Raw genomic sequence first — 115343 nt, forward strand, 5'->3', positions numbered from 1 at the left:
TACAGTGCCGGTACGGAAATCACGCCGACAGGCGACATGATTTTGTACGCGCAATGGACGCGCGATACTTCCGTAAAATATACAGTCACTTACAAAGCAAACGGCGGTATCGGAACTGATTATGCTGTTGAAGTTCTTCCTGAAGATAACCATACCATTGCTTCTGTCGATGACGCCGGTTTCACTCGTTACGGATTTACATTCACTGAATGGAATGCCGATGAAAACGGTGGCGGTCAAAATTACAGTGCCGGAGCGGAAATCACACCGACAGGCGACATGATCTTGTACGCGCAGTGGACGCGTGACACTTCCGTGAAATATACAGTCACTTACAAAGCGAACGGCGGTATCGGAACTGATTATATTGCCGAAGTTCTTCCCGAAGAAAACCACACCATTGCTTCTGTCGATGATGCCGGTTTTGCGCGTTACGGATTTACATTCACTGAATGGAACATAGATGAAAGCGGCGGCGGCCAAAATTACAGTTCGGGAACGGAAATCACGCCGACCGGCGACATGATCTTGTACGCGCAGTGGACGCGTGATACTTCCGTGAAATATACAGTTACTTACAAAGCGAACGGCGGTATCGGCACAGTCAGTGACACGCTCGGTCCGTATGCTTACAATGCTGTAGTGACCGTTTTAGACGGCGCTTCTCTGATTAAAGAAGGCTCAAAGTTCATCGGCTGGAGCAAAGATCAAAGCGCAGCTGCCGCTGATTTGAATGCCGGAGATACGTTCAAAATTACGGAAGACACTGAATTGTTCGCTGTTTATGAGACGGATTCGGGACAATATACCGTCACTTATAATTCAAACGGCGGTACCGGTACTGTGGAAGATACGGCCGGCCCGTATGCTTACAACGCGGAAGTGACTGTTTTAGACGGCAAAGATTTGGTTAAAGAAGACGAAATATTCATCGGCTGGAGCACGAATCAAACGGCATTTTCTGCTGATCCTGCGTATGCGTCCGGCGGCACATTCAGAATCAGAGAGAATGTTGAATTGTTCGCGATATGGAACAGCACCGATCATCCGTCAACCGGCGGCGGTTCGGGGACGGGAACGGCAACCGTTAAAAACGGTACCGATGACAATGGCGGCAATAATCCGAATATTCCCGGAGATCCGGGCACGTCAAAACCGCCGGAAGGACCGGATGAAACGCCGAATCCTCCAAAAGCCGCCTCTGTGATTATTCTGCTGTTCCTGGCTGCAGTTGCCGTATTTGTGTTTAACGTAAAATGGGAATATGATGAAGATCAAGATGTTCCAAAAGAATGAATCATGTGAGATGAATGAATCACTTCATTCAGTTTCATTCTCAGTCTCAGTCTCAGTCTCAGTCTCATTCTTATTTTCATTTTTATTCTCATTCTTATTTTCATTTTCATTTTTGTTTTCATTTTCATTTTCATTTTTGTTTTCATTTTCATTTTCATTTTTGTTTTCATTTTTATTTTCATTTTTATTTTCATTTATTTTTTTATACGGTAAACATTTCGATTTTTCAAGTGTTTCAATTTTTTTTAAATGACTTCCGGTTTAATTCAAAAATTATTGATTCTGTTTAAAATTATTTTTTAAAAACGGCATCATTCAAACTCTTAAAATATCTATTCTGAGTGATATTTATTCACAATTAGAAATTATTATATATGAAATGTTTCAGTTCGAAATATAAATTATACTTTGTTTGAATTTTATATTGCTCATAATATTTGTTGTAAATTCACTAGTGTTGATGCTTAAAAACACGATTACAAGACTTTTATAAATTTAGGGATACGGGGGAAATGAAGTTGAATAAAAATTTTTCAAAACTCGTCTTGATTTGCTTATTGATTACGATATTAACCGCAGGCATTGTGCCTTTGGCGGCCGCCGGCGCGGACACGCACAAAGTTTCATTCTTATATGTCAGCGGAAGCGCGTATTTGACGCAGGATGTCGAACAAGGCGCGAAACTGGGAGTGCCGCTGGCGCCGGCAATTCCTGCCGGAAAACTTTCCTTTATCGGATGGTCAACCGAAAAAGATACTTTTAACGCATATAATTTTTCAAAACCGGTGACCTCAAATCTTGCCTTATACGCTCATTTTTCAGACAAATATATGGTTTCTTTTAAAGACGCCGACGGGGATATTTATCTATTCAAATTAGCGGAGCCGGGAGCAACGGTCGCACAGCCGCAGGAAGCGCCGCAGACGACTGATGAAAGTTTCTTTTTGTATTGGACGGTGGATGACGGAACCGGCGCAGACCACGGCAGCTACGAATTTACGAATCCCGTTAACAGCAACTTTGTTTTAAGACCGATATACGGCGATTCATTCTATGTTTATTTCCATTCGATGGGCGGATCACCCGTGGATTACCAGCTCATCGACAAAGGAGACAAAGCTGTCCGGCCCGAACAAAATCCGGCTCGCCCGGGATATAATTTTTCGTATTGGAGTCTGAAAGAAGATGCAAAACCGACGGCTGAAGACAAGGCGGCATATGAATACAAATTTACGGAAAACACCGTCGCCGAATCTTTCACAATCTATGCCGTATGGGATTCAAGCGAAATGGCGTATTGGCCGGAAGTCAAAGTCGTCATATGGCAGGAAATAGAAAATTCGGCAATCAACTTCGATAATTCGGATACGACCGATTCCGAAAAAGACAATTATAAAAATTATGTCTACTATGATTCATACATTTATAATGCAGAAGCGGGAAAAGAATTCAATCCTTCACAAAGCGCTGTTGAAACATACATCACGCCTCCCGATCACAGCGTCTTTTATAAAATCAGTCCCGTTGTCGTCGAAGGCGACGGCTCGTCGGCCGTAAATGTGTATTACATCAGCAAAGTGTACACGGTTTATTTTGATTTGGCCGTGGCCGGTGCCGAGTTAAAGGCCGGTGAAGAAACATATACCTACGACGGTGACAAATATTCCGTCAAAGCCAAATACAATATGGATTTGGCGAATCTGTGGCCGTTAAACGGCAACGACCAATTCGAGATCAGCCATTCGACTTACCTTTTCCAGGGCTGGCAGCCGCCGAACGGGCTGAACAGCGAAACGAACAACGTTATTTGGGTGTCAAAGAGATTATCACTGACGGAAAATATGATTCCTTCTCCGAGTTATTTTTCCGACTCGGAATACACTGTCAGCGCGACATGGCTGCCCTCCGGATACAATGTCCGGCTGAATTATATGTTTGAAGCGCTCCCGATTGAATTAAATGAAGATGGAGAGCCGGTCGGCACATTCGGGGAAGATTTTGTAAAATACAACGGCAAATATTACACGCTGGACACGCGTTTTACTCAGAATATTATTTCCGACGGCGCAGCAGCCATGAAACTTAAAGAAATCAGCGGAACAAGAAATGTTTCGGAATATGTCATGAACTTATCCGGGACCGATTTAACCAATGCGTCTTTGGGCGAGAAAAATATGTTTTTGCTGTACAACAGAAACAGATATGAACTCAGTTTCGACTTGATGGGCGGCAGTTTTTCCGGAGGCGGCATTGCGTCTGAAATTGCGGACGTTTACTGGGAGCAGGAATTAAGCGAAGTTTATCCGGGAGACCCGGCACGTGAGGGATATGTTTTCAAAGGGTGGTATGAAGAGCGCGAATACTTGAGGCCTTTTGATATTTCCGAAAACATCATGCCTTTCAGAAATTTGGAATTATATGCCAGATGGGAGCCGGCGGGATTGGTTGCTTCATTTTATGATCAGCCGGAAGGAACTCTTTTGGGGGAGCAAAATGTCGAAATCGGCGGCCTGATCAAAAAGCCCAAGGAAGCAATTGACGATTATTTCATCAAAGAAGGCGCCCCCTATGAAAAATTAGGTGTTTTCAGAGGATGGCATCATACGATGAGCAACGGCCTGGTTGTCAAATACGACTTTTCAAACAGTATCGGCAAAGACACTGTTTTGTACGGCATGTATCAGACGGACAATTACGCCGTTAATTATGAAAGCGCCGGAGAAACGGAAGGCACGGTTCCGACAGATGATGATAAATATAAATTGGGTGTTCGCGCAATCGTTAAAGGCAGCGAGTCCGGTTTGAAAGCCGGCAGCATGGTTTTGGCTGGTTGGGAAGAAACGGATAACAGAGGCATCATTTATTACCCGGGATCGACGATTGAAATTTTCAGCGATGTTTGGTTTGAAGCGGTTTATGCGAATGTCGACGAGATGACGACTCTGACTTACAATGCGGATTATACCGCGGATGGGGAAGCGTTTCCGGAGGAGCTTTCAATTCCGGTCATTCTCCTAAAAACTTACAAGTTAATGGATGACCAGACATTTGCGCGAAACGGCTATTCTTTAATCGGCTGGGCCGAAAATTCGGGAAGCACGGAGCCGGATTATGAATTCGACGATTTGTTTGAAATCACGGCGGGAGATCCGGTTTTGTATGCGGTCTGGGCCGAAATACAATATTGCACCGTCACATTTGCAATTCACGAAGACGATGTCAAAAAAGGCGAAATCACCAGCGAATTCGTGTTTAACGTTCCCAAGGGATCCAAGTCTGTTGAGGCGATTCCTGTTGTTTCCCGTCCGACGGTCAAACTTCTGCCGGATGACAGCGGTAAAGTGAAATACAAATTTACCGGCTGGGAAAAGCTGCCCGAATTCATCACGGAAGATTTGATTATTTATGCGGCTTTTGAGGAAATCAAAGACGGCGGCAGCTCGGGAACGACGACGGAACCGGCAAAAGTGACGGAAACACCGGAGAGAACTGATAATTCAAAACCGATGCAGGGCCTTGAAAGTCCTGTTCAGGGTTTTGAAAATCCGCTTCCGGGAGGCAATATCACCATTATCTGGATCATTCCGATTGCAATTGCAACCTTTGTATTTTGCATGAGAAGAGAGCTGGACGATTAATTCTAAAAGAGATGAGCTGCCGATTCATCTCTTTATTATTTTTGATTTTCATCTTCTTTTCATTTTTTTTCAAATTTCAGTTCTTTTCTTCTGATTTTCAATTTTCACGTAAGCAAGCTTTTTTAACTTGAATCTCTGTCTATAGTTGATATTATTGAATATACAGCAACAGTTTGCAGAACTGTAAATGCATTACATAGGTGTCGTTTTTGAAAACACAAATTAAAGGAAATTATGTCATCGGCGATTCGGATGCCGTTAGCTCTCTTTATGAATCGGGCGGTTTCGGCCGTCTGCGCGACGACAGTCTTCAATTGCGCTTTGTCGAAGCGGCTTACCTTTTGTCGCGCGGTAAAATTTCGGTTTTGAAAAACGGCGCGGAACTTGATTTTGACGCGTTTATTCAGTTTGCGGCACAGCAGGAAGAGTTTTTCGAACTCAAATACATTGTTTACAAAGACTTGAAAGAACGCGGGTATTATGTTCAGTCTTCGGCAACCGATTTCAGGGTTTATCCGCGCGGCGGGAAGCCGGGGAAAGGATCGGCGAAGAGTTATGTTTATGTGCGGTCGGAGAGAATGCCGATTCTCCTGTCCGAGCTTTTGGGACTGATCAATGAAGCGCAGAACGTGCGGAAACAATTCATTCTCGCCGTCGTCGACGAAGAAAGCGACATTACGTTTTATGATGTGAAGCGCGCCGATGCTGTCGGCCGTTTTGAAGGCGGGATGTCTGCGCCGTATCCGGCGGAAGCTGAAAAAGAGACGCCGGTAAAAGCGGTTTTGTTTAAAGAACGCGTGATTCTGGCCGATCAAGAAACGGCGGATTTGCTTTACAACAGAGCGTTTTTCGGAAAGAAAATGGATGACGAACGTCTTCTTTTATCGCTTCCCGAAGCGCTGTATTTGGCGGAAAGCGGGGTTTTGGAACTTTATGAAATGGACGGCAAAAAGCTTTCAAACGAGGCTTTCTCGGAAAATGCCGCCCGCATTGATTCTGAATTCCTGAAAAAATATGTGATTTACAAAGAGCTCAAAGAGAAAGGATTTGTTCCGAAAACAGGCTTTAAATTCGGAACGCATTTCCGTGTTTACCGCAAAGTCGAATCGCTTGACAAAATTCCGCATTCGGAGTTTTTGTTAAACGCCGTTTCGCCGGAGTACGAGTTTAAGCTGCCGGCAACATCGGGCGCAATCCGGTTGGCCAACAGCGTCCGCAAGAGAATGATTTATGCGGCGGATCTCGGCGGCCGGCGCGAATATGTTGAGTTTGAGCGCATCAAAATGTGATTCTCAAATGAAATTATAAATCAAATCAAAAATTAAATTTAAAATCTAAAACGAAAAAGGGTTTTTGTATGTTTACGGTTATTGCGGTGGATATTTCGGGTAGGCATCGGATTGACGCCGGCTATTATATGGTCTGCGCCGCCGCATCGCTTGAAATTACGCCGGCGTCGATTGAAAAAATTAATGAAATCAACACCGACGCTTTTTTGTTAAGCAAACCGCCGGAACTGCACGATATTGTTAAAATCATTGAAAACACGGCGGCCAAAATCAAGAAGAAAGGGCCGCTGATTGTTGAGCGCGGCGATCTTTTTAATTTGGATGAAAATTTATCCAAAGCGCTGTTTTCACAGGAAATCCGCTATCAGGAATCTATCGGCGAGCGAAAAGCAATTGAAATCGCCCATCATGTTTCGCTCAGCACGCGGAATCTGCTGCTCAAAGAAACGGGAATGGACATTCGGATTTACGGCAGCGAAGATGACGGAAATGAGCCCGATGGAATAAACGGAGCGGATATTGAATGAATCCATATCAAGAATCTGCGGACGCTTCCCGGAATGTGATTCTCGTCATGCGGATGGATCCTGATTCGGACCCGGAAGACAATGCGCGGAAGCTTCAGGAGTTTTCGGAGCTGACAAAAGCGCTCAATGACCGCGTTGTTGACATCATTACGCAGGAGCGCTATCCGGACCGCAAATACAATGTCGGCAGCGGCAAAGCGAAGGAAATTGCAATCGCCGCAAGGGATAAAAGAGCCAATCGGGTGATTTTTTATGACCCGCTTTCCACGTCTCAAATTTACAATCTTTCTAAACTTTGCAATGAAGCGGGGGCAAGCTGCCGCGTGATGGACCGGTTCCAGCTCATTTTGGATATTTTTGCACAGCGGGCGACAACGCACCGGTCCAAGCTGCAGGTGGAGCTGGCGCGCCTGCGTTACGAGCTGCCGAACGCGCGGATGCTTGTGTCGCTTTCCAAGAAGGAAGAGCGCGCCGGCTGGGGCGGTCTCGGCGACTATGAGGATTCGTACGAACAGGACATTAAGAAACGGATTGCAAGAATCTCATCCGAGTTGAAAAAAGCGGATTTGGAAGAAGAAGCACGCCGTGTTTACCGTCACAAAAACGGTTTTTTCATTGTGTCGCTTGCGGGGTATACAAACGCGGGCAAAAGCACGCTTTTTAACGCGCTTGTCGACGAGCAGACGGAATCCAAAGATATGTTCTTCACGACATTGATCCCGAAAACGCGGGCGCTTCTCATCAACAAACGCAAAATTCTGCTGACGGATACGGTCGGCTTCATTGAAGATCTGCCGCACTTTTTGGTGGACGCTTTTCGCTCGACACTCGAAGGCATTTATTTCTCCGACATGATTTTGCTTGTCGTTGATTTCAGCGAATCCGCCGAACACATCCGAAAAAAGCTGATGATCAGCCACGAAACGCTGTGGGAAAAAAGCACGTCCAATATCATTACCGTTCTCAACAAATCCGAAACAATGAAGCCGGCCGAGCGAAAGAAAAAATTGCAGGAACTGGAGCATTTGATTTACAATCCGATATTCATTTCCGCCAAAACAGGAATGGGCATACAGGATTTGGTTGAAGAAATCAACGAAAATCTGCCGCCGCTGATGACGCGGACAATTTCGCTGCCGAACGACGAGCGCGGCGCTGCCGCCTTGTCCTGGTTTTACGACAACGGCGTCGTTGAAGAAATCCTGTACGGAAAGTATATGACGTTTGAATTCAGCGCGGCGGAAGATGTGATGGTGAGAGCGGATGATATTGTTTTAAAAGCGAACGGCTGACGTTTTTTCGAAATCGGCGGCCGGATTTGAAAATAAATTCAAATAAACAAAAAAATAAAAAACAAAAAACAAACATCGTTTTTTAAAATTGTAAAAACTTGAACTCCGTTTTTTGCTTGAGCTGCTCTTAAGATGTTGTTTTTTCGGGGTTTATCGGGAGTTCGGGTTTGCCAAAAAATTCGAAAAACCGATGTTTCGGTTTGAAACAAATACAGCAAACCCCACTCCAAATTACGAATTTCGGGCGGCGCGAAGCGTCGAACAAAATCGGAATATGGAGAGGTTTTCCAAAAAAAGAGAAATTAAAAGAAAACGAATAATTTTTTTGAATTCAAGTTCATCAACCCTGTTATGTGTTTTCGTTGAATTCATGGGACGAATCTCCAACTCTCTTTTTGCTCGCTGGCGCTCACAAAACTCATAGTTGGAGGTGGTTGTTTTGGTTTTTCAATAATTTTTCAAAGAACTGAAACATCATTTTTTCTCAATTTTCAAAAATTTGAACTCCGTTTTTTGATTGAACCGCTCTTATGATATTGTTTTTTCGGGGTTTATCGGGAGTTCGGGTTTGCCAAAAAATTCGAAAAACCGATGTTTCGGTTTGAAACAAATACAGCAAATCCCACTCCAAATTACGAATTTCGGGCGGCGCGAAGCGTCGAACAAAATCGGAATATGTAGAGGTTTTCAAAATAAAAAATAATAAAAAAGAAAAAACTGTTCAGCTTTTATTGAAATTTTATATTTGAAAAACCTCTCTAATTTCCGATTCGTCTTTCGCTTCGCTTCAGCCGAATTCGGAAATTAGAGTGGGGTTTGATTTGATTTCAAAAGCAAACATCGTTTTTTAAATCAAACAAAAATGAACGCCCGATAAAACCAAAAAAACAATATCTCAAAGCAGCTCAAGCAAAAAACGGCGTTCGATTTTCAAACTTTATCAAACCCGATGTTTTGTTTATTCAAATTTCTCGGAAATTGATTCAAAATCTTCATTAAATTGTTTCGTTTTCGTTCCCTTTATATATCTTGATTTGTTCTAATTTTATCGCAAGTTTGCATATCGCATCCGCTCTTGTTAGGCGCGGACATCTTGCAAGAAACTCAAAAAGGAGTTAACAGAAATGGATAAACAAACACAGGACGTTCTTGAAATTCTGGAACAAAACGCGAAAGCGACTCCCGAAGAAATTTCAGAACTCACCAGAATTCCGCCGGCTGAAGTTCGAGAAATGATTCGGACGCTGGAAGCGGCGGGCGTGATTCGGAGCTATAAAACAATCGTCGATTGGGATTTAGTCGAAGGTCCGTACGTGTACGCGTTTGTCCAGCTCAAAGTGTCACTCGAACGCGGCCACGGCTACCAGAAATTGGCCGACCGCATCTGCAAGTTCACGGAAGTCAGATCGCTGCGCCTCTTGTCGGGCGAAGACTATGACTTGGAATTCATGATTCAGGGAAAATCCATGAAAGATGTCGCGTTCTTCGTCGCGGACAAAATCGCGACGCTCGACCAGGTCCAAAATACATCGACGCACTTCATTTTAAAAACATACAAAGAAGACGGCGTCATTGTGGAAGAGAAAGAAGAATTCAAAAGACTTCAAGTTTCGCCGTGAGGAACAGCATTATGACACAAATACCCAAACAAACCCCGAGAAAAGTGGATCTCGATTATTCAAAATACATCACAAATAAAATGCAGCATGTACCGCCGTCAGGAATCCGGAAATATTTCGACATCGCGGCAGGCATTGAAGATGTGATTTCCCTCGGCGTCGGCGAACCTGACTTTGTGACGCCCTGGCACATCCGCGAAATGTGCATTCATTCCCTTGAAAAAGGCGAAACCGCATACACGTCCAATTACGGCATTCCCGAATTGCGTGACGAAATCGTCAAAAGATACAGAAGAGACTACGGCTTGGATTACGACCCCGACAAAGAAGTTCTCGTCACGACCGGCGTTTCCGAAGCCTTGGACATTGCGATTCGCGCCGTCACGGACCCGGGAGATGAAATTCTCATCGTTCAGCCGACATATGTCGCTTACGTTCCCGAAATCGTTTTAAGCGGCGGTATTCCCGTTGTCGTGAAAACGGCTGCCGAAAATGAATTTAAAATTCTGCCGGAAGAATTGGAAGCCAAAATCACGCCGAAGACGAAAGCGATTATTATCAATTATCCGCACAATCCGACCGGCGCCGTCATGACGCGCGAAGATTATGAAAAGATCGCGCCGATTATTGAAAAGCACGATTTGATTGTGATTTCCGACGAAGTTTACGAATGTATGACTTACGACGGCGCTCACACACCGTTTTCCGCTGTTGACGGCATGCGCGAGAGAACAATCCTCCTCAACGGATTCTCAAAATCATACGCGATGACAGGTCTTCGCCTCGGCTACATTTTAGCGCCGTCCGAACTGATTTCGGCCATGATGATGATTCACCAGTACTGCATGATGTGCGCGCCCGTGACATCGCAAATCGGCGGCATTGAAGCGCTCAAAAACGGCGAAGAAGAAATGAAATCCATGGTCCGCGAATTTAACCGCCGCCGCATTTTAATTGTCGACGGTTTTAACAGCCTCGGCCTGGACTGTTTCGAACCCAAAGGCGCTTTCTACGCGTTCCCGTCCATCAAATCAACAGGCTTGACATCAGAAGAGTTTGCCGACAAATTCTTTGCCGGTCAGCATGTCATCACAATCCCGGGAACGGCATTCGGTGAAGCCGGCGAAGGACATTTGAGATGCGCTTATGCGACATCGAGGGATGACATTAAAATCGCATTGGACCGTTTTGAAGATTTCTTAAAAACATTGTAATAATTCAATCAAAAAATTCGTGAAACAAAGAATCAACTTTGTTTCATTTTTCTCTTTTTCTTTTCCGTCTTTTATTCACCTGCCGCCGCGCGCGAACTGCACATCTTTTTAAAATAATTCGAAATTCAAGATTCGTTTTTGGTTTGTTTAAAAATGAATTTTAAAATAAAAAATTCAGCTGAAAACGCCGCCGTTATATCTTTTCTGAATGAAATAAATCCAAACGAAAGCGGCAATCATAATTATCAATAAAACAGCGACGGACAAACGCATATCAATCGGCCACAGCAGCGCGCTTAAAAGAAGTCCGATGCCGAGCAGAATCATGGCAAGACCCATTTTTCGACCGTATCCTTTGAAATCGGTGACATTTTTTTGATGATAATCATGAATCAAATCGGTTTTTCCGTTGTAAATGAAGTATCCCAATATGAAAAAAAGAACACTTGAAAACAACATCACCGCCAAATAAATCAAAGAGCCCGTATCCATAAAAATTCCCTGAAACAGAATTTAGGAAAACGAATCATAAATAAGTTTGGCAGAAAGGAGTAAGTGCAGACAGAAACAATCTCCGAAATAAGATTGAATAAAAAACGTAAACATTGAATAAAAGGCGTAACGCATTGAAAAAAAAGGCTAAAGCATCGAAAAAAGACCGATAAAGTGAAATTCAGCTTAAAAAACTTTCTCTTTTTTTGACTTTATTTTTTCTTTTGAAAGAAATCCGTTTTTCGCCAAGTGAAGAAACGGATTTTAAGCGGAAATGAAACGCAATGTTTAAGACCTGAATTTTATTTTACGTTCTTGAGAAATTATGGAAATAGGTATAGAAATCATCATCATTGCGATTTATCTCATTGCGATGCTCATTATCGGTTTCGTGACTCAAAGAATCGGGTCATCCTCTTCCAAAGGGTATTTGGTTGCAAACAGAAATGTCGGGGCGCTGTTGATTGGCGGTACGCTCTTTGCGACATTCTGGGGCGGAGGAACGGTTATGGGCGGCGCAGGCGCAGCTCTCGACTCATACAATTTAGGCACTGTTGCCGATCCGTGGGCTTCGGGCATTACGCTTATTATCATGGCTTTGTTCATGGTTCCGATTTTGCTGAAAATGAAAATGGGAACGCTCGGCGAAATGTACCGCATCCGTTTCGGAAAACGCGGCGCTTACGTTGCTTCGATTCTTTCGGTTCCGACGCTGATTGCGTGGACGGCCGTTCAAATGGTTGCCATCGGCAAAATGCTGAACTTGTTCATCGGTGTTGAACCGTGGATCAGTATGCTTTTGGCCGGCGGTATTGTTATTGTTTACACTTATATGGGCGGGATGCTCGCGGTCATTTGGACCGACAACATTCAGGCAGCAATCATTATTCTGGGTCTTTTGGTTTTGATTCCGGCAGCCATCTGCTACATTGCTGCTGGCGGCAGCCCTGATTTTGCGCTGAACCTGAACAACATGGTTTCAGGCCTCGGCATCATCAAAGAAAACACGCCCAACGACTTCTGGACACTCTTCCCGTCGGCCGACCCCGACCATCCGAGCGGCATGGTCCGCACCGTCAAAGGCATTTTGCTCTGGGCGGCAGCCTGGTGCGGTATGGGTCTGGGCAGTCTGGCTTCTTTGGACATCACGCAGCGCGTTTTAACGGCCAGAGATGAAAAAGCGGCAAAAGGCGGTTTGGTTGCCGGCGCCGGTCTTTATTGGGTGGCCGGTCTCGGTCCGATTTTCATCGGTCTTTTGGGCATTGTGATGACGCAGCTCGGCTTCTTTTCGGGTGCGGAATTGGCAACGCTTGCCGGTGACTCTGAAGTGATTGTGCCGATGCTTGCTCAAAAACTGCTTCACCCGATCCCGATGGCGATTTTCATCGGCTCTTTGATGGCGGCGATTATGTCAACCTCCAGTTCGACAATTTTCGCGTCTGCCGCCGTGATTTCAACGGTCTTGATTCCGGGGACGGTCGGCGAAAAGCAGTCGGTTGAAAACGATATGAAGGCCATTCGTCTGACAAAAATATTGGTGGTCGTCATCGGCGTGTTTTGTATCGGCATCAGTATGCTTGCTGTCAGTTTGTATGATCTGATGATTTTCGGATTTACGCTTTTGTTCGCCTGTTTGTTCTGGGCAGTCGTTTGCGGTTTGTTCTGGAAGAAAGCAAATGTTCCGGGCGGCATTGCATCTATGCTTGTCGGCATTACATTCTCGATTCTGGGCTGCGCTTATTTGTCGCTTCAGGCCGGCGGTCTTGTGATTGTTCCGCCGGATGCGGAGTGGGAAATTTATTTCACGTTCGTTCCGTGGCTTTTCTCAGGCATTGCGATGTTTGCCGTTTCTTTGCTGACGCAAAAGAAACATCCGCCGCTTCCGCTGACGGATACGGACGGCAATGTTTTGAAGTGGCCCGAGCTTTCGGGAAATGCTGAAAAATAATTTTTTACGGGGATTTTTTCCCCGTCTCTTTTTGTTTTTGCTTTTGTTTCTTGCTTTTGTTTTTTGTTCGGCGCACCGCGCGCGCGAACCGTCCGATTTTAAAAGATTTTTAAAAAAGTATCGGTTTTTTGGGCTGAAAAATCCGGTTTTGTTTTTTCGGAAATGTCATTTGCCTGTTTCCCCGTCAAAACGGTGATTTTGAAAAATCCGGTTTGGTTTAATTTTATAATTCATTCGTTTATTTTTCGTTGATATAGTTATCGTTTTTGAAAAAATCAGAACACCTATTTATGTTCAGGAAATTGGGTTTTTTGAAAGCAAACCGTTTTTGTCTTGCAGTTTGCTGTCATCTGAAATAATTCAAAGGAGGATAACTATGAAAAACAATATACGAACTTTCGGGAAAGTGCTTTTGCTTTCCTTTTTGATTTTGCTGGCTTTGACCGGGACCGCGGCTGCCAAAGAATGGACTGTCGGCGGAGCAGATGCGGATTTTCCGACGCTGCCTGAAGCTGTTGCTGCCGCCGCTGATGGTGATTCGATTCTCATCCGTGCCGGCACGTATGAAACAGCCGCGAACATCAGTGTCGGAAAAACATTGACGATTGAGGGCGAGCACAAAGAAAATACAATTTTGGATTTGGGCGGATTTTCAATCATTCCGAAAAAAGAGAATTTTGTTCTTAAAAATGTGACACTGACAAACGGCTCAAACGGCATCAATCTTCAGACAAATGCCGCGGACGCCACGATCGAAAATTGTATTTTTGACGGCATGACGCACAAAGACGGTATCAAGCTTGCCAAAGACGGCGCCGTTTTCAAAAACAACATTGTCCGAAATATGAACGGTTTTACAAATGCCGTTTATGTGACCGGAAATGATGTTCAGATCATCGGCAACACTTTAACCGGTCTTTCGGGAAGCGGCAACGCCGCCAGAATCCTTTGTCTTGAAAATGCGAGCGGCGCTTTGATTGAAGGAAATATCATTACAAACAACGCGGGAGAAGCCATCCGTCTTTGGAAAGCTGAAACAGGAAGTGCTGTGATCACTCAAAATACGATTTCGGGAAACACGCAGAAAGGCGTTTACTTCTACAATGCCGGCGAAAACAATGCTGTTTATCTGAACGACATCTTTGATAATGCCGGCGGCAACATTGCCGGTTACGGAACTCTTCCGGATGTCGTTTCTTTTAACAGCCCTCAAAGCCAAACGCTTTCTTACGGCGGCCAGTCCTGGACGGGAAAACCCGGAAACTATTGGGGCGATGATTATGAAGGCGCTGACAACGGCAAAGGTATCGGAAGCACGGCACAAACGATTTTGGACGACTATGAAGATCTGAATCCGCTGATGTATTCCTTTTCGGCATACGCAATCAGTTCAGGCGGTTCCGGTGAACCCGGTGAACCCGAAGAGCCGGAAGAACCTGAAGAGCCGGAAGACCCCGAGCCGCAGCCCGGGAGTTCAAGCACTTCCATTTCAATGACGACAAATATCATTCCGTCTGTTTCCGTTTCATTCTCTATTGACTCGCTTGACTTCGGCGACTTGGCCGCAGGACAGACAAGCGCTGCCAAAGAACTTGAAATTACAAACAGCGGCGGATGCGATGTTGTTGTGACGGCGGAAGTGACCGACTCGTCCGATGATTTGTACAAGAGAGGCATTTGGATTGACGAAGCCTTCTGGCAGGACTTTGAAAAAGTTGTGGCACAAGGCGACACTGAAATTTCCGAAGTCGTCTTAAAAGTTCCGGCAGACTATTCCGGCACCGGAAATGTTGACGGAACAATGATTCTGTGGGTTGAAGCCTGCTGAAAAATTCTGTTAAAGAATTCTGCTGAAGAATTCTGAAGTTCTGCTGGAATTCTGAAGACTTCTGTTGAAAAATTCTGTTAAAAATTCTGCAGAAAAAAAGCATGTAAGGAATTGTGAGTGAATAAAATGAAATCATCTTCATTTCAAAGATGATTTCTTTATTTTTTATATTCTCATTTCTTTTTATTATTCTCATGTCTTTTTATTATTCTCATTTATCTTTCATTTTTTCATTTATTGAGTTTAATGAGATTTGTCTTTTTTACCGCTGCGGCCGCCGCGCGCGAGCTGCTTGGTTTTTTGGAAATATCAAAACCGGCGTTTTGTTTTGAAAAATTAAATCGACTTCAATTCGGGATTATCATCAATAAATAAAATTTCGGTTTTGCTTCCGATTTCTTTTTCCAGGCGCTGTGCCAAAACGCGCATGCCGGGATTTTCGGTGGCGTAATGGCCGGCGTCGATGATTGTCATGTCGCCGCGTTCGCGCAGAACATCGCTGTGTTTGAGTTCGGAAGAAAGAAATGCGTCAACGCTGTTTGCTTTGGCGATGGAAAGTGCGTGGCGGTTGAGGCAGCTGCCGCCGCAGATCATCACTTTTCGAATCGTTTTGTCGCCGGCATAAAGAAGCGGTGTGTTCAGTTTTTCGGAAACTTTTTTGACAAATTCTTCCGTTTCAATCGGGGTGACGGTTCCGATGATTCCGAAGTCGGTCATGCATGTTTCTTTCAAGCCGAACATGTCGGCCAAAACGGTATTGATGCCGCCGTCGGCGTTGTCGTAATTGGTGTGCATCGCATAAATGGAAATATTGTTGTCAAAAGCGATTTTCAGGCGTTTTGCCAAATCTTCGGGAATCGTCATAATCGGATGAAAAAGCGGCGTGTGATGGCAGATCAGAATGTCGGCGCCGAAGTCGGCGGCTTTTTGAAGGACATTGTTCGTCACGTCAAGGGTGACAGCGATTTTTTTGACTTCTCTGTTTTTGGTATAAAGGAGGTCCAAAATCATTCCAATTCTTCCGTTGTCGAAATCATCGGCGATTTCGGGCGGCGCGATTTGTTCTAAAAGTTGAATCAGTTCCTCTTGTTTCATAATTCCAAAAAAGGTCTGCATCCTTTAAATAGAAGACGACAATATTCATGCTTCTGCAATTTTGCATTAAATTCAATTTATATCAGTTTAAATGCACAATTTATGTTAATTTACATATCAGTTTATTGAATCAATCAGTTTATTGAATCATTTACAAATCATTATTAAATTTAAAATTATTAAATTTCCAGTACAGTTGGATTGATTCACTGGATGACTCAATCGCCAATCACCGCCAAAAATAAAAGAGGTCATAAACAATGTCAGCCCCTCCCGTGTCCCATAAGCCGAAACACGGCATTAAGAGAAAGAAGAATCTGGCGAAATTAAAAACCCGCCAGAAAGCCAAAACGATGGAAAAAATTGAAAAGAAGAACGATGCCGTGACTTTTGAAGTCGTTTTTGTCGGCCGTTCGAATGTCGGCAAGTCCACGCTTTTGAAAAGTTTAACCGGAAGGAATGTCCGGACCGGCAAACGGCCGGGTGTGACGCTGAAGCCGACGCACCTTTATTTTGATGATTTTTTGATTACGGATATGCCGGGATTCGGTTTTATGTCCGGCGTGACGCCGGAAAAATCGGAAGATGTGAAGAACACAATTGTTCGGTACATTGAAGAGCATGCCGACCGGATTTATTTGGCGGTTCAGGTTATTGACGGTCCGGCTTTTGTTGAAATCGTTGAGCGCTGGGATGCGCGCGACGAGATTCCGATTGATTTGGAACTTCACGACTTTTTGGAAGAAATGGGCATTATTACGGTTATTGCGGCCAATAAAATGGATCGTGTCAAAGAAGATGAAAAGGATGAGCTGCTCGGCGAAATTGCCGAAATTTTCGGTTATGAGGAAGGGCCGTGGAAGGAAAGCGGAGCTTTGATTGCGCCCGTTGCCGCCCGTGCCGGCGACATCCGCCCGCTGGTTTCGCATCTGAAAAATGAATTCCATAAGATGAAACGCGACGATTTGTTCAAGCACTTCAAATGAGAAAGGACGAAGAAGAGGGAGATGAGAAAAAATGACAACGATTCTTGAAATTGCCGAAAAAATTATTGCCGAAGGACCGATCTGCGATCACTGTCTCGGCCGTCAGTTCGCGAAATTATCGACGGGACTTTCTAATGACGAGCGCGGCAAATCTGTGAAGCTTACACTTGCAATGGACGCCGATCGCCGTTTCAAAGATGCGGGGGATATTTCGCTGCTGGAAGAGATTGCGCCGTCAAGCGTTCACGCGCAGAAAACGCTGGCCAAGGAAAACAAAACGGAGCTTGGCGATGCCGAGCCTGTTGCCGAGAAATGCTGGGTTTGTTTGGATATTTTCAAAAATTTGGATTTTTGGGCGGATTTGGCGGTTGAAAAATTGCAGGGCATCGAGTATGAAACGTTTTTGGCGGGCACCAAACTCAGCGGTCTTTTGAGCGAGAATGAAGAAATTCTTTGGGAACAGGCGGGAACGGCGTACGCGGAGCAGCTGAAAAGCGAGCTGAACCGTGAAATCGGAAAAATCATTTCGCAGAAAACCGGCAAAATGGTTGCGTTTTCAAATCCTGATGTGATGATTACGTTTGATATTGCTCAAAAGGAAGCGGATTTAAACATCCGCTCGATTTACATTTACGGCAGATATCAAAAATTGGTGCGCGGCATTCCGCAGACCAAATGGCCCTGCCGTAATTGTCACGGCAAGGGATGCGACAACTGCGGCGGAACGGGCAAGCAGTATCCGGAATCTGTCGGCGAACTGGCGGGCTATCCGCTCTGGAAAGCGTCGGAGTCCGAAGATGTCGTTTTCCACGGCGCGGGTCGGGAAGACATTGACGCGCTGATGCTCGGCACGGGCCGGCCTTTCGTTTTGGAAGCGAAAGCGCCGCTGGTCCGAACTTTGGATTTGGAAGCGCTGGAGAAAGAAATCAACGAATATGCCGCCGGCAAGGTGGAAGTGTCCAAGCTTTCAATCTGCGGCAAGGATATGGTTGAAAAATTGAAGACGGAAAAGGCGACAAAAACCTACCGCCTCAAAATCAAATTTGAATCGCCGGTGACGACGGAAGCGCTGACATCTGTTTTAAAAGAGCTGGAAGGCAAGGAAATCAATCAGAACACGCCCAACCGTGTCAAACACAGGCGCGCTGATTTGTGCCGCAACCGTACCGTTCACACCGCCGAATTGGAGCGGACGGAAACGGAAGGGACGTTCGATGTCGCCTGGGTCAAAGTTCACTGCGACGGCGGCCTTTATGTCAAGGAACTGACGTCAAGCGACGAAGGCAGAACAGTTCCGAGCATTGCGGGACTTCTCGGCGTCGGCGCAAAAGTCGATGAATTGGATGTCATTGATGTTGATATTCAGGATGCTGCGTAAGCGGTGACCGGAGGGCTGCGGGCTTGTGCGGCGTGCTGTGTGCTGTGTGCGCGCGCGGGCGGCGCCCGTTTTCTTTTTTTTGAACAAAAACGGATTTGTTTTTTTTGGTTTTTAAAAACAGATTTGTTTTTTTTTGGTTTTTTAAAACGGTATGCGATTTTCGTTGATCTTTCAACAAATGAATTGCGTTTTCGTTGATTTTTCTTTTTTGAAAAACTTTCTTCTGATTCTGATTATGTTCGCCGTTTTGAGTCGTTCCAAATCCGTAATTTGAAACGGGGTTTGTTGTGTTTGTTTCAAACCGAAACATCGGTTTTTCGAATTTTCGGCAAACCCGAACTCCCGATAAACCCTGAAAAACAATATCTTAAGAGAAGTTTAAGCAAAAAACGGAGTTCAAGTTTTTAAAAGTTGAAAAAAACGATGTTTCTTTTTTTGAAAAATTATTGAAAAACCAAAACAACCACCTCCAACGACGAGTTTCGTGAGCGTCAGCAAGCGTTAGGAGGAGTTGGAGATCCGTCCCGTGAATTCAACGAAAAATCGCAAACAGAATTAATTAAACTGAATTTTTAAACATAGAATTGTGTTTTTTTAAATTTTTCTTTTTTTGAAAAACCTCTCCAAATTCCGATTTCGTTCGCCGCTTCGCGTCGCCCGAAATTCGTAATTTGGAGTGGGGTTTGCTGTATTTGTTTCAAGCCGAAACATCGGTTTTCGAATTTTCGGCAAACCCGAACTCCCGATAAACCCTGAAAAACAATATCCTAAGAGAAGTTCAAGCAAAAAACGGAGTTCAAATTTTTACAATTTTTAAAAAAACGATGTTTCTTTTTTTTTGAAAAATTATTGAAAAACCAAAACAACCACCTCCAACGACGAGTTTCGTGAGCGCCAGCAAGCGTTAGGAGGAGTTGGAAATTCGTCCCGCGAATCCAATGAAAAATGAAAAACGGTGGAAATAGACTTGAAAAAATGTATTGCATTTTCTTTTAATTTTTCTTTTTTTTGAAAACCTCTCCAAATTCCGATTTCGTTCGCCGCTTCGCGTCGCCCGAAATTCGTAATTTGGAGTGGGGTTTGCTGTATTTGTTTCAAGCCGAAACATCGATTTTTCGAATTTTCGGCAAACCCGAACTCCCGATAAGCCCCGAAAAAACAGGATCTTAAGAGCGGTTCAATCAAAAAACGGAGTTCAAATTTTTACAATTTTTAAAAAAACGATGTTTGTTTTGAAAACTCAATAAACGCAAAAAGGGAAAGTGCAAAAAGGAAAATGCAAAAAGAAAAACGAAAAAAATAAAAAAAACGGAAAAAAACAAAAGACGAAAAATGAAAAAACGAAAAAGAAAAGAGATTTCGGGAAATCCCGAATCTCATCTTTAATTATTCAACAATTGCGCCGGAATTGGCTGAGCGAACTGTTCTCCTGTATTTTTTCAAGTATCCGTCAACGGGTTTTTCAACCGGCTTGAATGTTTTGCGGCGCTCGTTGAGCGTTTTCTCATCAACTAAAACGTTGAGCTTTCTTTTTGGGATGTCGATTTCAATCATGTCACCGTCTTTGACGAGACCGATGGGTCCGCCTTCCGAGGCTTCGGGAGAAACGTGGCCGATACAGGGACCGCGGGTGCCGCCCGAAAATCTGCCGTCTGTGACAAGCGCGACCGATTCAATGAGGCCGAGGCCGGCAATCGCCGCTGTCGGGGACAGCATTTCACGCATTCCGGGGCCGCCGCGCGGACCTTCGTAGCGGATCACGACAACATCGCCCGCAACGATTTTGCCGTTCATAATCGCAGTCATCGCGTCTTCTTCACTGTCAAAAACGCGGGCGGGGCCTGTGTGAATCATCATTTTTTCGCTGACCGCAGCTTGCTTGACGACAGAGCCGTCGGGCGCGAGACTGCCTTTCAAAACGGCGATGCCGCCTTCTTTGTGAACAGGATTTTCCACCGTCATGATCACTTTTTGATTGAACTTCGGATTCACCAAAACATGATTTTTCAGGTTTTCGCCGACTGTTTTTCCGGTTACCGTCAGTTCGTCTTTGAAAATGCGGGCGCCGAGTCTTTCAAAAATCGCGTAAATGCCGCCCGCGCGGTCAAAGTCCGTCATAAACCAGGAGCCTGCCGGACGCAGAGAAATCAGATGCGGCGTGTTTTTGCTGAGACGGTCGAAATCATCCAGCGTCAAATCAATACCGAACGCATTGGCAACGGCCGGCAGGTGAAGCGCCGTGTTGCTGCTGCCACCGATTGCCATGTCCGTCATCACGGCGTTTTCAAACGAATTCGGCGTCACAATCTTTCGTGCAGTTGTGCCGTCTTTGACCATTTGGACAATCCGTTCGCCGGATTCTTTGGCCAAACGAATCTTGCTTGCGTCCACTGCGGGCGATGTTGCGCATCCCGGAAGAGAAAGTCCGAGCGCTTCGGTCATGCATGCCATGGAGTTGGCCGTAAACATGCCCGAGCAGGAACCGCATCCGGGGCAGGCGTTGTCTTCCAGCATTTTCAGTTTATCTTCAGAAATGCTGCCGCTCTTAACGGCGCCGACGCCTTCAAACATGGAAATCAAATCCAAGTCCGAATCGTCGGCAAAACCGGGCTGCATCGGACCGCCGGTCACAACAATGGCCGGAATGTCCAGTTCCCCGGCCGCCATCAAATGTCCCGGAACAACCTTGTCGCACGACGGAATCAAAACCATGCCGTCAAACTGGTGCGCGCGGACCATCACCTCAATGGTGTCCTGAATCAGTTCGCGGCTCGGCAGGGAATAGCGCATGCCGGCATGTCCCATCGCAATGCCGTCGCAGACGCCGATGGTTTGAAACTCGAAAGGAACGCCGCCGGCATTTCGGATGCCGGCTTTAACGGCTTCGCCGATTTTATCCAAATGAATGTGTCCCGGAACGATTTCATTTTTAGAGTTGACCACCGCGATAAACGGCTTGTCGATTTCAGAGTCCGTGAGCCCCAAAGCTTTCAGCAAAGAGCGGTTGGCGGCTCTTTCAAGTCCTTTTTTAGCATTATCGCTTCTCATAATTGCTGTCATAATTGTCGCCTGAATTACAATAATTATTATTTTTTGATAAATGGATTAAAATATAATTTGATTATTTTAAAGCAAAACTATTAGATGAATTACACATCTGTCATATAAATTATTTTGAAAAATTACCGGATTTATAGTTATGGACAACAATTGCCGCAATCTCTTCCGTTCGATCCATGAAGGAAAATGGTTAAGCATAAAATATCGAAACAAACGAGATGAGGTAACATATTATTGGGCAGCCGTAAAAAATATAGATCCTGCATCAAAAACAATAATTGCGGATGCATTGCATCTTGTAAAACAGACTGTAATTGAATTGAAAATGTATATTGATTCAATTGAAGTATCAACTGTTCTTGACGGAACATACTGCCCCGTAAATCAATCTTTGGTGGATGACATTCAAAATAATCCGGCCCGATACAAAGATTTATTCGGGCATATTCCGAATTTAAAAATTTTAAATTATCTGTCCGACTGTAATCGATTGGACGGTGTTTTACAAAAGTTTGAGCATGCGCTCATTCCCCGACTTGACAGTGATCGATTCCGAGACGGAGATTATCGATTGGATGATGAACAATATTCATCTGTCATTCGTCATTTCCAAAGCACGGCAAATGAGAAAAAACCCATCGGAAATCTTGCGCTTAATGTCATCAGCATTCATTCAAAAGACGGACTTTACGTTTTGGGATATCGCCGGCTTTATTTTAATGTCATCGAGAAAACACTTTTCCCGTCAAACGAAATTACGTTCTGTTCTGAATTTACGGTAAATGGCACAGTTCAAAGTATTCAAAGATATTTGGATGAAGAAAATTTAGATTTACTGAACGACATTGAACCGAATCTTGAAATGATTAAAGATTGCATTGCTCAGCGTTATCCGGGAAAACCTGTCGTTGATGATATTCCGTATATGATTGCAATTGATACAAATTATATTGTCAATTTGGAAAAAGAATATCAAGGGATTATAGAAATGTACCAAAAAGAATCCCCGACAATTCCGATTCGGGCTTTTTTTGGCGAATTAACAAAACGCCCTGTTCGGCGTAAATCCTATCCGCTTGCCCTGATTGATAAGAAAGTAAATATGGACCAACTGCTGGCAATCAGTAAAGCGATGAAATATCCGCTTGCATATATTCAAGGACCGCCCGGCACAGGAAAAACTTACACAATTGTAAATACGATAATTACTGCATTTTATAATAACAGAACTGTTTTATTTACATCATATAATAATCATCCGATTGACGGCGTTTTTGAATCTGTTTCCCAATTGAAATATAAGAATATATCAATAAAATTGCCAATCATTCGCCTTGGAAATAAACAAAAAGTAAATGAAGCGATTGATTACATCCGTGTTTTGTATGAGCATACTGATACAGAATATGTAAATTTTGAAAATACAAACAGCCGAAATAGAAATGAAGAGAATACAAATCAGCTTCTTGATTCCCCTTCACAAACTGATTTAGCGAAGAAATTAAACGGATTATTGGAAACGTATGAAGAAATCCGTGACTTAAATGAAAGATTAGAAACAATTGATGATTTACTTGCCGAAGTAAGTCAAAAACATTTTGAAAGCGTCATGAAAGTGCATCAAAAAAGGATAATGGAAAAACTGGAATTGTTGGGGAATATTCCGGTTGAGGAAGCTTTGACGTATCTGCCTGAGGATTCGGATGATTTGATGAAATATTTGAAAAATATTTCAGAGAAATATATCAAGCGTTTGCATGAACCGAAATATAAAAGATTGATTGAGATTGTATATTCGGAGAAAAATGATGATCGTGTTGCAGAATTTAATAAATATTTAAGCAACGATGAAAATTTTAAAAATTTCTTGCGTATTTTCCCCGTTGTTGCAACAACCTGTCTTTCGGCACGACGTCTTGGAAAACCAAAACAATATTTTGATATGGTTATTATAGATGAAGCTTCACAGTGCAACACAGCCGTCTCGCTTATCCCGATCATTAGAGGAGAAAATTTAACGCTTGTCGGCGATCCGCAGCAGTTGAATCCGGTCATTTTATTAGATAGACAAAACAATGCGATTTTAAAAAACAAATATAACATTTCTCAGGAATATGATTATATCGAAAATTCAATTTACAAAACATATTTGGCTTGTGATTCGGTCAGTGATGAAATTTTACTCAGCAATCATTACAGATGTGACAGTAAAATTATTGAATTTAACAACAAGAAATATTACAACAATAAGTTGAATTTAATGAAAAAGGAATCGATATCGAATGCTTTGATGTATGTTGATGTCAAAAGCACTGCTGTTTCTGTTAAAAACTCATCCAGAGAAGAAGCCGAAACAATTGTTGATTTTATTAAAGCAAATCCTCAGAAAAAAATCGGCATAATCACGCCTTTTGTGAATCAAAGAAAATTGATCGCGGACAAATTGCTTGCCGAGGGTCTAAATGGCATTCCTTGCGGAACAGTTCACGCGTTTCAAGGGGATGAAAAAGATGTGATTTTGTTTTCATTGGCTTTAACGGACCAGACAAGTCAAAAAACATACGATTGGCTTAAAAACAGTAAAGAATTGATCAATGTTGCGACATCACGCGCAAAAGAACAATTGATTGTTATCAGTGATGACGTAATTTTAAATCGTTTGCATGCGGGAACAACGGATGATGACATATACGAACTGGTGAATTATGTCAAAACAAACGGCGTTTCAAAAGTAACCGAAAAATCGCCGTCGTCACGCGCTCTTGGTATAAAACCATACAGTACAGATACGGAAGAAATGTTTTTACAAACGCTCAGTCATGCTTTGGACAATATTCCGGTTCATTCGGGAAAATATTCGGTGAAAAAAGAAGTTTCGATAGCCCATGTTTTTAATAAGGGCGAGATTGTGAATGATTTATTTTTCACAGGCCGATTCGATTTTGTAATTTATGAAAAGAGAAATGATGGGGAATGGCCCGTTTTTGCAATTGAATTGGACGGAAAAGAACATGTTGAAAATGAGATTGTTCAAAAACGAGATCGAAAAAAGGAAAAAATCTGTAAAGAACACGGATTTCCGCTCATACGTGTCGAAAACTCTTATGCGCGCCGATACAATAACATCAAAGATGTTTTAATCGATTATTTCACAAAAAGATAATTTGAAGAAGGTATGAAAAATCAATTGTTCAATTTTTCGAAATTTGATTCTTTTTCGAAATCTTCTTCCGACACATCCGAATATTCGTCTTCGTCGCCGAGCTGCTGCACTTTTGTCAGAACACTCTTGTTGTACGCGTTCATGATGTCTTTTTGCGTAATGATTCCGACCATCTTTTTGGGATTCGATTTCATCACGACGGGGAGGCGGGAAACATCGCGGCTGACCATCCGGTCCAAAACGACATCCAGCGTTTCAAACGGATAAGCAACAAGAACGTCCGTTGTCATAATATCCTTAATTTTCTGCTCTTCGTCTTCCGGATCGGCTTTTTCCTGCAGGTCTTTAATCGTGACAAGCCCGGTCAGCTCGCCGCCGCGGTTAAGCACCGGAAATCCGGCGTGTTTGCTGCTTTGCATAATCGCACCGAGCGCTTCAATGGAATTGTCTTCAAAAACGGTTTGCGGGTGCGGGTACATCGAATCTTTGACCAGGATGGATTCCATGACATCGATTTCGCGGCCGCCGCGGATGGTGTAACCTTTCCGGCGAAGCATTTCGGTGAAGATGGTTTCGGGATTGGCTTTACGCGCAACCGCATTGCTGAGAACGCAGGCGACCATGAACGGCAAAATCAGGCCGTAGTCCTGCGTCATTTCCATGAGCAGAATGATGGATGTAAAAGTCGCATTGGACGTTCCCGCAAAAACCGCGCCCATCCCGGCAATGGCAAACGCGCCTTGGCTCACGGAAAGGCCGGGAATGAGCGAATCGCAGATGAGGCCGAAAGCCGAGCCGAGCATGACGCCGATAAACATGGACGGAACGATTGAGCCGCCGGCACCGTCTGAGCCGATTGTAAATGAGAAGGCGAGCGTTTTTAAGACAATCAATGCCAGCAAAAGCATAATCGGCAGCGGATTGGCAACGGCGTCAATCATCACATCGTATCCGAGGCCGAGAACCTGCGGGAAATACCAGCCGATAATGCCGACCAAAATGCCGCCGATGGCGGGTTTGAAAACGCTGCTGATTTTTAAATTTTTAAAGAATTCACGGATGAAATAGAAAATCTTGATGAAAAAAACAGAAGCCAATCCCGCTAAAATGCCGAGAACGGGGAAAAGCCAGAATTCATAAAGCGGCTGAGCCAAGCTGTAATGCGGGAAACTGAGCGTGTCCGACCCGAAAAAAGCCTGAAACACGAATGTTGAAAAAATCGAAGAAAGAACAATCGGAATAAATGTTTTGGCTTCAAGTTCGCCGAAAATCACTTCAACGACAAAAACAATTCCCGCAAGCGGGGCGTTAAACGCGGCGGAAATGCCGGCAGCGGCGCCGCAGCCGAGATAAATCCGAAGACTTTTGCCGCGCAGATTAAACACTTTTGCGGCAAGCGATCCGGCACCCGCGCCCATTAAAACGCCGGGCGCTTCTTTGCCGGCCGATCCGCCGGTTCCGATTGTGATGACGGACAAAAAAGCTTCGGCAAGCGCGTATTTTGCTTTCAGGCGGCCGCCGTGAAGGGCCGACGCTTCAATCACGCTTTCAACGCCGTAATGTGTTTTTAAGAAATATTTTCGAATTAAACCGACCGCCAAACCGCCGAGCATCGGGACGAGAATAATCGTCCACCGCGGAATGCCGTAATATTCAAAAACAGAACTGCCGCCGTAAAACGTGCTGCTGAGCGTGTCCATCAGGAATGTGTAAACGCCGATTAAAAGTCCGGTCAGAATGCCGATGAGAATCGCAATAAAAGAAATCTTAACGGTCGGCGTGTAAAATTTTTTGGCCTGCTGTCTGAGTGCGGAAATCCTACCCTCAAAGGATTTTCCGGAAGTATTGGAAAAGGAACCTGCCACCCGATAGACCGTCCGTTCATCAGTTGTGTGAAATTATGAAATTTAATCAGCCGTTTTTGGATTTTGTAATAAATTTGTGAAAACTTTTTTGTGATACTCTTTAAGAAGATATAAATATTCGGATTCAAAGACGGAAAGTCAAATCCGGCCGTTTTTGCCGGCGGCTGCGGCACGCGCGAACGGCATACATTTTGATATGAATCAAAAAACACGAACGTGCGTGATTATTTGTTTTCAAAAGTCGGAAATATTTCATTAACGGCATACTTGACTGCAAGTTCTGTCGTATCGAAGAGGTAAACTTCTTTGTTCCGGACATGTTTGTCAAATTTTTCATCGCGCAGCAAATATTTTTTTACGGTCGGGCGTATGCCGGTAATTAAAACGTATTTGTTTTCTTTATTGCGGTTTTCAATGAATTCATTCAATCGGGAAACGGCTGTCGTATCAACGTACGGAACATAGCGCATGCGTATGATGATGACGCGGCGTTTGTTGGGCAGGTGGACATCGACTTTTTGGTCAAAAACATTCATGGCGCCGAAGAAAAACGGTCCGTTGATTGTGTAAATTGCCAGTTTCTCCCCGAATTTGTCATGAAGCATGCGGATCTGCTCGGTGCTGTCAGTAGAATCGTATTCTTCCATCGTGTTGATTTGAACCGACTGCGCCATGTCATACATGAATTTGATCATTGTGAGCAGAATGCCGACTTCAAGGGCGAGCAGCATGTCTGTAAAAACAGTCAGAATGAATGTGATGCCGAAAATCGCCGCGCTGCCGCGGTCATAGTTGAGCATGACTTTGAATTCGCGCAAGTTGACCATCGGGAGCGCAACCGTAAACAAAACGCCTGCAACGAATGCATACGGCAGATAAGCGCCGACGCCGCCGAAAAACAGCATAATCAGCAGCAGAAACACGGCATGAAGCAATCCGCTGGCGCGTGTTTTTGCGCCTTCCCGAATGTTGACCGTACTTCTGGAAATCGCTGCTGTTGACGGGAGGCCCCCGAAAAACGGTGTGACGACTTTTGCAATGCCCTGCCCGATGAGTTCCCGGTCGCTGTCATGTTTTGTTGCCGTCATTCCGTCGCAGACCACGGCGCAGAGGAGGGATTCCAGTGTTCCGAGGAGGACCAGCATCAGCGCAAACGGAAGGACGTTCAGCGCAAGTCCCAATGAGATACTGAAGAGTGAAAATGTCGGCAGTTTCGGCGGAATTGCGCCGACAGTGGGAATTTCCAAGTGCAGAACAAACAGGATAATGACGGCCAAAATCAGCGCAACAATTGTCGGCGGGACAGAGGACAGGTATTTTTTGTTTTTTGTCAGGCGCGGCAGAAGGCGGATTAAAAGAATCGTTCCAATCGTCATGAGAATTACAATCGGGTTGATGCTGCCGAGCGATTCTAAAACAAGCAGGAGCATTTCGGGTGTTGAATCGTATTCGGGAATGTCAATGCCGAGAGCGTTCGGAATCTGGGCGACAATGATCATCAGTCCGAGGCCTGCCGTAAATCCGGACATCAATGGAAGCGGCATGAATTTGATGATTTTTCCGAGTTTTAAAACGCCCAAAAGAATTTGAATGAGGCCGGCGAGAACGGTTGCCAAAAAAAGTCCTTCCAGTCCGTATTGTCCCATTGCCGCCAAAACGACGACGGCCATGCTTCCGGTCGGCCCGGTGATTGAAAATTTGGAACCGCCGAAAAGGGATGCTAAAAAACCGGCGACAGCTGCTGTGTAAATGCCCATGGACGGGTCAACGCCTGAGGCGACGGCAAAACCGATTGACAGCGGCAAAGCAACGACGGCTGTAATAAAGCCCGCTTTGAGATCAAAAGCAAACATATTTTTGAAGTAATCCGCCGCGGATTTTTTGAAAGATTCTTTTGAAATCGGATCTTTTAATAGAGAAGTGCCGGTCATATTTTTCAAACCGTTAAAAGGCATCAGCAACTGTTATTTTTTAATTTTAAGAATTATTGATGAAAGAGATATTTTTCAAAATATATATAATGTATCTAAATATCTCAAAAGTCATGATAAATTTATTCCTATATTCGTCGTGTTTTTTAAAATTTGGAGTTATTTTGTCATGACATTTATAACTTAAAAGTAATAATTTTGTTTTTTTAAAGTCTGAATAATTATATACTATTACTTTCAGTAATATTTCTTATGCAATTACCGACACCTGAGGATTTAAAAAAGAAGAGAATTGAACTCGGTTTAACGCAAAGCGATTTGGCCAAGCGTGCCGGTGTCAGTCAGCCTTTGATTGCGCGCATTGAGATGAGCGATGTCGATCCGCGTCTTTCAACGGTCGCTAAAATTCTGACCGCTTTTGACGAGGTCAAAAAAGAACAGCAGATTGTTGCCAAGGATATTATCAGTTCTCCCGTCATTCATATTCAGCCGAAACAGCCGCTTGAAGAAGCTGTTCACATTATGAACGCCAACGGCATTTCTCAGCTTCCGGTCATTGAAAACGGCGTTCCCGTCGGCAGTTTGTCCGAGGGCGTTGTCGTCCGCACAATTGCCGTTCGAAAATCGCTTGCCGGAATCATTGTTTCCGATTTAATGGAAGAATCATTCCCGACGGTTCCGCAAACCGCTTCTGTTTTGACGGTTTCGCACATTTTGGAACGCAGCCCGGCGGTTCTTGTGATGGAAAAAGGCGCCGTGACCGGCGTGATTACAAAAAGCGATATTATGAAAATCGTCAACGGCTGATTCAGCCCGCTCACTTTGATTTGGGTGTCTTCGATGCGGTTGATTTTCATTTTAATTTTTTAATTTTCAATTTCAGCCGTTCATTTATTTTTAACTTCATTGTTATTTGATTTTGATTCAATTCGATTTGATTCGATTGTGATTTGATTCGATTGTGATTTGATTCGATTGTGATTTGATTCGATTTGATTTGATTTGATTTGATTTGATTTGATTTGATTCGATTTGATTTGATTTAATTTGATTTGATTTGATTTGATTTAATTTGATTTGATTTTTATTTGGTTTGATTTGCTTAAAATTTAATTTAAATTCATAATTTACAATTCATTTACAATTTTTAAACTGATCTTTATGATGACCGAAAAAGAAAAAGCTGCCGCCGGACTTCTTTATGATTCCGCTTTGAAATCTTTTGAAAAAGAGCGCCACCGCGCCAAAAAATTGTATCATAAATACAATATCTGCAAGCCGACTGCTTTCAAAAAAAGAAATAGAATTATCAAGAAATTGTTCGGCAAAACCGGTAAAAACTTTTTAATCGAGCAGCCTTTTTATTGCGATTACGGTTACAATATTGAAATCGGCAGTAATTTCTTTACAAATATGAATTGCGTGATGCTTGACGGCGCGAAAATCAAATTCGGAAACAATGTGATGATCGGCCCCAACGTCGGTTTTTACGGGACGGGGCATCCGCTTAATGTTGAAATTCGCAACAAATTCATTGAATATTCATATCCGATCACGGTCGGCAGCAATGTTTGGATCGGCGGCGGCGTTTCCATTATGGGGGGCGTTACAATCGGCGACAATTCTGTTATCGGCGCCGGAAGCGTTGTGACCAAAGATATTCCCGCAAATTCGGTGGCTTACGGCAATCCGTGCCGCGTTGCCCGAACGATTGATCAGGACGAAGCGAAACGGAATGAAAAATATTTCAAAAAGCTGACGAAAGAAGAGTTTAAAAAATTAAAAACAGAACTTTAAATTAAACAGAACTTTAAATTAAACAGAACTTTAAATTAAACAGAACTTTAAATTAGACAGAACTTAATAGACAAAACTTAAAAAATAAAAATATTAAAAAATTAAAATCCGGAAAAAAAGCTCAAAAAGGAAAGGCGGACTGCATTGATCCAACCGTTTGATTGTTTTTCTGTATCGTCATTTTTCGAGCCGGTCGTTGCATTGCTTTCCTTGAAGGCGGATTTTAAATTCTTTTCGACATTAACATTTGAGAGTTCGCCGGTATTGATTTTTTCCTTACCTGTCACTCCGAAACCAAAATCGGAAACATAAAATCCGTCCGGCCCTGATTCAATTGACTTAAATCCGCCTAATCCGAATCCGACCATTGCTAATATCAAGCCGGCAATCGTTATAATCAAGCCGACAATGATTAAAATTTTCAGTCCTTTTGATTTTTTATTCATTAGATTCATCTCCGTTTCGATTTGTTTTTTTTGTCGAATAATTTTGAATTTGTACTCGGATGTAATTAATTAATTTTATAATGCCGCTGACCATCACGCGAGAGACGAGATAGACAAGAATTGCCGAAAGCCAGGTAATTCCGATAAACACCAATCCGATGCCGATATAAAATATTCCGACGGCGAAATCTGAAGATAAAACGCTGATACCTGCCGCCATTATCACAAAACTCGAAAAGAGAAAAGCTCCAACAAAAGCAGCCAATGCAAATATAAGCGCGCCTGCTATGACTAAAATGACAAAAACAATTGTTGCCGCAAGCAAAAGTAAAGGTAAAGCAACCGGCAATGCAAGAATTCCTAAAATAACGGTCCGGATTGCAGAAATCCCTTTTTTGACGGGAGGCGTATCGGCCTGAATTTCTTTTACGGCAGCATCCGCTTTAATTTGCGCGGCTACTTGAGCCGGACTTCCCAATTCTTCAATGACATCCTGCTCGTTTTCAGCACCGGCTTCTTCAAAATATTCATTATAAAATGCGATCGCATCTGACCGCTCCTGTTCGTCAATCTCTGAAAGCTGCGCTTCCAGTTCCGCCATAAATTCACTTTTATTCACTCAAACCATCTCCGCACAACAATTTATCTATGTTGCTTTTGTAAATTTTCCACTCTTTTCTGTACTCTTCTGCTTGTTCTTTTCCTTTTTCCGTGATTGCGTAATACCTTCTGTTCCGCCCCTGCCAGGGCTGGTCGTATGTCGTCAGATATTCGTCCCGCTGTAATCTTCTGAGAACCGGATACAATGTAGATTCCGAAATCCCCAAAATCTCTTTGAGCGTTTGCGTCAAAACATATCCGTATGTGTCTTCTTTTTGAAGCATGGAAAGGACGCAGGCATCTAACAATGCCGCTCCGACTTGAAATCCCATAAAACGCCTCCTTTTTGTTATTTCAAATTAATTGTAATCATTACAATATTATTTGTTACAACATACTATATCATATATAATATTATGTATGAATTTATGTGCCAATTAACAAATTATTGAAAATAAAAAAATGAAAAACGAAAAATGAAAAACGAAAAATGAAAAACGAAAAATGAAAACATGAAAAATGAAAACATGAAAAATGAAAAACGAAATAATGAATAAAATGAATAAAATGAACGTAATAATAATAGGAATTAACAGAAAAAATGAAAATTACCTCGGATTTTTTAAACAAGAAGAAAAATAAGCATTAAATTTATTATTTGAAGTGATTTTATTCGTCTAAATCCGAAAAGATTTTACCAAAAAATTAAATTTTATCTGTCACAAAAACGGCAAAATGAAACACAGCAGGTACAAAATATGATTAAAACCGAAGACAAATTAATGATGATGCCCGGACCGGTCGAGGTTCCGCACCGTGTTTTGATGGCAATGGCCAAACCGATGATTAACCACCGCGGCAAAGAATTCTCCGCAATCTACGACGACTGTCAGAGAATTTCAGCAGCGCTTTTTAAAACCGCGCCCGAAAACATTTCCGTGATTTCCGGGTCGGGAACCGCCGGCATGGAGGCGGCCGTCGGCTGTTTGAACAGCAAAGACGACAAAATTCTCGCGATTGAAAACGGCAAATTCGGCCAGAGATTTAAGAAATTGGCCGGCAAATACGGAACTGTCGTTCCGCTCGAATTCGAATGGGGCCAGTCTGTTGACTTGGGCGCCGTTGAAGAAAAACTTGCGGCCGGCGACATCAAAACAATTACAATGGTTCACAATGAATCATCCACTGCAATCCGCAACCCGGCGCCTGAGATCGGCGCGCTTGCCAAGAAATACGGCGCCTACTTCATTTTAGACGTTGTTTCTTCCCTCGGCGGCGACGACATCCGCGTCGATGAATGGAATGTTGATATTGCCGTTACCGGATCCCAAAAATGTATTGCGGCACCGCCGGGAATTTCCATGGTTGCCGCAAACGAACGCGCGCTTGCCGAAATGGAAAACGTGACAACCCGTCCGTATTACTTGGACTTGGTCGCCTATCACAAGAGCGCCTCCAAAGAATTGAAAGAAACACCGTACACACCTGCCGTTTCTTTGTTCTTTGCAATGCAGGAAGCATTGAAAATGATTGAAGAAGAAGGTCTTGACAAGAGAATTGAAAGACACTACTTAATGACCAAAGCCGTCCGCGACGCCGTCACAGCCATCGGCATTGACATGTTCCCGCAGCTTAATGAAGTCAGCAGTTATTCAAACACGGTTTCCGCGATGAAAGCGCCTGCGGGAATCAGCGGTGAAGACATCAAGAAAGCGCTGAACAAAAGAGGCGTCATTATCACAGGCGGTCAGGACGATCTGAAAGGCAAGATTTTCAGAATCGGTTCCATGGGCGCAACAACCCCGACAAACATCATGACAACGCTTTCCGAGCTGGAACAGGTTCTTTATGATCTGGGCGTTGCCGAAGAAACCGGCGCCGTTATGGGAATTGCCGGCGAAACGATGGCAAAACTTTACGAGTAAAAATATTCATCAGAATCATAATAAATTTAAGGTGAAATCATGGCAAAAAAAGCAATTTTATCCTATTCGGGCGGCCTTGACACTTCCGTCTGCATTCCGATGCTCAAAGAGGATTACGGGTTCGACGAAGTGATTACGGTCTCCGTTGACGTCGGCCAGCCTGAGCAGGAAGTCAAAAACGCGGAAGAGAAAGCCAAACTCATCAGCGACAAGCATTATACGATTGACGCGAAAGACGAGTTCGTCTCCGACTACATTTTCCCGCTCATTAAAGCGAACGGCGACTACGAAGGTTATGTGATGGGAACATCCATTGCCCGTCCGCTGATTGCCAAAAAAGTGGTTGAAATCGCCGAGAAAGAAGGCGCTTCCGCTTTTGCGCACGGCTGCACAGGCAAAGGAAACGACCAGCTTCGTTTTGAAACGATTTTCCGTTCCACCGGCAAAGATGTGATTGCGCCGATGCGCGAACGCAATCTGACGCGCGAATGGGAAATCGAATACGCGAAATGCCATAACATTCCGGTTGCCGCAACGAAAGACAAGCCGTGGAGCGTTGATGAAAACCTTTGGAGCCGCAGCATTGAAGGCGGCCGTTTGGAAGATCCGAGCTTTGTTCCGCCGGAAGAAATCTACGAATGGACAACGTCGCCCGAAAACGCGCCCGACAAAGCAACAGTGATTGACATCGGTTTTGAAAACGGTGTTCCCGTTTCTTTGGACGGTCAAAAAATGAAAGGGTACGATTTGATTCAAAAGTTGAATCAGATCGGCGGCGCAAACGGTGTCGGTCGCTCCGATATGGTGGAAGACCGCGTGCTCGGCCTCAAAGCCCGTGAAAATTACGAACACCCGGCCGCAACGATTCTCTTAAAAGCGCACAAAGATTTGGAGCAGCTTGTGCTCACCCGCGCCGAGCTTAAGTTCAAGGCCGGCGTTGATTCTCAATGGTCCGAACTTGCCTATCAGGGACTCGTAGACGAGCCGCTTTACGCCGATTTAAATGCGTTTATTGACAAAACTCAGGAACGTGTGACCGGAACCGTTAAGGTGAAGCTTTACAAAGGCGGTTTGATTATCGTTGCCCGTGATTCTCCGTTCGCGCTTTATTCCGAAGATTTGGTGTCTTTTGACAGTCAGACGATTGATCAGAAAGATGCGGAAGGATTCTGTAAATATCACGGATTCCAAGCGCGTTTGTATAAACAGCTGAAGAAGTAAATGTATTCCTTTTGAATAAAAAGCGGCAAGTGGAATGGAATGTCAAATTTCATTTCATCCGCTTCATAAATTATTCATATTCTTTTTTTAAATCCGGCATTTTTAGCAATTACGAATAAATATTTCTGACCATGACAATCATGTTTTCGGACGGATGATTTGAATTTCTTTGTTTTCTGGGAACTAAGCCCAAAATTCGGAATTTTTCATTTTTATAAAATTGAATCAACCGAAGATCACTTCCGCAATCAACACGGATGATGTTGATTCCCAGGAGTTTGTTTACTTGTCTTATATACTCATAACTTCGGATAAAAATGTCATGTCCCGAAATTTCTTCATTATAATTTCTGTAATAATTTTTGGAAAGATGGCCGATTAAATAAGTTTCAACGTTATTCATGTTTTTAGAAGGCGTTTTTGACATTTTTCCCAATGCGGGAGATGCCGGGAATTTTAAAAGTTTTTCAACTTCAAGTGATTTTCCGGTTAATGAAAAGTATCCCAATACTCGATAACAGTTTCCATTTAATGAAAATGCGCAGCAATCCGAACAAAAAGGATTTTCGTTTTTTTTGAACAGACTTGCGGAAAAGCAGACAAAATGAAATAATTTCGGCAATGAAAATTCATTTCAAAATTTACGAATTTCCCTGAAGTAATGTATTCCTCCAAATCCGCATCTTTTGATTTAAAATGAGCCAGACGTAAACGCATTTCCTGTTGAATCTGTTTCCAAAATTCGGATTTTGTACCGGTTCCGTTTTGAAAATCTTCAATCTCTTCAATTAACGCTCCTTTATTTTGTTCGTTTTTGTTTTTGGAAGGCAGTGTTTTTTTTGTTTCGACATATGAATAAAAATCCAAAACAAAAAAAGAATCAGAGGAGTTCATGACATCTTCGCATTTCCTCAAAAACATCTACCTCCGGGTCTTCGGGTGCCAGATGAGAATCTTGAACGGCCAAAAGCTCTTCCAATATTTTGATTGATTTCGGATTTCTGACGATAAGCCTTGTTGTGTAAGATGAAGTTGCCATAAATTATTGACCTCCTTATTTTGAACAAAATTCCTATTCTGCAATCCTATTTATTCATTTTTAAATTATTTTTAAAAAGATGAAAATCAAAAAAATAAAATTAAAATCAATAAAATTAAAATTGATAAAATTAAAGTCGATAAATAGTTGATAAAATTATTCAAATAAATAAAAGAACGAATTTAGGAAAAGGTTATTAAAGGAATAATCCTGTTTACGGTTCATTCAAACGTGTTATCGTATAAATAACGCCTTTTGCCGAAAACGCCTGTGCGTTACGGTTTATTTGATTTTGATTATTTATTGAATCAGAGGATTCGCTCATGAAGCGATTCCGCTTTTAAAAGTGATTACCATGGCATTGAAGAAAGGAGATTTTATCCGGTTAAACTACACCGGTAAAATGGAAGACGGTAAGGTCTTTGACACAACCGAAGAAGAAGTTGCGAAAGCAGAAAACGTTTACACACCGCAGGGCCTTTACGGCGGCGATGTGATTGTGATCGGCTACGGCCACACAATTCCGGGTCTTGACAAGGAATTGGAAGGCAAAGATGTCGGCGCTGAAGGCGAAGTGACCATCGGTCCGGAAGATGCGTTCGGCATGCCCCGCGAAGATTTGATTCAGTCTGTCTCAACTTCCAAATTCAAAGACGGCAAAGCTCAGGTCGGCATGGTCATCGAACAGGACGGCCGCCAGGGCGTTGTGACAAAAGTGATCGGCCGCCGCGCAACAATCGACTTCAACAGTCCGCTTGCCGGAAAATCCGTCACCTACAGCTATAAGATTGAAGCATCTTTGGACACTCCCGAAGAGAAAATCAAAGGTCTTTTCGCGCTTTACACAGGCGTTCAGGATGCCGACGTGAAAGTCAGCGGCGATGTCGCCGAAATCGAGATCCCGACGGGAATCACCTTCAACCAGAGATGGCTTTTCATGAAAGGCAAGTTGGCCAATGAAGTTTTGGAAAACACCGACCTGAAAGAAATCCGCTACGTTGAAACCGTGAAAAAAGCAGAAAAGGAAGAGAAGGCTGAATAAACGGAATAATTCCGTTTCATTCATTTCATTTTTCTTTCATTTTCGTTTTATTTTTTCATTTTTGTTTCATTTTGTTCATTTTTGAAAAATTGTTATATATCCGAATCGTGTTTATGTGTTGCAGTTTGCAGCCGAACGTTTAACGTTTGCGGAGATAGCCAAGCGGCCCACGGCGCCGGTCTTGAAAACCGGTGGTGCCTCGCACCTCGGGAGTTCAAATCTCCCTCTCCGCGCTTTATTTTTTGATTTCATTTTTCATTTATTTTGAAATTATTGAATTTGAAATGAATTTCATTTAACTCATATCCTATTGAAAATGGAGATAAATTGAGGAAATATTATGACAGAAGTTTTATTTGAAACCACGATGGGAAACATCAAAATTAAATTGTACGACAACATGCCGGTCACTGCCGGCAACTTTAAACAGCTCGTTGAAAACGGCTTTTACGACGGCATCATTTTCCACCGCGTCATCCCTGACTTCATGATTCAGGGCGGCTGCCCGAACGGAAACGGAATGGGCGGTCCGGGATACTCCATCCCCGACGAATTCGTGAAAGGCTCCTCCAACGTCCGCGGCACCATCTCCATGGCCAACGCAGGCCCGAACTCCGGCGGCAGCCAGTTCTTCATCAATCTCGTTGACAACACCTACCTTGACTGGGACAAGCCCCCGGGATCCTCCAAGCACCCCGTTTTCGGCGAAGTCGTCGAAGGCATGGACGTTGTTGACAAGATCGGCACCGTCAAAACCGCAAGAGGCGACAAGCCGGCTCAGGATGTTAAAATTATTAAGGCAAGCATTGTCTGATTTTTGATAAACCGAAGCGGATTTTAAATCCGCTTTATTTATTCCATTTTTTCGTTTTTTATCTTTTCACTTTTCTATTTCTTGTTTTTTATCTTTTCACTTCTCTATTTCTTGTTTTTTGTTTCAGTTTTGTTTTCTTTTTCTTTGTTTTCTTTGTTTTCTTTGTTTTCTTTGTTTTCTTTGTTTTCTTTGTTTTCTTTTTGTCAATACTTTTTTAACCCAAAAGTAAGAACTCTTTTTCATGGATTACAGAGTCGGACAAATCGGCCGTGTTTTTACCGTCAGAATGGACCACGGCGAAGATTTATTAGAATCACTGAAAACACTTGCTGACAAGGAAAACATTCAAACCGCAACTTTCGTTCTTCTTGGCGCAATCGAATCCGGCAACTTGGTTGTCGGCCCGAAAAAGAACGAGCGCCCGCCGAACAAAATGTGGACAAGTTTTGAAGAAGCGCACGAAATCGTCGGTGCCGGCAACTTGTTCAGAGAAAACGGCGAACCGGTTATTCACCTTCACGCAGGCCTCGGCAGAGCCGAAGACGGGAAGATCGGATGCGTCCGAAAAGAGAATCAGGTTTTCATGGTGATTGAAGCGTTTATCTTTGAACTGACAGGATTTGAAGCGGAACGCGTTTGGAATAGCGTTGAAGGATATTCGCCGATTATTTTTAAATAAAAAATCGAGGGACGGTTTTTTCAATATTTTTTTTGAAAAACGGAGCAGCTCGCGCGCGTGAGCAGCTGTCGGCGGCGGCAGGCGGAATCGGTAAGGTGGCGGCAGCAAACGGCATCGGTAAGGCAGCGACAGCAAACGGAATCGGTAAGGTAGCTGTGCTCACGTTCGCGAAGCGAACGGCTGCTATAAAAAAGAGCAGATGCATATGGCAGACAGCAAGCGGACAGCAGCAGCACAGCAATGGCGGCCGGCAGCACAATCGGCAAAATAATGGCGAAAACAGAACCTATAGAAACGGTTCATTGATTTAATTGAGATCATTGGGACGAATCTCCAATCCTCATTTTGCTCGCTGCGCTCACAAAATTCGGATTGGAGGGGCGGTTCATGAGGTTTATCAGATTTAAACGGCGGTTCATAAGGTTTATCGGATTTAAATTGCGGTTTTGTGTTTTTATTTTATTGTTAAAACGAAACATCGGTTTTTTTAAAAGTTAAAGAAAAACGAACCCCGTTTTTTGATTTTTCTTTTCAGGGAAGAGGGGGTTCGGGTTTGAAAAGTTGTGAAAATCGGATGTTTCGGTTTCCGGGAATTGAAAAACGGGGTCGGATGGTTCAATTTTAGAAAATCGGCGAGGATGATAAATTAAATTCATATTTCTTGAAAAATAATACTCATTTTTTGGTCTTAAAAACAGGATTGGAAAAATGAATTGCGTCGATATATTTATATGCCTTGAAACCCTCTTTTTGTCATTAAAATATGTAAAATTAAACAGAGTTTTCCGGACTGAAAAACTAATCTGCTGATTCCGTTTTTTGTCAAATGACAAATTGAATCTCAAAAATGTTTTTTTCAGTTTGTTCTTCTTTGAAAATTCAAAAATTTTTGAAAAATACTCTGTTTCAAATATTTGCGCCTAAAAACAAATTCGGGCGCCATAAATTCAAACCTTTGAAAACTGCATTTTATACAAATTCATTAGCCTACTCTGCAAATTTTTAAGCGGACCATTGGCGGCTGACAGAATCAATTGCAGGAGACATACGAAAATCGCTTTGAAATTCTTGAAGTTCTTAAAATTCAAACTTATCTTTTCTCTTAAAATTTCTCTTAAAAATAACGTAGCTTTTCTTTTAAAAATAACACAAAAATACACACACGAAGGAATTATTTCATGGACGAACAAAAAAACTATGACGGTTCCAGTATCCAAGTTTTGGAAGGCCTCGAAGCCGTCCGTAAAAGACCGAGCATGTATATCGGCAGCACGGACGCGCGCGGTCTCCACCATCTTGTTTACGAAGTCGTTGACAACAGCATCGACGAAGCACTTGCCGGATACGCGAAAAACATCCGGATGACAATTAACGAAGACGGCAGCGTGACCGTTGTCGATGACGGCCGAGGCATTCCCGTCAGCATCCAGCCGAAATACCAAAAATCAGCGCTCGAAGTCGTATTAACGATTCTTCACGCCGGCGGCAAATTCGATAAAAACACATACAAAGTGTCCGGCGGCCTTCACGGCGTCGGTGTTTCCGTCGTCAACGCGCTTTCCGAATGGCTGATTGCAGAAGTCCGAAGAGACGGCAAAGTCTACCGCCAAACCTACGCTTACGGCATTCCCACCTCAGGCGTTGAAGCCGTCGGCGAATACGAAGGTGACAAAACCGGAACAACCATTCAGTTCATGCCGGACAAAACGATTTTTGAAACAACCGACTTCAAATACGACACTCTGCTCAACCGCCTCAAAGAATTGGCCTTCCTCAACAAAGGCATTCATATCATCACCGAAGATCTCAGACTTCCCGAAAACACAGGCGAAGATGAATTCGGCGACATCGCGGAAGATGATTCCGACGTTACCGCCGACATCGAATTTGAATCCGACGGCGAAGATGATGAGGACGAAAGCGCCGGCAGCAAAAAGAAATCCGGACGAACGCTCGACACCAAAGAAAAATACCACGACCTTTACTATGAAGGCGGCATCATCGAGTTCGTCAAATATTTAAACAGCGGCAAAACTGTTCTTCACGACACGCCGATTTATTTCGAACGCCAAAGAGACGGAACCGATGTTGAAATCTCCATGCAGTACACGGAAAGCTACAACTCAAACGTCCACTCTTTCGCAAACAACATCAACACAACCGAAGGCGGAACGCATTTGGTCGGCTTCAAATCCGCTTTGACCCGCGTCGCCAACGATTACATCAAAAAGAATAATCTGGACAATTCCAAAGACGGCGCCTCACTCAGCGGCGACGATATCCGCGAAGGCCTAACCGCAATTATCAGCGTCAAACTCTTAGAACCCCAATTCGAAGGCCAGACAAAAACAAAACTCGGCAACAGCGAAATCAAAGGCATTGTCGACTCCCTCGTCACCGAAGGCCTTTCCGAATACTTCGAAGAAAATCCGAAAGTGGCCACCGCCATTTTGGAAAAAGCACTTCTCGCCAAAAAAGCAAGAGAAGCCGCCAAAAAAGCAAGAGAGCTGACCCGCAGAAAAAGCGCGCTTGAAGTCAGCACCCTGCCCGGCAAACTGGCCGACTGTTCCGAGCGTGACGCTTCCTTGTGCGAACTCTATCTTGTCGAAGGTAACTCTGCCGGCGGATCGGCCAAACAGGGCAGAAACCGCGCATTTCAGGCGATTCTGCCTTTCAGAGGTAAAATCCTCAACGTCGAGAAGACGAGAATGGACAGAGCGCTTAAAAACGCCGAAATCGCGTCGCTCATCACAGCGCTCGGCGCAGGCCTGGGCGACGACATGGACATGGACAAACTCCGCTACCACAAAGTCGTCATCATGACCGATGCCGACGTTGACGGCGCGCACATCCGCACGCTCATTCTGACATTCTTCTTCCGCTACATGCCCGATCTCATCAACAGCGGCTACGTTTACATCGCTCAGCCGCCGCTTTACAGAATCAAAAAAGGCAAATCGGAATATTACGCTTACAACGACAAGCAGCTGAGAGCAAAACTCGAAGAAATCGGCGACAAAGGCGTGACTGTTTCACGCTACAAAGGTCTCGGTGAAATGAACCCCGAGCAGCTTTGGTCAACCACCATGAATCCCGAAACCAGAACCTTGCTTCAGGTCACAATTGAAGACGCAATTGCCGCCGATGAAATTTTCTCCATTTTGATGGGCGACGAAGTCCTCCCGAGAAGAGAATTCATTCAGGCGCACGCCAAAGAAGTGGAGAATTTAGACATCTGAGGAGGCTGAAAAAATGGAAAATCAAGATCAACAAAACAATTCGCAGGACAACGCGCAAAACAATCAGCAAAACAATCAACAGCAGCACCTCCTCGACGAATACATCAGCCGCTCCGAACTTCCTGATGAAGTCGAAGATGATGTGAAAACAGAAGCAGTTGATTCCGACAGCAGCTTTGAAGACGGCGACGGCAATGTCGGCGGAAACAACGGCGATGGAATCAACGACGGCGGAAACAATGACGGTGGCGGGAACAATGACGATGGCGGTAACGGTGATGACGAAGGCAGCGAGCCCGTTGACGAAGAGCGTGTTTCCGTTCGCCCGGTTTTATTGAATGACGAGATGAAAAATTCTTACATTCAATATGCGATGAGCGTTATCATCGGCCGCGCGCTTCCCGATGCCCGCGACGGTTTAAAACCGGTTCACCGCAGAATCCTCTTTTCAATGAAAGAAAACGGCATGGTTTACGAAAAGCCGCCGAAAAAATCCGCGCACGTCGTCGGTGACGTTCTTGCAAAGTACCACCCGCACGGCGACTCCGCGGTTTACGATTCCATGGTCAGAATGGCGCAGAACTTTTCACTGCGCTACCCGCTCATTGACGGGCAGGGCAACTTCGGTTCCATTGACGGTGACGAAGCAGCCGCCATGCGTTACACAGAAGCGCGCATGGCCAAGGTTTCAACGGAAATGCTTGAAGATTTGGATAAGGAAACCGTTGACTTCCGTCCCAACTATGACGAGTCGCTTCAGGAGCCGGCAGTGCTTCCGGCAAAACTGCCGAACCTGCTCATCAACGGATCCACCGGTATTGCCGTCGGTATGGCAACCAACATGCCGCCGCACAACTTAACGGAAGTGATTGACGCGACCGTTATGATGATTGACAATCCCGACGCCGATGTTCCCGAACTGATGACGGTCATCAAAGGGCCGGATTTTCCGACCAGCGCCGTTATTTTGGGAAGTGAAGGCATCATCAACGCCTACAAAACAGGCCGCGGAAGCGTTCGAATCCAGGCCGTCTCTCATATTGAAGAAATGAAAGGCAATCGCGAGAGAATTGTCGTGACCGAACTGCCGTATCAGGTGAACAAAGCGCGTTTGATTGAAAACATCGCCGAACTCGTCCGCGACAAAAAAGTGACCGGCATTTCCGATCTGCGCGACGAGTCTGACCGCGACGGTATCCGTGTTGTCATGGAATTGACGAACGGAACGAATGCCAGCGTTTTAATGAATCAGCTTTACAAGCACACGCAGCTTCAGACCAGTTTCGGCATTATCAACTTGGCCATCGTTGACGGCGTGCCGCGCGTGATGGGACTGCGCCAGCTCTTGAAGATTTATCTGAAGCACAGAATGGATGTCATTCAAAGAAGAACGCTTTACGATTTGAAAACGGCCCGGGAGCGCGAACACATCTTAAACGGTTTGAAAATTGCGCTTGACAACATTGATCCCGTCATTGAATTGATTAAAGCGTCGATTGACGCGCAGACCGCAAGAGACGGTTTGATGGAACAATTCGGTTTGGATGAAATTCAAGCCCGCGCCATTCTTGAAATGAGACTTCAAAGGCTCACCGGTATGGAAATTCAGAAAATTTTGGATGAACTCGAAGACGTTTTGACAAAAATCCTGGAACTCGAAAAGATTGCCGGAAGCGATGAAATCAAATACGGCATTATTCGCGACGAACTTTTGGAAATGAAAGAGAAATTCGGCGATGACCGCAAAACGCAGATTATTCAGGGCGGCTTTGACATCGACAATGAAGATCTCATCCAAAAGGAAGACATCATCATCACGATGACGAACCGCGGCTACATCAAACGTCTTTCCGCCAACACTTATTCGCGCCAGCGCCGCGGCGGCAAGGGCATCATCGGCATGGAAACAAAAGATGAAGACATCGTCGTGAATCTGTTTGTCTCCTCAACCCACAATTACATTTTGTTCTTCACGAACAAGGGCCGCGTCTACTGGAAGAAAGGCTATGAAATCCCCGAAGGCAGCCGCACTTCCAAAGGCAAGTCAATCGTCAACTTCCTGGATTTGAAGGAAGACGAAACCGTGACGGCAGCAATTCCTGTTTCTGAATTCAAAGAAGGCCAATACTTGATGATGGTGACCAAACAGGGAACCGTTAAGAAAACGCCGCTCGTTGACTTTAAGAACCCGAGAAAGGCCGGCATTATCGCGACAACGCTGATGCCCAACGACGAACTTGTCAACGTGATTCAAACCGACGGCAGCCGCGAAGTTGTCATGGTTTCAAGAGGCGGCAAAGCGGTTCGTTTCGATGAGAAAGAAGTCCGGCCGATGGGCAGATCCGCCCGCGGCGTGATGGGCATGCGTCTTGTGAAACCCGATGACGCCGTCGTCAGCATGGACATTGTCAACCCCGAAGAAGCGCTTTTGACGATCACGGAAAACGGTTTCGGAAAAGTGACCGCCTTTGACGAGTACATCAAAAAACACCGCGGAACGCAGGGTGTGATGTCCATCGTCACCGATGAAAGAAACGGCCAAGTCGTTGCCGTGAAATCCGTCGGCAAAGACGATGAACTCATCATCACAAGCGCCGAAGGAATCATCATCAAAATCCGTGTCGGCGAATTGCGCGAGCAGGGCCGCAACACAAAGGGCGTCCGCATCATGAAGCTGGCAGACAATGACAAAGTGGTCAGCGTCGCCGCAGTCAAGCAGCCCGGTGAGGATGAATCCGAAACAGAAGATGCTGCCGAGAACGGCGCCGAAAATGACGGATTCGTTCAGCAGATTTTTGATGCCGATTCTGATTCCGGTTCAAATGAAGCCGAAGAGGACAGCGCCGAAGAAATCGAAACTGAAGAAGTCGAAACTGAAGAAAACGAAATTGAATGAAACGAAATTGAAGAAAACGAATAACCGAAATGTATCATTCAATTGATACATTTCTTTTTTATTTTTGAATCTAATTTTTGAAAAACAGTTCTTAATCCTTAAAAAATCCAAATGCCGTCTAAAACGTCGGTAAACTCATGGAGAATAAAAATAATCATCAAGAGAACAATAATGATTTTCGTGGACCAGAATATTGCCCAGTAAATCGGCTTGACGTAGACTTTTTTTCCTTTGACGTTCATCTTCGGCATGATATGTCTTAAAAACCCTTTTGAGATTTAACTGTTTTTCAAAAAATCTTGTCGTTTCCAAAGAATTTTTGTCGTTTTCAAAAAATCTTTGTTTTTTTCAAACATACTGTTCTGTTTTATTTTGTTTCAAAGAGTTTGTCATGTTAAATTTTTGAAATAGAGAGTTATTTATGCAAATAATATCTTTATTTTTATAAAAGTATCTCGGATACTTTTTAGAAAAAAGGTGAACAAAAATGACTCTATTCAGCTTAGAAGGAAAAATCGCAGTTGTAACGGGCGCATCAAGCGGCCTCGGCTTATTGGCCGCAAAAGCTTTCGCAGAAAACGGCGCAACTGTTGCATTGCTCGCACGCCGCAAAGAAAAACTGGAAAGCGCGGTTGCTGAAATTACAAGTGCCGGCGGTAAAGCCATCGCTGTCGAATGCGATGTCACGAACGAAGATCTGGTCAAAAAAGCGATTGACGAGGTTGTCAAGGAGCTTGGAACCATTCATATTTTATTAAACAATGCGGGTGTTGCGCAGCACGGATCCGTTGAAACGCTGACGGTTGAAGAATGGGACAACAGCATGAATGCCAATGTTAAAAGCATGTTTCTGATGTCCAAATACACAATTCCGGTCATGCGGAAGCAAAAATACGGCAAAGTGATTAACATTTCTTCCGTCAATGCTTTTGTCGCCGACAAAGGCGATGTTTTTGTCCGTCATGTTTACAACGCATCTAAAGCAGCTGTTCGCGGTTTAACGCTCGGCATGGCGGCAACGTATGCCGAAGACAACATCACGGTCAACAGTGTCGGCCCCGGCCTTTTCGAAAGCGAAATGACGGAAAAAACACTCTTTGCCGACAAAGATTTCTTAACGATGTATGACAAAATGACACCGGCATCCCGGCCCGGCAAGAAAGGCGAATTGAACGGAACACTTTTGTATTTGGCGTCCGACGCCTCAAGTTATGTCACCGGCCAATACATTATTGTTGACGGCGGTTTCTCGCTTGTTTAATTGAATTTTTCGCAAAAAGATGAATCCCAAATTCATCTTTTTGTTTTATTGATTGGGTGCTCTGTTTTTGTTTTATCGGTTTTGCTGTTTTGTTTATTGTTCCGGCTTCGCCTGTTTTTGAAATTTTGATAACTTCAAATTAAACCGCAATTTAGAGAATGATTATAAAGAAAAACTTTCTTTTTGGAAGTACCGGGAATTTTGAAAAACTCATTTTTTTTCAATGATTTCTTAAGGAAAACGAAAACCAATTAAAGGGGATAATTATGAAAAAAATATTAATGATTTTTGCAGTTCTTGCGGTCGCCGTTTTGGCTGTCGCTGCAAGCGGCTGTTTAAGTTCTGATTCGGGACTTGAAACCAATACGACAAACAATACAACAAACAATATGACAAACAATACAACTGTGACAGGCGCGCCCGCGCAGTCTGTGATTATTTACACCGACGGCGACAATGTCATCGCTCAAATGGTTGTCATGATCATGGGAACACACAGCCAGTCCATTGACAAAGCCAACGCGACCGTTAACGTCAGCGGCACAACGGTTGATGTGTATGTTCCGGCAGTCACAGTCAGCGGCATTAACACAATGGACATCGGCTATGAAGATGTGACCGTTGTTCTCGGAAAAGTCAGCGACTTTGAAGCCGGCAAAAAGTATGTTGTCACGATCGACGGCAAATCCGATGCCATGAAACAGTACGGCTTTGAAATCGTCAACGGAACATTGTATTCTTACAGACCCGCGAATATCGATAATGTCACTGTTGCGGCTGACGGAAACAACATTACCGTAACCGCAGTTGTTGCAATCGGCGGCGGCGCAAACAGCATTGACAAAGAAAACATTACGACCGTTGACGGATTTAACGCAGACGGCGAATATGATATTTACATTCCGTTAAAAGTCAAAGACGGTCCGTCCACCATGGAAATGAAGTGGGGAGACGAAAAGTTCGTTATCGGCCAACTCGACAAAATGAAAGACGGAACGTATGTTGTCAAAATTAATGATTACGGCATTTCCTTTACAATCGCAGGCGGTCAATTGACTGTGAACGCTTAATCGGAAGATGCGTAATAAAACACAAACAAAAACTAAACAAAAACATAAACAAAAACATAAACAATAAAATAAACAAATATCAATTAAATAAAATCAAAAACAAACGAACAAAAAATCGGCTTCGAACAGAATTGTTCGAAGCTTTTTTTTGGCTTATGATTCAAAAAACGTCTTCGAACGGAGATTTCAAAAACAAACGAAAACTCAAACATTTTGAACAACATTTATAATGATTGTGTTTATAATAATCAATCAAATAATTTTGCAGTATTATGCAATAATTAAAATTGTATTGATCTTTCGAGGCAAAAAATGAAAAAAATCATCATCGTTGGTATTGCAGTTGTTTTGGCAGCGTTGATTGTCGCAACACCTGTATTGGCTTATCATGAATACGGCGGCGGCTTTTATAAAACGCATCATTCCCAGACTGACCGGCATTGGGTGCCGGCGCATTCGGCACATTCAGTACACTCGGCACAGTCGGACTTTTGTATATATGCCGAAAACTGTCCTTATAATGAAACATGTCAGAATGAATGTCATTCCAATTGCTTTTTTGAGTCGTCCGAATACAGAAAATGTTTTGAACGCAGTCACAAAATGGGCGGACATCACAGAAGATAATTCGGCAAATTTAAGGCAGATTTAAGCAAATCTGCTCCTTTTTATTCTCTTTTTTATTTTCTTTCTTTTTTTCTTCTTCTTGGTTTTTGTTCTATTGCATTTACGAACCGTAAGTTGAAAAATCACGACCCAACTCCACATTAATCGCCCTCAGTAGCTGAGCGATATTTCCCAAAATTGATTCGGATAAATGGATGAGCCTTAAAAGTGCGGTATTTGCTTTTTCAAATCCCTTTTCCACTTCTCCGGTCGTATCATGGGTGATAAACGCCTGTTCGGTCAGGGCGTTTTTGATGGATTCAAGAGAAGTCACGACGAGAATCGAATCTTTGTCAAATTCTTTGCCGATATAAGGATGGTCGTTATTCAATTTTTGCCCGCATATAATGAATTCGTTGATGATTTCCGACAATCCGTCGTGATATTTTAATATCGGGACATGCCGGAACCGCGAATCCAAATCATAGTCTTTTTTCAATTCCGTTTGAAAATCATTCAAATCATTTCGGATTTTTTTCAGCAGCCGGTTTGACGGAATATAATAATTTTCCAAAATTCCTTGATAATATTTGAAATTTTCAATTGCAAGATATTGTTTATGACAGTCGGCCGTATCTGAAACATTGCCGCCCTCGATTGTATCCATTTTTCTCACCGTTTTATATCGTTAAACCAACAAAAAACAAAAATTATTTGATAATATTATAAATTAATATGAATTTATAAAACAGTTGTCTTCATAGAATATGAAGAGACACATATGGAAAATAGAATATATAGACGGTTTAAATAACTGATTCAGTAAACATAGTCGTAATAAATGATTATGATTTATCTGATTTACTCAATTAACATCATGTTCGATGGAAATAAATTTTTCAAAAATTATGAACACCAAAACTCTTCTTTTTCCCAATCGTGAGGAAATCCCATTTCGATGAGATACAATGATGATGAGTAATTTGAAAATAAATTTTTTAAATCGGTTTTAAAAGTATTATTTTTATCAACTTGGTTCAGCAAATATTGAAGACAGCATAAGTAAGAATAAACACACTTTGGTTTATTTTGATTTATTGTAAAAGGTTGAGACGTTTTTGCAGGAACTTGTAAATCTATTAATTCACGATTCCATAATCTGCTGTGATGAGCACATATATTTCTCAAGACAGTTAGACAATAAATCCAATTCCGTAAAACAAAATAATTGTTTAAACCGAAATGTTTTACAATATTTTTCGTTTGAACTGATTTATTCAAATTCCCGAACATTAATGATAAGCTTGTAAAGCTTATGACATCGAATATGATCCAGCATGCTGAAGATTTTGAAGTCGGATATCTTTGCTTATATTTTTGTATATCTTTGCCGCTGTCTCTTTTTTCTTCCGAATCTATCTTCTCTTTAAATTTGGAATATTGATCAATGTTATGAAAATGTTTTGAATCCAAATGCCAATGACTGCCGTATTCGATTGAATATTCATAGATAATTTGGTTTCTTACAGCAATTTCGATCTTTTGAATAGCTTTGAAAACCAACAGCCTTAATTCATTATCAAAATCGTACAAGTCAATAATATCATTGAAGCAGACCTGATTTTTAAATGGTTTTCCCGGTGTTTTCATTTCTTGAAAAAAATAAGAATAACTTCGAAAGCGAAATAAACTGTTGTTTAATAAAAAAGACTTTGTCTCCTCTTCATCATTAATTATTAGCTTTTGCTGACATAATTTATTGTATTGCTCATTGATATTTAAAGCCGGTTTTGCATATTCTAAATCGGACATTATATCAACCGTTAATTAAGATAAATTAAAAAAAGAATAATAAAAGTGAACAGCCTGCCGAAGTGTGCATCATCAAAATCGAATGATTTTGAGCTCAGCATGGCAGGCACTGTTAAATCTAAAAAAGATTTTGAAATATTTATACTTAATTAAATTTTAAGTAAAAGAATCATAAAGATTTATATTTTAATGATTGATTAAAAAGTGCGGGGGAAGGGAGTCGAACCCCTGAACGCCTACGCGAACAGATCTTGAGTCTGTCACCGTTGACCACTTGGTTACCCCCGCAAAACAAGTTTTTAGAAAAGTAAACAACTCTAAAATCGATTTTTCATATAAATAAGTTATGATGAGCGGGAAATGGAATGTTCATTTGTAAGTTGAATCAATCATTTTGTGAATTTTCATACATTTTGCGGTAGAAGTCTTTCATGACTTTGGGTGAAATCACTTCTTCCGAACGTTCAAGTTCGGAATATCCGGCGCGTGCTTTTTCCCAAGGCAGTTCCGAATGCGTTAAATTTTCCAGCTGGAACTGAGAATAATCTTTGTACACTTCCCAGACGAATTCCAAAACTTCTTCGGATTCTCCGAAGTCAGCGGCATATTCCGTTTGAGGAATAAAAGTCCAGCCGTAATTTTTGTAAATGTCGTAAAGGATCGGACTGACGGGGCCGTGAATCCATGCCTGAAATGCATCTCTTTTGCAAAGAGGCGCATCCAGCAGCGCATAATTCCAGGCAACGGCATAATAACTGAGTTTTTGGAGCTTTTTGTGCTGCAGTGCATTTTTATTCAAAAACCATTTTGCAACATCTTCAATATCGTATAACGGGTCGGCCATTTTATCCTCCTGATTTGATTTTTGTTTTCTGTTTTGAATTGAAAAGGCATGTACTTAAATCTTTTTTTAATTTTTTAGAAAGATTGTTTTTGAAAATATATTTCTAAAAAAATAGAACCAATGTCTGTTTTAAGAAGTGTTTTCATCAAAAAATCAATTAATGTTTTTAAAAATCTTTAAAACACTTTTCATAAACAGATTTAAAAATCTTTAAAAATCTTAAAAAAGCAGGAAGTAAAGCCCGAACGAAATCAAAGCGCCTGAAAGCGTTGAGAAGAAATTGACGCCGCTGTTGGTGAGCCAGCCTCTTTTTTGACAGATTGCGCCGAGCACGCTGTCAATGTTGGTTCCGATGAATCCGCCGGCAATTGCCACAACAAGGGCGAGCGGAAGCGTGTCAATCATGCCGAACGCAAAAGCCATGAAGCCGATAATTGCGGAGCCTGCAAGGGATGCCATTTCGCCGAGAAGACTGACGCCGCCGTCTTCGCCGACTTTTGCTTTTCTGAAATTTGTAATCATATAAGTGGAACCTTTGGACGTCACGCCGATTTCACTGGCCATCGTATCGCCGGTTGCGGTTGCGACGGTTCCGACATAAGCAAAGACGAGCGGCATTGCCAGCCAATTGTATTCGGGGTGCGCGGCGAGGATGCCGTAAAGAACGGCGATTGCAAGCGCCCAGAAACTGTTTGAAAAAACATTCTCATAACTTCGGATGCCCGTTTTGGATTCGGCAAGGCCGGCGGCCTTTTTCTGTTTGAATTTGTATTTCGTAAACCCGCCGCCGAGGATGAAAAAGGCGACGAGAAGCACAAACCACCATAAATTTGTGAAAAGAATGATCAGAATTCCGAGAACAGCGGCGGAGAAAAGAGCCGAGACATCCGCAATCTTGTAGCGGTATGCCAAAAATGCCAAAACCACCGAGAAAAGAGCGGCAAGCGCAGTTTCCGACCACGGCGTTTGATAATTCAGCAAATAAAGCGCCCACATCGAAAGCAGCGCGCCGAGATAGATGGAAGCGTTGGCGTTCATTTTAGACGGAATCGATTCAAACAGACTGCCGACAAAAGCGCCGACGATTGAAATGAAAAACAGCTGATTCAGAAAATCAGACGTCAAATCATAGCCCGTAAAGTTTGCCACCCAAACGCCCGCCAAAAACGCGGCCGTTACGCGAAGCAAAATCAAAAAGAATTCGTAAAGCAGAGATATATTTTTGAAAGATTCCGACTCACGGACATTTTCATAAAGCGTCACGCTGTTGAACAAGCTGAACCAGGAACGCGTGCTGAAAATCGTCACGGCCAGCGCCTGAAAGATTAAAAATCCCGGAAGCATGATGCCGAACTCGGCGCCGTAATTTTCAAGAATCAAAGCCGCCAAAAAACTGAGCGTTAAAATGCCGGCAAGCAGCCGGAAATCAAATGACAGGCGGCGCAGTTTTTCTTCATCCGTTAAATGAAAAAGCGCGGCCGTTTTTGAAAGAAGCGGCGTCATCGAAAGAAGACAGAGAATCAGACAAACGGCAAAAAAGAACCAAAGCGGAAGAATTGCCGCAGAGAGAATAAACAAAATGCCGGCCGCGTATTTTGCCAAATAAAAAAACTTGCAAGTCCGGATGTCCCGATTGACATCTTTTTGGATACTTGAAGCTGCTGCCGAATCGTTCATTTTTCTTCCCCGAAAATTCCCGTTCATCCGAAGATGAATAACTGATGAACTTAATTGAGGTTCTTATCTTTTTTGGTGCATCCATAACAATTGTCTGCAAACCCGTAAAAACACTGCAAACCTGTGAAAACGGAATCAAAAACATAATCAAAAACATAATCAAAGATAAAATCATAAATAAAATCAAAACCGGGGCTGTTTTTGCTCATTGATTCAAACCCGGGTGACTCGCGCGCGGCAGGCGCACAAATATGAAGAATGAGAAACGGAATATGAGAATCAGCTGATGAAGATGACTCTCGTGTAAGAATAATCGGCGTTGAAATTATCGCCGTAAACAACGCACGAAAAGCGCGTTTGATTCCGCCGCGGAACTTGTACCGTATATTCGGCCCAACCTGTTGCTTCATCCGCCATTGTGCCGACATAAATCGCATCGCTTTGCGCCCAGACGCGTGTCATGTCAAACGGTTCGGATTCGGCAAGAATCACGGCGTAAACATTGTGAGCCGTTGTCGGTCCTCTGTTTGTAATGTCGCACTGAATCTTGTAATAAGCATAATCCAAATCCGTGCCGACTAAATCTGCGCGCAGCTGAATGCTCATTGAAGGCATCGGGTTCATCGTGCATATTTTCACCGCCGCATTCTGATATTCTGCCGGAATTTCGCCGAATTTGTATCCGGAGGCCGTCGTTTCAACATAATAGTATCGGCTGCCTTCGTACTCATAATATGTTCCGGAAATGTTTTCGCTGCCCGCAACCCCGAGCGCCATATGCCCGGGCAGTTCAAGCAAAACAACGCCGTAGCCCATTTCAAGCAAAAGCGCGGCCGCCAAAATGGCGCTGTCTTCACAGTCGCCGCCGCCGTCAACCAATGTTTCGATCGGATAGCGCGGATACTCGTCATAACCCGTTGTCACGTCATCGGAAGTGTAAGGCATTGCCTGAACAAAAGAAATAATGTTCAAAACATTCTGATCATCCGTAAAATTGTATTTTTCGCCCTGTTCCTTAAAGCTGTCAATCATTTTGCCCAGGAACGTCCGATCGTCTTCGGAAAGCGCATAATGATCAAAATCTTTTCCCGAATGCGATTTGTTGCGGTAATAATCATAATATTCGACCGGAATCGAAACCGTAATCGTTTGATTGCGTTCGGCGAACGTCCATGAATATGACCGCACGTAACTTTCAGAATCCCCGTCCGAAGACACTGAAAATTCATAGTTTTCAACCGACGTTACGGCCTCGGGCGTTTCCGCATCTTCATATTCGGGCTCGGTAAGAACAGGAATGTCCACGGGAATATTTGTTTGGCTTGAAGGCGCTGTTTCGGAATAAACATACAAAATTGTTCCGACAGCAATGCAGACGGCAAGAATAAACAGCACAAAAATAAAGCAAAAGCTTAAAAATTTAATAATTCCGCGTCCTCGAGCCATAAATATCCCTTAGTATAAACATCCGAAAGAAAATAAAAAGATTTGCATCTTCAATTCACTCATTTTTCGCCGACGATTCAATTGATGTAAATCACATTTGTCGAGGCTGTGACCGGTTCGAAATTGTCTCCGGAAACAACGCACGTAAAACAGACGTTTGTTCGGCGGGGAACGCGTATGGTGCTTTCGGCCGGATTTGTTTCGTCATCCTGCATCACGCCGATGAAAATTGTATTTTCGGTTCCTTGAATCGGGACACCGTCGTAAGGTGATCCTTCGGCAAATATCGAAATGCTGACATTTTGAGCCGCCGACGGGCCGTGATTTGTAATGTTGCATACGATTCTGTAAGACAAATCAGAGGAACTTGTTTGGGCATGCGCCGCCCATATTGTCACATATATGAAAGGCGGATTCATCGGAAAGATTTCGGGAACAGTGCCTTCATATTTTTGAGGTATCTCGCCGAATACATAATCTGAAGACGTTGTTTCAACGTAATAATAGGGAACACCTTCATATTCGTAAGACGTGCCCGAGAAGTCATCGCTGCCGGCAACGCCGATTCCCATGTGATTGGGAAAGCCGATCAAAACGACCTGATAGCCCATTTCGGTCAGCAAAGCCGCTGCCAGTATCGCGCTGTCTTCACAGTCACCGCCGCCGTCAACGAGCGTTTCGATCGGGTAGCGCGGATATTCGTCGTACCCTGTTGTCATGCTGTCGGCCGAATACGGCATGGACTGGACGAACGCAATCACGTTTAAAACAATTTGGTCTTCCGTTAAATTGTAAACGGCACCGAGATTTTGAAACAAATCAATCATTTGATTCAAAACCTGCCGGTCATTTTCGGTCAGCGCGTAATAATCATAATCGCGGTTCACGCGCTCTTTTCCGCTGTAAAAATCGTATGTTTCCTTCGGAATTGTCAGGTCAAACGAATAGCTGCGCCCGTTAAAAACCCACGCGTAAGAGCAAACGTAAGAATCCGATTCGCCGTCGTAATATTTTTCAAACGGCGGCGCAGGCTCTTCCGGAATTTCCGGCACCTGCCCCAGCTTAAAAAATCCGATTATCTTTGAAAAACCCGCGCCGATAAAATTATCGGCTTCTTCGGTTTCATCGGCTTCGGCCGTCATCCAAAAAAAGCCGATGACTGCGGCTAAACAAATCAAGCCGAGAAGAAAAAGAGACAAAAATGTGCGCTTCATTCCCATGACAAATCCCATTCAAAATAAAAGGGAATCTGATAAAAAGATTTGTAAACGGGTCAAACGGACAGAAGAAAATATGGAAATAAACAGAAACAAGAAAGTCCAAAATGAAACTCAAAAGACATAAAACAAAAAAAACAAAAAAACAAAAAAAAAATAAGAAAATAAAATAAGAAAATAAATTTAAAATGAAAATCAAAAATGAAACGAAAAATTCGTTTCAAATTTGACCTTAGTCTCTCGATTTATATTTTTTATTTTCAAGTCTTTTCATGGCATAGTCTTTGTTATGAGAATCTTTGCCGCCGTATTTTTTTCCGCCTTTGCTGCCGGAATTGTTTTTGTATTTGCCGCCGTTTCCGCCGCTGCCGCCTTTGCGGTCTTCGTACTTGCCGCCCTCTTTCTTGCCTTTGTAGCCGCCGTCGTTTCTGCGGCCTTTGCCGTCGTCTTTTTTGTCATTGAATCTTCTTTTCTGAACATCGCCGCTGAAATTGGCTTTCTGGATTTGGGCAAACATTTCATCAATGATCTTGTCGTCGGCGCGCGGCAGAATTCTGTTTTCATAAACGTGCTGCAAAAGGCAGGTCACAACATCTTCGGCTGTCCGGTCTTCCGTCACCAGCATCTGTGCAAATTCGATGAACGGTTCGGCCCGCTCCGTGTGAACAAAGTCAGACTGAATGACCAAAGACAAATCATGATACAATTTTTCGCGTTTCATCGCTGCCACCTGATCGGCGTCGGGCAGCTGAACACGGCGAACATCCGCGTTTGCCATCTTTTTGATGAACGCGAATTTTCTGAAATCGGCCGGCGTTAAAAGTGTGATTGCAATGCCTGCCTTTCCGGCGCGGCCGGTTCTTCCGATTCTGTGTGTGTAGGATTCGGGGTCCTGCGGGATGTCGTAATTGACGACGTGCGTTAACTCGTTCACGTCAATACCGCGGGCGGCAACGTCGGTTGCAACCAAAATTCTCAATTTTTGCTTTCTGAAGCGGTCCATAATGCGGATGCGCTGTTCCTGCAGGATGTCGCCGTGAATCACATCGGCGTCGTAGCCGCGTTCTTCCAGTTTCTGAACCACTTCGTCCGACGTGTCTTTGCGGGCGCAGAAAACCAAACCGTAAAAGTCCGGGTCGGAATCAATGACACGGCAGAGCGCTTCAAATTTCAGCGCGGGAGACACATCAATGGAAAGCTGTTCGATGAGAACGGATTCTTTGATTTTCTCAACGGAAACCATCTCGTACTGGCCCATGTATTTTTTGGCGATTCCCAAAATCGGCTTGGGCATTGTCGCGGAGAAACAAAGCATGCGTTTGTCGTCGTTGGTGTGCTGAATGATTTCTTTGATATCGTCAATGAATCCCATGTTCAGCATTTCATCCGCTTCGTCCAAAACAAAATAAGAAATGTGAGAAAGGTCCAGGCGTTTTCTGTGCATCAAATCAATGACACGTCCGGGTGTTCCGACAATAATGTCTGCGCCGCCCGCCAAAGCACGAAGCTGGATCGGAATCGGCTGACCGCCGAAAACCGGAACGATTTTCAGGCCGTTCATGCCGCCGAAAGACGACATTTCATCAGAGACCTGAATCGCGAGTTCGCGCGTCGGTGTTAAAATAATGGCTTGAATATGCCCTGTTTTTTCCTTAATATTCTGAATAATCGGGACGCCGAATGCCGCGGTTTTTCCGGAGCCTGTCTGCGCCTGGCCGATAATATTGCAGTCGCCGCTTAAGAAAAGCGGAATGGTTTGAATTTGAATCGGCGTCGGAAATTCGTATCCTTTTACAAGAAGTGATTGAATAATTCTGTCCGATATGCCGAGGTCTTGAAATGTTGTTGTCATAAATATGATTGTCCTGATTAATTTATCAAAAACAACGTCCTAAGACCCTGCGGTAATGAGAATTTTACGCAAAACTTGTACTTCAAATAATACCGACTCGCCCGTCGGGCGGAAATAAGCAATAGCGGCAGAATGCCTGGAAATTATTGCCGTGGCTGCCGGCATAAAACCGGCAAATCAATAACATTACGAAGAACAGGGTTTTTGAAATAACGCTGTTTCTGTCACGGCCGGAATGAAACAAAGAAAAGTCATAATCGAAATGATAAGTATTCTCTTAAATTTACTCGGAATCGGCCGAACTTTCCGGAGTTGTGTCCCTTATTTATTGGAAATGTATCGTAATACATGTGAAGAGAATCTGTTCCGGATTAAGATTCACTACAATAGTTTCCCCCTATATGAATCTTTCTTAAGTGAAAGTCTGAATACGAATGTCTTAGCATAGAAACCTTTACAGGATGCCGTTTTGCAGGAGCCGTTTGTTCCCGCGTTCTCGATGCTGCGGTCCCTTTCGCGCGCGGGCCTGACATCTTTTTAAATGAATCTGAAATGAAATTTCTGTTTTCTTTGTTTTCAAGCGAAAATCCGATCCGGCCAAAAAATGAAAAATAATTCAATACGCGAAGCAAAGATTTTATTCATTCGGAACATTCAGTGGTTTCGGTTAAAATAATTTCAGGGGAATTCAAAACGAAAAATCCAATAAATTAAAATTATCATTGAAAAACGTCATTGAAAGCATCATTGAAATTGTCAATGAAAATATCATTGAAGTTGTCAATGAAAACATCATTGAAAATGTCAATGAAAAATCAAAAAATTGATGAATCAATGAAAAATCAATGAAAAACGCTACTGAATCCGATTCAAATTCAAATCTCTCGGGCGCAATAAAAGCAGGCCTTAGAGACCTTACGGAGTTTAAAAATGTCATTTCCTTTGTCCAAGAAAAATTTCGATGTCGTCGTTGTCGGCGCAGGCCCGGCCGGATCCATGGCTGCAAAATATGCAGCGCTCGGCGGTGTAGATGTTTTGTTTATTGACCGAAAGCGCGAGATCGGAACGCCCGTTCAGTGCGCGGGTTTTACGCCGGAAGCTTCTGAAATTGAAAATTTAATTCCCGGAATGACATTGCCGCGGGAAATGAAGAAAATTCCCAAACACTGCATCCGCGCCAAAACAAAAACGCAAAGACTTTACAGCCCGGACTTGAAAATCAAAGAATTCGATGTCAGCGGCTATGTCTTAGACCGCCATCTGTTTGACGCGGAACTTGCCGAGCAGGCGACTTTTGAAGGCGCCGAACTGCTTTGCGGCACCTCTGTCCGCTCAGTTCTTTCGGGATCCACCAAATACACCGTTCGCCTCAGCGGCGTTTTCGGAAAAACGGATGTGACAACGAAAGTCATCATCGGCGCCGACGGCCCGAGTTCTTTTATCGGAAAAACATTCGGCCTGACGCACGGCGGCGGTGACGAATCCGATTCCGACGCCGCGCCGAATCCCGCGGGATATGAAAGAGGCATCGGCTTTGAATACAGAATGACGGATGTTGATATTGACACCGACTCTTTGGAGATGTTTTTCGGAAACAAATACGTTCCCGGCGGATACATTTGGATTTTCCCCGAAGGCGAAGGCAAAGCAAATGTCGGAATCGGCCTCAGACATTCTTTGTGCACGGAAAATCTGTCCGCGCGCGATTTCTTAAACCGTTTTATGCAGGAGCATCCGATTGCCGCAGAAAAACTGAAAGGCGGAAAAATCGTCTCCGTTCACGGCGGCGTTATTCCCGTCTCGGGCGCCCCAAGCAGGACTGCAACGAATTCCGTTATGGTTGCCGGAGATGCTGCCGGACACGTCATGGCCACCAACGGCGGCGGCATTCCGTTTGCCGCAGCGGCCGGAAAAATTGCCGGCGACGTTGCCGCAGAAGCCGTTCTGGATGAAAAATGCGGCCGAGGATTGTCGGTCGCCTCTTACGAGCAGCGCTGGCGATCCGAATTCGGAGACGCGCTGGATGCTTCGGTTCAGGCAAGAAAATTAATGGATAAATTCTTAGTTTCGGATAAGCGGATTAACGCTGCTTTCCGCCTTTTGCCGGCGGATAAACTCAAAGAAATGCAGTGCGGAAATATTTCGCCTTCCGTGAAAAAAGGATTGAGTCTGCTTTTGAAATGAGTTCGTTTCATTTCAAAAACATTTTACTTTTTATTTTTTCAAAAAAACTTTTTTGCTTTATTTTTCCAAAAAAAACTTTTTTGCTTTATTTTTTCAAAAAAAACTTTTTTGCTTTATTTTTTTCAAAAAACATTTTTACTTTTATTTTTTCAAAAATTTTGTCCGAACTTTCTGAAATTCGTTTCGTCTCTTCATTTTTTATTTATCTTAAATAAAATCCGGGAATCATAAATGATTCAAAATTTTCCCCGCCGATGATGTAATAAACAGAGCCGCTGCCGTGGGGAACTTTAAACTCGAAATCGACGGATTTTCGCCCGTCTTCGGAAACGTTTCCGGCATAAACGGTTTGATTTTGGAGCAACGTTTCGGATGCGTAAATAATCGGATAAACCGTAATTGTCATGTTTCTTCCGATGCCCGGCCCTTCGTTTTCAAAGATGCAGCGCGCTGTATAATATGAAAATAATTCATCCTCTTCCGTTTTTTGATAAAAGGCGGAAGCTGCCGAAACGGTCGGCTTTTGAATCATCGGGAATATCTCGCAAAGCTAAGGATTCACCGAATCCGGAACCGTTCCGATGACATGGCCTTGGGATGTCGTTTCAATGTAATAATATTTTGATCCTTCATATTCGTAGTATCGGCCGCTGTAACTTCCGGTGTCTTTGACGCCGAGCGCCATGTGATCGGGCACCAAAATCAAAATCGATTCATATCCGAGTTCGTAAAGGACGGCGGCCGCCAATATGACCGAATCTTCGCAGTCTCCGGTTCCGTCGACAAGTGTTTCCACGGGGTACCGCGGATAATCTTCTTTTCCTGTTGTTTCAATATCGGTCGTATATGAAATGGATTGAACGAATGCAATTACGTTTTCCGTGATTTCTTTTTCGGAATGATTGTTCAGCCGGCCGTATTCTTTGAAATAATCGGCAATCTCGCGCATGATGAGCCGGTCGTATTCGGAAAGCGCATATTGGTTGTAATCGTCCCGCTCATGCGTTTTATTGACATAATACTCGTAAAGTTCGGTCGGCCCGGAATACGTGTATGTGTGCGTTTCTCCGTTGTAATACCATTCAAAAGAGCGGGCGGTGCCGGCAGGGTGTATGTCCGGAACTTTGGACAGCGACGCAATCGGAGCGGCTGCTTTAGATTCCATAATTAAAAAATGATTGAGATGAAATTCTTCGGCCGAATATTCAAAACCCGGCACATTCTCTCCGTCGGCCGAATGAGCGTATATGATATAAGCCGAAAACAATGTCAAAGACAGCATCAGGCAAGCTGCCAGCGTGCCGTAAAGCAGAACCCTGTGAAATTGCGGACGAACCACGAAAATACCCCGAACTAAATCTTTTTTTAAGGATTATAAAACTATCTGAAATAAAATTATTTGAATGAAATCGTTTGAATAAAATCATTAAATGAAATCATTAAATGAAATGTTTGAAATAAAATTATTTGAATGAAATCGTTTGAATAAAATCATTAAATGAAATATTTGAAAATAAAAACAGAAAATAAAAATTATTCAATGAAACCGATTCAAAAAATGATTTGGTTTGAATTTGATTTCTTTTTTGATTTCTGATTCGAATTCAAACGCGGCTGAAACTGAAATAAAATCCGGCGGCATCAATCGGGTCAAAATTGTCTCCTTCGACATAAATTGTTGTGTAACCGATATCCCTCGGAACGTATACAATCACTTCAATATCCGCGTTGTAATCTTCGGGAACTTCGCCGATGTGAATCAGCTGGTCCGGCGGATTTTCCGAATTTTGAGCATTTCCGGTCAGTGTTGTTTCAACGCGAAGCGTTACGTTTTTGCCGTTCCCTGATCCGCTGTTTAAAATATTTCCCTGGAGAACATATTTGTAAGAATCGTCGTCGAATCCGATCATATATTGATTCAGCTTTGCGGAAAAGACGGGATTTTGTTCAATCGGATAAATGCCGATCAAAGTCGTATCCGTTTCGGGAGAGATGATGCCGATCTGTGTTTCACCGTCCGCAACGCCGGCGTAATAATAAATCGTATCGTTGTATTTGTAAGATTTTCCGGTGAAATTGCCGCTGTCTTTTAAGCCGACAGCCATGTGATTTTTCAGATGAATTAAAATGCAGTCGATATCAAGCTCGTAAAGGACGGCGGCGGCCAAAATGGCGCGGTCTTCACAGTCTCCGCCTTCCACCAGCGTTTCGGCCGGATATCTGGGATATTCCTCAAAGCCGGTTGTTTCAATATCGTACGTGTAAGGAATGGTGTGAACGAACGAAATCACGTTTAAAGCGATTTCTTCTTCCGAATACCTGTTTTTATCACCGTGGGTCCGAAAAGAGCCGGCCAATTTCTGAACAAGTTCGCGGTCATATTCCGAGACGGCATACTGGCCGTAATCCCGGCGGGTATGGGATTTGTTTTGATAATAGTTGAAAAGTTCGAGCGGAACTTCGGCCGCGTAAGAATATATCTGCCGGTCATAAGACCAAGTGTAAGTGATATTGTACGCTTCTCCCTCGTCGGATAATTTGAACCGTTCGGGATTTGCGCCCGTAATCGGCGGATAAACAATCACAATGTCTCCGTCGGGACTCATTATGTCGCGAACCGTGTAAACGATTGTTTTTTTCACATATTCGGGCGGAACGTAGTGAAAAAGGCATGCGGAAATAATCGCGATGCAGACCGCCATGAATGCAAAATATGTTAAAAGATTGACGAGGGTGCGCTTGGAAATCACAATAACAAATAAACGGAGAAATCTTTAATAAAGATTCCCCAAAAGCAGTGAGGTCAAAAACAGCGGCGACAGTATGGCTGTTTGATGTTTTTGTCTCAATAATCGTAAAACGAATCGATTCTCATTTGAACGGCCTGATTATACAAGAGTTTCGTCTCTTTTTCCCATTCCGGTCTCGGCGTGATCAAACGTTTCGACAAATCCGCCAGCGCTTCTTCTTTTGTTTCAAATTGTTTTTTCGGATTCATAACGGCGTTTCTCGCGGCTTCTCTGACCACCCAGACGCCGAGCGGCGCCCAGTAGCTCGGCCGGATTTCGCGGATTGCAAAAATGAACGCCTGCTTTTTAATGGAATCCAAATATTCTAAAACAGGGAGGCGGGCCGCATAATAGCCGCCGGAAAGGTTGGAATATTGTTTTTTGCCGTAGAAATCTTCGTGATCTTGACCGATGTATGTTTTTTCCCCGTTCCAAACGGATTGCGGCAGCCAGACTTCTAACAGTTCGTACGAAAAACTGCCCGGCAGAAGCAGTATTTCAAAATGGTTGCCGAAGATTTCGCCTGTCAGAAGCGTGATTTCGCGGATGTGCGGGTAATCTTTGATCCGCTTAATCGTTTCTTTGCCGGTCATGTCATCGATTGCGGTAATCGACCAGCGCGTCGGGACAAGTTTTCGGTCGCGCCCGAGAAGGCCGATTGACATCAGGCGCGTCATCTGCTCGTTTGAAACATCTCCTTGGTACATTTCAACGACGGCGTCTTTGGCAAGCGCGTCGGTGTCATAAACGATGCGGTCAACGGCATTGGGAACTTTCGGGTTTTCCGTGATGTTGAAGTTTTTCACTTGTCCGGAAGGTCCCATCGGCATCATCATGCTGTCGAATTTCAAATCCGAAATAATGGGTTTTTTAAACCACGCCTCGGTATCGATCGGCTTTGCCGACAGCGCCAGTTCCTGCGCTTTCATCAAAAGCGGATTGTCCGTTTTGGCATCCGACGGTTTAAAAGTCGTATTCGCGCGAACCAGCGCCGTCCGCATGGCAATGACATCCTGCATCTGAAGGTCGTGCCACAAGCGCGAATCTTCCATAAATCCCGGATTTTTAACCACTTTTTCGCGCAGAATTTCAGACGCTTCTCCGAATTCCAGCTCGGGCAAATCTGCCGACGGCGGAATCAAAGGACCGGCAGACAAACTCGGATAATTGTAGCTGCCGACAAAAACAGATGGCGGAGACGGGCCGAATACGGATGTTTTATCGGAAAGCGCTTTTGTCACCCGGCTGTTGTTCTTGAACCGCTCTAAAGTCGGACAGTACGGGCGGCCGCAAAGTCCCTTTCCCTTACAGCGCATGCAAAGTCCTTCCGTCGGCATTTTTGTCTCCTTCGTTTTGTGTTCCGTTTGGTTTTAATTTCGTTTTGAGTTTTTTTTGATTTTTGTTTTGAGCACTTTTTTTTGATTTTTGTTTTAAGCGCTTTGTTTTGAGCTTTGTCTTATCTTGAAAATGTGAATGCTTAAAGTGCTCTGATGTAATCGATAATAATTTTTCCGTCGGCGGTTAAATCAATTTTGCCGTCTTCTGTTTTTTGAACCAGGCCGCTTGCCTCAAGTTCTTCAATAATTTTGCCGGTTGCGGCGGGAATCAGGCGGGCGATTTTTGCAATTCTTTGCGGATCTGATGCGCCTTTTGATTCCAAAATTTCCAAAACTTTCCGGCGGTTGACATTTCCGTTGACGAATCCTGCGAGTTCTTCCATAACTTTAAGCTCCTGCAATCTTTTTTAATATTTTTAATTGTTCAGATAAACAATCAGAAATTGGTTTGAATGATATTATAATTTTGCTTCGTCTTTTTCCGATTTTTAGATTTTGCTTTCCGCTCTTTTTTCCGCTCTTTTATATTTTACTTTCTGCTCTTTTATGTTTTGTTTTCTGCTCTTTTATGTTTTACCTTTCGTTTTTTTATGTTTTGCCTTCCGCTCTTTTGTTTTTTCAGAAATCAGCGTCCTTTCTTTTCCGGTTTTGTTTATTAATTTTTCGAAAAAACATAAAGGACATAAGTATTAATACCAAAAAAGCAAATATGACATATCGGAAATTATTGGACCGTTTTTAATTTCCGTGAATCGCCGGCGGATTTTTCCGTTGCCGATTTTAATAATTATTCAAAAAATTAAATCAAAAATAAAAAAGTGATCTCAAATCACGCCGTTAATAACTTGAAAGTTATGGAGGATTTATTTAAAAATGAGTACAGGAATGTGTCCGGTATGCGGTTTACCCGAAGAGTTGTGCATTTGTGAAGAAGTCGCAAAAGAGCAGCAAAGAATTACCGTTAAAGTCAACAGAAGAAGATATGGAAAAGAAGTGACAATTGTCGAAGGGTTAGATCCCGCCGAAATCGATGTCCATGATTTGGCGACCTACCTGAAGTCAAAATTTGCCTGCGGCGGAACCATTCGCGACAGTTCGATTGAACTCCAAGGCAACCATCTCGGACGCATGAAAGATGTGCTGATCCAACGCGGGTTCAGCGCGGATCAAATTAAAGATTAAACAAACAGGAATCATCCGATTCCCGTTCCTTTTACTTTTCTTTATTCTCAAAAATGATAAGCCGAAGGCTTAAAAAATCGTACCGTTTTGTTTTTATTTTCAAAAACAGGGTGCGTTTTTTAAAAATTTCAATCATTCCGGCAGCTCGCGCGCGGCGGGGCGAACGGATGCGGTAAGGCAGCCGCAGCAAACGGAATCGGTAAGGTAGCAGTTCTCCCGTTCGCGCAGCGAACGGCTGCTTAAAAAAATGCAGATGCAAGCGGCAACAGTACAAATGTAAGCGGCAACGCAGATGCGAGCAGCAACATAAAATGCAGATGCAAGCAACAGCACAGATGCAAACAGAAACAGTACAGATGCAAACAGAAACAACACAGAATTATTCATCTGTTAAATTTTAATTCTTCCAAAAGCGACAGCGATATCATCCATTCATCTTCCGCTTCCCGTGTTGTGCCGATCACAAGCCTTTTTTTATTGCCGATCACTTCCACGATTCCGCGCGCCCGGACCTTTTCGCCTTTCAGCGCCTGTCCCGCGTAAGTGTGTGTGTAGCTGTAAATTTCAGCAATCTCATCGTGATCAATTAAATAAACGGCAGGACTGTCAAAAGCAAAATCATCGTTTGTAACTGTTGCTTCAATGATTGTTTTTTCAGTATCTTTTCCGCGCCGAATCGGCTCTTGAATCTGATCTTTTGAACGGGCAAAAAGCAAATCAAAATAGAATTTCTCCCCGCTGCTGCCGGTAATCATGCCGCGGTTTCCCTTTCGGATTTCATGAGCGAAGAAAATATCAAATGAAAACGGCGATTTTCTTTTTTTGTAAACCGTTTTCCACATGGCTTCGTCCAATTCGGAAATTTCATATTCGGTTTTTTCAGAATTTTCAAAATAGTGTGTTTCTGTTTTGATTTCATTTTTCATTTTATTTTTTGTTTCTTTTTTCATTTTATTTTTTGTTTCTTTTTTCATTTTCGCCAGCTTGTCCCGCGCCGTAAACCAGGTTTTGCCGTAAACCAAAAAGTCGATGTCTGATTCTTCATTTTCAAGACCCGCAAGAATTGATCCTGAAATGCCCGTCTCATTCTCGGAAATGCCGGCTTCTTTAAACCGCCTGACTAATTCAAAAGCGGCGGGGTGCCGTCTTTTCCCGCTCATAATATCCGAAACCGCGTCACTGGGCTTTAAAATTTCAGCAATTTCCTAACGCGGAACAACGGCAACTTCACCCGTCCAATCCGGATGATGCGCCTTCAAGTAATCGAAAGATTCTTCAAAACCGGCTTTCCGATATTTCCGTCCGGTCGATTTTCGGATGCGCGGGCCGTTTTCATCCGGTATGTATCTCAAAATCGAGCGGATGCCCTCCGGAGGATGAAAATAATCGGGAACCGAAAAAATGAGTCCGTCTTTTGTAACAAAAAAATCACGCAGAACCGGGTCTTCGAATTTGTCTGCAGAGTCGTTTTGATTCGTCGCCATTCTTAAAACCAAAATTAAAAAAGAAACAGAAAATCCGAAGATTTCTGTTTTATTCGTCGCATGTTTTGTTTTATTTTAAATGTCGGCCATTCCGTCTTCGTCGGCGCCGATTGCGCTTAAGAAGCGTTTGACAACGGATTCTTCAACAAGTTTTTGAAGAATCTGCTTGTCTTTGGCAGAGCTGAAAACGCCGAGCGGAATCTTGGCGCCGGCCGCTGTCGGATGACCGCCCGCATTGTCGCCGAATGCTTCGCGCATCACATCGCCCAAATGGACGCGGATGTCTTCGTTTCGGGCCGAGACGTAAATGCTGTCATCCATGATGCCGAAAACAACAACCGTGGAAATGCCTTCCATCGTCAGCAGATAATCGGCTGCCTGCGGAAGTGTGTCTCTGTTCCGGATTGTTCCGACATTGGACAGCAGAATCGTGCCGTATACTTCTCTGTTGCGGATGGCTTCGCTGAGAATGTCCAGCGTTTCAACGGACATGGACGGCGTTTCAACCTGCGTCAGCAAATCGTGGTCGGACAGCGGGTGAAGGAAAGAGGCCGCGGCAAAGTCTGCGGACGTTGTGTTTCTTCTGAAATCATTTGTATCCGTTCGGATGCCGAAAAGAAGGGCGGTTGCCAATTCCTTTGAGACCGGAATGTCCATCTGCTGCAGATACTTCGTCATAATCGTTGCGGAAGCGCCGACATTTGTTCGGACGTCAATGAAATCGGCCGACGGCTCGATGTCGGCATAAGAATGATGGTCGATAATGATGCCGATCGGCTGGTCTGCGGGAACGGAATTGTTAATTGACGGGATGGAATTGTCAACCAGCGCCAGCGAATCATAGGTGTCGTAAATCTCGGGTCCCGGGATTTTAATCATCGGGATCGCCAGTAAATTGATAAAAGCTTTGTTTTCATGGTGACCGACTTTTCCGTCGTACAAAATGTCGGCTTTGATATCATATTTCTTTGTAATTTCCGTCAAGGCGTACGCGCTTGAAATCGCGTCAGGGTCCGGGTTGTCGTGCAAAACGATTCCGAGCGATGTGCCGCGGTGTTCGTCCAGCCACTGCGCCAAACGGTTGCCGATGTGTTTGGTTTCAATCAAATCCAAATATTCCGTGATTGTTTTTGACACAATCTGAGGCGGAACAAAAACATATCCGGATCCGGCGCCCATCATTTCTTCTTTCTTTAATGTGTCGGACGCGCGGGAAATAATTTTAACACTGTCGGGAACGACGGCTTTAAAGTTTGCCACCGCTTTTGTATTGGCATCGTCATTGGAGCTGAGCGCGGCCACGCAGATTAAATTGCGCGTGTCAATGACATTGTAAAGGTCAGGGTCGGAAATGTCTCCGATCAGCGCGTTAAAGCCTTCCTGGCGAAGCGTTTCAACACGCGTTTTATCAACGTCGATAATCGTGATTTCCTTTTCGGATTTGCGCAGTTCTTTTGCGACGGCAAAGCCGATAATTCCGCCGCCCAGGATTAAAAACTCGGGTCGGGGTTTTTTGACGCTTTCGACATTTTTCTGAGAGGGATTCATAAAGATCACCTTTTCTTTTTAACAGATAGATAACAAACAATAACAGACAGAACGGTTTGTTTAATCGGGTAAGATTGTTTCACCGGCGTAAGTTTGTTTCACAGAATGTATAAAATGGTTTATTTGATAAGCTGAAATTCAAAAATTTATTTTTTTGTCGGAATGCTGCTTTGTTTTTATGAGAAAAATAACGTGTTTGCCGCTTTTTGGTTTATGGTATTTTTGCCCGCGGTTTAATGGTATTTTACCGCCGGTTTAATGATATTTTATACCCGCATAAAAGCTGTCAACAAAGCCGTGCATTTTTTGTTTATCATGATTTCGTTCATTCATTCAAATGATTTGCTTCATTCTTTTTATTCCGCGCTTTTTTCTTATTTAGACTGCGCGGGAAATTGTATATCATGAATTTGTCATCATATATTTAAAGCCATTCATTTTCCGAGGCGCATTTTCCTATTTTTGTTTCAAACCGTTTGGCAGCAGTTCTTAAAAAAGCATCTGCCGCCTTTAAGCAACCTTCAAATAAATTCAATGAAAATATAAAATAATTATAAATTGTTTATTTATTTGTAAATTATTTACACAAATTTATTTACACAAATCGTGCAGCTTTTTGAAATTACTTTGATTCCGGCAAGGAGGCCGATAATTTGAGGCAAAAAACAATTACAGCAGATGAAATGAAAGCCGTCGATAAAAATGCGTCCGATATCGGTATGACGCCTCTTCAGCTGATGGAAAACGCGGGGCATGCCGTCGCTGATGCAGTTTTAAAGCTAAATCTGGAATTTAATCCCGAACTTAATCCTGAAAGTTCTCTCGTCCTTTTTTTCGCCGGTCACGGCAACAACGGCGGCGACGCCTTTGTTGCCGCCCGGCATTTGGCGGACAAAAATATCCGGTCCGTTGTTTTTCTGCTCGGAAACAGCTGCCGGATCAAAACCGAAGAGTCTCAAATCAATTTCCGGCTTTTGAAACAAACAAGTTTGATTACTGTTTTTGAAATTCAAAGTGAATCGGAACTCTCTGAAACTTTTAATTCTTTCGATTCAAACGGCGCGGACGGAATAGACAAAACGGACGGAACAAACAGAACAGACGGAACAAACAGAACAGACGGAACAAACAGAACAGACGGAGCAGGCAGCTCAAACGTCGGTTTTTCCGTCATCGTTGACGGCATTTTCGGAACCGGATTTTCGGGAGAGCCTAAAGGTTTGGAAAAAGCGGCGATTCATTTGATCCGTTCCGAAAAACAGGCCCGGCCCGATTTGAAAGTTCTTTCCATTGATATTCCTTCAGGCATGCCGGTAACGGGTGCCGCGCCGATTGACGGGGCGGCCGTCATTGCAGATTCGACGGTGACCTTTCACAAAATGAAAACATTTCTTGAAACCGAAACGGCCGCCGAATTTGCCGGAGAAGTTTTTGTTTATCCTATCGGCATTCCCGAAAACGCGGAAAAATATGTCGGCACGGGCGAATTATCTTTGCTGTATAAACGAAAATCAGACAGCAAAAAAGGTGACAGCGGTAGAGTTTTAGTCATTGCGGGCGGTCCGTATTCGGGAGCGCCGGGACTTGCCGGATAGGGCGCGCTTCGGGCCGGCGCCGATGTTGTAACGATTGCCGCCCCGGCGAGCATTTACGAGCCGGTCGCTTCATTTGCACCAGAACTGATTGTCAAAAAAATGTCGGGAGAATTTTTGTCCGAACAAGATGTTCCGATGCTGATTCCGTTGGTTCAGTCCTGCGATTGCGTCGTGTTCGGTCCCGGTTTCGGCAGCAATCCCGAGTCCCTGTCGGCAGCGGCTCAATTGATTCCTTATTTTAAGAAAGCCGTTATTGACGCCGACGCGCTTCGGCCCGAAATCTTTGACGCTTTGATTCAATTCAATCAATCGAATGCTTCTTCAAAACCTTTGGAAATTGTTTTAACACCGCATTATCATGAATTGACGCGAACGGCTTCTTATTTCGGAATCAATCTGCCCGGGAGCCGAAAAGAATTGTTACCCGATGAACTTGAATCCGCCGCTTTGGAAATCAGCGAAAAACTCGGTGCCGCCGTTCTTGTCAAAGGGCGGGAGGATTTGATTGCAAACGCCGGCATTGTGCGTTACAATGCGACCGGCAATGCGGGCATGTCGGTCGGCGGAACCGGTGACGTTTTGGCCGGCATTACGGGCGGTCTTCTTGCAAAGAACAGTGCGGCGGCTGCGGCCTGCTGCGGCGCTTATGTCTGCGGCAAAGCGGGCGATTCGGCGTCTGAAGAAAAAGGCGATTCTTTAATCCCCGCCGATATTCTGGATAAGGTGCCGCTTGTTTTTATCGGCGAAGTTGATTCGAAAACAAAAAAAGAAGCAAAAAAAGGAAACGAAAAAGGAAACAAAAAAGAAATCAAAAAAACGTAAATCCGGTCCCCGGTAATTATACCTTATAAATGAAACTCCCGTTTCGATTGATTTTTTGAAACTGGTGCGGTTCGCGCGCGGCAGCCGACAGCAGCAGCAACAAAAGCAGCAACAACAGAAATATTCTTGCCCCAAATTCCGGAAAATCCCTGAAAATAAAATCCGCCGAAAACATTTTTATGAAACGTTTCTTTTTACAATTTACATTCTGAATTTAGAATTTTTAGAACTATTAGGATTATTAAAATCATTAGAATTGATATTTCACAATTTAACGAGGTTATGACATTGAAAATTATCGGCGGCCCGTCTTCTCAAGCCCTTGCCTGCCGCGTTGCGGCGGAATTGAACATTAAACCGACAATCACAGATTTCATTCGCTTTCCCGACAATGAACAGTATGTTCAGATTAAAGAGGATGTCGCGGGCGCGGATGTTGTTTTGATTCAAAGCACGACAACGGATTCGGATTTGGTTGCGCTTCTGCAGCTTTTGGATGCCTGCGAATCCGCTAAAGCGATTACGGTTGTCATCCCGTACATGGGCTATGCGCGTCAGGATAAAAAATTCAAGGACGGGGAAGCAATCAGCGCCCGCGCCATGGCAAGAGCCGTAACGGCTTCGAATTTAAAGAAAATTTATACGATTAATCTTCACGAAAAGAGCATTTCCAATTACTTTACGTGTCCGGCGGAAGATTTGGACGCTTCCAAGCTGATTGCCGGATATGTCGACGGGCTGGGCCTTGAACGCCCGCTTTTGATTGCGCCCGACAAAGGTGTTCGCGACATGGTTGAAAACATGGCCGACGGACTTTCTTTAGACTGGGATGTTTTTGACAAAACGCGCCTTGCCGGCGATCAAGTCGTGATGGCGGACAAACAAATGGATATTGCCGGCCGCGACGTTATTATTGTGGACGACATGATTGCAACGGGCGGCACGATGGCCGAAGCCGTCAGCATCTTGGAAAAGAACGGCGCACGCGATGTTTACGTTGCCTGTATCCACCCGGTTCTGACGCGCAATGCGGTTCTCAGACTTTCCAATGCGGGCGTTAAAGACATCATCGGAACGGACACGATTGAAAAAGTCCAGAGTCGTATCAGCACGGCGCCGATTATTGCCGATGCGCTGAAAAAGTAAGCGCATTCCTTTCATTTTCATTTTTATTTTTTCAATCTTCTTTCATTTCATTTTTTCTTTCTTTCGTTTACGTTCTTCATTTCTTCGTTACGTTTTTCATCTTTCTCGTTTCATTTTTCATTCATTTTTCATTCATTTTTCATTCATTTTTCATTCGTTTTTCATTCGTTTTTCATTCGTCTCATTTCTTTTTTTCATTTTTTCGTTTCAATCTTTTCTGTGTTTTTCATTTTCTTTTTTGGTTTAACTTTCTTCAATTTTTATTTATTTCTCTTCGTTGTCTTTCTGTCTGAAACAACTTCCTGTCGGCATGTTTTCGGCTCGGCAGGAACTTTTATATTTTTACAAAAGTATCTCAAATGCATGAAAGATTCAAAGTTTCGCCGCATTTTCGGATCCTCTGACACAAAGGATTCTCATTATCAGGATTATTCCGCTCTTCCGACCGATTCCAAGGGTTCTCCAAAAGCCGATTCCGGCAACGAATCGGAACGCTTTTTTATGTCTGTTCAGCGGGACGAATTGACATCGGTCAAGAAGGCTTATGTCGAGTCTTCCCGAACAAAACCCGACGCGCCTTTCGAACGGTATCAGCCGAAAGGAATGTATTTCGATTCCGACTCCAAAGTGGTCGATGATTATGCTTCCCGCACCGATTGGCGCGAACGCATTCAAAAAGCGGTTGCCGAATCGGAGTCCAAAAACAAGCCCGTCTCCAAAGAACCGGCACCGTGGCCTGAAGCGCCGCACGATTCGAAACAGCCGGCCGTTTCTCGGGAACGGTTTTTTGAGAAACTCATTCCGGACACTTCCGATGACGAAGTTTTATGGGAAATCGATGAACTGATTACTTCTCAAAAAACGGTTTCCGTTTCAAAACCCGAAGACGAACGCCGCCCCGCATTTGAATCCGAGGGAAAAAGTGTTGTCCGCGCCGAAGCATATACGGCATGGCTTGCCGAAAGAAATTCCAAAATCAAAGGTGAAGAACAGGAATTAATTCAAGCGGCAGCACTTAAACAGAAAAGAATGAAACGTGCCGAAGCGCACAATTTATGGCTGTCCGAGCGCGACGAACGCCTCGCCGCCGCCGATGCGTGTCTGAAATCCGCTGTTTTTTCCCGCCTGGCCAAACAGAAACGTTCCGAAGCATATGATCTGTGGCTTGCCGAACGCGAGGAGCGTCTCGCCGCCGCCGATGCGTGTCTGAAATCCGCTGTTTTTGCCCGTCTGGCCAAACAGAAGCGCGCCGAAGCACACGATTTATGGCTTACCGAGCGCGAGGAGCGTCTGGCCGCTGCCGATGCGTGTTTGCAGTCTGCCGTTTTTGCTCGTCTGGCCAAACAGAAGCGCGCCGAAGCACACGATTTGTGGCTTGCCGAGCGCGAAGAACGCCTGGCTGTTGCCGATGCGTGTTTGCAGTCCGCCGTTTTTGCCCGCCTGGCCAAACAGAAACGTTCCGAAGCATATGATCTGTGGTTCTCCGAGCGCGAAGAGCGTCTGGCCGCCGAAGATGCACGCTTAAAATCTGATGTTGCCGCCCGCCTGGCTAAGCAGAAACGTTCCGAAGCGTATGATCTGTGGCTGTCCGAACGCGAAGAGCGTCTGGCCGCCGAAGATGCACGCTTAAAGTCTGATGTCGCTGCCCGTCTGGCTAAGCAGAAGCGTTCCGAAGCGTATGATCTGTGGCTTTCCGAGCGCGAAGAACGCCTGGCTACCGAAGACGCGCGCCTGAAGTCGGATGTTGCTGCCCGTCTGGCCAAACAGAAGCGTTCCGAAGCGTATGATCTGTGGCTTTCCGAGCGCGAAGAGCGCCTGGCCGCCGAAGACGCGCGCCTGAAGTCGGATGTCGCTGCCCGCCTGGCCAAACAAAAACGCGCCGAAGCGTATGACTTGTGGCTGTCCGAGCGTGAAGAACGTCTGGCCGCCGAACATTCGGATCTTCTCGAAAGAATCCAAACAAAACCGGTGCCGGAAACCTTTGAATATGAATTCACGGAAGTTGAAACCGAGTTTGAGCCTGTTTTTGATGAAACGGGGGATGATATTTTTGACGCGCCGACTGAGTTTGAAGAAGAGCCCGTCATTGAAATTTATGATGAATCATTGGTGACCGGAGATGAAGTTTTGTCCGGCGGGGAATCGGAAAAGCCGGAAAGCGGTTTTGAAGACGAATCGATTGCCGATACTGTTACCAATGACATTGCCGATTCTATTACCGATGACATTGCCGATGATATTGCCGGTGATATTGCTGATTCTGTTGCCGATTCTATTACTGATGATATTATCGATGTTATTACCGATGATGTTTCAACGGAATATGAATCCGAAGATGAAGCAGAAGATGAAATTGACGAAGCGTATGACAATGATCTTCAAATTTTAATGAATGAAAAGAAAAGTTTGGAACAGCTTCGTTCCAATTCTAAGGCGGAACTTAATTTGGATGATGAATTTGTTGTTTAATTCTTTTTCAATGTATATATAAACAAAATAAAATTCATTCCGCAATAAAAAAATAGTAAAAATCACAATATTTTAATGCAAAAAAACCATTTTCTTTTTTGCATTTAATATTTTGATTTGTTCCGGTCGAATTTCCGGAAAAACAAAAACAGGAGATTTTTTATTTATGGATTCAAAACTGTATCATTTTTTTTATGAATCCCTTCATTCCCACGATGATGTTCAAAAATTGTCTGAAAAATACAATGTTTGCTGCGGAACGCTTTCCAGCATTTTGAATCAAAAAGTCGTCGAGGACGTTAAGAAATCTCATTACCGCTTTAAACGAAAAGAAGACAAGCTGGTGAAAGAATGGAGAGGCGGTCAGTCTTTTTTAACGCTCAGCCGGAAATACAACTATCCGTCAACACTGATTTCCACAATTGTTTTGGAAAATCTTGGTCATTCCAAAAAAGAAATCCGCACTTTTTACAAAAATCCGAAAGCGGCCGAAAATGCCCGGCTTCAGAATGAACTCATCGAATCCTTAAACGCCGATTATTTCTTTTCGCCGCGGGCGCATCAATTGCAGGAAGAAAAAGGACGGATCGGCGAGAACATTATTTCTTTTTGGCTGAAAAAGAAACATTTTGATTTCACCTGTGAAGATGAAATGCGGGCGGAAGGACACGCCGGAAAAACACCCGATTTTCTGCTCCGCAAATCCGTTAAAATCAACGGCCGTGAAATCTGCTGGATTGAAAGCAAAGCGCTTTTCGGCGAACTCAAAGAGCACCGCCATTACGAGAAAAAACAGTTTAAAGAATACGCCGACTGTTTCGGCGAAGGAATTGTTGTTTATTGGTTCGGATTTGAAACCGATATTTTAAACGAAAAAGATGATCGGTATACGATTATTGACTCCGATTTCTTTAAAAAAGATGTTCCCGAACATGTGAATAAATTTTTGGATTATGTGATTTATTGGTAATTTTATTTCCCGTTTTTCATTTGTATTTCTTTTTCCGTTTATTGTTTTTTGTCTTTTTTTGTTTATTGTTTTTGCTTTTTTGTTTATTGTTTCGTTTGTCTTTTTCTGTTTATTGTTTTTTTCTGTTAAATTGTTTCGTTCGTCCTTTCCGTTTTCTTTTATTCTTATTTCGTTTCTTTTTCATCCGATCTCATTTGCATTTTCTCTGACCTCTACCTTTTTTTATTTGAAGCACGTTTTCGTTTTCATGTACGACGTTTATGAAATCCGCAAAGATTTTCCTGTTCTTGAAAAAGTCATTTATTTGGACAGCGGCGCAACGACGCAGACACCCAAACCGGCCGTTGAGGCTATGAATGATTTCTTTTACAATTACGCCGCCAATTACGGCCGCGGTGCCCATCGTTTATCCATTGAGGCAACCAACGCTTTTGAAGACGCCCGCGAAACCGTGGCGGATTTTTTAAATGCGCCGCCTGAAAAAATGATTATGACAAAAAACACGACCGACAGCATCAACATTGTTGCAAACGGATTCGGATTTGAAAGCGGCGATCACATCATTACAACGCTGGCAGAGCATCATTCCAATTTCGTGCCGTGGCTGAAGCAAAAAGAGAAAGGAAACGGTGTTTTGGTTTCCGCCGCGGAAATTGATTCCGAAGGTTTTGTCGATCCCGAAAAAATCGAAGAAATGATTACGGATCAAACGAAAATGATTGCTGTCGGGCATATCTCAAATGTTTTCGGTTCGGTTCAAAATGTTGACAAAATCATTCGAATCGCGCACAAAAACAATATTCCCGTTTTGGTTGACGGGGCGCAGTCGGCGGGGCATATGGAATTGGATTTGAAAGCCTTGGACTGCGACTATTTTGCGGCGGCCGGTCACAAAGGGCTGCTCGGGCCGCAGGGAACCGGTCTTCTTTACATCAAAGACCCCGAAACCGTTCAGCCGACCGTTCTCGGCGGCGGGACGACGAGTGACGCGGATGCCTGCGGGTTTGCGACAAAAGGATCGCCCGAATGTTTTGAAGCGGGAACGCCGAATCTGCCGGGTGTTATCGGTCTCGGCGCCGCCGTTGAGTATCTTCAAAAACTCGGCGTTAAAAATGTTGAAGCGCACGACAATCAGCTGGCAAGAGATGCCGCCAAACGGCTTTCGGAAATCAAAGGCGTTGAAATCTACGGCCCGGAAAACCGCGCCGGCCTGGTTTCTTTCAATGTTGAAGGATTGGAGCCGCACACCGCGGCAATGCGCCTGGATAAATTCAATATTTGTGTCCGAAGCGGTTATCATTGCGCGATTCCCGGAATGAAAGCGCTCGGAATCAACGGATCGTCCAGAGCATCGTTTGCGCTTTACAATACGGAAGAAGAAGTCGATGCATTGGTAAATGCTGTTTCCGAGATCTCAGGACATAATTGATGATTTGGTTAACGAAAAAAAAACAAAAAACAAAAAACAGGTATTTTATTTTGATAAAAAACTTTGATGAAAAGAAAGCTTACGCTTTTCAAATTTAATTTTTTAATTTTAAGAAAAAGAAAAAAAGGAATGAATGAGTAATTTTTTGAAAAAATTACTCTTGTTCTTCTAAAAGAACGGCGTTGATGACACCATCTTGACCCGGGCGGCTTGTGACTTTCACAAGACCGATGTCGGTTCTGACGACTGTGCCTTTTGTCATGATGTTACGTCTGATGTAGTGTTTGTTTGCAGTGTTAGCTGTCACTTTTTCAGCGGTTGCGCGCTGGGTTTTGCCGGTTTTCGGGTCTGTGACGTTGATAAACTGGTCGCTGAGAAGTCTGACTTTTCTGTTGCCGCCGCGTGTCGGGATGTTCTTGTTCTTTGTCGGACCGATTCTGGTTTCAGCGAATTCGCGGCCGATTTCAAACTTTCTCTTGCTTCTGGAGGCGATTCTTTTACCGCCTGTGTATGTTCTCTTGGATGCACCTTGCCATCTCATAATTATTTCCTCTGATACGGGTTGTTAAAATTTTGAACTTCATTTCCGAAACGAAATGAATTCGGGTTAGATACTTTTGGTGCCGGTCCTGTCCTTCGTGTACAGGTTTTCGGCGATGAGAGCTAAATGTAAGGGAAGTAATAAGATAGAAAATCCAATACGAATAATTCAATATATGAATCTTGCGATTATCGGACTGTTTTAATTCTCTCAAAACATCATTCATTCTATTTGAATCTTATTCATTTTTCATCGGTTTCGATTCATTTTCATTCTTTTTTATTTGTCTCAAAATCTTATTCATAATAATTCCTATTTATATGATGAAATCCTTTTATCATTGTTTAATCTTATTTTAGCTCAAATTCAGCTAAAATTATGACTTTAAATTTTAATTTAATTCATTTACTATTCATTTACACCATTTATTTACACCAATTATTTACCATTCATTTACATTAATTTACCATTTAATTAGAAGAGAGGCTTTCAAATGGCAACATTAACAATGGACACAATCTGCGGTCATGTCAACAAAGTGACGGCAAAAAGCGACGGCATGACGACGCATATTTCAATCGAAACCACTTGCCCCAAAATCAAAAATTGGGGAACCGAATTTGACATTCCGATGGAACAAATTATGGACAGCAGAAATGAAACGCTTGAAGCAAAACTTCAAACCTTCCCGCTGACACCGACTTGCTTTATTCCGGCGCTCGTTATGAATGTCGTTTGGATGGAAAACGGCATGATTGCCAAAAGTCTTGTCAAAAACAAAAATCCGATTCGGATTGAATATGATGAGTGAAATCATGAATTAAACATGAGAAATCATGAAAAGTCTTGAGTCAAATTATGAATAAAATCATTAATGAGAATCATTGAATGAAGAAATACATTGCGGATTCTGCCGTTTTTATTATGGGAAATTGCCCGATTGCCGCCGCTGAAATGGTGACAATCTCTTGGGTCGAGGATGAGATGAGAAGCGACGAAGCTTCTCTTCGCTACGACATTGCCAAAGCCGAAGGCTTAAGGGTTGAGGCGGTCGAAGACCGGTTTTTGGAAGTCGTTAAAGACCAGGCGGGGCAGACGAGAGACATCGAGAAATTATCGCCGACGGATTTGGGAATTTTGGCGAAAGCTTTGGAATACAAAGAACAATTCGGCGACGATGCGGTTTTAATCACGGATGATTTTGCGGTTCAAAACATTGCCGCACGTTTGGGAATTATTGTGATGCCGGTTGCGCAGCGCGTGATTTCGGATCAAATCATCTGGCAGAAACAATGCATCGGCTGCTACCGCCATTTTAAAGACGGTGACGACTGCCCGATTTGCGGATCACCGCTTCGGAAGAAAATGAAGAAAAAAGTGAAGCAAAAACCGAAAACAATATAAGCGCGCTGAAAAGTATTCAATTAAGCATCAAATAAATAGGATGAAGCACATAAGCTTAAAAATATTTTAAATAAATTTTTATTTATAATCTCCTCCATGAATTTTTCAGGAGTTCAATCATGAAAAAAATCGAAGACTTGTCTCAAAAAGCAGATGAATTGCAGCACAGCGGACTGACCACCGGACAGATTGCCGATGAGTTAAACATTTCCACCGAAACTGTTGTCTGGCTTTTGACAAACAAAAAACCGAGCCCTGACGGAACTGTCCCGAAGGATTTGTCCGTGAACTGGAGCGCGCTCGGCCAGAACGCAACGCGCCTGCGCTGTACGGCTCAGATTTTGTGCGACATGGTTTCCGAGGTCGCTGTCGGCCAGAAAGAATACATTGACGTGATTGTCGGCGTTTCTTCAAGCGGCGTTCCCGTCGCCAGTTTCATGGCCGGCGAAATGGAATCGGAATTTACCGTTTACTATTCCAAGAAAGCCAAAATCGACGGCGACACGGAAGCGAAAGGCGCTTTTTCCCGCAATTTCACTGAAGTCCGCGGCAAAAACTGTGTGATCGTTGACGATGTCATTTCCTCCGGCCGCACTTTAACCGACGTGATCGCTCAAACCCGCGCAGCCGGCGGCAATCCGATTGCAATCGCCGTTTTGGTCGACAAAGTCGGTTTTGATGAAATCGACAACGTTCCCGTGACCGCCGTTATGAGAGTGACAAGACTCGGCTGATTCGGATTATTCCGAATCTTTTCTTATTTTTTCTTATTTTTTCTTATTTTTTCTTTTGTTTTTCATTTGTCTTTTTGCTTTTTTCATTTGTTTTTTCTTTTTCATTTGTTTTTGTTTTTCATTTGTTTTTTCTTTTTCATTTGTTTTTGTTTTTCATTTGTTTTTTCTTTTTTATTTGTTTTTGTTTTTCATTTGTTTTTGTTTTTTAGAATTTTCGATAACCGAAACATCGTTTTTCATGAACTTTCTCAAACCCGAACCCCCTCTTTCATAAAAATAAAGGGTTAAAAGGCGGGGTTCGTTTTTCATAGATTTAATTAAAAACGATGTTTCGGTTTTGTTGAATTTGTAAAAGTTCAAAAACCGCCCCTCCAATCTGAATTTTGTGAGCGCAGCGAGCAAAATGAAGATTGGAGATGGACCAAATGATTTCAATTAAAACAAAAAACCGTCTTTTTTACAGCGCGCTGTTTCATCTGTGTGTGCTGCTGCTGTTTCATCTGTGTGTGCTGCTGCTGTTTCATCTGTGTGCGCTACTGCTGCTGTTTCATCTGTATGTGTTGCCGCTGTTTCATCTGTATGTGTTGCCGCTGTTTCATATGTGTGTGCTGCTGCCACTGTTTCATATGTGTGTGCTGCTGCCACTGTTTCATATGTGTGTGCTGCTGTTACTGTTTCATCTGTGTGTGCTGCTGCCTGCACTGAGGGTGCGTTTCCATGTGTGTCATCTCATTCTTATCACATCCGCTCGCTACGCGAGCGTGGGCACAGATTACCTTCCGTTTCCGTTTGCTGCCGGTTGCCTTCCGTTTCCGTTTGCTGCCGGCTGCCTTCCGTTTCCGTTTGCTGCCTGCTGCCTTACGTTTCCGTTTGCTGCCTGCTGCCTTACGTTTCTGTTTGCTGCCGGCTGCCTTACCGTTTGTTTGCTGCTGCCGCCGCCGCGCGCGCGAACTCTGCGATTTTTAAAATTGATAAAACCGACATTTTGTTTTTGGGAAATAAATTCAAAACAGTATTGTCGGCAGTTTCTGTTTTTAACTTTTCGTTTTTTTCAAATTAACAAAATTTAAATGCATTGCCGCGGTTTTGGTTTTATTCTCAAAATAGCGGCGGGCGTTTTATCATGTATTCAAAAGAATTGGCGGAATTGGGGTTTGTTGTTTTTCGCCGCCAAAACAGTACGGGCGGGGTTAAACCTCACGTTTTTATCCGTTTCAAATCCAAAGACGGGCGCCTTTTGACTTTCGCGGTTGATACGACGCGGCTTTCGTCTTCTCAAAATCCGCCGGACGCTTATCTGATTACGCACGCACATTCCGATCATTACGGGAAGTCGGCGATGCTTTCCGAATCGTCATGGTGTTCCGAAGAAACCGCCCGCGCGCTTGAAATCCGATACGAAAAAACGCATGTCGGAAATACTTTCCAAACGGGAGAAACCGCGGACATCTGCGGTGTTTCTGTTCAAACATTTGACGTGTGCCACACGCCCGGATCCTGTGCTTTTTACTGGGAAAACGAACTCGGGAACAGTATTTTGGTGACCGGCGATGTCAAAGACGCGGGCGCGCTTCCGAAATGCGATGTTTTGCTGACCGAAGCCAGTTACGGCGATCCTTCCGACTTAAGCTGTTACTTCAAAGACGATATTGACGGCCTGCATCACGCGGTTTTGTCCCACGTCGGCAAACGAAAAATCGCTTTCGGCGCTTACGAATTCGGGAAATCTCAAAAAGCGGTTTTCGTCCTTCGCGAAATGGGATACAACGGGCCGATTGCAATGAACGGCAAAACACTTTCCTTAACCGAAAAGTTCGTCCGAAACGCCGGCGACCTCGTCGAACTTGATAAAAACTCCGATTCTTTTAACGCGACTTCTTTTTCTTTCTTTTCAGCACAATCCGTTTCGTCTGCCGAAGTATGCACGAAAACAGAACAGCCGTGCAGCATTTGCATCGTTCCGATCAACGATCTCGTATCATTCGGCGCCGACACGCAAAAATATGTTTTAACCTGCCGCTCGGATTATCCGTTTGAAAACATTCGTCTCAGCGACCATTTGGATGTCGACGGGCTGACCGAAATGGTCCGGCAGATTTCCCCGAAAGTCACGGTTGTTTACCATCCCAACAAAAGTCCGCGGACCGAAAAGTTTGCAAGGCATCTTGAAAAAAACGGATTCAAAGCCTTTTCCATTAATCAGATTCAAAATATTATCGGAAATCAAAAGTAAAATCTCCCGTCGCATTTTGATTTTGATTTTGATTTTGATTTGGTTTTGATTTCAATTTTTCTTTTTGATTGTTTTCTCTTTTTTTGAGCATCTTCTTTTTTTGGTTGTTTTTTTTGAATGTCTTCTTTTTTCTTTTGCATTTCTTTTTTTTCTTTTTCATATCTTCTTTTTTTTGAATTTCTTCTCTTTTCTTTTGAACATCTTCTCTTTTCTTTTGAGCGTCTTTTTTTCTTTTCCGCATTGGGAATCTGATATATATTAAAAAAGCATTATGACCTCAGAGAATTTTTATTGTTCTCGATTATTGTTATTATTATTGCTTTTTGTGTGTGTGGATGTGTGAAACAGCTTCAACGGGAAGCTGGTATGGGGAGGGGACCTTGGTGTTTAGTGACCTGATAGAAAGTGTAACGAATATTGACATATTTACATCATCCTTGTTATCGTTTTGGACTGAATTGAGCGTGAGCAGCATCGTTATGACGATTCTTGCCTTGTTCATGCTTTTGGGCGTTTATGATAAACTGTGCGGCAACAAACTCGGCTACGGCGCAGAATTTGACAAAGGCTTTCACACGATGGGCGATTTGGCTTTGGCCATCGTCGGTATTATTGCCTTGTCGCCTGTTCTTCTTCTGGTGCTGTCGCCGATTGTGACGCCGTTTTTCAATTTGATTGGCGCGTCGCCCGCCATGTTTCCGGGCTCATTGCTCGCGCTGGATATGGGCGGTTACGCCATGGCCATTCAAATGTCCGGGGACAATGCGGGCGTCGGCAATTATTCCGGTTTGATTGTTGCGTCAATGATGGGAATTACGCTTTCTTTTACGATTCCTTACGCGCTTTCCATCTTAGATAAAAAAGATCATTCTTTGTTCGCAACGGGCATTCTTTTGGGTATTGTCACACTTCCGGTCGGCTGTTTGGTCGGCGGTCTTGCCATGACTTTTACTTCAACCCCGCTCGGCATCGACGAACTTTTGATCAACACGCTTCCGGTCATATTGCTTGCAATAGCGGTCGGCATCGGCCTGCTTGTCAAACAAAGTCTTATGCTGAAACTGTTCTCGATTTTTGGCAGATGCATTACCTTTATTGCAATCATCAGTCCGGGAATCGCTATTTTCCAATACCTGACAGGCATTCGTCTGCCGCTTTTCTATCTGATGGTTGAGGACGATCCGGTTTTGGGCGGCATTCCGCTCGAAGAAGGCCTTTTGATTATCGGTTTGATTGCAATCGTTTTGGCCGGCGCGTTTCCGATGGTTCTTTTCCTCAAACGCAAATTCGGCAAATGGATGGATAAATTCGGCGACAAAGTCGGCATCAACAGAGAAGCTTCCGCCGGCCTTTTGACGCAGCTTGCCAACAATTTGCCGGTTTGGGGCCAAATCAAAGACATGGACCAGCGCGGGAAACTGCTGAACGTGGTTTTCACAGTCTCGGGCGCATTCGTCTTCGGCGATGTTTTGGCATTTACCGGCGGCGTCAATACCGAAATGGTTTTCCCCGTGATTGCCGCAAAACTCACGGGCGGTCTTTTAGCGCTTCTTCTGACGTTTTTCCTTTTGAAGAAAAATGTTTTAAAAATCGACAAACCGGAATATTCTGCTTCTGAATGATTTCGGTTCATTTTATTTTTTAAATTTTTTCTTTCATTTTCATTTTTTTTCAGTTTCTTCTTTCATTTTCGAATTTTTTCTTTTTTTAAGGTTCTTCTTTCATTTTCAGATTTTTCATTTCAGTTTTTCTTTTTAGTTTGCACCTGATGATCTGCTCGTTCTGCAGCTGCATTCCCATATGCATCAGCACATTTTTATCACATCCGTTCGCTGCCGCGAACGGGAGCACATCTGTCTGACTGTCCGTTTGCAGCATCGGTGCAGCGGCTGTCTGCTGTCTGCTGTCCGCTGTCTGCTGTCCACTGTCTGCGGTCTGATTCCTTCACGGCAAAGCGTTCGCCGCGCGCGAGCTTTGCAAGTTTTAAAAAAGGAACAAAATTTAAACCAAAGTTAAAAAAAGAACAAAAATTAAACCAAAGTTAAAAAGAAATAAAATTTAAACCAAAAATTAAAAAAGAAATCAAAACCGAAACCTCGGCTTTGATTAAATTCAAACGACGGAAGACGCGTTTGTCAGCGGATCTTTTTCAATCTTAAAGTTCACGTCGGCCGAATCAATCAGCGATTCGTCGTGAGACACAACAATAATCTGTCCGACGCCGTCTTCGCGCATATGCTCAATCAATTTGATGAGCTGGCGGACATGACCGCTGTCTAAAAAGACGGTCGGCTCGTCAAAGATGAGCGGCGGAAGCGATGTTTTTCCCGTGCTGTTTTCGCCGAATCCGAGAGACAGCAGGCGATAAATCGCGCAGCGAAGCGCCAAATTGAAAATCGCGCGCTCGCCGCCGCTGAGCTGCTTGGGTTCTAAAACCGACCCGTCCTTTTCGTGAACCTTTAAATTGTAATCACTGTCAAGCTCCAAATGAGAATACGCATTGTTGGAATAAATGAACTCAAACATTTCGTTTAACAATTGGTCGAGCGCTTCAATATTTTTGGAACGCATTTCAGACCGGATGCGCAGATACATTTCTTCCAGAACAGAAACATCTTCGGAAACATAAGCCAAAAACTGAATTTTGTTGCGCAGGACATCGTTTGATTTTTCGCAGTCGGCAAGAACGGAAATTTCGCCGCGGTATTGGCCGATTTGCTCCATGACGCCGCTCTTTTTAGATTCCAGATCTTCAATCGACAGCGAAACGGCGCGGATTTGATCCGCTAAATTCTTCTGCTTCTCGGCAAACGTCATACCGGTGTCGGCCGCATCGGATCCGCTGATTTTTTCAAGAAGTGACCGGGCTTTGATTTCTTTTTCTGAAATCTGCGTTTTAAAACGGTCAACCGCTTCATCGATTGCCGCAAGCGTTGTTTTTTTCCCGTCCAAACCGGCTTTTAATCTGTCCCGGACAGTGACGAAGCCGATCAAATTTTCAACCTTTTCCCGCAGTTCCGAAATTCCCGCCAAAACAGCGGCCGCTTTTGCTTCCTCTTCTTTTGCTTTGATTTCTTCCGCGGCGGCGGTTCCGAGATCCGCTTTTAAAATGTCCGCGGCTTTCTTTGATTCGTCTTTTGAAGCTTCCGAATCTTTCAGACGTTTTTGAGAATCTTCGTTTAATTTACGGTCGCCTTCAAGTGTTTTATAAGCCAGCAAAATGGAATTGGCGGTGTTTGAAAACTCTTTTTCCCTTTCGGAAATCAAACGCAGTTTCTCCAAATTTCGGGCGTATCCCGCTTTCATTCCCGAAAGCCTTTGGTCAATCTTTTCCAAATCCTTGCGGCCGGCTTCATAAAGAATCGAATTTTCCAATTTGCGCGCGTTTAATGCCGTTTTCTGCTCTTCAATGTCCGTTAAATCCTTGCGGAGCTTCTCAATCATTTCCGACTTGCCTTTCTCTTCGGCGCGGAACGTATTCATTTCAGCCTGAATTTTACGGATGTTCTCATCAATCTCCGAGATTTCATTCAAAACACCTGCCTGCATATCGGTTTCACGTTTGAGTTTTTCAATCTCTTTCAAACGGTCCGCCATTTCAGTTCTTTGCCGGCTTTCGTCAGCCGCCTCATGCGCCGGATGAACGGTGTCGGCCGTGACTTCCTGCCCGCAGGTCGGGCATTTGCCGGCTTTGAGCAGCTCTTCCTTTCGGGCGGCCGACTTCTGAATTTCCGTATCGCGCGATTTCAATCCCGAACTTTCCGAGATCAGCTCTTCCTTTCGGGCGGCAATAAAAGTCTGCGCGCCGCGGATGTCTTCTGCCGAAATATCATTCAGAGAATATCTGGACGGCGGAACCGTTTCTTTTAATACGGCAACCGTTTTGATTTTTTCAAGGCGTTTTGCGCTGTGCATTTCAATCAGCGCCGTGTAATCGGAAACCAAATTCTTTTTCTTTTCAAATTCCGCGTTTTCATTTTTCAAATTCAGCAAAACCGTTTCTTTGTCTTCTTCGAGCCGAAGCAGATCTTTTTCAAACGCCTTGACATTCTTTTCTTTCTCTTCCGATTCGCCCGAGATGGACGCTTTCTTCCGCTCTTCCTCTGTGATTTTTCCCTCTTCTGCGCGCACTTTTTGCTCAATATATTCTTCCAGATTTTCCAAATCCGAAATCAATGTTTTCCAGGCCTGCTCATCGGACGGCAGCGGCAGCTCTTCGATTTTGACCACATTGGAATAAAAAGAAATGTCGCAGACGCCGGAAATGCAGTCTTTTTCATTTGATTCCGATTCCTTGGGTGCCTGCGAATCGGCCGGCGGTTCCTTTTCAAGCTCTTCTTTGATTTCGCCGAACAACTCGTCAAACAAATTCAAAAAAGCAGTCCTCTCAACGCCGGCTTTTGAAAACCCGCCTTCAACGGACGCGTTTGCCGCGGCAATTTTTTCAGCCTGCGTTTCAATCGCGGAATTCAATTCGGAAATATTCTTTTGAATTTCCGCGATTTCATTTTCTTTCTTTAAAATATCATTTTCAAGCGTTTTCTTATTCACCGCGATGATTTCCGCTTTTCCGGAAAGCGCGTGCTTCTTCTCTCGGGCCGCGTTTTCATCTTCTTTGATTTGTTTTAATACGGCGCCGGCATTTTCATTGTTCTCGTTGATTTTTGAAACGGATTCGATGCCGGAAGTGCCGGAAGATCCGGTTGCGCCGGATAATCCGGGCGCGTCGGGTGTGCCGGAAGACCCGGACGCCCCGAATAACCCGGAATTGATTTCCGTTCGAAGTTTTTCGGATACTGCCGCCGATTCGGCGATTTGCTTTTCGGCGGTCAGTATTTCATCCATCATTTTTTCCCGCTTTGAAATCTCCTCGTCGCATTTGCGGCTCAAATCCGAAGATTCCGTTTTCAAATTTTCAATTTCTTTGCGCGTGTTTTCCATTTCTTTTAATTTGGATTCTAAAAGCGTCAGCTCATTTGACAAACGCGTTTTTTCTTCGTTTTTCAAAGAAACGGCCGCCGTTAATTTTTCCACGGCTTCCCGGCGGCGGTTGAGCTCTTCATGCAAGTTTTTGGAGCGCAGCTGCTCAATCCGGCTCTGAAGTTCCGCTTTCCGTTCGTTTTCCGATCTTAAAACTCTTGACACGGCCGTCTTTGAATTGTGCGCCCGTTCGCGATATTCCTCCAGCTTTCCGAGACGCAGCAAATCGTCAATCATCTGCTGCCGGTCTTTGGGCTTCGCGTTAATCAGCGCGTCAATCTCTCCCTGGCGGATATACGCGCAATTCTGGAAATTCTTTTCATCCATATTCAATAATTTTTGAACGGCATCATACGTATTTTTGGTCTGCTCCGCAATGATTTCTCCGTTTTTCCGAAGAACGGATTTTGAGTTTCCGGCCCCCGTTTTTGTCGCTTTGTAATTCTGCTCGATTTGGTAATCATCCCCCCCGTGTTCAAAATCCAAAACGATAACAGCTTTGCTGCTGTCTTTTCGCATCATGTCCGCAATTTTCAAAGACGTGTTTGCCAAAACTTCGCCGCCGAAAATCGCCATAAAACAAGCTTCCAGAATACTGGACTTTCCGCTGCCGTTCACACCCGAAATCACGGTCACGCCGTCGGTAAAATCCAAATCCAGTTTTTCATAACTGCGGATATTTTCAATATGAAGATGCTTGAATTTCATGATTCGTCCTCCGGTCCGAACATGTCGCCGAGCGTATATTGCCGCGGGGCGGCTCCCGGGCCCCTTTTCGTCTTTTCGGAAACCCCTGATGAAATTTCGGGTTTCCGTCTTTCATCCGCTTCCTCGATGTCATTCGCATCCGTTTCGCCGATATCATTCCCATCCGTTTCGCCGTTTTCATTTTCAGCACTTTCAACATTTTCGGCCGTTTCGTCTTCGCCCATCCTTTTTTTGCCCGCTTCCTCTTCATCCTCTTGTTTTTTTTCGTCCGCCTGTTCTTCTTTGTCCGCCTGTTTTTCTTTGTCCGCGGATTTTTTTATTTCCTGTGTGCGGCGGAGCTGTTCAATCACCTCGGCGGCAAATTCGGGATTCTCAATTCCGATTTCATCGGCATTTGACTCATTTTCAATTCCTATGCCGTTTCCGGCATCCGTTTCAATTTCAATCTCATTCGAACTGCAGAAGTTTGATTCGGAGTCAAAAGACTCATCCGAATAAACGCTCTCGCGCCGGAATTCTTCATTAAACTCAGTGTTTTCCAAAAATTCTTTCAGCTGAATTTCGGAAGCGTCGGTAATATTTGTTTTTGAAATTTCCGAATCGCGGATAATGCTGTCCAAAAGCAGCCCCGCTTCCGTTAAATTCAATTTTTTCAGTTCCTGCCTGACCACTTCGTCGGGGTCGCGGAACACAATCCCGCCGACTTTGTCCCCGTCTTCTTTTGCCAAATCTCTTTTATCGCCGACGCGGGCAACGACCGCGCCTTTGTTTTTGACATATTCTTCAATTTCGCTGATCGGAATCAGCGTTTTCTTCGTGCCTGTAAATTCGATGAAAACAACCGAATCTTTGATTTTTTCGGAATACGAATCGATGACGGTATAAACTTCGTCGAGTTTAATTTCTCCTTTGTCATCGCCGGAAATCGGAATCGTCACAAAATCGCGCGTTTGAATACTGCGGCGCGTGATTGACATTTCATTTTCAAAAGTCAAGATATTGTAGGAACGCGGTTCGGTTTCGGCTGCGCTGCAGCGCTCGGTGCTTCCCGGGTAGGTCAGCCAGGCACCGTTGTGCTTAATGCATTCGTATTTGTGATTGTCGCCGAGCAGCACGGCATCGAATTGAATCGGAATCGGCCCGGTGAAATCGTCTGCCGACAGCGGCTGTCCCGGAAGGACCGGATCCAGCAGCTGATGAAGCGCTAAAATATGGTATGTTTTTTTCCCGCCGCTGTCGGGCGGACATTCAAATACGGAAAAATCAAAGGCCGCCAGCCGCGGTCCCGACAGATTGTCAATGCCGTAAAAATAAATTTGAGCGTTCGGGCCGTCCACGATGACCGGCTTGCTGCCGAGTCTTTCGGCCAGTCCCATCGTTTCAAAAATGTCCAGCCACTGCGTGTTCTGTTTGCCTTCATGATTGCCGACAATTCCCAAAAACGGGATGCCGGCTTTTTTCAGCTCCGTCAAAACGGCAATCGTTTCCATCAAATCTTCAATCGACGGATTGCGGCTGTCAAACAAATCGCCGGTATGAATCACGGCATCCATGTTATTTTCAACGGCATCCCGAATGACTTTTGAAAACGATTCGAAAAAATCACGGCGTCGGATATCGCTGTGATATTGGCGCGACCCGAGATGCGTATCTCCGGTATGCAGAATCTTTATTTCGGATTTTTCGGTCCGATAGGTGACGTTATCCATTTTAACCCTTTTTAAGAAATTCAATCAAAATAAACAAATCAGACTGTCCGGTCAGGCTCTGATTTTGCCGTTTAACAGCATGCGCGTTCTTCGAAAGATATTTTTCCGGATTTGATTCGCAACGACCTCTTTGGGCGTTTTTTCTCCTCCGGGAATCGTTGCGCCGCGAAGAATCGCGTCAAAAATACTTTCCTGCGAATTTGCGCCGACATCTGCAAGCGTGTATCCCTGCCCGACGAGTTCGGCAATGTGCGCGTCGCTGCCGCCGACCTGCGGCATTCCGAGATTTTCTGCAACACGGCGGGCGCGGTTGTTTGCGCTGTTTGTCAGACATTTTGAATTAAAAGTTTCGGCGGCGTCAACCCCGCTGCCTTTCAAATAACCGATGCCGTGAGCGGCTTTCCTGAAAGGATGCGCGGCAATGGAGACAGCGTTTAACTCCCGCGCCATATCGGTTGTTTCTTCGGGCGTCATGTAAGGCGGAATCTTTTCGGTCACGCCCAAAACCAGAATGTGTCCTTTGGACGTACTGACTTCAATTCCGGGAATCACAATCAAATCCCCGTATTTTTTGGGATTTTCTTTGACAATCTCCAAAGCCTTTAAGCCGCCTTTGATTTCATCATGATCGCAAATCGCAATGCCGCTAAGATTTTTTGCTTTGGCGGCATTTAAAATGTCCTTTAAAGGCGTTTTACAGTCTTTTGAATATTTGGAATGAACATGAAAATCGTATTTGAGCATACCCGATAATTGACGTTTGTGTTATATATTTTTATAGTTTCGGCGGACTTTTTCAAGATTTTGCGGTGCTCGATTCGATTTTTCCTGTTTAATACTTTCACCCCGCTTATTTGACCTTTATATGCTTCAAAATTCTTCTATGATTTGTTCTTACAAAATTAAAGAATCAAAATTCAGGTGAAATTATGTCTATCGAAATCGGAACGGAATACTCTGAACTCCTTAAAATCCGCCGGGAAAAATCCCGCCAAACAGTTTTTTCGGAACAAGCAGGTGCAGCGGCTGCATCAGCTGTTTGCGACAGAGGTATTTCCTACATTCGTTTCGAATGGGACGAAACGGAATTTGAAGAACCCGAAACTATCCGTGTTCGGCCGGCAAACTTAATCGGCGCCGGCGGTTCGGATGAACTGATTCGCTTTCACAAAGATCCTGATTATGAAGACGAGGTCGATTTCGGATTTGATTCTTTCAAAGAACAGAACCGTTTCGACGAAGACTGCGGCAGTCATTATGACAGCCTGCTTCCCTATGATTATGAAACGGATGTTGTCGACGCTTTGAATTTGGATGAACAAATCGCGGCGTATGCGGCAAATTCCTGGGAGTTTGTGTCAATGGCCGGCAATATTATTCTCTTCCAAAGACCGAAATGGGAAGCCTGAAAAAATAGACTGAATTGATTTAATTTAAAATCGATTTGACTTAAAATTGATTTGATTCTAATTGATTGCATTTATCTTTCACGGCCGATCAGCACTCAGATTCGCCGTGACTGATTCCTCCGGCCCCGCGCCGAAAATACCCTTAAAAACGAATGAACTGTGAAAGAAAAACAAACCCTGTCGAAGCCATAAACTTTGAATCAATGTGTGAATGAAAGGATTCACGTTTTGCCGGAAGCGTGTGAACTTCCGGCGAATCCTTTTACAATCCTGGCTTAATGCTTGTTTTTTCGGTTTGCATTTTCTTTGTTTGCATTTTTTGTTTGTATTTTTCTTGTGCTGCCGTCTTTATTTGCTGCCGCTAGCTTGTTTCCTGCTGTCTGCCGCCTGAGCTGCGCCGCGCGCGAGCCGCACATTTTTTTAAAAAAGATTAAAAATCCGAACCTCGATTTTTGAAGATAAAATATCGGGTGCGGATTTGTTTGAGTTATTCTTCCGAATAATAATATTCGCCTTTTTCTTTTTGTTCGCGGTCCAGTCTGGAATCGTAATTGTTTACGCGCGGGCGTTTTGTTTCTTCGTCGCGGCGGAATGTGATGTCCAAATTGGAGAGGAATTTGTTCATACCGTCTTTCATGTTGGTCGGGGCGTTTGCAACACCGCTGATGGAAGGTTCGCCTTCAAAGACAATCAGGCGCTGGCTGATCATGTCAATCATATAAATGTCGTGATCGACAACCATGGCGGTTTTGCCGTTGCTTTCGGCAAAGCGGGTGATGACGCGCGTTGCAATGGCGCGCTGTTCGACGTCTAAGTGCGCGCTCGGCTCGTCCAAAATGTAGAAGTCGGCCTCGCGGCTGAGGCATGCCGCAATCGCGACGCGCTGAAGCTCGCCGCCGCTCAAGTCGGTCAGATAGCTGTCATAAAGCTTGTCCAGGCGCAGCGGTCGGGCAATTTCTGTTTCATAGTAGCCGGTTCCGAATTTGTCGGCAACTTCCATTAAAAGTTCGCGGACGCGAATATCGGAGTCGGCTTTAATGTACTGCGGTTTGTAAGAAATGGTGACGTCAATGCCGACTTCGCCTTCGTCGGGCTCGATGACGCCTGCCAGAATTTTGACAAACGTGGACTTTCCTGTACCGTTCGGGCCGACAATGCCGAGCACTTCGCCTTCTTTGACGCTGCCGCCTTTGGCAACCAATGAGAATGCGTCGCCGAATTTCTTGGAAAATGAATCGTAAGAGAGAATTGTGCGGACATCCGCGCCGTCTTTGGGCGGGTGCGTCTCAAAGCGAATCGCTTCATCTCGAATGCGGATGTTTTCTTCGGGCAGGTAGCCTTTAATGTATTGGTTAATGCCGACGCGAACGGATTTGGGCATTGTCATGACACCGTATCCGGCCGGCGTTCCGTAAGCCAGGTGAACGGTGTCTGCAAGCATGTCCAGAATCGCAAGATCGTGCTCGACGACGAGAACGGATTTGTTTTTCTCTTTCGCCAAGTCCTGAATCAGGCGGGCGGCGTTAATTCTTTGATAAATGTCAAGGTAAGAACTGATTTCATCGAAAAAGTAGAAGTCGGCTTCTTTGACAATACAGGCCGCAATTGCGACTTTCTGAAGTTCGCCGCCGGAAAGCGCGGCGATGTCGCGGTCCATGATGTCTTTCATTTCCAGTTTTTCAATAACTTCGTCGAGGCGGCCGCTTGTATTTGCTTTGTTAAGCAAATCCGAGGTTTTGCCTTTGAAGGCTTTCGGAATTAAATCGACATACTGCGGTTTTTGGGACACTTTTAAACTGCCGGATGAGGCGAGCTTGAAATAGTCGCCGAGGGCTGTTCCCGAATAATGGGACAAAACTTTTTCCCAGCTCGTTTCTTCTTCGCCGAAATTCGGAATGAGCGCGCCGGAAAGGATTTGAACGGCCGTACTTTTACCGATACCGTTGGGACCGAGAATGCCCGTCACTTTTCCCTGCTGCGGAACAGGCAGTCCGTAAAGCGCGAATCCGTTTTGGCCGTAACGGTGCGTCGGATATTCCAATGATTCGGGAAGGCCGATAATCATAATCGCGCCAAACTGGCACTTTTTAACACAAATGCCGCAGCCGGAGCAGAGAGACTCGGTAATCACGGCTTTGCCGTCGTCTTCGCTGAATAAAATCGTTTCGTCACCCGTTCGGACGCGCGGACAGTATTTGTAGCATTCCTTGCTGCATTGGCGCGGCTGGCATTTGTCTTTATTTAAAACGGCTATTCTCATAATGTTCTTCCTTGAAAGCAATCTGTTTTTGATGAAAATTTAATTTAAATCTGAAATTGATAATGAATTGAATAATATCGTGAAATCATTTTGGAGTAATTGTGAAATCATTTTGAAATCATTTTGAAATAATTTTGAAGTAATTGTGAGGTAATTTTGAATAATTTTGTTGAATCGTGTCGCTGAATTATATTATTGAACGATGTCGCTGAAATTGGATAATGTCATGTCAGGAGATTTGGAAATAAAAGAAAAAGAGCCGGCGGATGCCGGAGTTTGAATCAAAGAATATTGGTGTTTAAAAGAATTGTCCATGTGACAAGACAATAAATCAAAACTAAAAATTGAATTCCGAACCAGTCTTTCCAGTTCAGGAGCTTCATGTCCATTTTAAAGGCCGGGAAAACCAGTCTTCTTTGAATGTAATAGGTGAAAATCATAATGAGCGGAAGAATCACGAACCAAGCGTATTTCAAAGGCGTTGATTCGCCCGCCGCAGGAGCCGCCGCGTCAAGTGCGAAGTAACAGACAACACCGCTTAAAATACCGAGAACGGCCGCAACCAGTGTTCGGACAAGGCTTTCCTTGTACATTCTTTTCTTTTCTTCGGGCGTCTGTTCGATTTTGCCGCCCGCGCCGATATGGTATTCGGCTTCCACTTTTTCTGCTTCAACGTGTTCAAGCTCCCCCTGCTCAGTCGGATTCGCTTGATTATTATTCCTCTTAGCCATTATTCCCTACTCCGAAAAATTCGTCAATAATCTGAAATGTTTTTGTATAATTCCGAAAGTTTGTCTTAGTTTAGTTAATATTTCATATTTAAACCCGTTGACGATTCGAACCCCAAATATTTGAAGACCGATGAAATCCGATCAAAACTTCGAAAATTCAATAAACGGGAAACAGGAGACGGAAAACGGAATACGGGAAATTCGTTTTCCGAACGCTTTTCAATCCGGACCGTTCGCGCGCGGGACGCGTCTCACGCCGCAAAAGATCCAAAAACGGCATCATGTCACTCATTTCTCATTCTTAAAATAAGTGTTGTAATTTTCAATATACTGTGCGATAATTTCCCGCGCGTCGGCGGCGCCTGAAACACTGTCAATGACGGTTTTTTTCCCTTCCAGCTCTTTGTATACTTCAAAGAAGTGCATCATTTCATCCGCCACGTGTTTCGGCAAATCTTCGATTTCTTTGTAGCCGTTGTAAGTCGGATCGCCGAACGGAACCGCAATAATTTTCTCATCCTTTGAGCCGCTGTCCGTCATCGTAATCACACCGATCGGATAGCACGCAACGATTGAGAGCGGGACCAGCTTTTCACTGCAAAGCACCAGAACATCCAGCGGGTCGTTGTCCATTGCGAATGTTTTGGGAATAAATCCGTAGTTGGCGGGATAATGGGTTGACGTGTAAAGCACGCGGTCCATTATCAAAAGGCCCGTTTCCTTGTCCATTTCATATTTGATTTTGCCGCCTTTCGGAATTTCGATGCAGGCGCAAAAATTATCCGGCTTGATTCTCTCCGCCGGCATTTCATGCCAAATGTTGTTCATATGTTTTCCTCCGTTTTCGTTATTGTTGTCTTCATTTATTTTTTGTCTTCTTTTATTTTTTGTCTTCTTTTATTTTTTCGTCTTCTTTTATTTTTTCTTTCTGAATTATTCGTCCAAGTAAATTTTGCCGTTGGGCAGATGAACGATTTTACCGTCGGCGGCAGCGTCGCTGATGACGCCTTCAATCTTTTCTTTGACCGGCGGCCTCATGATTTTAAAGCCGAAAATTTGAGACACTTTCTTCACCAATTGATCCTGGGGCGTCGAATATTGTGTTTTTAAAACATAAACGGCGGCCTGAAGAATTTCCTCTTCCGATATCCAGTCAATGTTCAGCAAATCGCCTTCTCTCTTTCGGACGATGCATCCTTTCACTTTCGCCGGCCACAGGAAATTGCCGCGGACGCGGATATAATTGGATTTTTCCGCCGACGAAATTTCGCGGATAATGAAGTCACGCATCGCTTTTGTCAAACGCTTGACATCGCAGCGCTGCTTAATTTCCAAAATCAATTGTTCTTTGTGAATCGGGCCTTCATGGCTGACGATTTCAACAATTTCATGCTCCATCTTATGGCGCGGAATCTCCAGCAGATTTTCCGTTGACGGCAAATCAATCTTCGTGTACGGCGCATAATCGGGAACACCGTTTTGAATCAAAGGTCCGACATCAAACAACTGTTCGTTCGTAATGTCTTCGGGCAGTTTTCTCATGTCGCCGAAAAGCGTGTCGTATTCGTCGTCTTCTTCGTAATCGGTGTCCGGAACAAGTTCGTGTGTTTTTTCCGGCTCGGACGCTTCCGGTTCAGATGTTTCGGGCTCGACCTCTTTAACTCCCGCCTTTTCCTTTTTCGGCTTTTCAGCTTTCGCCTTTTCCGGACGGTATTCGACAATTTCTTCTTCCGCTGCCGTATCCGTTTTTTCGTCTTCGGCCGTTTTCTCTTCCGGAATTTCATTTTCCGCCGGTTTGCTTTCCGTTTCAATCATTTCAGCGGGCTGTTCTTCGGCAGTTAAAACCGCGTCCTCCGGTTTTTCTTCATCCTCGGCGCCGATTTCTTCTGCCGGCGGCTCGGGTTTTTCACCTGTTTCAACGACTTCAGCTTCAGATTTTTCGTCTTCCGTTTCAAGATTTTCTTCTCTCGCTTCTGTTTCAGATTTTTCGCTTTCCGTTTCAGCTTCAATCTCTTTTTCTTCGGCTTCTTTTTCTTCAGCCTCGGTTTCTTTTTCCTCGGGTTTCATTCCTTCGGAATTTTCTTCTTCCGCGGCCGTATCCGATTTTTCTTCGGCATCCGATAATCCTTTTTCTTTTGCCGCCGCTTCAGCTTCTTCTTTTTCTTTCTGCTGTTTTCTGCTTTCCGCTTCTCTCTCGTTGATAATCTGAATCATCTTTTCGATTTCTTTTTCATCCGTTACCGTCACGGTGACTTCTTCGTCATCGAATTCGAATTCAACAGGTGATTCGATTTTCTTGGCGTTCTCTTTGGCTTTTTCAATCGCCTCCAGCAGGTTTTTCCGGGCTTTCTGCGGATTCAAATACCAGTCCGTTGACCAAACGCGGTAAAGCTGCCAGCCGAGTCCCGCCAAAACATCGCGTCTTAAACGGTCGCGGTCGCGGGCAACGCGGGAGTTGAAATACTGCGGACCGTCGCACTCAATGCCGATAATGTAATGCCCGGGAATTTCCGTATTGACAATCGCCATATCCATTTTGTAGCCGGCGCATCCGATTTTTTGATGAATCGTGAAACCGTTTTCACGCAGGAACGTCGCAACGGATTCGTCAAACGTGACTTCGTCGGGTTCGTATTCCGGCGTTTTGCTGACGAATTCTTTCGTTTCGGCATATTCCAGGAATGATTTGAGAACGCGAAGGCCTGCCGGGTCGTCGTCGCCGACGTGCAGATCGATTGACGTAAAGTTGGAGAAAATCACACACTTCTCGCGGGCGCGGGTGAACAAAACATTTAAGCGGCGTTCGCCGCCGTCTCTGTTGAGCGGGCCGAAATTCTTTGACAAACGTCCTTCCTGATCGAAACCGAATCCGATGCTGACGAAAATCACGTCTCTTTCATCGCCCTGAATCGTTTCAATGTTCTTGACCATAAAGTTTTCACCTTTTTCGTTGGTGAAATATTTCTCAAACCCGGGGCTGCTTTTCACAAGTGATTCCACTTCTTTTTGAATCGCTTCCTGCTGCTTCACGTTAAACGTTCCGACCATTAATGTTTTGTCGGGGAATTGAATGAAGTGGCGCATCACTTCCTGTGCGACAACACGCGCTTCTTCGCGGTTCACGCCGGTTTTTCCGCGCTCGTAGACGGAATTTTTGACGTGGCGGAACTGCAGGCCCATATTCTTGTCGGCGTGAAGCGGCGACGGGTAAACGTACAAGTGGTTGCCGTAAAATTCGTTGTTTGAGACGGCAATCAAAGATTCGTGGCGGCTTCTGTAGTGCCAGCGAAGCGTTTTGTACGGGAAACTGCGCTTGCAGATGTTGAGAACGCTCTCCACATCGGAATAAAACGAAGCATCTTCATTGTATTCGTCGTCCGCTTCCAATAAATTCTCAAAGAAAGTGGTCGGCGGGAGCTGCTTCGAGTCGCCCATCACAACGACCTGGCGGCCGCGGAGGAGCGCGCCGAGTGCGTCTTCGGGCCTGACCTGACTGGCCTCATCGAAAATAACAACATCAAAAGACGTGTTCTGCGGCTCCAAATACTGCGCGATTGAAAGCGAACTCATCATAAAGCAAGGCTTAATCTTTTGAATCAGTCCGCCCGCGCTTGACATCAAACGGCGGATCGGCATGTGCGCTTTCTTCTTGTTGAATTCGTTGAGCAGTACGCCTGCTTCGGATTCGCGGGATGCGCCGACATAAATCTGCGGCATGCGCCTGTAAATCTCAATGTTGACGCGTTCTCTGTTCTTGACAATGACTTTTTCATCAAGCTCTGAAAACTTCTGAATTTTATTCTCATGAACTTCTTTGATAAACGTCGATAATACACGCTTTTTCATGAACTCTGCGCGAAGAACGCCGTCGGCGTAGTTGCCTTTGAATGTTTGAATCAAATCTTCCGGCAGAATTTCATTTTCATTAATGTAAGGAACCATCGGCGCGGCAATGGTTTCCGCGCATTTCTCACGGTACAGCAAAAACTGACTCCATAAAACCAATGACGAAAGCTCCGTGTTCCAGACATGAAGAATGTTGTTGAGCTGCTTGGCGGTCAGCGTGTCTCTGAAAACATTTCCGCTTTCCGTTAATTCGAATTTCCTTTTCTGCGGGATTTTAACGGCTTCTTCGGGGTCGTCGGGCTCTTCCACTTTGATTAAACCGCCGTCTTCCGCAACATTTTCGGGAGCGGCAATTTCCGCTTTGGATTCTTTTTCCGGCAGAATTTCTTTCACAAATTTTTCATTGAAGAATAAATCCGGGTCGGCGCCGACACTGTTTGCAAGCTTCATCAAAGCGATGTCTAAATATTCCTTTTCGATTCTGATGTTTTCGATTGCCGACTCCAGCGCGGATCCGTTGACGCCGTTTTCGATGCAGACGTACGTGTTTTCAGTGACTCTGCCGCTGCTTTCCAGGACATCGAAGAGGACGATCCAGTCATAAAACGCTTCCAAACGGGCGGGGTCGGCAAGGCCGGCTTCCCAGTGGGCGCCGAAAAGCATAATCGCCTTGTGTTTGGAGTTTTCCAGTTCGCGTTCCAAATCATTGAATTCCTGAACCAGCAAAACATCTTTTTTGAGTTCCGCGTCGCTTTTGTCAACCCGTTTGATGTAACAGTTTAAAATTCCGGTCTTGGAATCCTTAAAGCCGCTGTCCATAAATTTGAGGAGTTTGCCAGCCTTTTTAAGATAAGCGTCAATGTCGGTTTCAAAAATCTGAGACGTGAAAATCTCTTCAATCATCTGTTCCAATTCGCTGTAGCGCCGGGCTTTTTTCATTAATTCTTTTTGCGTGCTGCGCTCCTTTATGCTTTGATTTTTCAAAACGTCCCGGCTGATTTTCGGAGCGTTTTGGAATGTTTTAATCTGATTCAGGAATTCGTCCAGCTCGTTCAAAGAAGAGGGCGCCTCAAGTCCGGTTTCTGCGACAATTTCATCCACGCTGTCGTTGATTGTTTTTGCGCGGTGCGCGGCATCTTCCAAGATTCTTTCGATGTCCTGCAAATCCGGCGGCAGAATGATTCCCGGCTGCACATCGCGCCACGGGTTTTCCTTAACGCCGCCGACGCTGTGAAGCGCGTCTCCGATTTTTTCCAAGATGGATACGGCTTCTGCCCACTGCTTTCTGTCCCATTTTTCGGGGGCATTGAATTCAATGTGCGCCATTTTTCTTTTGCTGCTGTTGAAATAATGCGTGACATCTTCGCGGATGCCGTAAATGTCATAAACGGTGTGGCCGATCGGGCCGACGGTTTGGCTGAGGGTTTTGGCGTATTCGTTGAGTTCGTATTTGAGATTTTCAAGGTCGGCCAAATCCTGCGCGTAATTCTTTTCAGCCGGCTGGCTGCGTTTGAGTGTTCTGTCCAGTTCGTCCAAAACGGCTTTTTTCTGCGCTTTGTGGCTGTGCATTTCCAAAACCATGTCTCCGAGGCCGATTGTGTCCAATCTTTTCTTAACGACCTGAAGCGCGGCCATTTTTTCACTGACAAACAAAACGCTTTTGCCGCTCATGAGAAGCTCGGCAATCAAATTTGTGATGGTTTGGGATTTGCCGGTTCCCGGCGGTCCTTCTACGACTAAATTTTTGCCGTTTTTCACGTCTTCGATGACGGAAATCTGGGAGGAGTCGGCATTGACAATGTGATAAACGGAATCCGTGCTCAGTTTCAAATCGACTTCGTTTTCGGCAAAGCCGCCGTCATAGTTTTCGGCGGACGGATTGAAAACCTGATTAATGAGCGGATGCGTCTCGGGACCGTGTCCTTCGGGCCAGATCTTGGGGTCAAGATCTTTATACATCACGAATTTTTTGAAATTGTAAAAGTCAATGTTTGCTTCGCGGACGATTTCCCATTCTTTTTTATCGGAAATCAAGTCTTCGACGGCTTTTAAATAAAACTCGACGGCGCCTTTGTCGTCGGCTCCGAAAAATTCGGGCAGTTCCAGGCCGAATTCCAAGAGTTTGGCTTTGAGCGTGATGGACGCGAAAATATCGTCGCCGGTCCACTGAACGGTAAATCTTCTTTTCGGACCGACCCGTTTGAATTCGACGGGAATCAAAACCAGCGGCGCTTTAAAAAATTTCTTGGAACCGTCGGTCCATTTTAAAAATCCGACGGCCATGTACAAAATCGGGTAACCCTGTTCTTCAAAAACGGCAAGGGATTGGTTGTTGGTGTAAAAAAGGCGCTCTTCCAGTTCGTCGGCATGGTAAGGTGTTTCAAGGCCGACGACGGAGTTTTCTTTGCCTTCTTTTCGTTTCATCAGCCCTTTTAAGAATCCGGATTCTTCGTCATCATCGGCGGCCGCGGAATCTGCGTTTTCTTCCCCTTTTTTTGTTTTTTTCACGGCGTTGGGATCGGCTTTAAACCGCATCGTTTTTTCCTGAACAACCAAAATATCGTAAATTTCCGCGATATTTTCATTTTTGATCTCAACCGTTCTTTTTTTTGACGGCGTGTAATTTAAAAGATTGTTCATCAAAGATAAATCCAATAATTTCTGCCGAAGGAGCTCAAGTTCTAATTTAACGTCAACCATGAATGATACACTTCCCGGAGGAGACTGTTAATGCGTTTGCCGATGATTTTTAAAAAGAGTGAAACGCGGGTTTTTTCGTTTCAGTTTTTCTTTTAAAGGTTTTATACATTATTATTTTAAGAATAAAAGAATAGAGAAATGCTTCTATATAAGGTTTATTTCAAAAAACCTTGACGGGGAAAACCAAAGGTTGATTTTGAAGATTTGATAAAAACGAATGCCCTTTTTATTTTATGAAGTTTGAAAAAACAGCGTGAGTTTTAATGAGGGCGTTAAAAAACTGTTCGGGGTTTGATGAGTTTAAAAATTAAATTAAAAAGTAAATGACGGTAATGCCGGCAGCAGGCTGTGTCGTCAGCAGACAGTGTTGTCAGCAACAGTCCGTGTTGGCGGCAGTCCGTGTCGGCAACAGTCAGTGTCGGCAGCAGTCAGTGTTGTCAGCAGTCCGTGTTGGCGGCAGTCCGTGTTGGCGGCAGTCCGTGTTGGCGGCAGTCCGTGTTGTCAGCAGTCCGTGTTGGCGGCAGTCAGCGTTGTCAGCAGTCAGTATTGTCAGCAATTAGTGTTGGCAGCATTTCCGCATTTATCATCTTATTTTTATCACATCCGTTCGCTACGCGAACGTGGGCACAGATTACCTTACGGTTTGCATTTGCTGCTTGTTGTTGCTGGTTCTGTTGCTGTTTGCATTTGCTGTTTGCGTTTACTGCTGCCGATTCGCTGCGCGCGCGAATGACTCGTTTTTTTATAAGAATTCGAATTTGGTTCATCGATTTGAATAATTTTAAAACAGGAAACAAAAAAATAGGAAATTCAAAATATTATTTTGTGAAAATCCGGAATCAAGCGCTTTTACGGAGTGCTTTATTTGTCATAAATACACTTGCGCTCTCCTCTTTCATATTCATTCTGCTATTCCCAATCGGCATCGGCTTCTTCCAGCAGTTTTTTAATTCTTTCCTCCTCTTCGGGAGTCGGATCCGGCGCTTTTCCGATATAGGTGAAAATTTCTGAAAAAGATTCTTTTAACATCATTTGCAATCGCCTTTAATATTTTAATTTTTTTAGAATTTTTAAGTTTCTTCAACTTTTTTAGAATTTTTAAGTTTCTTCAACTTTTTTAGAATTTTTAAGTTTCTTCAACTTTTTTAGATTTTTTAAGTTTCTTTAACTTTTTTCAAATCTTTTCTTTTTTCAAATTTCTTCAATCGTATAAACATTCATTTTTTTGTTTGTTTTTAAATTTTTCTCAGAGTTTGGCTTTTTTCCGTATTTTTGATCTGTCTTAAATTTCGGCTTTTTTCCAAATTTTAGATCTTTTCCGTATTTCAAACTTTTTTCAAATTCCAAATCTTTTTCAGACCATTGTTCAATTTTAATTATTCTGTATCCGATATTTCTCGGGCGAATGATTTCATATTCTTTGTTGTCAATATACAGTGCTTTCATATCTTTTTTAAGTTTCAGACGAAATATTATCGGCTTTTCGGAATTCGTATATTTACATGCGTTTTCTCGTTTTAAATTGAAACTTCCGAATGCGTTTTCTTGAAATGTTTCCCCGCGCACGGGATTATCGAGCCAATTTAAATTCAAAACGCCTCTGTATATGAAATTTTCAACATCCTGTGTGCTTTTTTCAATCGCCGCATCAATGTTTTTAATGTTAAAATCAATTAACCTCTTTTCAGATTCTGTTCTTTCATTGTAAAAATTCGGGAAACGGCAGCAGGAATTAATCATATAGCACCACGGTTTATCTTTCATATCTTCCGGAATTTTGCAGCTCCAATTTTGTTTCTGCCGGTTCCAAAAATGAATGTCCTGATAATTCCCGATGCATACTTTTTCAACAGGCGTTAAATCTTCTCTTGTGTAAAACGGCTCCAATTCTTTCTGATATCCGGCGTAAATTTCGGGCTTTTCCCGAATGACCGGGTACAAATCCAAAATATCATACAAGGACAGCGGAATCGTGAAAGAGTCGGGAATTGTCAAAGAAGACGGAACTGCTGCAGAAGGCGAATCCGACAGAGATGGATTTGCCGACGAAGCCGGATTTTCTGAAGAAGACGGCGCTGATTCAAAAGGCGGGATTTTATCTTTCATACCTGCCGTTCTGATTTCTTTTCAAATAAACCGGTCGATTTTTTCAAAAAAGAAAACTTTATATCTCAATTTTTCTCCCAAAATGAATCAAAGGTGTTCAATACTGAAAATCATAGTCGGAATCAAAGCCGGAATCAAAGCCGAAATCGAAGCCGGAATTATAGTCAGAATCAAAGCCGGAATTATAGTCGGAATTATACGGAATCGAAATCGGAATTAAAGTTGGAATTATACGGAATCGAAATCGGAATTAAAGTTGGAATTATACGGAATCGAAATCGGAATTAAAGTTGGAATTAAAGTTGGAATTATACGGAATCGAAATCGGAATTATAGTCGGAATTATACGGAATCGAAATCGGAATTATAGTCGGAATTATACGGAATCGAAATCGGAATTAAAGTCGGAATTAAAGCCGGAGTTATAATCGGAATCAAAGTTGGAATATTTGTTTTTCTGCCGCAAACGCCGCAATTTCTGTCATTTTTTCGGGAATATTGATTCCCTGCGGGCATTTGGGCAGACAAATTCCGCATTGTGTACAGTTGTGTGCCCGGCGGTTTTCGCCGATTTGGCGGTATTCTGCTAAAAACCGTGATTTGTCGGAATCGCCGCGCGCAAAATATTGGTTGTATTTGTCAAAAACTTTCGGAATATGAACACCTGAAGGACATTCCATACAATAACGGCAGTATGTGCAGGGAATCTTAAAAGAAGACTGATAAATTTTCACGGCTTTTTCAATCGTTTGATATTCCTCTTCCGACAGCGGTTTAAACTTTTCAATCGTTTGAACGTTGTCTTTGACTTGTTCCATATTTGACATGCCGCTGAGAACGGTCAGCACATTCGGAAAACTTGCGGCAAACCGAATCGCCCACGACGCGATGCTTGCATCCGGATCTTCGGCTTTTAATATTTCTCTTGCTTTTTCAGAGAGCGCTGCCAGCGATCCGCCGCGAACGGGCTCCATGACAATGACCGGAATCTTTTTCGCAGCCAATATTTCGTATTGCTGCTTTGCTTTCTGAATTGTCCAGTCCAAATAATTGAACTGAATCTGGACAAAATCCCATTCATATTGCTCGATTACTTTTTCCAAAAGGTCGGGCTCGTCGTGAAACGAAAATCCCAGGTATTTGATTTTGCCTTCCGCTTTTTTCTGTTTTAAAAACGCGTAAACGTCCTGCTTTTCGGCGTCTTTTAAGTGTTCGCGGTTGATATTGTGAATCAAATAAAAATCAAAATAATCGACTTGGCATTTTTGCAGCTGTTCGTTAAAAATACGGTCGGAATCTTCGGGCTTTTCGATTTTCCAGGGCGGCATTTTGGTTGCCAGAAAGAAACTGCCGCGCGGATATTTGGAAAGGGCTTCGCCGATAAAAATTTCCGACTCGCCCTCATGATACATATAAGCCGTATCAAAATAATTGACGCCGTGAGCGATCGCATAATCAACCATCTCCTGTCCGGCTTTGCGGTCGATTTCCTGCGTGTCCTCGGAAATTCTCGGAAGCCGCATCGTTCCGAATCCGAGCAGGGAAATTTTTTCTTTGTTTCTGAACAGCCGTGTTTCCATCGTTTCATTCCTCGTTTATTGGTGCCGAACGCTCACGCGCGCGAAATGCACAAATCTTGAAAAAAGTATGAAAAGAAAGGCGCCGTTTTTAAATGATTTTTTCAAAAAAGGGAAGAAAAAAGGCAAAAGCTTTAATCTTCGTCGTCGACTTCGTCGAAGTTTTTGTAGCTGTCGGTTCCGACCATGGCGGCGGCAATTGAATCAATTCCGTCCAGCCATTCGGCGACAATACTTTCTTCGGGAAGGATGGTTAAGAATTCTTCGTCAAACGGCTCGCCGCCGATGACCATTGCGCCGATGTTGGCAACCGTTATGAAAGCGGTGTCCATGTCTTCCTGCTCTTCGGCAGCCCCGGCTTCTTTAATTAATTTCTTGATGTCGGCTTTCTTGTCGTAATCTTCCAGGAAATACGCTTCAAAAGCGGCCATCGAGCAGTTCAAAGAATCCTGAACGGACATGATCATGATGTCGGCGTCTTCTGAAATCGGGGGCACTTCTTCCAAAACAGTTTCTTGAATCGTCCCGAGGATTTCAAGTGCGGTGTCCGCATTGATTGCGCCTTTTTCAAAGCGTGCGGCAATTTTTAAGCATGAAAGGATGACGTCATCGGCCATGTTCACGAAAATCATCGCGCTCTTTTCGGCTTTTTCTTCGTCTTCCAAAGAAAAGCCGGCTTCTTTAATTTGGGAAACCCAGTTGTCCCATCTGGCTTTTGAATAAAATTCATAATAAGGCATATTTTTTTCAGCCATTTTCTTCACCTTTCTATAACGATTTTTTAAATATAAACAAAATTTACTGACTTTACAGACTTAAAATATTGACTTTACAGACTTAAAATTTACTTATTCTAAGACTAAGCTGACGCGCTTATATGGTTTTTCCTCGACTTCAATGCCTTCGAAAACTTCTTTAACAAGACATTTGTCGCCTTTTGCCAAACCTTTCGGTGCAAACAGGCTGTCGTCAATACCGTTGTCAATGTGTCCTTCTTCCAATTTGACTTTGGAAGGCGCAAATGTCACGGTTGAGCCGACAACTGCTTTTTTAGCGTCGATATAGGCTTCAACGGGCGCATTCTGCACTTCGACCGCCAAGACGCCGCCGTCATGCAGCGCGCATTTTAAAAGATTGTTGTTTCGAACGGAAACGACTTCATATTTTCGGCCGGAATCCAAATTCAGGCAAGTCCCGCGGATGTTGCATCTTTTGCAATCTTCTCTTTCTTCCAAAAAGAAAAACGTCTCGCCGGGTTTTGCCAAACGGGCGCCGATTACTGTAATTTTTGCTGGTGCTGTCATATTTCCCTTCAATCCTTAATTGCCAATCCTGTAATGCTTATTATGTTTTTATTCACTAATCATTTTCTTTGCATTTGAATGTTCGCCGCAAACTTTTTGAATCAAAAGATCGCCCCGTTTTGTCATTCCGCTTGGTCAGTCTGTAATGACCTTTGTTACAACCGCCATTTTTTCGGCTGCCGAAGGTGTCAGACCGCCGCCGAGAATCGTGTAACGCTCGGGCCGAATCGTGTGCGCCTGCAAAAGCGCTTCAATTATTTCATCGTCGGCAATTCCCATTTCCACCGCCGACGTCGGCGCGCCGATCTGAATCAGCGCGTTTCGGATTTTTTCCCAGTCGCCGCCGTGCAGATACATCATCATGATTGATCCGACCGCGCATTGTTCGCCGTGAAGCGCTGGTTTTTTTGCGATTCTGTCAAGCGCGTGGCTGAACATGTGTTCCGAGCCGGATGCGGGACGGGAGGAACCGGCAACGCTCATTGCAGCGCCGCTTAAGACGAGTGCTTTGACGGCAATTCTTGCCGAGCTGTCCAGTCCGGGGCGAATCAAATTTGCCGAATTTGTAATCATGTCCGCGCTCATGTACGCCATCATGGCGGCCGAGCGGCTGAACGGTTCGTTCTGGTGTCGGGAAGCCAGTTCCCAGTCCAAAACGGATGTGTAATTGGAAATCACGTCGCCGCATCCGGCGGCCAGCAGGCGGAACGGCGCTTTTGAAATTATTTCAGTGTCGGCAATCACGGCAATCGGCGCCTGCGCTTCAACGGATTCGGATTTTCCTTCCGAATGAATGGACGCGCGCGCCGAAACAATTCCGTCGTGAGAGGCGGCTGTCGGAATGCTGATAAAGGGAACACTGCAGTTTTTGGAAGACAATTTTGCCAAATCAATGGACCGGCCGCTGCCGACGCCTAAGAAGCAGTCGGCTTCAAACGCGCTGCCGGCTTCCGTAATCTTGATAACTTCTTCCGGGGACGCTTTTTCTGAAATGCAGATTTCGCAGTCGCCGCCGTTTTCTTCAACCAGCTCCTTAATTCTGTTTCCGGCAACATCCAACGTGTTTTTTCCCGTCACCAGAAGAACTTTTTTGCTGATTTTCAGCTTGTTTAAAACATCGGGAACTTTGACGAGCATATTTTTGCCGATTAAAACTTCCCGCGGAAATTCCATCCATTTCATGGCGGCCGCATCGTCTTCGCGCCAATCAGCTATCGTTTGCTCTTCATTGTGTATCATAGTCATAATTGCAGCCTTCGCAGTTATTTAAGCTTTTCAATTTTTATCAAATATGGACTTTTAAATATAAAATCTATGGGTTGCCGTGTTTATAGCTGTTCATGACCGTTTTAATTATTTACCAAATAATTATTATAATTCTATGATGTTTGCACCTTTTAAAGATTTTTAAATCTTTTATTTACAATACAAATTTCAAGACTGAAACAGATTAATATCTAATTAATCATATAATTAAATTATCAAATATTAAACAAACCGCCGCCAATCTAAACGATTGAAAAGTATTTTCTTCCGATACGGAGATCCATTATGTCTTTTATTGATTCAGTTATCGCTTTCATCCGGGAATATTACCTTGATCCGATTATCAATGATTCGGGATACAACATTTTTAACACGCTGACGTGGGCGGTTATTTTAGGAATCGCTGTTTATGTTCTGATTTATTTCCTTCAGAAGATGAACATTAAAATTGACGCTAAATCGCTGGGGGCAACGATGCCGTTCGTCATTGCCGGCGCTTCTCTTCGGGTTGTCGCCGACACGGGCGCGGTTTCTCCGCCTTTCAGTTATGTTTTGATTACGCCGAATATTTATTTCTTTGTCTTTTTGGTGACGGCCGCGTGTTTAATCTTTTCGCTGGTGCTTCAGAAATTCAAAGCGGTCAAATCTTTCCATATGCCGTATGCGGTTCTCGGATGCATTTTCATTGTGATTGTCTACTGGGTTTTGTTTTCCGTCGGCACGGTTGTCAACTGGTGGGTGCCGTTTGCGGTTGCAGCTGTCGGAATCGGCGCGGCTTTGCTGGTCGGCGCGGCTGCAAAAGCGGCGGGCAGCACAATCTTTTCCGATAAAACAAATCTGATGCTTCTGGCGGCTCATATGATGGATGCCACCTCCACAGTTATCGGAATTGAAGTTTTCGGCTACATCGAAAAGCATGTTGTTCCGGCTTTCTTGATTGAACTGACGGGAACGGCGCTTGTGATGTACCCGCTGAAGCTGATCATTTTCGTGCTCGTTGTCTGGCTTTTGGATAAAGGACTGGAAAAAGCGGTTGCCGGCGAAAATGAAGCCGAAAAAGAACAGATCGGCCAAATCAAAAATGCGATTAAATTTGTGATTATCATTCTCGGGCTGGCCCCTGGAATCCGAAATTCAATCCGGTTGTTTTTCGGCGTTTAATCTATCAAATATTCGGCAACAATTATATTTGTGCTGTGATATATGTGTAAAAAAATGGCAAAAAACATGAAAGATTCTCCCAATTCAACGTCCGATTCATCATTTTCGGAAGATTCGTTTGAATCTGTGATCGATGATGTTTCGGAATCTGCTTCCGAGTCTGTTTCAAAATCCGCTTTCGAGCTTGATTCGGAATCTGCTCTCGAATTCGATTCGGAATCCGCTTTCGAGCTTGGTTCGGAATCTGCGCCCGAATCCGATTCGGAATCCGCTTTCGATCCTGATTCTGAATCTGCGCCCGAATTCGATTCGGAATCCGCTTTCGACTCTGATTCGGAACTCGCTTTCGAGTTTGATTCGGAAACGTCTGAGCTTGTTTCAGATTCTTCTTTCAAAATGTCGCTTGAGAAATTTCTGTCTCAGGTTTCCGGTCCGTTGTTTTGGTCGTTTTTCATTTTCATGATCTTGATTTTTGTATTTTATGCGCTTTATGTTCTTTCTTTCGTTTTTATACCGATTGATCCGCTTCTTTTTTCGGACCTTTCGGGTTTCTTTGAGTCATTGCCGGCGCCAATATCTGATTTCATGTCTTTTGTGTCGTCTTACCATCTTTCCATCGCGGCTTTCCTGGCATTTTTAAATTTCGTTGCCAGCTTTGCGGATTTCTGTCTTTCCAAAAAACAGATTCGGCCTTATTTGGTTTCTCTGGCGGCATCTTATGAAAAGCCGCTGATCCTGACGGCTGTTTTATTTGTGCTGTCTTTGATTATCGGCTGCATTGCCGGTTCGCTTTATCCCGAAATTATGGCTTACTTTTTCAATTTAAGCGGTCTTCCCGGAGACGATCCGCTCAATCTTGTGTCTTACATCTTTTTCAACAACGTCAGAATTGTTTTCATGCTGATTTTCCTGGGATTCGTTTTCGGAATTCTGCCGGCCGCCATTATTATTGTCAACGGCGTGACAATCGGCCTCGTTTCGGAATATACCGTCAAAGCGGAAGGCATTTTGTTCTTGCTGGTCGGTTTGCTGCCCCACGGAGTTATTGAAATTCCTGTGATTTTACTGGGGTCAAGCGTCGGCTTCGGCCTCGGTATGCAGGCGGCCAAAACAATTTCCGGAAGTTTGCCTTTTTCCGAATTCCGCAAGAGTTTTGTCGACGCCACATGGATTTTCTTCTTGATTGCCGTTCCGCTTCTTTTTATTGCCGCGGTTATTGAAGTTTATGTGACGGGAACACTTCTCAGCATTGCTTTTTAAGGTTTTTTAAAATCTTTTTCATCTCCTTTTCCATTTTTTGCTGCCGCCTGCCGCGCGCGGGATGCATAAATTTTTGAATCCGCCGTGAAAATTCATGCCCGGTTTTAATTTTCGGGCTTTTAATTCCCGGATTTTGAATTTTCGGGTTTTGCCGAACAATTCCTTTTTATAATCTGATTGGATACAGTTATTCTCAAATAGCATCAATTATTTTCAATACAAATTCATTTCATTCTTTCATTTTTTATATTGATATTTTATGAATCGGAAAGTGACATTATGATTTCAAGAAAACAAATTCAAGAAACCGTTGATCAGTATTACAATAATCCCGATCAGATTAAAATCGGAACAATCGCGTCTCACTCGGGACTTGACGTTTGCGACGGCGCCGTTGAGGAAAATTTCAAAACGGTCGCCTACTGCAAAAAAGGCAGAGAACAAACTTACGCGACTTATTTTAAAGCGCAGCGCGACGCACAGGGAAACCTTCTCCGCGGAATCGTTGACGAAGCCGTTGTTTTCAACAGCTTTGATGAGATCTTAAAACCGGAAAACCAGCAGAAAGCAATCGATGACAGCGTTTTGATGGTTCCGAACAGATCTTTGACTTCTTACTGCAGCATCGACGACATTGAAGACAATTTCAAAATCCCGATGATCGGCAGCCGCAACATGCTCAGAAGCGAGGAACGCTCGGAAGCCCAGAGCTACTACTGGATTTTAGAAAAAGCCGGTCTTCCGTTCCCCGAGAAAATTGACAAGCCCGAAGACATCGACGCGCTTGTGATGGTCAAACTCCCGCACGCCGTTAAAACGCTTGAGCGCGGCTTCTTTACCGCCGCCAGCTACGACGAGTTCGTTGAGAAATCCGACGCGCTTCTCAAACAGGGCGTCATCACCGAAGAAGCCCTCAAAGGCGCAAGAATCGAGCGCTACGTCATCGGCCCGGTTTTCAACTTTGACATGTTCTACTCTCCGATTGAAGAAGAAATGTGTCCGCTTGAAATTCTCGGTGTTGACTGGCGCTTTGAAACAAGCCTTGACGGTCACACCCGCCTCCCGGCACCGCAGCAGATGCGCCTCCAGGGCGAGCAGCTGACACCGGAATACACCGTCTGCGGCCACAACTCGGCAACGCTCAGAGAATCTTTGCTTGAAAACGTCTTTGAAATGGCTGAAAAATTCGTTGAAGCCAGCAAGAAACATTACGACCCCGGAATTATCGGTCCGTTCTGTCTCCAAACTTGTGTTGACAAAGACCTGAACTTCTACATTTATGATGTCGCCCCGCGCGTCGGCGGCGGCACCAATGTTCACATGTCAGTCGGACATCCGTACGGGAACACTTTGTGGAGAAAACCGATGAGTACCGGAAGAAGAGTGGCTTATGAAGTGAGACGGGCGTTGGAAAAGGACAGATTGGAAGATATTGTTACCTAAAGTTACTAACGTTTATATATCTCAAACATATTTTTTAATTGTTTATAATTTTGGTAAAATAAGTATCCAAACGAAATTTCATATTTCGCTCGACCGATTCATTTTCGGTCCCTCCCTCGATGCCTGGTGGATACTTTGGCAACTGAAACAATTAATTATGGAGGTCAAACACCATGGCAGAACAAAAACCCATGACTGCAGAAGCAGCAAGGCGCATTCAGTCGAGTGCTGATAAATCTGGTAGCAATCAGAGTTTTAAAGCACGTGCACAAAGTAGTGCGTCTAAGAATCAGAAATAAATTTATGAAAGCAGAAGATTTCTTCTGCTTCTTTCTGATTTTATTTTTATTACAAGTTGACTGATTTGCTAAGTTTTCATTTTTCTAAAACTTTTAGTCATGGTGGTTAATGGTTATGCTTTCTATTTCTTTTCTTAAAGAGCAAATTAAAGAAAATAAATTTGTTAAAACCGAACTTGCTTTTTTCATTGCTTTGATGATATTCCATTTTATTCCGGGAATTAATCAATTAATTGTTGATCGTTTAATCTCCGGGTTAGAAAGCAATATACTGAATATTGCCGGGCAAATTGAATGGTTTGATTTGATTAATGAAACACTGCTTGCGTTTTTGATTGTGCCTTTATATTTTCTTTTTAATGAGGTTTCAGATAACAAAAATGAATTCAAAAAAAGAATCAATCAAACTTTCTGCATCGGGTTTTTGATTTATTTTATAGTATCTGTTTTTGTTTATTTTTATGCTCATTCATTTACAGCATATATGAACGCTCCGGCTGAAAGCATTCTCTATTTGCAAATGGAAACAATCGGGTTCATTATCGGATTTATCAGTTCTTTCATGTATGTTGTTTTCGTTGTTCGGGGCAATTGGAAATATATTATTTCACTGATGGTTGCAAGAGTTGCAATGTTGTCGGTTGGAAATTTCATTTTAATTCCCGAATACGGTGTCATGGGTTTGGCAACAACAAACATTTTGTGTAATTTGATTCTATCAATTGTTTCTTTTGTTCTTCTTTATAAGGATGATTTATTTCAATGGAAACTAATTTTTGAAAAAAAGGCAGGATTTGATTGGGTCAAAGTCGGTATGTTTTCAGGTCTTCAAATTTTTCTTGACAATGCTATTTATGCTCTTATTGTTGTCAGAATGGTCAATGAAGTTTCGTCTGCCGGTATTTATTGGCTGGCAAATAATTTTATTTGGGGATGGCTTTTAATTCCAATAATCGCACTTGCAGAAGTTGTCAAAAGAGATTATCTAAGAGGCTATAAACGAATTCATCATTATCTTTTCATTGTCGGGTGTATTGTTTTTCTTTGGATTCTCAGTGTTCCATTGTGGCCGACAATGTTCGAACATGTAATTCATGCACAAAACCCGACGGCAATTTTGAATGTTTTATACATTCTTGTTCCGTTTTACATTGCTTACTCGATAGCAACTGTTTTTGACAGTGTTTTTGTTTCTGTGGGCAAAACAAAATATTTGTTTGCAATATCGGTTGTTGTCAATATCATCTATTACGGAATTGTTTATACTTTATTTTTGAACGGGTGGTTTACTGCTTCTCTTCACTTTATCATCTTTATGTTCGGAATCGGAATGATCGTTCATTTGATTCTCAGTATCTTCTTTTTCTTTTATTCAAAAAATGGAAAAAAGATGATAGGTTAAAATAATGAGTGAGTGTCATCTTAAAGCGGAATCGGGAGCATGATTTCGTGTGCTTCTTGTTCTTTGTTTTACCCGATTCTTCTTTTAATTTCTTCTTTATTTTTAATCACCCAATGCTTACTCAACCCGACCCACTCTTCAATTTTGACATATTCGGGATGATTCGGATCGGTTTCTTCCAGCATTTTCTCTATTCTCTGTATCAGTTTATCGGCGAAATCCGATTTTAATTCATCGTCGGCGCCGTATGCTTTCAGTGCTCTTTCTCCCTATTCGAATATAATTTCCGAATTCGGCGGCGCGCCGTTTATGCTCGACCACATCGAAAAGATGATGTCTTCCCATCTCTTGCCGAAAGAACATTTATCCCAATCAATCAGCGCAACCGGAACCCCGTTTCGGAATACGATATTGCAGGGGGAGGCATCATGATGACAAAGAACATCGCCGTTTTCGGTCAGCTCGGCAGTGGTGTCATGAATGGTTCTCAAGATTCTCATGATTTCTTCCAATTGGGCGATTGTCATTTCGCCGACTTCCGTCTGGACAACGCCTTCGATATACTCGTAGACTTCTCTGCCCTGTTCGTCGAAGCCGATAAAGCGCTGGCTGTACGGACAGCCTTTTTCCTCTAAAAATGTCAGCATTTCAGAGACAAATAAACTGGATTCTTTTGCCGGCCGCCGGACAGTATTTCCGATTTTGACGACGCCTTGAGTCGACCTTCCGCCTTTCAGATTCCCTCCCATCTCATTCAAAATATAAATTTTCAGAATTTGAATTTTTTGATAACGTGCCGAAAAAATGAAGGATTAGATTCTTTTTGAATTCCGAACGGGTGATTTAAGAATTAAGACGTTTGATTTTAGGGTTTGCAAACCATAAACCTTTAATAATTATTATATATCTTAACAGCACAGATATACCAAAAACTCTGATTGCGCTTATTCTTTCATTCCAAAATTCAGGAAGCGGATAAGCATCAATTTTTTGTTCGAACGCGGAATTTTATTCTTTGATGTTTCTCGCATCAGTTTTTATTCTTAACTCGTTCTGAGGTACTTAATTCAAAATTTAAAAATTTATTCCATTTTATCAAATCATTATCAAAAATTTTATTCAATTTTGTTCAATATTCAAATTTATTCAAATTCATCGTTTCAAGGAATAATGGAAAAATCGAATAACGGAGGAATCACCATGGCACAACCCAGTTTAAATATCGGTATGGTCGGGCACGTCGATCACGGAAAAACGACGCTTGTCAGAGCTTTGTCGGGCGTTTGGACCGACACGCACAGTGAAGAAATTAAAAGAGGTATTTCAATCCGCCTCGGCTATGCGGATACTGTTTTCAGAAAATGCCCGGAATGCCCTGAGCCCCAATGCTACACCGTTGAAAAGAAGTGTACGCACTGCGGTTCCAAAACGGACGAAATCAAAACCGTTTCTTTCGTTGACGCGCCCGGCCACGAAACTTTGATGGCGACAATGCTTTCCGGCGCCGCCATCATGGACGGTGCGATGCTTGTGATTGCGGCCAACGAAACCTGCCCGCAGCCGCAGACAAAGGAACACTTAATGGCGCTCAACGTGATCGGCATCAAGAACATCGTTATTGTTCAGAACAAAATTGACCTTGTTCCCAGAGAACGCGTTTTAGAAAGCTATCAGGAAATCAAAGACTTCGTCAAAGGAACCGTTGCCGAAAACGCGCCGATCATTCCGGTTTCCGCGCAGCAGAACATTAACATTGACGCTTTGATTCAGGCACTTGACACTTACATTCCGCTTCCGGAACACAAATTGGAAAAAGACGCGCAGATGCTGATTGCCAGATCTTTTGACATCAACCACCCCGGCTTCACTTATGAAGATATCAAGGGCGGCGTCATCGGCGGCACTTTAACCCAAGGATCTTTCAAAGAAGGCGACGACGTTGAAATCCGCCCGGGCTTAAAAATCACGTCCGACGGTGTCACGCGCTGGGAGCCGGTTTTTACAAAGATTACGGAAATTCATGCCGGCAAATCCAAAGTCAAGAAAGCTGTTCCCGGCGGCCTTTTGGCGCTCGGAACACAGCTCGACCCGTCTTTGACGAAAGGCGATTCACTCACGGGTCAGGTTGTCGGTGTTCCCGGAACATTGCCGCCGACAAGAGACGGCTTTTTGATGAAGCTGGATCTTTTGAAACGTGTCGTCGGTGTCACAAACGAGTCTGAAATCAATGAAATTAAAACCAGCGAACCGCTGATGCTCAACATCGGAACAGCCACAACCGTCGGCGTTGTCACAAGCGCCCGCAAAGATCTGGCCGAAGTGAAGCTGAAGCGTCCGGTTTGTGTTGAAACAGGCGCGCACGTTGCCATCAGCAGACGCATTGATTCCAGGTGGCGTTTAATCGGTGTCGGTGTCATCGAAGACTGAGGCGGATAATCTTTCTGCCGCCGAATCTTCATCCGGTCCGGGTTATGATTCAAATTCCGCCGTTTTAATTGACACAAACGGCTTTATGATTCCGGTTCAGTTCGGCGTGGACATCTTTTCCGAACTTCGGCGCTTGGGTTTTTCCGAGTTTCTGACAATCTCCGCGGTTGTTTCCGAGCTTGAAAAAATTTCAAAAACCGTTTCGGGAAATGACCGTGTTGCGGCGCGTGTTGCTCTTCAGCTTTCTCAAAAATGCGGTTTGCTTGAGATTGAACACGGCCAAGGCGTTCGGAAATATGCCGACAATATTATTATTGAAGCGGCTGTTAAGCACCCCGTCAGCGTTTTGACAAACGATGCCGGACTCCGCCAAAAGCTGATGAAGCGCGGCGTTCAGGTGATTTCGATGCGTCAGATGAACCGGCTGGATATTATTAATCAAAAATAACACATTATTACATATTCAATGCAGATTGATGCAAGAGTTCATAATCTAAAAACGCTTTTATATCAATTCATTATTTATGCTCATCAAATCAACATTTAAATCTCAATATTTAATTAAGTTTGAATTCAACTCAATTCATTTAATTTAAATCTGAAATTTATTTATTCAATTTATTCATTTACTCATTCGCGTGAATATTCATATCCGGCAGACGGTCTTTGAATGGCGGCCGCCTGTCTAAATCTTCGGAGAACAAAATTTATGTATAAATTAATGACCCTTGTCGACACGGTCCGCATTGATCCGACGCTTCTGGGCGAAGACGTCATGAGCAATGTTAAAAAGGCTTTAAAAACAAAATTGGAAGGAAAAGTTGACAAAAAAATCGGCTGTCTTGTCGCGGTCTGCGATGTCGAAAACATCGGCGAAGGCCACATCCTTTACGGCGACGGCGCTGTTTATTATGACGTCACTTTCAAAGCCATTATGTTCATGCCGGAAAACCAGGAAGTCATCGAAGGCGAAGTTTTGGAAACCGTCAGCTTCGGTGTGTTCGTCGGTATCGGTCCGATGGACGGTCTTCTGCACGTCAGTCAGATTACGGACGAATTCATGTCTTATGATTCCAAGAACGGAAGACTTGTGTCCAAAACCGGCAAGAAAGCGCTCGGTGAAGGCGACCACGTCCGTGCCAGAATCGTTGCGGTCAGCATTAACGAACGCGACCCGCGCGAAAGCAAGATCGGCATGACCATGCGTCAGGCAGCGCTCGGCAGAATCCAGTGGATTGAAGAAGCGCGCGAAAGAAACGGCGGCGTTAAGGGCGGTAAAAAGAAAGATGCGGCTCCCGAAACAGAAACTGCCGAAGAAAATAATTAAATGAATTTTAACTGAATTCAATGAATCTTAAATGAATTTGATGAATTTTTATTCATTATTCATTTATTCTTCATTCATTATTCTTCAATTATTCATTTACTTCAATTATTCATTACTTCAATTATTCATTTACTTCAATTATTCATTTACTTCAATTATTCATTTACTTCATTTATTTTTCAAAATTCCATTAATCTTTAGAAATTTAAAATCAAAAACGAAAAGGAAAAAGGTGAATCATTATGGCAGAAAAAGTATGCAGAAAATGCATGAGACTGATTGTCAATTCTGACACTTGCGAAATCTGCGAATCTTCGGATTTGGCGGAAGAGTGGACAGGTCTTGTGGTCGTTATCGACCCGATGAAATCCGAAATTGCCAAACGGATGAACATTGATTTGGCAGGCAAATACGCATTGAAGGTGCGCTGATTTGGAACTTTTTTTTGACCTTCCGGTCGAGCTTCGCCCGCGGCTGAAAAAGCCGTACGGCAAACTTTTTCCGGGAGACAATCCGTCCGTTGTCGAGCAAATCAAGGATTCCTTGGACGAATCTCTTGTGATTGCCGTCGGCGACGTGACGACTTACAATCTTTTTAAAGCCGGCGTTCGGCCGCGCATTTGTTTTGTGGACCAGTATACGAAAAGAACGGCCGTTACAAAAGCCATTTCTGCCGTTACGTCCCGCACCGATTATGTGAATATTTACGTCAAAAACCCCGCCGGCATGATTTCAAGCGAGATGGTTCTCGCGATTAAAGAAGCCTTGGCATCTCCCGAAAAACACATCTGCATTTGTGTCGACGGTGAAGAAGATTTGGCGACCATTCCCGTCATTGCGCTTTGTGATGCCGGTTCAATCGTTCTTTACGGGCAGCCCGACGAAGGTTTGGTTTGCGTGAAAGTGACGGATGAGAAAAAAGCAGAAATGAATGAAATGCTGAAACTCATTTTTACGGAAAAAAATACGCGCAGCATCAAAACAGACGATCCTGTCTGCAAAGAATTAAAAAATGTTTTGGCCTCGGAACTGAAAGAATTCTTGGCGGATGTTTTTTAAGTTTTGAAAGAATACAAACATCATGTTTTCTTTTCAAATGTCCGATGATCTTGTTTTGAAAAATGTCCGAGACATTATTTTATTCGTTTTTCTCTTATCTGTTTTCATTTTCTTTTTGCTGCTCAACAGCTTTTTTGCCGTTTTGATTTTGCTGTTCGGCAGTTTATTCTATGGCTTTTATTCAAAAAGCCCGATCAAATCTGCACTGCTCGGCTTTTTATTCCCTGCCGTTTTCGTTTTAATTGCTTATCTCATGAACGGCTCCGCCGAAGTTCATCGAATCTTTCCGTTTTATATCATTCTTTTCATCACCGGCTCCCTCTCCGGCCTGTTTGCCGGTTTGCTGAAAGACGGAACGGAAGAAAATCAAAGTTTTAATTTTGTTTGTTTCTTTTTGT

The 115343-nt window shown here is 43.8% G+C and carries 95 protein-coding genes, 2 tRNA genes and 1 pseudogene (1 of these 98 running past the window's edge); 53 read left to right on the top strand and 45 right to left on the bottom strand.

Annotated features, from left to right (window positions below):
- From MmiAt1_RS02100 to MmiAt1_RS02130, 7 genes are all read left to right on the top strand, one after another.
- Nucleotides 1-1296, top strand: a 1296-nt coding sequence (locus MmiAt1_RS02100) for an InlB B-repeat-containing protein (protein ID WP_318785251.1), incomplete at its 5' end; no start/stop codon positions are given.
- A gap of 512 nt (nt 1297-1808) precedes the next feature.
- Nucleotides 1809-4934 (top strand): InlB B-repeat-containing protein, encoded by a 3126-nt coding sequence (locus MmiAt1_RS02105; RefSeq protein WP_318785252.1) that lies wholly within the window; start codon nt 1809-1811, stop codon nt 4932-4934.
- 200 nt (nt 4935-5134) lie between these two features.
- A complete protein-coding gene (endA, locus tag MmiAt1_RS02110) occupies nt 5135-6223 on the top strand; it encodes a tRNA-intron lyase (RefSeq protein WP_318785253.1) in 1089 nt (362 codons plus the stop codon).
- Nucleotides 6224-6291: 68 nt separating this feature from the next.
- Nucleotides 6292-6750 carry a DUF2209 domain-containing protein gene (locus MmiAt1_RS02115; RefSeq protein ID WP_318785254.1) on the top strand — a complete coding sequence of 153 codons (459 nt, stop codon included), beginning with the start codon at nt 6292-6294 and terminating at the stop codon, nt 6748-6750.
- A complete protein-coding gene (hflX, locus tag MmiAt1_RS02120) occupies nt 6747-8042 on the top strand; it encodes a GTPase HflX (protein ID WP_318785255.1) in 1296 nt (431 codons plus the stop codon). Before MmiAt1_RS02115 ends, hflX begins: the two co-directional genes overlap by 4 nt.
- Before the next feature lie 1124 nt (nt 8043-9166).
- A complete protein-coding gene (locus MmiAt1_RS02125; protein ID WP_318785256.1) occupies nt 9167-9661 on the top strand; it encodes an Lrp/AsnC family transcriptional regulator in 495 nt (164 codons plus the stop codon).
- 11 nt (nt 9662-9672) lie between these two features.
- Nucleotides 9673-10875, top strand: coding sequence for an aminotransferase class I/II-fold pyridoxal phosphate-dependent enzyme (locus tag MmiAt1_RS02130; protein ID WP_420891267.1), 1203 nt, complete (start codon nt 9673-9675; stop codon nt 10873-10875).
- A 174-nt stretch (nt 10876-11049) separates the two neighbouring features.
- On the opposite strand, the gene MmiAt1_RS02135 is transcribed toward MmiAt1_RS02130, so the two are convergent.
- Nucleotides 11050-11367 carry a DUF3784 domain-containing protein gene (locus tag MmiAt1_RS02135; protein WP_318785257.1) on the bottom strand — a complete coding sequence of 106 codons (318 nt, stop codon included), beginning with the start codon at nt 11365-11367 and terminating at the stop codon, nt 11050-11052.
- 325 nt (nt 11368-11692) lie between these two features.
- Between MmiAt1_RS02135 and MmiAt1_RS02140 the strand changes: the two genes are divergently transcribed.
- A complete protein-coding gene (locus MmiAt1_RS02140) occupies nt 11693-13315 on the top strand; it encodes a sodium:solute symporter family transporter (RefSeq protein ID WP_318785258.1) in 1623 nt (540 codons plus the stop codon).
- 376 nt (nt 13316-13691) lie between these two features.
- Nucleotides 13692-15143: a right-handed parallel beta-helix repeat-containing protein gene (locus MmiAt1_RS02145; RefSeq protein ID WP_318785259.1), complete on the top strand. Its 1452-nt coding sequence runs from the start codon at nt 13692-13694 to the stop codon at nt 15141-15143.
- A gap of 336 nt (nt 15144-15479) precedes the next feature.
- On the opposite strand, the gene MmiAt1_RS02150 is transcribed toward MmiAt1_RS02145, so the two are convergent.
- Nucleotides 15480-16238 carry a Nif3-like dinuclear metal center hexameric protein gene (locus MmiAt1_RS02150; RefSeq protein WP_318785260.1) on the bottom strand — a complete coding sequence of 253 codons (759 nt, stop codon included), beginning with the start codon at nt 16236-16238 and terminating at the stop codon, nt 15480-15482.
- A gap of 353 nt (nt 16239-16591) precedes the next feature.
- Here MmiAt1_RS02150 and engB point away from each other — a divergent pair, with 353 nt between their 5' ends.
- Nucleotides 16592-17224, top strand: coding sequence for a GTP-binding protein EngB (engB, locus tag MmiAt1_RS02155; protein ID WP_318785446.1), 633 nt, complete (start codon nt 16592-16594; stop codon nt 17222-17224).
- Between the two features lie 31 nt (nt 17225-17255).
- Nucleotides 17256-18602, top strand: coding sequence for a tRNA pseudouridine(54/55) synthase Pus10 (locus MmiAt1_RS02160; RefSeq protein ID WP_318785261.1), 1347 nt, complete (start codon nt 17256-17258; stop codon nt 18600-18602).
- Nucleotides 18603-19988: 1386 nt separating this feature from the next.
- On the opposite strand, the gene ilvD is transcribed toward MmiAt1_RS02160, so the two are convergent.
- Complete coding sequence (gene ilvD / locus MmiAt1_RS02165; protein WP_318785447.1) at nt 19989-21650, bottom strand: dihydroxy-acid dehydratase; 1662 nt, start codon at nt 21648-21650, stop codon at nt 19989-19991.
- Nucleotides 21651-21951: 301 nt separating this feature from the next.
- Here ilvD and MmiAt1_RS02170 point away from each other — a divergent pair, with 301 nt between their 5' ends.
- Nucleotides 21952-24825: an AAA domain-containing protein gene (locus MmiAt1_RS02170; protein WP_318785262.1), complete on the top strand. Its 2874-nt coding sequence runs from the start codon at nt 21952-21954 to the stop codon at nt 24823-24825.
- Nucleotides 24826-24845: 20 nt separating this feature from the next.
- On the opposite strand, the gene MmiAt1_RS02175 is transcribed toward MmiAt1_RS02170, so the two are convergent.
- Nucleotides 24846-26690: a chloride channel protein gene (locus MmiAt1_RS02175; protein ID WP_318785263.1), complete on the bottom strand. Its 1845-nt coding sequence runs from the start codon at nt 26688-26690 to the stop codon at nt 24846-24848.
- Between the two features lie 224 nt (nt 26691-26914).
- On the bottom strand, nt 26915-28621 hold the full coding sequence (locus MmiAt1_RS02180) for a SulP family inorganic anion transporter (protein WP_318785264.1): 1707 nt from the start codon (nt 28619-28621) through the stop codon (nt 26915-26917).
- Between the two features lie 252 nt (nt 28622-28873).
- Here MmiAt1_RS02180 and MmiAt1_RS02185 point away from each other — a divergent pair, with 252 nt between their 5' ends.
- Together MmiAt1_RS02185 and MmiAt1_RS02190 are read left to right on the top strand one after the other, a co-directional pair.
- Nucleotides 28874-29428: a CBS domain-containing protein gene (locus tag MmiAt1_RS02185; protein ID WP_318785265.1), complete on the top strand. Its 555-nt coding sequence runs from the start codon at nt 28874-28876 to the stop codon at nt 29426-29428.
- Between the two features lie 354 nt (nt 29429-29782).
- Nucleotides 29783-30418: a sugar O-acetyltransferase gene (locus tag MmiAt1_RS02190; protein WP_318785266.1), complete on the top strand. Its 636-nt coding sequence runs from the start codon at nt 29783-29785 to the stop codon at nt 30416-30418.
- Between the two features lie 101 nt (nt 30419-30519).
- On the opposite strand, the gene MmiAt1_RS02195 is transcribed toward MmiAt1_RS02190, so the two are convergent.
- From MmiAt1_RS02195 to MmiAt1_RS02205, 3 genes are read right to left on the bottom strand one after another with little or no spacing between them, the layout of a single operon-like run.
- Entirely contained in the window at nt 30520-30864 is a 345-nt protein-coding gene (locus MmiAt1_RS02195; protein WP_318785267.1) for a hypothetical protein, read from the bottom strand.
- Nucleotides 30857-31483, bottom strand: coding sequence for a DUF1700 domain-containing protein (locus MmiAt1_RS02200; protein WP_318785268.1), 627 nt, complete (start codon nt 31481-31483; stop codon nt 30857-30859). Before MmiAt1_RS02200 ends, MmiAt1_RS02195 begins: the two co-directional genes overlap by 8 nt.
- Nucleotides 31476-31796 carry a PadR family transcriptional regulator gene (locus tag MmiAt1_RS02205; RefSeq protein ID WP_318785269.1) on the bottom strand — a complete coding sequence of 107 codons (321 nt, stop codon included), beginning with the start codon at nt 31794-31796 and terminating at the stop codon, nt 31476-31478. Before MmiAt1_RS02205 ends, MmiAt1_RS02200 begins: the two co-directional genes overlap by 8 nt.
- A gap of 426 nt (nt 31797-32222) precedes the next feature.
- Between MmiAt1_RS02205 and MmiAt1_RS02210 the strand changes: the two genes are divergently transcribed.
- On the top strand, nt 32223-33389 hold the full coding sequence (locus MmiAt1_RS02210) for a pyridoxal-phosphate-dependent aminotransferase family protein (RefSeq protein ID WP_318785270.1): 1167 nt from the start codon (nt 32223-32225) through the stop codon (nt 33387-33389).
- Between the two features lie 39 nt (nt 33390-33428).
- Nucleotides 33429-34610, top strand: coding sequence for an argininosuccinate synthase (locus MmiAt1_RS02215; RefSeq protein WP_318785271.1), 1182 nt, complete (start codon nt 33429-33431; stop codon nt 34608-34610).
- A gap of 880 nt (nt 34611-35490) precedes the next feature.
- Here the strand turns inward: MmiAt1_RS02215 and MmiAt1_RS02220 are convergent.
- Entirely contained in the window at nt 35491-35649 is a 159-nt protein-coding gene (locus tag MmiAt1_RS02220) for a hypothetical protein (RefSeq protein WP_318785272.1), read from the bottom strand.
- Nucleotides 35650-36004: 355 nt separating this feature from the next.
- Between MmiAt1_RS02220 and MmiAt1_RS02225 the strand changes: the two genes are divergently transcribed.
- From MmiAt1_RS02225 to MmiAt1_RS02240, 4 genes are all read left to right on the top strand, one after another.
- On the top strand, nt 36005-36691 hold the full coding sequence (locus MmiAt1_RS02225) for a peptidylprolyl isomerase (protein ID WP_318785273.1): 687 nt from the start codon (nt 36005-36007) through the stop codon (nt 36689-36691).
- A 148-nt stretch (nt 36692-36839) separates the two neighbouring features.
- A tRNA-Ser gene (locus MmiAt1_RS02230) sits at nt 36840-36924 on the top strand.
- Between the two features lie 107 nt (nt 36925-37031).
- Nucleotides 37032-37505 (top strand): peptidylprolyl isomerase, encoded by a 474-nt coding sequence (locus MmiAt1_RS02235; protein WP_318785274.1) that lies wholly within the window; start codon nt 37032-37034, stop codon nt 37503-37505.
- A 241-nt stretch (nt 37506-37746) separates the two neighbouring features.
- Complete coding sequence (locus MmiAt1_RS02240; protein WP_318785275.1) at nt 37747-38184, top strand: PPC domain-containing DNA-binding protein; 438 nt, start codon at nt 37747-37749, stop codon at nt 38182-38184.
- A 20-nt stretch (nt 38185-38204) separates the two neighbouring features.
- On the opposite strand, the gene MmiAt1_RS02245 is transcribed toward MmiAt1_RS02240, so the two are convergent.
- Complete coding sequence (locus tag MmiAt1_RS02245) at nt 38205-38420, bottom strand: hypothetical protein (protein ID WP_318785276.1); 216 nt, start codon at nt 38418-38420, stop codon at nt 38205-38207.
- A 942-nt stretch (nt 38421-39362) separates the two neighbouring features.
- Between MmiAt1_RS02245 and gyrB the strand changes: the two genes are divergently transcribed.
- Both gyrB and gyrA read left to right on the top strand, forming a co-directional pair.
- On the top strand, nt 39363-41423 hold the full coding sequence (gene gyrB / locus MmiAt1_RS02250) for a DNA topoisomerase (ATP-hydrolyzing) subunit B (RefSeq protein ID WP_318785277.1): 2061 nt from the start codon (nt 39363-39365) through the stop codon (nt 41421-41423).
- 13 nt (nt 41424-41436) lie between these two features.
- Nucleotides 41437-44319, top strand: coding sequence for a DNA gyrase subunit A (gene gyrA / locus MmiAt1_RS02255; RefSeq protein ID WP_318785278.1), 2883 nt, complete (start codon nt 41437-41439; stop codon nt 44317-44319).
- A gap of 98 nt (nt 44320-44417) precedes the next feature.
- Here gyrA and MmiAt1_RS02260 read toward each other — a convergent pair whose 3' ends face one another.
- A complete protein-coding gene (locus MmiAt1_RS02260; RefSeq protein WP_318785279.1) occupies nt 44418-44570 on the bottom strand; it encodes a hypothetical protein in 153 nt (50 codons plus the stop codon).
- A gap of 236 nt (nt 44571-44806) precedes the next feature.
- Between MmiAt1_RS02260 and MmiAt1_RS02265 the strand changes: the two genes are divergently transcribed.
- From MmiAt1_RS02265 to MmiAt1_RS02275, 3 genes are all read left to right on the top strand, one after another.
- Nucleotides 44807-45580, top strand: coding sequence for an SDR family NAD(P)-dependent oxidoreductase (locus MmiAt1_RS02265; RefSeq protein ID WP_318785280.1), 774 nt, complete (start codon nt 44807-44809; stop codon nt 45578-45580).
- Between the two features lie 266 nt (nt 45581-45846).
- The gene (locus tag MmiAt1_RS02270) at nt 45847-46650 is read left to right on the top strand and encodes a hypothetical protein (RefSeq protein ID WP_318785281.1); all 804 of its coding nucleotides are present in this window, start codon (nt 45847-45849) and stop codon (nt 46648-46650) included.
- A gap of 312 nt (nt 46651-46962) precedes the next feature.
- Nucleotides 46963-47277, top strand: a complete 315-nt coding sequence (locus MmiAt1_RS02275; protein WP_318785282.1) for a hypothetical protein — start codon at nt 46963-46965, stop codon at nt 47275-47277.
- A 100-nt stretch (nt 47278-47377) separates the two neighbouring features.
- On the opposite strand, the gene MmiAt1_RS02280 is transcribed toward MmiAt1_RS02275, so the two are convergent.
- From MmiAt1_RS02280 to MmiAt1_RS02315, 8 genes are all read right to left on the bottom strand, one after another.
- The gene (locus tag MmiAt1_RS02280; protein ID WP_318785283.1) at nt 47378-47923 is read right to left on the bottom strand and encodes a hypothetical protein; all 546 of its coding nucleotides are present in this window, start codon (nt 47921-47923) and stop codon (nt 47378-47380) included.
- Nucleotides 47924-48162: 239 nt separating this feature from the next.
- Complete coding sequence (locus tag MmiAt1_RS02285) at nt 48163-49068, bottom strand: Abi family protein (RefSeq protein WP_318785284.1); 906 nt, start codon at nt 49066-49068, stop codon at nt 48163-48165.
- A gap of 205 nt (nt 49069-49273) precedes the next feature.
- Nucleotides 49274-49356, bottom strand: a tRNA-Leu gene (locus MmiAt1_RS02290).
- Between the two features lie 97 nt (nt 49357-49453).
- Entirely contained in the window at nt 49454-49912 is a 459-nt protein-coding gene (locus MmiAt1_RS02295) for a Panacea domain-containing protein (protein ID WP_318785285.1), read from the bottom strand.
- 219 nt (nt 49913-50131) lie between these two features.
- Complete coding sequence (locus MmiAt1_RS02300; RefSeq protein ID WP_318785286.1) at nt 50132-51589, bottom strand: DUF92 domain-containing protein; 1458 nt, start codon at nt 51587-51589, stop codon at nt 50132-50134.
- 279 nt (nt 51590-51868) lie between these two features.
- Nucleotides 51869-52984 carry a hypothetical protein gene (locus tag MmiAt1_RS02305; RefSeq protein ID WP_318785287.1) on the bottom strand — a complete coding sequence of 372 codons (1116 nt, stop codon included), beginning with the start codon at nt 52982-52984 and terminating at the stop codon, nt 51869-51871.
- 128 nt (nt 52985-53112) lie between these two features.
- Entirely contained in the window at nt 53113-54255 is a 1143-nt protein-coding gene (locus MmiAt1_RS02310) for a transglutaminase-like domain-containing protein (protein ID WP_318785288.1), read from the bottom strand.
- A gap of 229 nt (nt 54256-54484) precedes the next feature.
- Entirely contained in the window at nt 54485-56104 is a 1620-nt protein-coding gene (locus MmiAt1_RS02315) for a DEAD/DEAH box helicase (RefSeq protein ID WP_318785289.1), read from the bottom strand.
- 930 nt (nt 56105-57034) lie between these two features.
- Here MmiAt1_RS02315 and MmiAt1_RS02320 point away from each other — a divergent pair.
- Nucleotides 57035-58288: an NAD(P)/FAD-dependent oxidoreductase gene (locus MmiAt1_RS02320; protein ID WP_318785290.1), complete on the top strand. Its 1254-nt coding sequence runs from the start codon at nt 57035-57037 to the stop codon at nt 58286-58288.
- 202 nt (nt 58289-58490) lie between these two features.
- Here the strand turns inward: MmiAt1_RS02320 and MmiAt1_RS02325 are convergent, their stop codons facing one another.
- From MmiAt1_RS02325 to MmiAt1_RS02345, 5 genes are all read right to left on the bottom strand, one after another.
- Entirely contained in the window at nt 58491-58820 is a 330-nt protein-coding gene (locus tag MmiAt1_RS02325) for a hypothetical protein (RefSeq protein WP_318785291.1), read from the bottom strand.
- An 18-nt stretch (nt 58821-58838) separates the two neighbouring features.
- On the bottom strand, nt 58839-59627 hold the full coding sequence (locus MmiAt1_RS02330; RefSeq protein WP_318785292.1) for a transglutaminase-like domain-containing protein: 789 nt from the start codon (nt 59625-59627) through the stop codon (nt 58839-58841).
- 265 nt (nt 59628-59892) lie between these two features.
- A complete protein-coding gene (locus MmiAt1_RS02335; protein WP_318785293.1) occupies nt 59893-60990 on the bottom strand; it encodes a hypothetical protein in 1098 nt (365 codons plus the stop codon).
- A gap of 143 nt (nt 60991-61133) precedes the next feature.
- Entirely contained in the window at nt 61134-62414 is a 1281-nt protein-coding gene (locus MmiAt1_RS02340; protein WP_318785294.1) for an Nre family DNA repair protein, read from the bottom strand.
- Between the two features lie 140 nt (nt 62415-62554).
- Complete coding sequence (locus MmiAt1_RS02345) at nt 62555-62797, bottom strand: transcriptional regulator (RefSeq protein ID WP_318785295.1); 243 nt, start codon at nt 62795-62797, stop codon at nt 62555-62557.
- Nucleotides 62798-63287: 490 nt separating this feature from the next.
- On the opposite strand from MmiAt1_RS02345, the gene yciH reads away from it, so the two are divergent.
- Entirely contained in the window at nt 63288-63596 is a 309-nt protein-coding gene (yciH, locus tag MmiAt1_RS02350; RefSeq protein ID WP_316559669.1) for a stress response translation initiation inhibitor YciH, read from the top strand.
- 132 nt (nt 63597-63728) lie between these two features.
- On the opposite strand, the gene MmiAt1_RS02355 is transcribed toward yciH, so the two are convergent.
- From MmiAt1_RS02355 to MmiAt1_RS02370, 4 genes are all read right to left on the bottom strand, one after another.
- Nucleotides 63729-63971 carry a hypothetical protein gene (locus MmiAt1_RS02355; protein WP_318785296.1) on the bottom strand — a complete coding sequence of 81 codons (243 nt, stop codon included), beginning with the start codon at nt 63969-63971 and terminating at the stop codon, nt 63729-63731.
- 8 nt (nt 63972-63979) lie between these two features.
- Entirely contained in the window at nt 63980-64756 is a 777-nt protein-coding gene (locus tag MmiAt1_RS02360) for a nucleotidyltransferase domain-containing protein (protein WP_318785297.1), read from the bottom strand.
- Between the two features lie 45 nt (nt 64757-64801).
- A complete protein-coding gene (locus tag MmiAt1_RS02365; protein ID WP_318785298.1) occupies nt 64802-65080 on the bottom strand; it encodes a hypothetical protein in 279 nt (92 codons plus the stop codon).
- A gap of 75 nt (nt 65081-65155) precedes the next feature.
- Nucleotides 65156-66628 carry a DHH family phosphoesterase gene (locus MmiAt1_RS02370; protein ID WP_318785299.1) on the bottom strand — a complete coding sequence of 491 codons (1473 nt, stop codon included), beginning with the start codon at nt 66626-66628 and terminating at the stop codon, nt 65156-65158.
- Between the two features lie 653 nt (nt 66629-67281).
- Here MmiAt1_RS02370 and MmiAt1_RS02375 point away from each other — a divergent pair.
- The 6 genes and pseudogenes from MmiAt1_RS02375 (at nt 67282) to MmiAt1_RS02400 (ending at nt 75059) form a co-directional block, all read left to right on the top strand.
- Nucleotides 67282-68223, top strand: coding sequence for an NAD(P)H-hydrate epimerase (locus MmiAt1_RS02375; RefSeq protein ID WP_318785300.1), 942 nt, complete (start codon nt 67282-67284; stop codon nt 68221-68223).
- A gap of 12 nt (nt 68224-68235) precedes the next feature.
- A pseudogene (locus MmiAt1_RS02380) lies at nt 68236-69045 on the top strand (NAD(P)H-hydrate dehydratase); the annotation flags it as partial.
- 288 nt (nt 69046-69333) lie between these two features.
- The gene (locus tag MmiAt1_RS02385; protein WP_318785448.1) at nt 69334-70191 is read left to right on the top strand and encodes a ribose-phosphate diphosphokinase; all 858 of its coding nucleotides are present in this window, start codon (nt 69334-69336) and stop codon (nt 70189-70191) included.
- Between the two features lie 363 nt (nt 70192-70554).
- A complete protein-coding gene (locus tag MmiAt1_RS02390; protein ID WP_318785301.1) occupies nt 70555-72660 on the top strand; it encodes a coiled-coil domain-containing protein in 2106 nt (701 codons plus the stop codon).
- A 166-nt stretch (nt 72661-72826) separates the two neighbouring features.
- Nucleotides 72827-73630, top strand: a complete 804-nt coding sequence (locus MmiAt1_RS02395; protein WP_318785302.1) for a TPD domain-containing protein — start codon at nt 72827-72829, stop codon at nt 73628-73630.
- A 247-nt stretch (nt 73631-73877) separates the two neighbouring features.
- On the top strand, nt 73878-75059 hold the full coding sequence (locus tag MmiAt1_RS02400; protein ID WP_318785303.1) for a cysteine desulfurase: 1182 nt from the start codon (nt 73878-73880) through the stop codon (nt 75057-75059).
- 154 nt (nt 75060-75213) lie between these two features.
- Here the strand turns inward: MmiAt1_RS02400 and MmiAt1_RS02405 are convergent, their stop codons facing one another.
- Nucleotides 75214-75600: a 30S ribosomal protein S8e gene (locus MmiAt1_RS02405; RefSeq protein WP_318785304.1), complete on the bottom strand. Its 387-nt coding sequence runs from the start codon at nt 75598-75600 to the stop codon at nt 75214-75216.
- A gap of 493 nt (nt 75601-76093) precedes the next feature.
- Here MmiAt1_RS02405 and MmiAt1_RS02410 point away from each other — a divergent pair, with 493 nt between their 5' ends.
- The 3 genes from MmiAt1_RS02410 to MmiAt1_RS02420 all read left to right on the top strand — a co-directional run bounded on the left by MmiAt1_RS02410 (nt 76094) and on the right by MmiAt1_RS02420 (nt 77738).
- Nucleotides 76094-76411 carry a DUF6951 family protein gene (locus MmiAt1_RS02410; RefSeq protein ID WP_318785305.1) on the top strand — a complete coding sequence of 106 codons (318 nt, stop codon included), beginning with the start codon at nt 76094-76096 and terminating at the stop codon, nt 76409-76411.
- Nucleotides 76412-76488: 77 nt separating this feature from the next.
- The gene (locus MmiAt1_RS02415; protein ID WP_318785306.1) at nt 76489-77004 is read left to right on the top strand and encodes an NOB1 family endonuclease; all 516 of its coding nucleotides are present in this window, start codon (nt 76489-76491) and stop codon (nt 77002-77004) included.
- A gap of 119 nt (nt 77005-77123) precedes the next feature.
- Complete coding sequence (locus MmiAt1_RS02420) at nt 77124-77738, top strand: orotate phosphoribosyltransferase-like protein (RefSeq protein ID WP_318785307.1); 615 nt, start codon at nt 77124-77126, stop codon at nt 77736-77738.
- A 435-nt stretch (nt 77739-78173) separates the two neighbouring features.
- Here the strand turns inward: MmiAt1_RS02420 and MmiAt1_RS02425 are convergent, their stop codons facing one another.
- Nucleotides 78174-78440 (bottom strand): hypothetical protein, encoded by a 267-nt coding sequence (locus MmiAt1_RS02425; RefSeq protein ID WP_318785308.1) that lies wholly within the window; start codon nt 78438-78440, stop codon nt 78174-78176.
- A gap of 19 nt (nt 78441-78459) precedes the next feature.
- Between MmiAt1_RS02425 and MmiAt1_RS02430 the strand changes: the two genes are divergently transcribed.
- From MmiAt1_RS02430 to MmiAt1_RS02445, 4 genes are all read left to right on the top strand, one after another.
- Nucleotides 78460-78798 (top strand): hypothetical protein, encoded by a 339-nt coding sequence (locus MmiAt1_RS02430; RefSeq protein WP_318785309.1) that lies wholly within the window; start codon nt 78460-78462, stop codon nt 78796-78798.
- A gap of 63 nt (nt 78799-78861) precedes the next feature.
- Nucleotides 78862-79971 carry an MBL fold metallo-hydrolase gene (locus MmiAt1_RS02435; protein WP_318785310.1) on the top strand — a complete coding sequence of 370 codons (1110 nt, stop codon included), beginning with the start codon at nt 78862-78864 and terminating at the stop codon, nt 79969-79971.
- A 479-nt stretch (nt 79972-80450) separates the two neighbouring features.
- Nucleotides 80451-81593: an ethanolamine utilization protein EutH gene (locus MmiAt1_RS02440; protein WP_318785311.1), complete on the top strand. Its 1143-nt coding sequence runs from the start codon at nt 80451-80453 to the stop codon at nt 81591-81593.
- Nucleotides 81594-81771: 178 nt separating this feature from the next.
- A complete protein-coding gene (locus tag MmiAt1_RS02445; RefSeq protein ID WP_318785312.1) occupies nt 81772-81987 on the top strand; it encodes a hypothetical protein in 216 nt (71 codons plus the stop codon).
- A 96-nt stretch (nt 81988-82083) separates the two neighbouring features.
- On the opposite strand, the gene MmiAt1_RS02450 is transcribed toward MmiAt1_RS02445, so the two are convergent.
- Genes MmiAt1_RS02450 through MmiAt1_RS02460 form a run of 3 tightly spaced genes read right to left on the bottom strand, consistent with a single transcriptional unit; the run spans nt 82084 to nt 88112 of the window.
- Nucleotides 82084-85659, bottom strand: coding sequence for an AAA family ATPase (locus tag MmiAt1_RS02450; RefSeq protein WP_318785313.1), 3576 nt, complete (start codon nt 85657-85659; stop codon nt 82084-82086).
- Nucleotides 85656-87368, bottom strand: coding sequence for a metallophosphoesterase (locus MmiAt1_RS02455; protein ID WP_318785314.1), 1713 nt, complete (start codon nt 87366-87368; stop codon nt 85656-85658). Before MmiAt1_RS02455 ends, MmiAt1_RS02450 begins: the two co-directional genes overlap by 4 nt.
- Before the next feature lie 51 nt (nt 87369-87419).
- Nucleotides 87420-88112, bottom strand: coding sequence for a PHP domain-containing protein (locus MmiAt1_RS02460; protein WP_318785315.1), 693 nt, complete (start codon nt 88110-88112; stop codon nt 87420-87422).
- Between the two features lie 185 nt (nt 88113-88297).
- Here MmiAt1_RS02460 and MmiAt1_RS02465 point away from each other — a divergent pair, with 185 nt between their 5' ends.
- Nucleotides 88298-88777, top strand: coding sequence for a hypothetical protein (locus MmiAt1_RS02465; RefSeq protein ID WP_318785316.1), 480 nt, complete (start codon nt 88298-88300; stop codon nt 88775-88777).
- A 487-nt stretch (nt 88778-89264) separates the two neighbouring features.
- Here the strand turns inward: MmiAt1_RS02465 and MmiAt1_RS02470 are convergent, their stop codons facing one another.
- The 5 genes from MmiAt1_RS02470 to MmiAt1_RS02490 form a co-directional block, all read right to left on the bottom strand.
- Nucleotides 89265-91037: a ribosome biogenesis/translation initiation ATPase RLI gene (locus MmiAt1_RS02470; protein WP_318785317.1), complete on the bottom strand. Its 1773-nt coding sequence runs from the start codon at nt 91035-91037 to the stop codon at nt 89265-89267.
- A gap of 281 nt (nt 91038-91318) precedes the next feature.
- Entirely contained in the window at nt 91319-91768 is a 450-nt protein-coding gene (locus tag MmiAt1_RS02475) for an EMC6-like membrane protein (RefSeq protein WP_318785318.1), read from the bottom strand.
- Between the two features lie 157 nt (nt 91769-91925).
- A complete protein-coding gene (locus tag MmiAt1_RS02480) occupies nt 91926-92060 on the bottom strand; it encodes a hypothetical protein (RefSeq protein ID WP_318785319.1) in 135 nt (44 codons plus the stop codon).
- Complete coding sequence (locus MmiAt1_RS02485) at nt 92057-92596, bottom strand: inorganic diphosphatase (protein ID WP_318785320.1); 540 nt, start codon at nt 92594-92596, stop codon at nt 92057-92059. Before MmiAt1_RS02485 ends, MmiAt1_RS02480 begins: the two co-directional genes overlap by 4 nt.
- Before the next feature lie 105 nt (nt 92597-92701).
- Nucleotides 92702-98314 carry a DUF4011 domain-containing protein gene (locus tag MmiAt1_RS02490; RefSeq protein ID WP_318785321.1) on the bottom strand — a complete coding sequence of 1871 codons (5613 nt, stop codon included), beginning with the start codon at nt 98312-98314 and terminating at the stop codon, nt 92702-92704.
- Nucleotides 98315-98681: 367 nt separating this feature from the next.
- Between MmiAt1_RS02490 and MmiAt1_RS02495 the strand changes: the two genes are divergently transcribed.
- A complete protein-coding gene (locus MmiAt1_RS02495; RefSeq protein WP_318785322.1) occupies nt 98682-99047 on the top strand; it encodes a hypothetical protein in 366 nt (121 codons plus the stop codon).
- Nucleotides 99048-99223: 176 nt separating this feature from the next.
- On the opposite strand, the gene MmiAt1_RS02500 is transcribed toward MmiAt1_RS02495, so the two are convergent.
- The 6 genes from MmiAt1_RS02500 to MmiAt1_RS02525 all read right to left on the bottom strand — a co-directional run bounded on the left by MmiAt1_RS02500 (nt 99224) and on the right by MmiAt1_RS02525 (nt 104483).
- Nucleotides 99224-99346, bottom strand: coding sequence for a hypothetical protein (locus MmiAt1_RS02500; protein WP_318785323.1), 123 nt, complete (start codon nt 99344-99346; stop codon nt 99224-99226).
- 159 nt (nt 99347-99505) lie between these two features.
- The gene (locus MmiAt1_RS02505) at nt 99506-100420 is read right to left on the bottom strand and encodes an ADP-ribosyltransferase (protein WP_318785324.1); all 915 of its coding nucleotides are present in this window, start codon (nt 100418-100420) and stop codon (nt 99506-99508) included.
- Nucleotides 100421-100854: 434 nt separating this feature from the next.
- Nucleotides 100855-102000 carry an aldo/keto reductase gene (locus MmiAt1_RS02510; protein WP_318785325.1) on the bottom strand — a complete coding sequence of 382 codons (1146 nt, stop codon included), beginning with the start codon at nt 101998-102000 and terminating at the stop codon, nt 100855-100857.
- A gap of 131 nt (nt 102001-102131) precedes the next feature.
- Nucleotides 102132-102752 carry a DUF2150 family protein gene (locus tag MmiAt1_RS02515; protein ID WP_318785326.1) on the bottom strand — a complete coding sequence of 207 codons (621 nt, stop codon included), beginning with the start codon at nt 102750-102752 and terminating at the stop codon, nt 102132-102134.
- Between the two features lie 93 nt (nt 102753-102845).
- Nucleotides 102846-103301, bottom strand: a complete 456-nt coding sequence (locus MmiAt1_RS02520; protein WP_318785327.1) for a UPF0179 family protein — start codon at nt 103299-103301, stop codon at nt 102846-102848.
- 135 nt (nt 103302-103436) lie between these two features.
- Complete coding sequence (locus MmiAt1_RS02525; RefSeq protein ID WP_420891272.1) at nt 103437-104483, bottom strand: NAD(P)-dependent glycerol-1-phosphate dehydrogenase; 1047 nt, start codon at nt 104481-104483, stop codon at nt 103437-103439.
- Between the two features lie 369 nt (nt 104484-104852).
- Here MmiAt1_RS02525 and MmiAt1_RS02530 point away from each other — a divergent pair, with 369 nt between their 5' ends.
- From MmiAt1_RS02530 to MmiAt1_RS02550, 5 genes are all read left to right on the top strand, one after another.
- Nucleotides 104853-105728 carry a DUF63 family protein gene (locus MmiAt1_RS02530; RefSeq protein ID WP_318785328.1) on the top strand — a complete coding sequence of 292 codons (876 nt, stop codon included), beginning with the start codon at nt 104853-104855 and terminating at the stop codon, nt 105726-105728.
- 54 nt (nt 105729-105782) lie between these two features.
- On the top strand, nt 105783-106988 hold the full coding sequence (locus MmiAt1_RS02535) for a stage II sporulation protein M (protein ID WP_318785329.1): 1206 nt from the start codon (nt 105783-105785) through the stop codon (nt 106986-106988).
- Between the two features lie 279 nt (nt 106989-107267).
- Nucleotides 107268-108431 (top strand): formate--phosphoribosylaminoimidazolecarboxamide ligase family protein, encoded by a 1164-nt coding sequence (locus MmiAt1_RS02540; protein ID WP_318785330.1) that lies wholly within the window; start codon nt 107268-107270, stop codon nt 108429-108431.
- 173 nt (nt 108432-108604) lie between these two features.
- Nucleotides 108605-108730, top strand: a complete 126-nt coding sequence (locus MmiAt1_RS02545; protein WP_318785331.1) for a hypothetical protein — start codon at nt 108605-108607, stop codon at nt 108728-108730.
- 484 nt (nt 108731-109214) lie between these two features.
- Nucleotides 109215-110132 carry a hypothetical protein gene (locus tag MmiAt1_RS02550; RefSeq protein ID WP_318785332.1) on the top strand — a complete coding sequence of 306 codons (918 nt, stop codon included), beginning with the start codon at nt 109215-109217 and terminating at the stop codon, nt 110130-110132.
- Between the two features lie 269 nt (nt 110133-110401).
- Here the strand turns inward: MmiAt1_RS02550 and MmiAt1_RS02555 are convergent, their stop codons facing one another.
- Nucleotides 110402-110881, bottom strand: coding sequence for a phosphotransferase (locus tag MmiAt1_RS02555; protein ID WP_318785333.1), 480 nt, complete (start codon nt 110879-110881; stop codon nt 110402-110404).
- A gap of 451 nt (nt 110882-111332) precedes the next feature.
- Between MmiAt1_RS02555 and MmiAt1_RS02560 the strand changes: the two genes are divergently transcribed.
- From MmiAt1_RS02560 to MmiAt1_RS02585, 6 genes are all read left to right on the top strand, one after another.
- Nucleotides 111333-112559 (top strand): translation initiation factor IF-2 subunit gamma, encoded by a 1227-nt coding sequence (locus MmiAt1_RS02560; protein WP_318785334.1) that lies wholly within the window; start codon nt 111333-111335, stop codon nt 112557-112559.
- Nucleotides 112537-113007 (top strand): type II toxin-antitoxin system VapC family toxin, encoded by a 471-nt coding sequence (locus MmiAt1_RS02565; protein WP_318785335.1) that lies wholly within the window; start codon nt 112537-112539, stop codon nt 113005-113007. The genes MmiAt1_RS02560 and MmiAt1_RS02565 overlap by 23 nt, the downstream gene beginning before the upstream one ends.
- Nucleotides 113008-113268: 261 nt before the next feature.
- Nucleotides 113269-113886 carry a DNA-directed RNA polymerase gene (locus tag MmiAt1_RS02570; RefSeq protein WP_318785336.1) on the top strand — a complete coding sequence of 206 codons (618 nt, stop codon included), beginning with the start codon at nt 113269-113271 and terminating at the stop codon, nt 113884-113886.
- A 242-nt stretch (nt 113887-114128) separates the two neighbouring features.
- Complete coding sequence (spt4, locus tag MmiAt1_RS02575; RefSeq protein ID WP_318785337.1) at nt 114129-114317, top strand: transcription elongation factor subunit Spt4; 189 nt, start codon at nt 114129-114131, stop codon at nt 114315-114317.
- Between the two features lies 1 nt (nt 114318).
- On the top strand, nt 114319-114945 hold the full coding sequence (locus tag MmiAt1_RS02580; RefSeq protein ID WP_318785338.1) for a GTP-dependent dephospho-CoA kinase family protein: 627 nt from the start codon (nt 114319-114321) through the stop codon (nt 114943-114945).
- 37 nt (nt 114946-114982) lie between these two features.
- Nucleotides 114983-115343: the 5' portion of a hypothetical protein gene (locus tag MmiAt1_RS02585; RefSeq protein WP_318785339.1), read on the top strand. 53 nt of this gene lie beyond the right edge of the window; the window shows 361 of its 414 coding nt (coding positions 1-361); the start codon lies at nt 114983-114985; its stop codon lies beyond the right edge, outside the window.

Source organism: Methanimicrococcus hacksteinii (assembly GCF_032714515.1).
In the GTDB taxonomy this organism is placed as follows: domain Archaea; phylum Halobacteriota; class Methanosarcinia; order Methanosarcinales; family Methanosarcinaceae; genus Methanimicrococcus; species Methanimicrococcus hacksteinii.

Coding starts and splice junctions, on each gene's coding strand:
- MmiAt1_RS02515 (WP_318785326.1), bottom strand. CDS start 102,752: ATGGCTGAAAAAAATATGCCTTATTATGAATTTTATTCAAAAGCCAGA.
- MmiAt1_RS02150 (WP_318785260.1), bottom strand. CDS start 16,238: ATGAAACAAGAGGAACTGATTCAACTTTTAGAACAAATCGCGCCGCCC.
- MmiAt1_RS02270 (WP_318785281.1), top strand. CDS start 45,847: ATGAAAAAAATATTAATGATTTTTGCAGTTCTTGCGGTCGCCGTTTTG.
- MmiAt1_RS02475 (WP_318785318.1), bottom strand. CDS start 91,768: ATGGCTAAGAGGAATAATAATCAAGCGAATCCGACTGAGCAGGGGGAG.
- MmiAt1_RS02225 (WP_318785273.1), top strand. CDS start 36,005: ATGGCATTGAAGAAAGGAGATTTTATCCGGTTAAACTACACCGGTAAA.
- gyrB (WP_318785277.1), top strand. CDS start 39,363: ATGGACGAACAAAAAAACTATGACGGTTCCAGTATCCAAGTTTTGGAA.
- MmiAt1_RS02550 (WP_318785332.1), top strand. CDS start 109,215: ATGAACGCTCCGGCTGAAAGCATTCTCTATTTGCAAATGGAAACAATC.
- MmiAt1_RS02435 (WP_318785310.1), top strand. CDS start 78,862: ATGTATTCAAAAGAATTGGCGGAATTGGGGTTTGTTGTTTTTCGCCGC.
- MmiAt1_RS02520 (WP_318785327.1), bottom strand. CDS start 103,301: ATGACAGCACCAGCAAAAATTACAGTAATCGGCGCCCGTTTGGCAAAA.
- engB (WP_318785446.1), top strand. CDS start 16,592: ATGGAAAAAATTGAAAAGAAGAACGATGCCGTGACTTTTGAAGTCGTT.
- MmiAt1_RS02115 (WP_318785254.1), top strand. CDS start 6,292: ATGTTTACGGTTATTGCGGTGGATATTTCGGGTAGGCATCGGATTGAC.
- MmiAt1_RS02360 (WP_318785297.1), bottom strand. CDS start 64,756: ATGAGCGGGAAAAGACGGCACCCCGCCGCTTTTGAATTAGTCAGGCGG.
- MmiAt1_RS02240 (WP_318785275.1), top strand. CDS start 37,747: ATGGATTACAGAGTCGGACAAATCGGCCGTGTTTTTACCGTCAGAATG.
- MmiAt1_RS02130 (WP_420891267.1), top strand. CDS start 9,673: ATGACACAAATACCCAAACAAACCCCGAGAAAAGTGGATCTCGATTAT.
- MmiAt1_RS02525 (WP_420891272.1), bottom strand. CDS start 104,483: ATGAAATGGATGGAATTTCCGCGGGAAGTTTTAATCGGCAAAAATATG.
- MmiAt1_RS02395 (WP_318785302.1), top strand. CDS start 72,827: ATGGATTCAAAACTGTATCATTTTTTTTATGAATCCCTTCATTCCCAC.
- MmiAt1_RS02340 (WP_318785294.1), bottom strand. CDS start 62,414: ATGCCGACGGAAGGACTTTGCATGCGCTGTAAGGGAAAGGGACTTTGC.
- MmiAt1_RS02555 (WP_318785333.1), bottom strand. CDS start 110,881: ATGGGAGGGAATCTGAAAGGCGGAAGGTCGACTCAAGGCGTCGTCAAA.
- MmiAt1_RS02180 (WP_318785264.1), bottom strand. CDS start 28,621: ATGACCGGCACTTCTCTATTAAAAGATCCGATTTCAAAAGAATCTTTC.
- MmiAt1_RS02235 (WP_318785274.1), top strand. CDS start 37,032: ATGACAGAAGTTTTATTTGAAACCACGATGGGAAACATCAAAATTAAA.
- MmiAt1_RS02540 (WP_318785330.1), top strand. CDS start 107,268: ATGATTTCAAGAAAACAAATTCAAGAAACCGTTGATCAGTATTACAAT.
- MmiAt1_RS02320 (WP_318785290.1), top strand. CDS start 57,035: ATGTCATTTCCTTTGTCCAAGAAAAATTTCGATGTCGTCGTTGTCGGC.
- MmiAt1_RS02450 (WP_318785313.1), bottom strand. CDS start 85,659: ATGAAATTCAAGCATCTTCATATTGAAAATATCCGCAGTTATGAAAAA.
- MmiAt1_RS02480 (WP_318785319.1), bottom strand. CDS start 92,060: ATGAGTGACATGATGCCGTTTTTGGATCTTTTGCGGCGTGAGACGCGT.
- MmiAt1_RS02400 (WP_318785303.1), top strand. CDS start 73,878: ATGTACGACGTTTATGAAATCCGCAAAGATTTTCCTGTTCTTGAAAAA.
- MmiAt1_RS02510 (WP_318785325.1), bottom strand. CDS start 102,000: ATGGAAACACGGCTGTTCAGAAACAAAGAAAAAATTTCCCTGCTCGGA.
- MmiAt1_RS02490 (WP_318785321.1), bottom strand. CDS start 98,314: ATGGTTGACGTTAAATTAGAACTTGAGCTCCTTCGGCAGAAATTATTG.
- MmiAt1_RS02335 (WP_318785293.1), bottom strand. CDS start 60,990: ATGGCGGTCTGCATCGCGATTATTTCCGCATGCCTTTTTCACTACGTT.
- MmiAt1_RS02145 (WP_318785259.1), top strand. CDS start 13,692: ATGAAAAACAATATACGAACTTTCGGGAAAGTGCTTTTGCTTTCCTTT.
- spt4 (WP_318785337.1), top strand. CDS start 114,129: ATGGCAGAAAAAGTATGCAGAAAATGCATGAGACTGATTGTCAATTCT.
- MmiAt1_RS02220 (WP_318785272.1), bottom strand. CDS start 35,649: ATGGCAACTTCATCTTACACAACAAGGCTTATCGTCAGAAATCCGAAA.
- MmiAt1_RS02445 (WP_318785312.1), top strand. CDS start 81,772: ATGCATCAGCACATTTTTATCACATCCGTTCGCTGCCGCGAACGGGAG.
- MmiAt1_RS02140 (WP_318785258.1), top strand. CDS start 11,693: ATGGAAATAGGTATAGAAATCATCATCATTGCGATTTATCTCATTGCG.
- MmiAt1_RS02325 (WP_318785291.1), bottom strand. CDS start 58,820: ATGATTCAAAAGCCGACCGTTTCGGCAGCTTCCGCCTTTTATCAAAAA.
- MmiAt1_RS02215 (WP_318785271.1), top strand. CDS start 33,429: ATGGCAAAAAAAGCAATTTTATCCTATTCGGGCGGCCTTGACACTTCC.
- MmiAt1_RS02275 (WP_318785282.1), top strand. CDS start 46,963: ATGAAAAAAATCATCATCGTTGGTATTGCAGTTGTTTTGGCAGCGTTG.
- MmiAt1_RS02405 (WP_318785304.1), bottom strand. CDS start 75,600: ATGAGATGGCAAGGTGCATCCAAGAGAACATACACAGGCGGTAAAAGA.
- MmiAt1_RS02460 (WP_318785315.1), bottom strand. CDS start 88,112: ATGCTCAAATACGATTTTCATGTTCATTCCAAATATTCAAAAGACTGT.
- ilvD (WP_318785447.1), bottom strand. CDS start 21,650: ATGAGAAGCGATAATGCTAAAAAAGGACTTGAAAGAGCCGCCAACCGC.
- MmiAt1_RS02265 (WP_318785280.1), top strand. CDS start 44,807: ATGACTCTATTCAGCTTAGAAGGAAAAATCGCAGTTGTAACGGGCGCA.
- MmiAt1_RS02485 (WP_318785320.1), bottom strand. CDS start 92,596: ATGAACAACATTTGGCATGAAATGCCGGCGGAGAGAATCAAGCCGGAT.
- MmiAt1_RS02280 (WP_318785283.1), bottom strand. CDS start 47,923: ATGGATACAATCGAGGGCGGCAATGTTTCAGATACGGCCGACTGTCAT.
- MmiAt1_RS02195 (WP_318785267.1), bottom strand. CDS start 30,864: ATGAATAAAAAATCAAAAGGACTGAAAATTTTAATCATTGTCGGCTTG.
- MmiAt1_RS02310 (WP_318785288.1), bottom strand. CDS start 54,255: ATGGGAATGAAGCGCACATTTTTGTCTCTTTTTCTTCTCGGCTTGATT.
- MmiAt1_RS02560 (WP_318785334.1), top strand. CDS start 111,333: ATGGCACAACCCAGTTTAAATATCGGTATGGTCGGGCACGTCGATCAC.
- MmiAt1_RS02315 (WP_318785289.1), bottom strand. CDS start 56,104: ATGACAACAACATTTCAAGACCTCGGCATATCGGACAGAATTATTCAA.
- MmiAt1_RS02500 (WP_318785323.1), bottom strand. CDS start 99,346: ATGATGTTAAAAGAATCTTTTTCAGAAATTTTCACCTATATCGGAAAA.
- MmiAt1_RS02505 (WP_318785324.1), bottom strand. CDS start 100,420: ATGAAAGATAAAATCCCGCCTTTTGAATCAGCGCCGTCTTCTTCAGAA.
- MmiAt1_RS02420 (WP_318785307.1), top strand. CDS start 77,124: ATGAAAAAAATCGAAGACTTGTCTCAAAAAGCAGATGAATTGCAGCAC.
- MmiAt1_RS02410 (WP_318785305.1), top strand. CDS start 76,094: ATGGCAACATTAACAATGGACACAATCTGCGGTCATGTCAACAAAGTG.
- MmiAt1_RS02470 (WP_318785317.1), bottom strand. CDS start 91,037: ATGAGAATAGCCGTTTTAAATAAAGACAAATGCCAGCCGCGCCAATGC.
- MmiAt1_RS02390 (WP_318785301.1), top strand. CDS start 70,555: ATGAAAGATTCAAAGTTTCGCCGCATTTTCGGATCCTCTGACACAAAG.
- MmiAt1_RS02455 (WP_318785314.1), bottom strand. CDS start 87,368: ATGGATAACGTCACCTATCGGACCGAAAAATCCGAAATAAAGATTCTG.
- MmiAt1_RS02210 (WP_318785270.1), top strand. CDS start 32,223: ATGATTAAAACCGAAGACAAATTAATGATGATGCCCGGACCGGTCGAG.
- MmiAt1_RS02530 (WP_318785328.1), top strand. CDS start 104,853: ATGTCTTTTATTGATTCAGTTATCGCTTTCATCCGGGAATATTACCTT.
- MmiAt1_RS02345 (WP_318785295.1), bottom strand. CDS start 62,797: ATGGAAGAACTCGCAGGATTCGTCAACGGAAATGTCAACCGCCGGAAA.
- MmiAt1_RS02440 (WP_318785311.1), top strand. CDS start 80,451: ATGACGATTCTTGCCTTGTTCATGCTTTTGGGCGTTTATGATAAACTG.
- MmiAt1_RS02205 (WP_318785269.1), bottom strand. CDS start 31,796: ATGGGATTTCAAGTCGGAGCGGCATTGTTAGATGCCTGCGTCCTTTCC.
- MmiAt1_RS02570 (WP_318785336.1), top strand. CDS start 113,269: ATGTATAAATTAATGACCCTTGTCGACACGGTCCGCATTGATCCGACG.
- gyrA (WP_318785278.1), top strand. CDS start 41,437: ATGGAAAATCAAGATCAACAAAACAATTCGCAGGACAACGCGCAAAAC.
- MmiAt1_RS02190 (WP_318785266.1), top strand. CDS start 29,783: ATGATGACCGAAAAAGAAAAAGCTGCCGCCGGACTTCTTTATGATTCC.
- MmiAt1_RS02545 (WP_318785331.1), top strand. CDS start 108,605: ATGGCAGAACAAAAACCCATGACTGCAGAAGCAGCAAGGCGCATTCAG.
- yciH (WP_316559669.1), top strand. CDS start 63,288: ATGAGTACAGGAATGTGTCCGGTATGCGGTTTACCCGAAGAGTTGTGC.
- MmiAt1_RS02465 (WP_318785316.1), top strand. CDS start 88,298: ATGTCTATCGAAATCGGAACGGAATACTCTGAACTCCTTAAAATCCGC.
- MmiAt1_RS02105 (WP_318785252.1), top strand. CDS start 1,809: ATGAAGTTGAATAAAAATTTTTCAAAACTCGTCTTGATTTGCTTATTG.
- MmiAt1_RS02125 (WP_318785256.1), top strand. CDS start 9,167: ATGGATAAACAAACACAGGACGTTCTTGAAATTCTGGAACAAAACGCG.
- MmiAt1_RS02535 (WP_318785329.1), top strand. CDS start 105,783: ATGGCAAAAAACATGAAAGATTCTCCCAATTCAACGTCCGATTCATCA.
- hflX (WP_318785255.1), top strand. CDS start 6,747: ATGAATCCATATCAAGAATCTGCGGACGCTTCCCGGAATGTGATTCTC.
- MmiAt1_RS02365 (WP_318785298.1), bottom strand. CDS start 65,080: ATGGCGACGAATCAAAACGACTCTGCAGACAAATTCGAAGACCCGGTT.
- MmiAt1_RS02160 (WP_318785261.1), top strand. CDS start 17,256: ATGACAACGATTCTTGAAATTGCCGAAAAAATTATTGCCGAAGGACCG.
- MmiAt1_RS02415 (WP_318785306.1), top strand. CDS start 76,489: ATGAAGAAATACATTGCGGATTCTGCCGTTTTTATTATGGGAAATTGC.
- MmiAt1_RS02300 (WP_318785286.1), bottom strand. CDS start 51,589: ATGAACGATTCGGCAGCAGCTTCAAGTATCCAAAAAGATGTCAATCGG.
- MmiAt1_RS02260 (WP_318785279.1), bottom strand. CDS start 44,570: ATGCCGAAGATGAACGTCAAAGGAAAAAAAGTCTACGTCAAGCCGATT.
- MmiAt1_RS02370 (WP_318785299.1), bottom strand. CDS start 66,628: ATGAATCCCTCTCAGAAAAATGTCGAAAGCGTCAAAAAACCCCGACCC.
- MmiAt1_RS02135 (WP_318785257.1), bottom strand. CDS start 11,367: ATGGATACGGGCTCTTTGATTTATTTGGCGGTGATGTTGTTTTCAAGT.
- MmiAt1_RS02285 (WP_318785284.1), bottom strand. CDS start 49,068: ATGTCCGATTTAGAATATGCAAAACCGGCTTTAAATATCAATGAGCAA.
- MmiAt1_RS02185 (WP_318785265.1), top strand. CDS start 28,874: ATGCAATTACCGACACCTGAGGATTTAAAAAAGAAGAGAATTGAACTC.
- MmiAt1_RS02295 (WP_318785285.1), bottom strand. CDS start 49,912: ATGGCCGACCCGTTATACGATATTGAAGATGTTGCAAAATGGTTTTTG.